We start from the raw sequence: 115,343 nt of genomic DNA, 5'->3' as shown, positions 1-115,343 counted from the left end.
TTGATCCTCTATTTGATAAGGAACTTGAAAGGCTTTTTGTAACCTCGTTGCAATTTCAACAAGGGTTTGTTTTCCACGGATATTTTTAATTAAAATCAGAAATTCGTCGCCACCAATGCGGCAAAGGACATCTCCTTCACACACATTCTTTTTCAACCGATCGGCAAATTTTATTAATAATTGGTCCCCTACTTCATGGCCGAGAGTATCATTCACCTTTTTGAAATCATCCATATCGATAAACATAACACCGAACATGCCATTATTTCTTCTTGCTTCTTCTACGACTTTTTTCATTTCTTTTGTAAAATAACGCCGGTTCGTCAGTCCTGTTAACGGATCGTGGTACGCAAAATATTTTAACTGTTCCTCATAGTGTTTCTTCTCGGTTACGTCTCTCACTACAAGCTGATTCACATATTGCCCTTCAAAAAACACACGCATCATTGTAATTTCCGCCCACAAAACTTCCCCATCGACCCGCTTCATTTTCTCGAGTACTGTTGTTTGAATTCCTTCTATTAATAACTTTCTAATCGAAAACTGTTGCTCCGTATGAATCAATTGCCATACAGACATACCTAATACGTCTTTTTTGGAACGAGCGCCAATCAGGTCCATGCCAGTTTGATTGATGTAGATGACAGCATCATCTTTTATCATAAAAACCGCATATGGAAAAAACTCCAATAAATTGCGGTAACTTTCTTGATTCGATTCGAGTTTCCGTCGAATTTCCATTTGCTCTGTAAAATCTTTATACGTACCAACCGCAAGGACATTGCCTTCATTTACTGCACCATAGGAAGCTAAAATATCTAATACTTTTCCATCTTTTCGTTTTCTTTTCGTCATATAATAGGGAACATTTTTTCCGCTTTTTAAAGTATTCAATAGTTGTTGAAATTCTTCTTGGTCTTGCTCCTGAAAAACAAGTAAATGATTAGGAACTTGCCAATCTTCCTCCGCACACCCAAGAATCTTTGCGAAAGCAGGGTTTGCCATTAACACTTTCCCATCATAATCAACAGTAAATAAGGCATCATTGGAGTTATTCCATACGAGTTCCAATACATCAGGATCTACAGATTGTTTAAAATCCATTCCATTCTCTCCTTTGAAGGATAAAAAAAGGGTCTCAACATGAGACGCTCACTTCTGTTATTGTCAGAAAACCAAGATGAAACTATACATTTTCATATTGTATTACTTCGGCCTTTCGATTAAAAATATATTGCCTATCGTAGCATATTTCGGACCTGCTAATCGGCTGATAGGATTGAGTTCTCTTGTTTTAATATATGAATGGTCATAGATTTTTTCATCTAAATGCACGAGCACAATTTCACCTATAAATAAATCGCAGCTCGGCCCTTCACCATTGATGCCCCCTAAAGGAATCCCTTTTACCAGTTTACATTCCAATCGCACTTTCGCTTCTTCTACTCCCGGAACACTTACCATTTCACTTTCTACTGGAGTTAATTTTGCATATTCCAGTTCACTTTTATCACTTGGTAAGTTTGCCGATGCCAAATTAAATTTTTCTATATTTTCATGATCCGCAACATGCACAACAAATTCCTGCGTATTGTAAATATTTCGAGCAGTGTCTTTCATTTTTCCATCTTTTCGTTGTACAGAAATCGAAAGCATCGGTGGGTTGGCTGAAACGATATTAAAATAGCTAAAAGGTGCTCCATTGACAACGCCTTCAGTGGACATCGTCGTAACAAAGGCAATCGGTCGAGGAATAATCATACCAGTAAGTAAAGTATAATTCTCTCTTTCACTTATTTCTTTTGGATTAATGGAAAGCATGCATAAGTCACCTTTTCTAAAAGATTGTCCGGCCCACTACAGCCTTCTTGATTTATTTTATTACATGATAATTAAATATTTTCCTCAATATAACTTTCGAATGGGGAAAATATTATTTTTTCAGAAATGTCGCGGGACTGACGATGGAAAGAGTTTGTTGAGGATTGGTTTAAGATCCATCCCCTTAATTAATAAGAGTCTTGGGGACTTAAATTGGGCACTTGTGCAAACAATGAATACGAGGGCTTCTTCAATAAAGGTTACATTCAAAATAAAGAATTGAGGTTAAATGAGGATTTATGGGAATGGACTTATGCAAAAGTCGTTTAAAGGAGAGAAAGGCACTTTGTCATGGAAATTGTGAGGAAAATGGCAACGTTTGTAATCACTAAGCAGACAACAATTTTCAACGTTCCATTTCCCCCACTACTAACACTTTAGAAATACACGACCGTCCAGACGACGGATGTTATAAAGTAGGTAATCGCAAAGGGAGTTAGTTTCGGGACAAACTTTACAAACACCACAAACAGCACTGCACCAATACACAATAATAAAACCCACGGATGAACATTCAGCACATTGACCGTAAACATGTGCACAAATGTCGCAACAAATGCAGCACTAAATGCTTTTAATAATAAGATGAGTTCTTCTTTTTGATGCGTTGACAAAACAATCCCTCCCCTCTTACCCCCAATGTATTATTTTCCACAGGAAATAGAACTCTGTTTACAGAAATTCCAATCATTCGTAATTTTTTCGTGCGTATCTTCTAGAAGCTGTGTGGAGTATTGAGAAGATAATTGAATACGGATGAAGTAAACGGTCGGTATAACGCTTTTTCCAAAAAGAAATGATTTGATCTTTTAACCGCCCTTGAATGCTACACTCTTTTTGCAACAGGAGAAATGGAATGTAAAGTTGGTGGGATGATACACTTTGATGATGGGAAAGAACGACCTATATCGCTAGCGTTAGAATAGCCAAAACAATTTTCTTCACGTGAAATAGTGGATTTAATTCATTAGATGATGTGGAACAAGGAGGCATCATGACATTACCCATAAACAGCTATCGATGCTAAATATACTAGTCCAAATGGGGAATCGCGAACCTGTTCAATGGCAAAATAGCGCAAAAGAATTACAGGATATGTACGGAACATTGTTTCAAAAGTAAATAAAAATAAGGCAATCAACAAAACGTTGGTTGCCTAAATACCCATAGCGAACAAATTACGAAAGTAGTTCCCGCAACTCTATTGTCATGGCTTCGACAAGTTCAGGTCTTCCATGGAACTGAGCAGGTGTATTTTGAAACAATTCAATAAACCAGTGATCGTCTTTTCTCACCGCTACAACTGTATGATGAGCATTGACGGAAGGTTCAATATCCGATTCTCCAGGCGGGACCATCCCAGCAATCGCACGTAAGAAGGCAATATCGCTTCCTAAAAAACGAATATCCTTCACCTTCGTTACATAAGGAGCCGTTGGATGACTTTCAAAAATAGGCGCTAAATGCGAGAGGATTGCTTCCTGGCCAATCGCCATACTTCCATCAAATCCAATCTGTACCCCTTCTTCCCCAAACAAAGCAGCCATGCCTTCTGCGTCCCGTCGATTCCATGCTTCAATCCATTGTTCATATAGTTTTTGGATTTCTAGTTTACTAGACATTTCTTTCCCTCCCCTAAAGTAGCAAACACTACTCAGTGTACGCATTTCCCATGCTTTGATATAACAGCACTTCTACCACGTACAAAATACTGCTATGGTTTGATAATACTCGAAAATCAATAATTTTTCGACAAAAATCGAGGATTTTGTTAATAGCACTTTAAAGAAATACAATGAATAAATTTTAACTTAACATATAGTGATGATAGTAATGTATATCTGTCAGTATCGTTGAGCAATTTAAAAAAACAATTTTATTATATGAATCAATTTCATAAATCATAGTATTTCTGAAGTATAGAGTACCCCTATACTAAAAACTTTGTTTTTTTTTAAAATTATGCAACTTGGTTTTGTTGCTGTAATAAAGCATTGATTCTTCAACAGCTAGTTTGCAGGTATTATAAATTAACGTCACCAGATTGAAATGCATTTTTGCTTTCTTTCCTGTACGATGACGGACATTGTTTAATTGAAAGTATTCCTTTAAATAAGCGTTAACGCGTTCGACTGCTGTACGTTCTTGATAAAGCAGTTTCCATCGTTCTGTCCCACGTGCTGGATAGGTAAATTTACGGATATCTATATCACATTTGATTTTGAAAACTTTTTGGCAAAGGGTGTCTTCTCGTAATGGGCAAGTTGCACATTCCTTTGGACGTGTGAATTTTAATGTATTGTACTTAGCGTCAAAGCTGTCATATTGGTAACTATGTTCACGCACACAGGTTGGGCGAAAATGTTCATCGAATCCTATATATTCTCCTTCTCGGCGAACGTTGTAAGGAATCACGACTCGCATGGACTGGGATACGGCTTGACGGTAAGTAGGTTCAACATCATAACCAGCATCAAATATAGCGATTGTAAATTGACCGTTTCCGAAGTGATGAAGTTTTTTCAATAATGGAATCGCAGCTTTACAATCACTTAAATTACCTGAGGACATCAAACGCGTGATGATATATTGACTTTTCGTCGAAACAGATAAATGGGCTTTATAACCAAACCAGAATGTATTTTTTCCTTTACTATTCTTTTTCACACCCCATTTTGGCTCAATCGGTACATCCTTCCAAAGGGTTTCTAATGGGATATCCAGCTGTTCTTTCAGTTCTTTTTCATAGGTTGATTGATTTCCTTTTTTCTCTACTTGTTCGGCTAACCAAACAGCTCGTTCAGCTTTAGTTTTACGACCACGTTTTTTAGGAGTTTTAGGTGCTTTCTTTTCTGATGGTGTGAAAGCATCACGAGCTTCAAAGTGACTCGCATCGATGGCGACATGTTCATCATTTAGAAAGCCTTCCAACATCGCTGTTTTGATGAGTGTATCGTTCATTTTATCTAGCACATCTGATTCACTAATGACTTGAATCATGCGTGAATAAGAGCTTTCAGATGGTACGACATCAGACACAAGGAATCCACAGTCGAAACGAAATAAAGGATCATGAACCAAACGTTTGACTAAATCCTTGATAGTTGGAATACGTTCGACAATACGTATAATCAGCGATTGAATCATTGCACCATAATTCAATTCACGTGGTGCACCTTTCAATGTCTTTTTAGAAAACAATTGAAAAATAGGTTGAATGTCAATCACACTAAAAATGGCATCATAACGATGGGAACTTTCCATTTCTAATAATTGATGGATGTCAAAAAGAGAAATTTGTTTTACAATAGTCATAGGGTACTCACCTCTTTCGTATGGTTTGTTTGGTTACTTACCATTATAACGAAATTTGGGGAGGTACCCATTTTTTATTGTCTTGAATCCCTTGAAAATCAAGGGGTGAGAATTATGAAGTTAACTCATTTATTTGAAAATCAAAATACAGCGAAAGGTTTAGAACAATCATTAACCTTCGAGAAAATTAAGAGTTTTGATTTATACAAGGGAAGAAATAATCAGGAAAAAGTGGTCGTAGCAGAAGTGTTATTAAGAGATCCACAAACAGATATGGAATTCTTATCTAATTACACATTGGTTATTGTTCACTCACAACAAGGGTATTTAGTTAGAAGTTTTAACGATAAACAATATATAGATAAAATAATCAAAAACGAAGCCGATGATACAATTGAAAACAAATCGAGTAGGAGGGAGCGATTAACTCCCGTCCTCTCACACCACCGTACGTACGGTTCCGTATACGGCGGTTCAATTAAGATAATTGACGCAAGTTTTCATAACGAGCTTCAAGACTTTTCAGCCCTTGGTTTCTCCAATAGGAGTTACCAAGGGTTCTGTGTAATATTGGACTTTTTGAAATACGCCAATAACTCTTCCGAGTATTTCCCCATTCATACGCTTGCCATTGTGGTACGCCAAGTTGAATAAGGTTGCGTATCTTTGTTTTCGGTTTCTTCCAGTTCTTCCATAGACACATTCGAAGTCTTCTACGAATCCATTTATCTAATTCAGGGAATATAGATTTGGTGTCTGCTAACGCAAAATATCCACACCATCCCATTAGATATTGATTCAGTTTCTGAATGCGGTATTCCATCGGGTAGGGCATCTTGCGTGATGTGATTTCACGAACTTTATTCTTCATTCGTTTAAGGCTTTCTTTTGCGATACGAACCTTTGGCTCTTTATGATAGGTAAAGCTAAATCCTAGAAACTTACGTTTCCATGGACGGTCGACCGCTGATTTCTTTTCATTTACTTTCAGTCGTAGTTTTCCTTCAATAAATCGCTGGATACTTGCCATTGTGCGAAGTCCTGCTCGTTTACTTTTCACGTAAATGTTACAGTCATCCGCATATCGAACGAATTTGTGTCCTCTTCTTTCCAATTCTTTATCTAGTTCATCTAGTACAATGTTAGATAGTAGCGGACTTAATGGTCCTCCTTGTGGAGTTCCTTCTAATGTGCTTGACACCACACCATTAATCATGACGCCCGATTGTAAATACTTACGAATCAATTTCAGTAATGGTTTATCTTGGATTCTCTTCGCGAGTGTACCCATTAATCTGTCATGGTTGACCTTATCAAAGAATTTCTCCAAGTCCATATCTACAACCCATCGATATCCATCTCTTATATATTCTTTCGCTTTCCTCGCCGCATCATGAGCACTTCGGTTTGGTCGAAATCCGTAGCTGTTTTCAGAGAATGTAGGGTCGTACACTTTTGAAAGTACTTGGGCGATTGCTTGTTGAATCAAACGGTCTGTTACGGTAGGGATTCCTAGTAAACGAACACCGCCATCAGGTTTCGGGATTTCGACTCTGCGGACTGGCATCGGTTCATAAGTTCCCTTGAGAATTGCTTCTTTAATCGATAGCCAATTTTCAACTATGTGCTGTCGTAGATTTTGTACGGGCATCATATCTACTCCGTGGCTTCCTTTATTCTGTTCTACACGTTTTAGTGCTTGAAGCATGTTCTCCCGTGACAGGATTTGATTCAAAAGCATCGTTATTCTCCTTCCGTGAATAGCTGTTCTCTTTATGCCAGTGGTCACTCCACCCTCCAAGAGGTCCCCCACGGGATTCACCGCTTCCTTCCTCAAGTGAGGTACTACGTTTTCTGTGTTCATCATGACTCACTGAATGCCAAGGGCTATTCTCTCTTAATTGTTCGGTCCTTCTCAGTTGTTCTAGACCAACTAATACTATGACCTCTGCTGACTTCTGATGGTTCAGCTACTTATCACTAAGTAGGTTATGAAGTGTACTTCACGTATCCATCAGACCTCCCTGGGTAAGAATGTAATCTTTCCTTCCATCTATCTGCTTCATTTACTCTGTATCACCTTCGGCAGAAAGGACTTTGTTTTGTTGTGCAAACTCATCCAATGATACCTAGCCTTGTATGAAGTTCGTGTTCCTCAGACCGGAAGTTTGCCGCTCGCTTCCTTCAGATTCCGCGTCACCACAGACACCCTTGCGTTAAGCTAACCGTTACTTCTGCCTTCACGGCTCGGGACTTGCACCCTATAGATTACATCCATGCCAGGCGCACACAAAAAAACGAGAATGATTAATGTTCTCGTTTTTTTATTAATAACTCAATAGCTTCATCTAATAATTTGCTGATTGGCACTTTTGTTTCTTTATTAATAAGTTGTAGCTTTTGATAGAGATTGTTGTCTAACGTACTTGAGAAAGGGGTTCTGTTTTTTAATCCCCTATTCTTGTTCTTTTCTTTTTCCATTACTATTACACTCCTGTTCTGTAATCTTCAATAAGTATTATAAAACAACATGTAATTTCTTGCAACTTCATTAAGGTCGTTGTATATTAAAGGCAATAAAGGAAAAGGAAATTAAAAAATACAAAAATTAGGGGGAATTTTATATGAATAAGAAAAAAATCTTAGCTGTAACTTTAGCAACTGCAATTGCGTTTCCAACGCTAACTGCTGTAACACCATATAATACGGTTTCCAATCATGTGTACGCACAAACAACTCAAACTACTCAAGTGAAAGTTCCATTCAAAGACCTTTCATCAAGCTATGTTTACTTAGACATTATCAAAGAAATGAAAGAAAAAGGCATTATTCATGGTTATGAAGATGGAACTTTCAGACCGAATGTTACTTTAAGCCGTCAACACGCTGCTGTTTTAATTGTTCGTGCTATGAAAGTCAATGGAATTGAACTTGAAAAAGTAAGAGAGTTTGTTCAGCCAAAAGACTTAACGACAAAAAATCCATACTATCAAGAAATTAAATTGTTAATGGAAGCTGGATTGTTTGATACGGATAAAAACGGAAACATCAATCCATCAAAACCTTTAACTCGTGGCGATATGGCAAAAATCTTAACAAAAGTATTCGACTTGAAAGTAAAAGCTGACTATATCTTTGATGATGTTGTAGGTACAGGTTATGAGGAATATATCAAGGCTCTTTATTCTAACGGAGTGACAACAGGTTTCGAAAATTACACTTACCGAGTAAATGAATCCTTAACAAGAGCGCACTATGCTGTATTCATGTATCGAGCAATGAATCTTGATCCAAACTTTAATCCACAGCCAATTCCACCGTCTAAAGAACAACAACCAAACAAACCAAAAGAAGATACACCTAAGAACCCATCTACTCCAACAGTGAAATATAGCGACTTAAAATCAACTCAGAAAGATAAAGTTCCAAAACCTGCTGGGTATGTGGCTGGGGAGCATGAAAGAAAAAACAATGAAGAAATGCAAAAAGTTATAGCTGAAAAAGGATATGGTTATGTTTCTTCATTCACTATTGATAAAACTTCTGCTATTTATGATTCTTCATTTACATTTGAAGATAAACTTCGTTTAAGTGCAGAACATGCGGGAACAACCTATGAGGAATTTGTAAATGCAATCAATTGGGCAATTGATACAGGTAAAGTTTATAAAGGAAATACTTTCGTATTATATTTTGATTATCAAAATTTTTTAGTAGTAGTTTCGGCTGTTCGAAATCATACAATATGAATCGAGTAGGAGGGAGCGATTAACTCCCGTCCTCTCACACCACCGTACGTACGGTTCCGTATACGGCGGTTCAATTAAGATGATTGACGCAAGTCTTTATAACTTCCGTGAATAGCTGTTCTCTTTATGCCAGTGGTCACTCCACCCTCCAAGAGGTCTCCCACGGGATTCACCGCTTCCTTCCTCAAGTGAGGTACTACGTTTTCTGTGTTCATCATGACTCACTGAATGCCAAGGGCTATTCTCTCTTAATTGTTCGGTCCTTCTTAGTAGTTCTAAACCAACTAATACTATGACCTCTGCTGACTTCTGACGGTTCAGCTACTTATCACTAAGTAGGTTATGAAGCGTACTTCACATATCCGCCAGACCTCCCCGGGTAAGAATGTAATCTTTCCTTCCATCTATCTGCTTCATTTACTCTGTACCACCTTTGGCAGAAAGGACTTTGTTTTGTTTAGCAAACTCATCCAATGATACCTAGCCTTATATGAAGTTCGTGTTCCTCAGACCGGAAGTTTGCCGCTCGCTTCCTTCAGATTCCGCGTCACCACGGACACCCTTGCGTTAAGCTAACTGTTACTTCTGCCTTCACAGTTCGGGACTTACACCCTATAGATTACACCCATGCCAGGCGCACTAACAGGAAAAAGACTTTTCGTTATGAAAGGTCTTTTTCTTTTTGCTTTCAAATCAGACAAACAAAACAGCCATTTGAAAGGGGTGATTACAATGTAGCGTTAAAAAGGTTATTCAAAAAAGAATAAAGGAGTGGTGTTATTTGAAGAAGTTTTGGCAGAAAGTAGTGTCAACAGCCTTTGCTGGCACACTTCTGCTTAGCTCATTTTTGACAGATGTGAATGTCGCTCATGCAGCCAGCCCAATAGTTGATACCATTACATTATCAGTAAGATTTCCAGATTCAGTCGGTGAAGATGAAAATGGAAGATACGGTGTTGAACCAACAGATCCATATGTCATTTTTGACATGGTAAGATCAGAAGGAAAAAATTATCCTACTCGTTCAGGGTGGAGTGCAGGGGTATATCAATGTATGTTTACAGAAATAAAAGATAGTAAAGGAGAATGGATAACTGTATCCGATTGGGAATTAAGAGGAACACATTACACAGTAGATAGCCATGTATCACACCCAGCTACAAAATTAAGAGATTCAATTATCAAAAGATACGGACAAGAACTTTATAATCTAGCAGTAGCCAATAATGCGATGTTTACCTATGATCCAACAACAGAAGTACCAGCAAAATATCTAAATCCGAACACACCTATTGGTAGACATAACCTAAATTATGGTTATACAAGAGGGCGTTATAGCGTTTATGCTGTAGATACAAGATATTGGAATAGTGGTTATAAAAAATGTAGTTATCCCGGCGAATTAGCTTATTGGTATAACAACAACGAATTCTTTGTTAAATCAACGATTAACTTAACTTGGTATGATAACGGGCCGAAAGGTAGCACATACGGAGAAACTTATTGGGAATTAGAACGTACTAATCCGAACGGTGAAAGTGAAGTAGCAGTCCACAGTCAATATAGAGTTCCATACGAGCAACACGTTGGTGTACGAAATATTAGACATACTGTTAGCTTAGGTAGCAAAACGGTAACAAAAAATACTGATGGTTCGATTGACTTTAACATGAATGCACAGAGCGTAAGAAACAAAAATCTATCATATTCATTCTCTTACGAATATACGAATAAGGAAATTGGCTGGGTATGTAGAGCGTATGACGAATTCGGCTGTAAATCGTATGTGTGGGATAGCAGTCCAGATTGGCGAGCAGTTCAAACATTCAGAATTTCAAGTTCTATGCCTGTGGATCATCGACAAGGGGAAGTTGTAAAAGGAAATAAATTAGACGATGTACTAAGATCAAAATTTATTGTTGGAAGAAAAGACTCATGGAGTGGCACAAGCAAAACATCTAAAACGTACTATGAAGAATGGCGACGGGCTTCTGACAATAACATTCCAACAAGATTTGACTTGAAAACACAATCTCATTTACCGATTTTACAAGGTGCTTTAGATTATCAAGTTGAAGTACCATCAGGTAAACATCGTCAATCTTCATACAGTCCATTGCGTAAAGAATGGAGTTATGGACATTACTTCCCTGCTGATGTTGACGACAGCTTAAAGAGCGATTATCGCAATACAACAGAATATAAATCTTATGATTATATGTTCCCGTTACAACAATCCGTTATGCAAAATAATGGACTTGTAAGTGACAAACGTTCTTACAGAGTGGATTTCACAACAGACTTGTTCTTAATGTCCGAGCATACAGGATTAATTGTTGGAGTTCCATACGCACAAGGAGTTAAACAAAACATTATCAACAATAGACCAATTCCAAGTCCGACTTCATACATTAGTCAAGGCGAATCAAAACTTAAAACTATTTATGAACAAACAACAGGACAAACTTATCGTGATAATGCAGTAGATACAGATTCATCTAAACTTGATAGATTACAACGCTACTACTTACCAATTGATTCAACTTCTAAACTTCATCCAGGCAACACTTATAAAAACCACATCGTCTACAAAAACATGGGGCTTAGCGACATTTCATTTGAGTTCGACCAAACATTCACGTTCAAGCATTATTTATTCGGTACACCAAAAGATGATGCTTGGATTGTAGAACAAGTTGCTGAAAGATCCGATATGATGAACGTATCTCCATCACAAATTCACGTAATTCACATGACAAACGAACAAGTAGAAAAACTAGCAAAATTAGAAATCAATCGTACAAAAGTGCGTGTGCATGAATTCCGTCGCTCTGATAGAACTTGCGTGGATCAGGTGAAAAGCATTATTGGTGATTTAGGTTTATAAGAAAGTGCTTTACGTTTTAAGCACTTTCTTTTATTTTGGACTTTTTTTAGACTTCAACAGATAAATACCGTGTTACTGTTAAGATATATGTCTTTTTTTATAAGGAAAGGAGTGGCATGAAGATATGGATTTAACACTCGAAGGATTTAAAGTATGGTTTTTTGATCAAGTGGAAATTGCTCTTGCTATTATTTTGATTATTCTACTTTTTGTAACAGCATATAAACGAGCTTGGATGGCAATGATTGGAGTTGTACTTGGATTAGCAATTTTAGGTATATTCATTGTAAACGATCAAGCAATTACTTCACTGGCTTCATGGTTAGCAGAAAAACTCGGCATGGGTGGAGGTAATTAAATATTGAGCATTAAAGAGAGAGGTTAACATTTGTTAATCTCTTTCTTTTTTAAACTAATTGGTGGTGATGAAAAATGAATCGTGTTCCTTTATTTGTACTCAATAACTTCCTCAAATTCGAAAGAAAGATTTATCAAATTTTCGGGTTAAAACTCGGTAGACCATTAAGTGCCAAAATGGCCTTATATGCAATTTTCTTTGGGGTTCTTGAATTCATTATTTATAAACTGCCAATCATCGGCAATTTGATAAATTGGTTGCCTTTCGCAATCTTAGTTATCATTCCAATGCTTCTCGGTTGGCTACTTGCTGACGTTGGTACAGAAGGTCGCTCACCAATCTTTTTCTTTAGGTCTTTCTTTGCTTATCAAAAGCGAAAATGGATTGATAAATCTACTTTATATCGTGGAAGAAAAAATCCAAAAAATACAAACTATCAATTTCGCAATTATTTTACGTTTAGAGAGCCTTTAATGGAGAGTGAATCTTTACTCCTAGATAATGCTTTTGAAGGCGTTATACAAGAAAATAAGGAAGAAAAAGAACGGGTTTCCAGCCATGAGGACAAGCTAACTGAAAATGAAAAGTCAAACGTGTTCATTCCCTCAACTGAATCAACAGAATTCACGAATCAAGAAGAACCAAACAATACGGTAAAAACTATATCCGATATATCCGAAGTGCAAGAAATTAAAGAACCACTTACGAAAGATATAGATGATATAGAAGTTACAACGAATACGCAAGTTGTAGAGAATATAGAAGATATAAACGATATGTCTGAACGCACAAATGCTATATCAGGTGTAAACCCTATATCAGAACCAATACACACTGTTATAACTGATACAAGCAATACAGCAGATGAAATGGAAGAAGTTCATTCTGTAAAGGAAAAAGCAGTAAGTAATCCAAAACCACAGAAAACGAAGCAATCTCACTTACATATCTCGCAACAAAAAAAAATTCCAAAGACAGAAAAATCGAAGGATCAGCCTTCAAGGATTCAATATTTAAGAATGGCTATACGATACCGTTCACGCATGAAAAAAACACGGAAGAAAGGATGATAAAAAATGAAAATTGGTTTTCCTGTAAAGCATATTGATGGAAATTTGGTTTTCGGGCATGACGGAAAGGTATGGGCTTACTATAAAATTGAAGGATTTAACTACGACTTCTTAGATGGCGATGAAAAAATGTTCCCTTTTCGCCAACAATTAGCTTTTCTTTCTAACATTGGATTAGATTTGCATTACTTGTCTGTTCCTCATCCGACTGACGTTGGTCGAATCATTGAACGTACAATTAAAGAAATGAAATTGAAAAATTATCCGTTGAAAGAAAACGGAATAATTTACATGAATAAAGTTCGACAAGTATTAGAAAAAGAAAAGAGTTTGAGCGAATCCAGCGAATATCATGATTATATAGGTATTCAATTAGATAAAAAGAAAAATAAATACGTTTCGGGCAATCTCGGCATTAGCATGATTACTTCTTTCAAAGAATTTATCAATGGATTTAATTCACCTGTTTATCAAGCGATGGGGTTGTATCCGAATGACATTTTAGAAAGCGAAATAGAGGCTTATCGAAATCAAGCTATGACGATTGAAGCTACTCTTTCACAAGCGTTTTCCTCAAAGGTGGAAAAAGCTAAAACTCATGAACTTGTGTATATCAGTGAAAAACTCTTTAGCACACGCAATAACAATTCAGATATTAAGTTAAGGCCGAATATTCAATTTGGAAACGTTGTCGAAGGAGTAGACAATAAGGGAAGAAAATACAAAGCGGTGCGTGTAAACGAAAAACAATTTATTGATTTACAAAATGCAAATATTGATGAAATCTCACCTAAAGAATTAATGATTAGTCGTATCAACGATAATAACGAAATTGAACAATTATATGTGCAACACTTAGTTATATCAGATATGGGTGATATACACTACCATCCAGGATTCGAATGGCTTTATCATATTAAAACCCAAATGCCTTTCCCAATCACTGTTTCTATTCGGGTTGACCATGAGCCGAATGAATTAGTGAAAAAACGATTGACGAACACAAAACTTGAAATTCAAGACCAAAAGAATGAGGTTTTTAAAGGCGGACAAATGGTTGATTCAGGCGTGTCGCTGTCTGAACAAGGAACAATTAGAATGGAAAACTACTTCACGCAAACAGGTTATCCAGGGTTTGCTTGTTCTTTTGTTTTACGGGTAACAGGTGAAACGAGGGAACAATTAAAGACAAGAGTAGAACTACTAATTACTATTTTGAGCGTTTTTTCCTAATAAACTTTCAAATAATTTTTTCGTACTAGAACCTGATACTTGTTTTGTTGCTCTTTCTCGATTCAACTTATCTAGTTCTGGATTTTCTTTTAAGAAAGATGTAACTTTATCAATAAAATATTTACTATGTTCTGTTTTACGAATAGTTTCCCTATTTGCCATAAAGAAACCTTCATCTAAAAAAGACCTAGATAAATTTGTACAATCAATAGTCACTAATAATGTATCTTTTATCAACTTAAATCCTAAATCTTTTGATATGTATGTAGTATTTAATGAATATTGAACTTGACCGTTCATGAGAAACACAACTGGCGTTTTTCCTCTAACGTCTTCTATATCTTTTTTATTTTCAAATAAATAAATATCTATTAGAGCTTTTCCAAATATCGTATCTCTTAATTCATTATTAATTGATTCATATATAGGTGTTATTTTTCTCTTTTCTTTTGAGTTTTCCCCATCTTCCTCCACTTTCTTTTTAAGAATTGTTCCAGCACCGTAAGCGGTATTCATGACGTATCCTTTTTTTCTATTCTTTACCACTTCATAATCTTTTCTTGTTTCATATACATTAATCGGGAATGCCGGAAAATATAAGAGTCTGTTGATTTCTTCTTTAAGACCTTGGAAAGATTGAGACTTTGAAGGCAAATCATAGTTATACATTTTAATAATTGTACCGTGTTTAAAGCTAGATTCTCTAATTCCTTTTATCACTTCAATTGTTTCATTTTCTTCTAAGGTAAAGCGAGCTATTTTTCCGTCGACTACAAAATATTCGTACCAAGTATTTTTAAATTTATTTAATTCTTCTTCATTTCGTTCATGTTTTCGAACAAGGGTAAATCCAACTTCTTTGCTATTTGGGTCAATGCCTGTATGTCTTCTTGAAACAATTAATTGATATTTATGTTTACCGCAAAATACTACCGCCCCAGTGGAACCCATGTTAAACTTCCCTTGCACAAAGTGAATACTATTTTTATTTCCTCTTTGAAGAGATAAAAGAGTTTTTTCAAAGTTATCTGGGTACTGGCCTTCACCATCATCTACGGTAATGACGTTAACATTATTTTTTGAACCATCAGTATATACATGTACTCTAGTGTTTTTTAATTCATCTGGAGTAAATAATGTTTTTACCGCTTCTTCCATCGATTTTGGAGCTTTATCACTAGAAGGATCAATTCCCTTTTCTAAGCACTTTCTTGTTAGAATTGCATCTATGGAATTAGTAAACTTTTCTACCAGTGCTCCCATAGATGTGGATTGCTGATTTTCAAAAGATGAGTAATTTCCAGTGGTTCCCCCATAAGGTAGCCAATTACTCGGATTTGAAAGAATAGGAGAATTTTCAATAAAGTCTTTTACTTCTTCCTCTGATTGGGCGTGTAATAACTGCAATAGTAATTCTTTCAACTCTTAACACCTTCCCTATACTAGAGTAATTAAATAAACATAAGGATTTTCCAATAAATATTTATACTTCTCATCATTGACCTACATTATTGTAAATAATTGTAACATTAAAACATACAATAGTCTTATATATATTTTTAGAATAATATTATTTGCTTCTAACTTGATGTAATTTCCCCAATTAAAATAGTACAATTTAGCAATTACCAATAATCTTTTATATTTATGGCAAAATAAAAACGGTCTACATGTTCCCAGAGTTTCGAACACTAAAGACCGTTAACAATTTGAATTATATCTATTTCTAATTTAAGTAATTACTTTTCATTTTTGTTATTTTTTTATTTGATTAACCTATAACCAAAATTTCTGTTACTCTACCCCTACTTTTAGATTCTGCAGCAATTTGTCTCGATGTATTTATTCGATAAATAATGAAATCCCTATATAGTTCATCAAAAAAATTATCTAATGGATTGGTATTATGTGGATCAGAGTTACTTAGTGCAAAATGAATTCCTTGAATATAAAGTTGTATACAAAATTGAGCTAAAGCAATTTGGTCATTATCATTAAAACCATTATTGTCATAAGCAGTAAATGAAGATGTATTTGTAATCGGCCTGTAGGGGGGATCAAAATATACAAATGTATTCTTTAGTAAATAATCAAGTGATACTCTATAATCTCCATGAACTATATTTGTTTTTTGTAGTATTTCATATACTTTTAAAATATTTTTGTCATTATAAATTTTTATAACTTCTTTTTTACCAAACGGAACATTGTAATCACCTGTTTTATTTACTCGATATAGTCCATTAAAACCTGACTTATTTAAAAAAATAAACTGAGCGGCCCGTGTAAAGTCTATATATTCATATAGTTTTTCTTTATCATATTTGTTGTATTTATCTCGTATTTCGTAATAAAATAACTCCTTATCTTCCAAATTAAAGAAATTATTATATTTATTTTGGATTTTATCCATTTCTTTTACTAATGTTATTGGATTCTGTTTTATTGCTCTATAAGTATTAATCAGATCTAAATTAATATCTATTATAGTATACGACTTAAACCTATAATGGTTAGCTAAATAAAAAAACATGGCACCTCCGCCAACAAAAGGCTCAATATAATGTTCAATTTCATTCAAATTAATATGTTTTGATACAATTTTTAGAATCGTTCCTACTACTCTTGATTTTCCTCCCACCCATTTAACAAATGGGGCCCCTTCTACTTTCTTAGACTCAATAACATTGTCTAAATAAACTGCACTTTGTTCTCCAATGAATAGGTTTTTGATTTTTGTAGGCAAACTTATTATATTTACCAATACATTCACCCCTTATTCATTTTTTCTCATTATAACACAAATAGGAACATACGTTCTATTAAAAGACAAAAAAAGAACTAGTTAATTTTAACTAGCTCAAATAAATAATATCGGAAACTTATTCGTTTGGTAATTTCATAATCCACTTAACCCAACCTCGGATTGTTGAGGCACGTCTTCGAAAAGTTGTTTCTGAATTAATATTATATAATTTATGATGTTTCATACGGCTAACAATAAAGTCTGTACTTAGCCTACCATCTGCTACTGTTTTATCGTAAATTTCTTTAAATATCTCATGTTGAAGAATCAATTCCGCTAGTGCTAAACGTTTTTGTCTATAGGGAAGTTGTACAATTTCTCGTCCTTTGTCATTTAATGTAGCAAATGTTCCTTCTTCATTCGTATACTTATTAGCTAATCCCAAATATAGACAACTATTGTAATAGTAATCAGATTGCCTTTTATCGAAATCTAGTTGTTCTGCGATATCATCTTTTGTCATATCCCGCTCATATAGATAAGTCAGTAAATCTATAACTTTTGTAAAGTCATCTGCTTGAGGGAATGGTACTTCCGGCTCTGGTACAAACTTTGTTGCTCTTTTAACTACATAATCCACATCTTGTTGTGTAATTTTCTCATAATTTACTATATAGCTTTTCTGTCTAGTAAAAGAAATGGAGTTAAAAGTATTTTCATCTTCAAATTTAAATTCAAAAAAGTAAAAGATATCGTTGGAAATTGTAAAGAAGATCGGTCTAATCACTTTTTTTACTCTTTCTTTCCATACTCGATATGGATAATACAATTGACGGATGTTAAAATTTTCAACTTTCTGTTTTTTTGCTTCTATTATGACAAAGCTTGAGTGACTTTCATAACCTCCATCAATTTCGATCTGAGCACCACTCACATTAATTTGTCTAACAGCTCCTACACTACTTAAAACGTTGTAATGAAAATCACCAGATCCCATTCTACCACTGACAGTATAGATAGATTTCTCGCCAATAAAATCGTCTATCATTCCTGTAATGTACGCGCAGTGCAAAGCAGAAGCTTCGCTATATAAATCAGTCGGTTTAACACTTTCAATGTAGGCAGGGATACTCATTTGCTTTGGTATTTGTTTGTCATCATATTTAATCTCTTCAAATAATTTAAAATCTCCAATTATATAGGATCTTGTTGATAAGGGAAGGATATTTAAATTATTTTTCTCAAATATATCAGGTAAATTATTTTTATGATCAAATTTACACATTAATCGTGGTTCCCTATATTCACGGATTTGATCAGCAAGTATTTCATAAAATCCATTTTTCTCAATTTCATCGAGTATATTGTATTTTTGAAATAGTTTCTCCCACGCCTTGTCGTTCTTTGTTTTTTTTTGTCCCATCTCCTATGATCAGGACCTCCTTCACTTTCCCTCTTTTGTCTGCTTTCGAATTTATACTTCTACTTGCATCAACTTCTAAAATAGTTACCCCCTCGCTTTTCAGATCAGAGTAAATTTCGCGGATAAATTCAGTGTCAGAGTTACTTAATAATACATAACACCCTTTGTTATAAAGTCTTTCAAAAGTATCTCTAAGTCTTTCTTGGTCTTCTTTACCAAAACCGTTATCAGTATAAGAAGTAAAAGAAGAAGTTTTTGAAACAGGATGATAAGGTGGGTCAAAATATACAAAGTCTCCGTATGTTGCGTCTTCCACTACCTCTTCAAAATCCAGATTAAAAATTTTTATATTATTTTGGTTTAAAAATTCGTGTACTGCTCTTAAAACTGCTTCGTTAACATAATCTGGGTTTTTATATTTTCCAAAGGGAACATTGAATTGTCCCTTACTATTCACTCGATATAATCCATTAAAACAAGTTTTATTTAAATAAATGAAACGACTTGCTTTTTTATAATCTTCTAGACTTTTATAAGTATCTTCCCTATCTAAATTTCTTATTTCATAATAATAATCTGAATCATTCTTATATTTTTTTAAATCATTAATCAATTCTTCTAATTTTATACTATCTTTAATCACTTTATAAACATTAATCAATTCTTTATTCGTATCGTTAATAACCGCGTTTGCCGGCTTTAAATCAAATAGTACCGCACCAGCACCAACAAAAGGTTCATAATAAGTATTATATTTTTTTGGGTAGTATTTTCTAATTTCAGGTAATAATTGCCTTTTACCACCAGCCCATTTTAAAAATGGTTGTAGATTATCCATTAATTTCATCTCCTTGAAGTTAGTATCAAATGTCTAAATACTAACCCAATATCATTAAATTATACTATTGGATTATAGTACGAGTAAAGTTATTGAGAATCAGATATTTTATGTTTTATAATTACTTTTTTCACTTTTTTAAGAAAAATAAATTTTGTTTTTAATAAACATTTCAAACTTCCATGCCGAGCACACTAAAAAAGAACGCCTTTTCTTGACGTTCTTTAAGGTTGTCGAGTCCTTAGATGATTTAATAGTTTTTAATTAAATAGCAAAAGCTTATCATACTTTTTTCTGTAAAGATTTTACAAGTAACTGAACAAACCTCCTATGACTCCCCACCATGTTTTCCGGCAAGTTGTTGCGTTTAAAGAAGCGGACTTCGAGGGTTTCGGAGGGTTGGCATTGCAGGGTTCCTTCGAATTCGTTCGTATAAAATACCGCTGTGACGCTATAAAACTCATCGCCGTTTGGGGTTTTGGTGTAAAATTCCTTCCCCGAGAAAACGTGAAGGAGTTTTAAGTTTCGGATTTCCAAACCGATTTCTTCTCGCACTTCCCGCTCCGCCACTTCTTCAAAGCTTTCCCCCAGCTCCATTAATCCTCCTGGAAGCCCCCATCTACCTTCTGGCCGTTTTTGCAACAGCACTTCTCCTTTTTCGTTGCAGATGATCACTACCGATCCCGGTAAAATTAACGGTTTTGTCCCAACATACTGTCTTAAAAATTTATAGTATTCCATCACATGTCTCCTGTTTGATTATTTCCATTCCTATTTTTTTCTTGCATTTACGCTTATACCAACATGCCTTTTCTCTTATTGTGACCCTATTATCCCATTTTGTGAAGCGATTGAGTTGCAATAAAAAAAGAGACGCCTTCGCATCTCTTTTATTGATTTACAAGTAATCGAATTTGGTTTTCTACTGTCGTGCATAATTGAGGACCAAATGGCGTTCTTACCACAAACCCTAATATTTCGTGTTTTAAAAAGTCATGTAATAAAAACGCACCGACAGAAGCCAGTTCAACCTGTACGTCGACTCTTCGCTCCAACGTTTTTAAAAACTTCCCTACTTCTACTAGCAATTCCCTATCTATTACATCCATATAAATGCATACGTCAATATCGCTTCTTTCTGTCGTCACCGAAATACCCGTTGCGAGCTCAAATCCGACGCTTCCAGTCGGCCCCCATAGTAAGTTGAATTGTTCAAAATCCTCTTTTATTTTTTTCAAAGTGGGAAGATGTATTTCATTGGTATATCCTTCAATTCGATCCACTAACTCAATAGGCGTCATCACTTCTACAATACGGCTTTTATGAATAAACGTTCCGAAGCGTTGTTCTCTTGTATTGCCGCGTAAACCGATTGGAACCATATCCTCCATAATGGGCATTCTTCTGACTACTCCAAAGCTTTTCGCTGCAGGTGCGTTAAACACCCAATCTGGAATTGGAGTTGTTTTTTCGAGAACATCAATGCTTTCAAATTTCACAATATCATGTACCTTTATTTCCATTGTGCCTCTATCATCTCTCTTACTTTAATAGAAGCTGCTCTGCCGCCTTTTTTAGCTATTTCAGATGTTAATCGGCAAGATAAATCTCGATCATTGTGCTTTTGAATGTCGTGATATGCTTCGATAATAGCATCCATTAACACCTTTTTGTCATCATCATTTGGATTTTGCGCATTTACCCCATCCAGCAATTGATAGAGTGCTCCAAGCTTTTGGAATGATTGGATATCATAAGCCATCGCCGGAACTTCCTTTGCTGCTTCATCCAGTTCTTCGATGGAACGCATCGTGATGATTGCCGCTGATTTTTTCGACATTACATGGACGTTGACGCTATCATCATTTAAAGCAATTAAGCGATTCCCTTGCATGCCGTGGGATAGGAAAGCTCCAGAAATCGCATTTCCAACAATCGCCGTCACAATTGGATGCCCAGCAAGTCTCGCTGTCGCATAGGCATCGATTGCTGCAGAACAAGCCAAATAAAGGCCGAGTAATTCTTCATGATAACCAAAGGCTTGGCTTGGTACATCGACAATTGGAATAATTAGTCGTTTTTCGGCCGCATCGCAGTCCTCATCAATCGCCTGCTGTACATACTTCGCAATGGTCCATCCTTCTAATAAACCAACTTCCCCTTTACGAGCACGGTAATAAATGTTTTCTGGATTTGGCACAACCGCAATGACTCGCGCTTTAATGCCATTTATCGTTGTATCTGCTACTAATACCGATGGAACTTCACTAATGGATGGTCTGCCTTTCGTCAATAAGTTGAACCACTTTCTTCCTGTGCTTTCTACAACTTCTGTTGGAACTGGCAATTCTGTATCTTGGATTTCTGTGTCTGTCGCTAACAATTCCCTTGCGACTTCTGGCAATATTCTTTCTTCTAATGTACAAGATTTATATAAGGATAAATAATGATCAATTTGTTTTGTTCTATTTTTGAATTCAATTTCTCCGTTCCAAACGCTCAAAATCGCTTCTTTAAAGTTTTGTACATCATCTTCTACTAAAATATCAATCAATCCAGCTTCTTTACGAGCTGCTCCACCAATCATTTTCCATATCAATGGATTGTTTCTGGAATCCAGTTCTCGAATTCCCGCTTCTTGCTGGATGACTTCCGGTCCATTCATTCCTAAACGGCCTTCACGCGTCATAATCAATGCACTGCATAATCCTGCTGTTAACGACATTCCACCAAAAGATCCGATTTTTCCTGGAATGATGCCGACAACAGGCACATACTCGCGCAATTCCACGATGGCCGCACTAATTTCTGCAATAGAGAGCAAGCCGTAATTTGCTTCTTGCAAACGCACTCCACCTGTATCGTAAATGATAATAGGATATATTCTATTGCCCTTCTTGCATTCTTTTAAGATTTTTTCCAATGTACCTGCGAATTTAGCTCCCGACACTTCTCCAATTCCGCCGCCTTGGAATTTTCCTTCAATGGAAATCACGACGGCATCATTGCCATTCAGTTTTCCTTTGACAATAATCATGCCATCATCAAATTGTGGTACGATGTTTTGTTTTTCCAAGTGCGGAGACCCAAATCGATCAAAAGGGCCTAATATTTCATAAGCGCTTCCTTGGTCCAGTAGCTGGAATGCTCTTTCCCGCGCTAAACTTTCTACTAAACTATTCGTCATAACCTTTACCATTTCCACTCACCTCCACTGCTTGTGCCAAACGAAGGGAAACGATTCCCGGCGTTGCCCCGAAATCGTTAATCGTAATGCGGGCTGAAACATCATTTAGGCTGACAAAACGCTCGATGACTTTTTTCCACGTATCTTGGAAGCCCGTAATCCCAGTACGAATTTCAAATACTGCTTGATTATCATCAGTCGGTTCCACAAGCACTTCCAAATCGCCTGATCCGACAACGCCAACATGGGCTCGATTTGTAATTTTCTTTGTCGCTGGAAATGAATATGTGAACTTCTCCACTCTACCTCTCCCCTTTTTTAAGTGGTTGTGACAACTTCCATTTGATGTGCATATTGCGTTTGACAAATTTTATAGATATAAATGGTAGCGGCTAGTAAGTCAGCGCTCCCTCCTGGCGATAAGTGCCGCTTCACAAATTGCTCATTCATATCTTCCAGTTCTTCTAAATTCCCATTATTCAGAACTTTCTTGGCGTACCGTTTGGCAAATATTAAACCTTCCATTCCGCCACGGTGCAATAGGCACGTATCATCTAAATTTGCCATTAGCGCTAGTAACGCTCTGAACTTTGCAATTTCATAATTATAACGTTGTAACGATGACTTAAATTCCGGCAAACTGTAATGGCGAATGTGGGGAAAAGCCAGTTGTGCCTCTGCCTTCGCACCCAAAACTCCATATTTTTGAATCGCCTTCATGCCATTAGTTCGTTGAAAGGGAATAAATCGATCTTCGTATCGCGCAATTTCTCCCGCAGTAAAACAAAGGGTTTCTTCATCGCACGCTCCGCAATGGATGGCTGCTGCGGCTGTTATTAATCCAAGCGACCAAATGGCTCCTTTATGGGTGTTGACGCCCTTTGTCACTTGAAACATCCTCATTTCGCCTTGTCTACCAATCTCACCGATTCTTTCCCGCAAATATTGAGAAGGCTTTTCACCATATGACTCAAAGGCCATTTGATAAAAGGTTTCTCGTAAACTTTGCGCTGACTCAATCATCATGTGATACGTTAAATCATCATGTGAACCTTGGTCATTTCGGTCCACAAGCCCAGGTTTAGGAGTTAGCGAGACTTCCTCAATGAGTGAGGCAACTGCTAATTCTGCTAATGTGGATGATAATTGGTATGCATCGATCACTTGTCTCCCCCTCTCCTTACCAACTGCGGAATCTAGCTGGTGGGTTGTACAATCCTCCTGACCATTGCACGAGTTCATCAATATTTTTAGCGGCAAGCAATGAACGTTTGGCATCAGAACGGCGAATTCCTAAGTCTTCAGGCATTGCAATAAGCCCTTTCTCTCGCAATTTTTCAGTTGATTTCGGATTATGCTCCATACCAATCGGTGTTACCCCTGCAATCGCCGCAATCATTTCTCGTCTTTCAGCCATACTATCTGATTTGTAAAGGTAAGCAATTCCTTCCTCCGTCACAATATGTGTTACGTCTTCTCCATAAATCATCACTGGCGCCACTCGTAGCTTTGCCTGATCTTTCACATGAATAGCATCAAGAGATTCAACAAATACTGGCTTGTTTGCTTCTTGGAATGTTTCAGCCACTTGCACGACTAACTTTTTGCCTCTTGCCAGCGGATCATCAGAAGTTTTGAGATTATACCAAGCATCTGTTGCGTGTCTTCGTCCACCAGGGTTATGCCCCATATTCGGTGCTCCACCATAGCCGGCCACTCGCCCTCTCGTTACAGTGGATGAATTTCCTAAAGCATCCATTTGCAAAGTGGAGCCAATAAATAAATCCACTGCATATTGGCCAGCTAGTTGGGCTAAAGTTCGGTTTGAGCGAAGACTGCCATCTTTTCCAGTGAAGAAAATATCTCTTCTTGCTTCAATATATTTTTCCATTCCTAACTCGCCGCCGAAACAATAGACGCTCTCTACCCATCCAGACTCAATCGCTGGAATTAATGTCGGGTGCGGATTTAGAACCCAGTTCGTACAAATCTTTCCTTTTAACCCTAATGATTCACCGTACGTTGGCAACAGCAATTCTACAGCGGCTGTATTAAAACCGATGCCATGGTTTAACGATTTAACCCCATGTTTTTCGTAAATGCCGCGAATAATCATCATCGCTTGTAAAATTTGAATATCTGTGATGTGTCTTGGATCTCTCGTAAATAACGGTTCCAACTCATAAGGCTCATCTGCCACTACAACAAAATCCACCCATGAACTTGGAATATCAACTCGAGGCAACTCATCGACTATTTCGTTTACTTGCACAATGACAATGCCGTCATGGAACGCAGTAGCTTCTACTAATGTGGGCGTTTCTTCTGTATTTGGGCCAGTATAAAGATTCCCGTATGGATCTGCCTTATCTGCCGCAACGAGAGCCACTTGCGGAATTAAGTCTACAAACAATCGCCCATAAAGCTCGATATACGTATGCAAGTCGCCTAATTCAATTTTTCCATCTTCTATCATTTGAGCGATGCGAAGGCTTTGTGGACCCGCATAGGAAAAATCTATTTTTCTAGCAATTCCGTATTCAAATAAATCTAAATGTTCTGGTCTTGAAATGCTGGAAATAATCATGTGCAAATCGTGAACTTTTTTCGGATCTACTTGCACTAAAGATTTCGATAAAAACGAAGCTTGTTTTTGGTTATTTCCTTCCAGTACAACTCGATCGCCAGGTTTTATTAACCGCTCCAATACTTCCACAATACGCTTGGTCGGAATAATCACTCCGTCAACAAGACCTTGGACGCTTTCGATGGTTTTCTTTTTCGCTTCGACTCTTGTAGTCCAAGATTTCCTTTCCATTTCCATCTTTGAAATCACCATTATGAACACCCCTTTATTGATTTGACATGACGTATAAACAATCGTCTATTCCATTCATTGTGACAGACATCGTTTGAACGAGAGGAAATGCTTGTTGGGCTAACTTCGATAAAACATTTCCTGGTGGCATTTCAATCATACATTTTGCTCCCATCTCATATAGCAAGTTGACAGCATCATGCCATCGAACCGGATAACAAATACTTTTTGCTAAGTCTTCTTTTACCGCATCAGCCGTCGTTAATAATCTTGAATTGATATTGCTAGAAATCGGAATTTTCGGATTTTTTAGCTCACAATTATCCAGTTCCTTTTTTAGCTCTTCACTTACCTGTTGAAACAACGGACAGTGTGAAGGAGTCGATACATTTAGCAGATGTGCTGATGTGGCACCATTGGCTTTCACATATTCGATGACTCGTTCTAAACCCTTGATAGAACCAGACAGGGTGATTTGGGTTGGCGCATTTCGGTTAGAGACATATACCGGTTCTTTTTCATCGAATAGCTCGTTAACGATTTCGGATAGTTTATATTCATCTAATCCTAATACAACAGCCATTCCGTATCCCAAATCATAGGCTTTTTCCATGAGTTCGCCTCGTTTTGTGACTAACTTTAATGCTGTTTCAAATGAAATAACACCTGAAGCTACAGCAGCTCCAAATGCGCCAACAGAATGGCCCGCAACAAAATCAGGGATTAGCCCATTTTTTTCAAACACTTTCAATGCACTGACAGAAGCAATTAATAAACATTGTTGCACCGCCTTAGTTGATGAGAGAGCTTCTTTTGTATGCAATGAATCAATTGAAATATTTAATATTTCTTCGCTTTCTTTTAAGATTTCTTTTACGGTTGGATCATCAGGTAAATCATAGAGCATTCCTTCGTATTGAGAACCTTGCCCTGGAAAGAGAAAAGCACTTTTCAATATAAGCCTCCTCTCTAGAATAAAATTTTACTAACATTGGTAATTACATCTTCCGTATGTTTGCGAAGCAGTGAAATAAATTCTTCTACTCTATTTTCTTTCAAAAATTCATACATTTTTCGATGCTCATTTTTCGAGTTTTCTACTGCTTCCGTTAATGAAAAGTGAATGCTTTGAATTCGAATAAGAGGAAGGCTGATTTTACTATACACTTCTTCTAATACGGAACTTTCGCTAAATTTGATGAGCGTATAGTGATATGCGTAGTTAAGATATACGTATTGCAGTCGGTTGCAACAGTCATCCATTTCATCCAAAATAAGCTTCAATTCTTTTAATAAATCTTGTTTTTTATGTGGATCTCGAATTTTTTTCGCTGATAATAGCTCGATATTATTTCGAATATCTAATAAATCTTGTATTTCAGATAGTGTATACCCTTTGACAAAAGCACCTTTTCTTGGAATTCTTTCAATTAATCCTTCTGTTGTGAGCAAATAAATCGCTTCTCTAACTGGAGAGCGGCTGATGTTAAACAATTCGGCATAAGTGCTTTCAACAATTTTATCCCCCGGTTTTAGTTCCCCTTTTAATATTTGCTCGATGATTTTTTCTGCAACCATTCTTGATAATGCGTTATCTGATGGATAATTAATAAAAAATTCCATGTTCATCACTTCTCTATTCTATATTCTATATTCTGTATTTTTTCTCTTTTTAGAATATACAGTCGACTGTGTACATAAATCATAATATAGGAAATGCATATTTTCAATCGAAAATTCAATTTTTTTCTATTTATTTCAATTTTGTTCTTGATTTATTTCATTCTGTGAAATATGATATCTTACAAATATACAGTCGACTGAATATTCTTTCAATTTGTGAAAAGGGGTGTTAAATGTTGGTCATCTACGGGGTTGCAATTTTAGCTGGGTGTTTTTTGGTTGGTTCAATTGTCGGTGAATTCATTGGGGCTTTGATGGGAGTAGATTCAAATGTTGGTGGCGTAGGAATTGCCATGCTGCTTTTAATCATTATTGTTGATAAGTTGATAAAAGCAGGGAAAATTTCTAAACCTTCTTTAGATGGTTTAAGTTTTTGGAATCAGATGTATATTCCTGTTGTCATTGCTATGGCAGCCAGTCAAAACGTATTGGGAGCGTTAACAGGCGGTCCATTAGCCATTCTTGCTGGAATCGGCGTTGTTGTAATTAGTTGGGCATGTGTTCCCCTGCTCAGCGGAAAAAAACATTCTGAATCAACATTTCATGAAGCCATCGTGAGGGGGGAAACGGATGCTTGATTTAATCAAAAATGTTTTCGTAAATAATGGATTGATTACTGCATTTGTTGTAGTCGGATTAACGATGTGGTTAGCTTATTTCATATCTGATAAATTCACAAAAGGTAGGATTCATGGCTCTGCTATTGCCATTGTGATTGGTTTAGTATTAGCTTACTTTGGTGGAGTAGCAACTGGTGGCACGAAAGGAATAGCAGATGTGAGTTTTTTAGCAGGAATGGGCTTTTTAGGCGGCAGTATGTTAAGAGACTTCGCCATCGTCGCTACTTCTTTTGGTGCAAACTTTGATGAAATTAAAAAAGCCGGTTTTAAAGGTGTCATCTCCCTATTTATCGGCGTCGTGTTGTCCTTTATTGTAGGGGTAATCTTCGCATTTGTATTCGGCTACCGAGATGCGGTGAGCATTACAACCATTGGTGCTGGAACCGTTACGTATATTGTTGGTCCGGTGACAGGTGCCGCATTAAATGCAAGTTCAGAAGTGATTGCCATCAGTATTGCAGCAGGTTTAGTAAAAGCCGTATTAGTGATGGTTGGTACTCCATTTATTGCTAGATTCATAGGCTTAAATAATCCAACGTCTGCCATGGTTTATGGCGGATTAATGGGGACAACTTCCGGCGTAACGGGTGGTTTAGCAGCGACTGATCCAAAATTAGTACCATATGGCGCTGTAACAGCAACGTTCTACACTGGTTTAGGATGTTTGTTATGCCCAACTCTATTATTCTTAATTACAGAGTTCATATTTTAATTAAAAGTTTTACGAATGGAAGCCGATTTGAACCTGAATGTGTTCAAATCGGCTTTTTTAGTGGCTCCCTTTAGTTAGACTTCACACTTCCGCCAAGGATATCCTCAGATTTGCCGGGTTTTGTGACAATATCGATGAGCTTGGGCGTTTTCACTGGATTTTGTGACGATTTCGATGGGCTTTGTGAACTTATCGCTGGATTTTGTGACGATTTCGATGGGCTTTGTGAACTTATCGCTGGATTTTGTGACGCTGAACATATGCCTCTCCAAATATTTTTGCCCTGTTTTGTGACAATATTGCTCCCTTTTGTGAAGTTATTGCCCTACTTTGTGGCAATATCGCCCCTTTTATGAACTTATCGCCCTCTTCCAATAATTTCGCCCGAATATCACTATTCTTATTCAATATTTAACTTTTCCATAATTGTAAACGCCGCATTTACAATCTAACCCTTCCAAAACTCTGAATATTAATTCTGTGTAAATATTCCCTTCCCAAACCCTTCTTTCCCATCAAAATCCACTATTTTTCTTTACATTTTTCTAACAATCCTTAAAACAAACCCGTTAATCATCTTTACAATTCTCTCCTAAACTTAAAAGCGAACTGAAAGAAAGGTGTGGATTTGTTGAAAATCGATTTACATATGCATACGACCTGCTCTGATGGTGAAATGACACCTGAAGAACTATTGCAGCTTGCACTCACGCAAAAGCTTGATTTTATGTCTATTACGGACCATGATGCGCTCGGTGCCTATACCGCGCTCGAAAATCACCCTTCCTTGCAATCGACCAATTTAATTGTAGGGATGGAATTTAATACAGATGGTCCAAATGGTGAATTGCACATTTTAGGCTATGGAATTGATCCAAACCATCCTTCCTTAAAGGCCTACTGTGAATTTCGAAAAAATGAACGCATTCGTTGGAGCCAAAAAATCGTAGAAAAGCTCAGGCAGCTCGGCTACAACATCGAATGGGAACATTGTATGAACCGGGCAAAAGGTGGCATTATTGTTCGCACTCATATCGCGGATGAATTGGTATCTATAGGTGCCTTTGAAACAGCTGATGCGGCCTACAATGCCCTCCTGAAAAAAGGTGCTCCTGCCTTTGTTGAACGGGCCGGCAAAACTTCAAAAGAAGCAATTGACATTATTCACGAAGCTGGTGGCCTTGCCTTTTTAGCACACCCTGGTATTTACAAATTTGAATTTCAGTTCGACGAAGTGCTAAAGGAAGGAATTGACGGAATCGAAGTCTTTTATGCCCTCCATAGTAAAGAAACGACGGAACACTGGTACACCATTGCAAAAGCCCATCATTTATATACAAGCGTGGGAAGTGACTTTCATGGTTTCACTTCAAAAAATCCGCAAATGATTGGCAGTGTTCCTTTTATAGAAGAAGAATTAATGAAATGGATTCCACAAGTAGTGAAAAAGAAGGTGCTTCAATGAAAATCTATGCCTCCTCTACATTGTTTTGGGGACATTCTTTTGAACATATTTGTCAACAAGTGAAGTCCGCTAATTTAGCAGGAATTGAAATATGGGTGGAACAGCTTCAATTCCAACAATGGACAATTGAAGAGATTCAATATTTTTTAAATTCCTATCAACTAGAAGCAACGATCCACGCCAATAGTTGGGACTTAAATTTATGCTCACTCAACGCTGGGATTCGAAAACAATCATTACGAGAGATTGAAGCATCCATTCACATCGCAAAACAGTTAGAAGTTCCATCCATCACTGTTCATCCTGGAAAAAGAACGGTGAACAATCGGTTTGGAGAGATTCATGAACGATTGATGATTTCCACTTTACAACAATTACAGGAACTCTCTTTGGAATACGGTGTGAACATTTCATTGGAATTAATGGAACCGGTAAGAAAAGAAATGTACTGCACAAGTCAAAAAATGAATGAATTGTTAGCCCACTGCAACGATTCAATCACAACAACTTTTGATGTAGCCCATATTCCACAACATTTATCTATTGTGGATGAACTGAAAACGTTAAAACGAATAGACAAAATTCATATAAGTGACTCCACGAAGTCCACTTATCATGTACCACTAGGGAAAGGCGAGTTATTGCTCGATGCAAACCTTTGGGAAACCATCGATGCGCTGGGCGTACCGGTCGTATTAGAAGGCCTTGACTCATCGGATAGTCACGACTTCTTCTATGATCACCTAGATTATTTACAAACTCCCCTACTCCATCTTTTAAGGAGCTGTATTCATGAATTTTTTAGTAACCAATGATGATGGCATTTTTGCCCCAGGAATTAAGGCTTTAGTCGACGTATTATCTAATTTCGGCAAAGTGTATGTCGTAAGCCCAAACACAGAAAAAAGTGCAGTGAGTCACTCGATTACGATGAGACAGCCTATTTCTGTCGACTGTTACAACCCTTTCCATGACCAAGTGAAGTCTTGGAGCGTTTCCGGTACTCCTGCAGATTGTGTGAAACTCGCGCTAGAAGTACTCATTGATGAACCGATTGATGTTGTTTTTTCGGGGATTAATTTAGGTTCGAACATCGGACGAGACGTGTTTTACTCAGGAACAATTCATGCGGCAATGGAAGCCCAACTTTTTGGTTTACCAGCAGTCGCTTTATCCATTGATTCGTACAATCCGCAAGAAACGAACTTTACTCATTGTAAGAAATGGCTGTTTGAATTTTTATCAAAACTTCTCAAACAACCTTTAGATCCGAAAGTGTTATTGAATGTGAACTTCCCTTCTGTTACAAAGGAAGAATTTAAAGGCTTTACAATGGCAGATTTAGATTTTTCGGTAGATCGTTATAAACACGTAACCTTTGACGATGCTTTTGGTCAACTCGTTTACTGGTTGAAAGATCGACGTTCTAGCATTACAAGTGAACAACTCGATCACGACTTTATGATGATTAAAGAAGGTTACGCAACGATTACACCGATTCAATTAAGTTTTACAAATAAAGCTTTAAAAGAAAAATATCAAAATCTATTAATCTAAAAGGAGAGTTTATTGATGAAAATGAAAAAATTATGGATGGCACCAGCAACACTTACTCTAGCATTAGGATTAGCAGCTTGTGGATCAACGGAAACAGGTAAAGAAGAAACAGAAACAAATACGAATGATGCACCAAAAACAGAAACTTCTAAGCTTAGCGGAACTTTATCATTCTATACTTCTCAACCGGAAACAGACGCTACTGCTTTAGTGGCAGAATTTAATAAACTTCACCCTGAAGTAGATGTGGAAATTTTCCGTTCTGGAACGGAAGAAGTCATCGGTAAAATTATGGCGGAAAAGCAAGCAGGTGACGTGCAAGCAGACGTGTTACTTGTAGCCGATGAAGTAACATTCGAAAACTTAAAAAATCAAGATTTACTAGCAGCTTATGAATCACCTGAATTTGCAAACATTCCTGAACAATATATCGATCAAGACTACATGTACGCAGGTACAAAAATAATGTCTACAGTAATTGCTTACAATACAGATTTAGTTTCTGAAGCTCCTACTTCATGGTTAGATTTAACGGATGCCTCAACAAAAGGCGAAACAATTATGCCTAGCCCATTATATTCTGGTGCTGCAGCTTATAACTTAGGCATCTTCACTCGCACAGACTACATTGGTTGGGACTACTATGAAAACTTAAAAGCAAATGGTGTGACAGTTGGTCAAGGTAACGGCTCTGCATTAAAAGGGATTCAAGCTGGTGATCAATCTTATGCCATTATCGTGGACTATTTAGTAAATAATGCGATTAAAGATGGTTCTCCTCTTGCGATTGTTTACCCTGAAGAAGGTGTTCCAGTAATTACTGAGCCAATCGCGTTAATGAAAGAATCTGACAATGAAGAAGCAGCAAAAGCATTTATCGACTTCGTATTATCAAAAGAAGGTCAAGAATTAGCAGCAAGCCTTGGCTATGCACCAATTCGTTCTGATGTAGATGCTCCAGAAGGGTTAAAAGGTGTAGATGAATTAACAGTGCTTGGCGCAGACGTTTCTGAATTATATCAAAACCGCGAAACAGATAAAGACCAATTCAAAACAATGTTTGGAGAGTAAGCAATGACGAGTAATGCTTTTATGAGTACGAAAGCAAATAAAGGAAAAAAAAGCAGTGAATTGTTTTCACTGCTTTTAAAAAAAGGAGGACTTACCCTTAGTCTTCTCCTTGTTCTTCTTTTCTTTGTTGTTCCTGTTGTTAGACTTTTATGGATGAGTTTTCAAGTAGACGGCACCTTTTCCTTTGATAATTATACAAATATATTAAGTGAACAATATACGTGGACAGTCATAAAAAATACCTTTTACATTGTCCTTGGTTCGACGGCTATTTCCCTTGTCCTTGGCGTCGCTTTAGCTTGGTTTGTCGCTTATACAAATATCCGATTGAAAAAATGGATGCAAGTGTTCATTTTACTTCCGTTTATCATTCCATCTTATATCGTGACGATTGCCTGGACCCAATTTGCTGGGGATATCGCTTGGGTAGATATTAATCTTTATTCCATGGGTGGGATTATTTTTATCCTTGGTGTATCCCACTACCCGCTTGTGTATTTATTTACAGTAAGCGTGTTGAAGCGGATTCCCCGTGAATTAGAGTGGGCCGTTCGCACGTCTGGTGGTGGGCGTTTCCTTACCTTTTGGAAAGTGACGATTCCATTGGCGTTACCTGGGATTGTTGGCGGTGGGATGATTGCCTTTTTATCAAACTTAGATAATTTCGGTATTCCTGCCTTTTTAGGAATCCCTTCAAATATTACGGTGTTAAGTACGGCTATTTATCAAGAAGTAATTGGGTTTGGCAACAATGCTTTTTCACGAGCGGCTACCTTTTCTGTGTTGCTCGCATTGTTCGCACTACTCGCAACAGGTGTTCAATGGTTTTTATTAAGAAAATCAAAAGTGACAGAAACGGCTGCAACGGATCATTCTCCGCGCATTCAGTTGCAGAAGTCTCGTCCTTTTGTGGAAATGTGCATTTGGGTATTTATTTTAGGCGTGAGCGTTGTGCCGATGTTTTCGATGATTAAAACGTCGTTAATTAAAACATACGGTTTACCGTTTATACCAGAAAATATTACCCTTCATAACTATAATTATCTTTTATATGATTACGGAAAAGTGCAAGATGCGTTGTTGAATAGTTTACAACTGGCTGGCGGCACGATGCTCATCTGTTTAGTCGTTGGAACAATGATTGCTTACGTGCGAGTGCGGAAACCTTCCTTCTTATCAAAGTTTTTAGAAGTGGCTGTGACGATTCCGTATACGTTGCCTGGTATGGTGTTGGCATTAGCGATGATTTTTGCGTGGATGCAGCCGATTCCGGGATGGAACCCATGTATTTACGGTTCCATTTGGATATTGTTGATTGCTTATGTGACAAGATTTATGGTACTCCAAATGCGTGGTAGTTCCTCAGCCATTACCCAAGTGTCTGTCGATTTAGAAGAGGCGGCCCATATTTTCGGGGCGAATGTTTGGACGAAGTGGCGCTCCATTTTATTCCCTTTAATTTTACCTGGGGTTTTAAGCGGAAGTATTTTAGTCATGTTAACGGCGTTAACGGAACTGACGATTTCTTCTTTGCTCTGGTCATCTGGTGCGGAAACGATCGGTGTCATTATTTTTAACTTTGAACAAGCAGGCTACACAACTTATTCGACTGCCTTTTCTGTCATTACACTAATGTTTATGGGAATTCTCGCTGCAATGGTTTATGGCTTTATTTATGTTTGGCAAAGGAGAGTAAAATTAAATGAAAACTGAACTAGTGAACATTAAAAAACGTTTCGGTTCTTTCGAAGCTTTAAAGGGAATCAATTTAACGATCGAAGACGGAGAGTTTGTTGCCATTGTCGGTCCTTCTGGATGCGGAAAAACGACATTGTTACGCTTGCTTTCCGGATTCGAGACTCCTTCTGAAGGCGAGTTATTGATGAACGGAGAAACAGTGGCATCGGAATCTAGCTTTATGCCTCCTGAGAAGCGCAATATCGGCCTTGTATTTCAATCCTTTGCGTTATGGCCACATATGAAAGTGAAAGAGCAAGTGAAATTTCCGTTGAAACATCATCGATTTGTTAGTTCCGAGCTGAAGAAAAATGCGGATGCTCGTGTGGAAGAGATGTTGAAAATTGTAGGCTTGAGCCATTTAGCAGACCGGATGCCAAGCGAATTATCCGGGGGACAAAAACAGCGAGTGGCGATTGCACGTGCGTTGAGCCCCTCCCCTGCACTTTTATTAATGGATGAGCCGTTAAGTAGTTTAGATGCGAAGTTACGAATTGAATTACGCAATGAAATTCAGCTCATTCATCGCCAAATTAAAACATCTATCGTGTATGTGACCCACGACCAAAGTGAAGCCCTCGCGATGGCGGATAAGATCGTTGTAATGAAAGATGGTTTAATTGAGCAAGTCGGAACTCCGAAAGAAATTTACTTCCATCCAAAGACGGAATTTGTCGCGACCTTTATTAGTAAGGCAAATATGATGAAAGGTGTTTGGCATGGAGATGAATTTACACCTATGGATGCACCTGACGTGACGTGGATAATGCCAGATGTGGATAAATCCTTTAAGTTAGCGGGGCTGTGCCCTGTGCGACCGGAGCAATTCCATCTGTCGGATGCAGGTTGTGGATTGCGTGGCATTGTGAAAAACCTGTTGTTCCAAGGGCGAGAAGTACATGCCATTGTAGAGGTTGGCGGTGAGGAAATTCATTTGATTACAGATATGCATTGCCCTGTAAGAATTGGCGATACGGTTTGGGTGAATGTAGTTGGTGCGGCTGAAAAAATGGCCGTCGTTTGATAGATTCAAAGCTGAATTGTGGATATATTTTGGGACAGTGTTTATATCTGTCCCGGATATCCACTTTTTTTGACTATATCTACGGATTTTATGAACATATCAACAGATTTTGTGGCAATTCTTCCGATTTTTGTGACAATGTTCACACCTACCCCTTAGTTATTCACGAGTTTTGTGAGCATATCAACAGATTTTGTGGCAGAATCTTCAGTTTTTGTGACAGTATCCACATCCACCCCAGATTTTCTCGGTTTTTATGAACATATCCACAACCTTAGTAACATTATTCACTTCACATTTAAATTATTATAATAGGTAGAAGAAGGCTAAAAATAATTGCACGTATATCATTCACTACTCTCCTCCTTCTTCACCGGTAAAAGCAGTGCTACGAGAAGTAATGCTCCGATAATAAGACCTGGGTGAAGTTTTAAAAGGAGCATTCCAACTATGGATAAAATGAGGATCAAGCCGCCAATTTTCCAACCAAGAGACTTCTTTGATTTTTTAAGAAAATCCCATGTGAGCACTCCAAGCATCACCGCTACAACTGGAACGACACCATTCGTCATCCCTTTTACAAAATCAAAATCTTTAAATTGTTTTAACGTTGCTAAAAACACAATCATCAAAATAACCGTTGGAAGGATTGTTGCGATTAATGCGTTAATGAGCCCAAGCCAGCCGCCTACCCGATAGCCGATATAGCCGGCCATTTTTGTGGCAATCGGGCCGGGCAATGTATTCCCAATAGCTAACACGTCAGCAAATTCTTCATTTGTCATCATTTGAAAAGTATCGACCACTTCTTTTTGCACGAGCGGAATTGTGGAAGGTCCTCCTCCAAATCCCAAAATCCCTGAACGGAAAAAGACAATAAAAATCTCTTTCTGTTTTGCCATGTGTTCATCCCCCCTGTGATTTTGTCTTTATACGATTCTCTTTCTCTATCCCGTAGCAATATTTTACAGCAAAAAGGGATGAGTTAGTGAAATTTTGTCTGCATGATTAGCGCGTGCCACTTGAAGGCGATTGTCTTAGTAATGAAGCCATGAACGAAATCTATCATTTTTCATATGATAAGTAAAAAGGGATGATGGGTTTTGAAAAGTTTTCCTTATGTGGACGATGTTTTTTTAGATATTGACCGTTGGGAAGATGAAGGTGGGCGAATTGTTGGGACAAGTGGTGCTGATGATAAAACCTTTTAATAAAGAATCGAGTAGGAGGGAGCGATTAACTCCCGTCCTCTCACACCACCGTACGTACGGTTCCGTATACGGCGGTTCAATTAAGATCATTGACGCAAGTCTTTATATAACTTCCGTGAATAGCTGTTCTCTTTATGCCAGTGGTCACTCCACCCTCCAAGAGGTCTCCCACGGGATTCACCGCTTCCTTCCTCAAGTGAGGTACTACGTTTTCTGTGTTCATCATGACTCACTGAATGCCAAGGGCTATTCTCTCTTAATTGTTCGGTCCTTCTTAGTAGTTCTAAACCAACTAATACTATGACCTCTGCTGACTTCTGACGGTTCAGCTACTTATCACTAAGTAGGTTATGAAGCGTACTTCACCTATCCGCCAGACCTCCCCGGGTAAGTACATGCACTTTCACACCATCTATCCGCCTCATTTACTCGATATGACCTTCGACAGAAAGAGCTTTGTTTTGTTTTGCAAACTCACTCAATCATACCTAGCCTTATATGAGGTTCGTGTTCCTCGGACCGGTGTTTTGCCTCCAGCTTCCTTCAGATTCCGCGTTACCACGGACACCCTTTTGTTGAGCTAACCTCTACTTCTGTCTTCGGGGTTCGGGACTTACACCCTATCGTTCATGTACATGCCGGGCGCACTAAAAAAACCGGCTGCCAAATTCCGGCATGCCGATTTGATTTATTTGGATAATGCGATTTTAATCTGGGCCAAATGATGTTCTTCGTGCCAACGCATTTTTGCAAGTTCCGACGCTACAGCAGTTGGGCCGTTGATTTGATGGTTGTATGTGCGCTTCAGTTGTTCTTCCGTTAGCGTCTTTCCCAATGAAACGATGCGTTCATTCGTTCCCTCCAGGATTTTAATGGAGCTTTCAACAGGAAGAGTTGTATCCGGAAGAACTGCCCACAGATTTTCATCGAATACCGGCACAGTTGCATGGTCGTCTGTGAGCGCCAATTTCAATCGAATATACATGTTTACTTGGGCATCCGCTATATGATGGACCAGTTGGCGAACTGTCCATGCCCCCTCACGGTATGTTTTATCCAACTCCTCGCCGCTCAATCCGTCCACCGCTTCCCGCAATCGACGTCCGAACGTTTCAATTTCCTTTAGCCACTCTTGCACTTGTCCCAACGTAATGTTTTCAGGAACTTGCAATTCCCCAATAGGATATCGAACATCCATTCTTCATACACCCCTTTTTTTCAACAGTTCATTGCCCTATTAAACTTTGCCTGGATAGAGGCCTCTAGCCTTGATATTCCGGATTCCCGTGGCGCTTGCATCCAAACAAGTAGCATGCACTCGTAAACGGAGCAGAAAATTGCAATTGCGGAACATATCCGGAAGTGATCCGCTCTTTCAATTGTTTATAATAGTTGTATTCCCTCGTATAATTTTCGATTGCGTCTCTCTTTTGCGCCTCGGTCCAGTTTTCATTCACTTCTTCCTGCATAATGGCTTTGTTTGTTTCTTCAATCTCCTCTTTAATGACTTCATCTAAACGGGAGAAATTATTCGTCTTATACAAAGCATACACAAATCGGCTAATCCAATAGGAGCTGCCGGAGTATGCATTATACCCTTTTTCAAACCATTCGATTGCTTCGTTGTAGCAGTCCAGCTCAACGTATAAATCGGCAATTTCGATTTCGCCAATCAAATGATAGGATCCCTTGTTAATGAAATCCAATTTTTCTTTTGCTTCCTTTGTTCTTCCCAAATCAATCAAGCATTTTATATAGCTATACATGGAAATGTCCGAATCTTTCTCTGCCAGCAAGTAATACTTTGCTGCAAGCTCCAGTTCCCCAAGATGATAATAGACTCCCGCCAAATTGATGAAGGCTTCGTTTGATGGCTGAATCGAAATGGACTTCTGTAATGCCTCTTCCGCTTCCTTCCAACGTTCCTGTTTAATTCAAATTTCTTCCAAAATATTATAAGGAAAATAGGAAGCAGGATTCATCCCAACCGCTTCTTTAATCTATCCAAGGGCCCGGTTGACATCCTCTTTCTCATAAAGGTACATCCAGGCCAGATTGTACGTTTTTCGATTCATCCACTGCTTTCAAAAACAGTTCCATTGCCTTCTCATATTCGTTTTGTTCATACAGTTCAATTGCTCTCTGATTCGTATCCAACTAACAATACACCCCATAAATTAGATTTGATGAAATAATCAGGATTGTGAATTCATAACAATAACTGTATTCTCCATATTTAAAAGGGTTACGTGTGGAAAAACGTAACCCTTTTCTATACTATATTATTTTACTTCTGCTTCTTCAAAAAGCATAGTACCTTTTTCTTTTAAATTTGTATGGAAGGAGAAGGCTTTTTCAAGGATGTGTGGTGTTTGTCCACCCACTTTTTCTTTTGCTTCTTCAAAGTATGCACGTAATTGTGGTCTGTACATTGGATGTGCAATTTCGATAATTTTTTCTGCTCTTTTTACTGGTGGAAGTCCGCGAAGATCTGCATATCCTTGTTCAGTAATGATTACGTCTACATCGTGCTCTGTATGGTCAACATGCGATACGAATGGTACGATTGCTGAAATTGCTCCACCTTTTGCTAATGAAGGCGTTACGAAGATAGTAATACGAGCATTACGTGCAAAGTCACCAGATCCACCAATACCGTTCATGATATTAGTACCGCTTACGTGTGTTGAGTTTACGTTACCGTAAATGTCAACTTCTAAAGCTGTGTTAAATGAAATAACTCCTAATCGGCGTATAACTTCTGGGTTATTTGAAATTTCTTGAGGTCTGAATATGATTTTGCCTTTGTATTTTTCCAAGTCTTCCGCTAATGAATCAACGCGTTTCTTAGAAAGCGAGAACGCAGTACCAGATGCGAATTTAACAACCCCTGCATCAATTAAGTCAAAGATTCCATCTTGTAATACTTCAGAGTGAACTTCTACATCTCTGAATTGAGCATCTTTCATATTTTTAAGAACTGCGTTAGCAACAGAACCTACTCCAGATTGTAGCGGAGCTAAAGAAATTGGTAATCTTCCCTCTTCTACTTCTTTATTTAAGAAGTCGATTAAGTGGTCTGCAATTGCTTGTGTTTCTTCATTTGGCTCAAATAAAGGAGAAGGAATATCAGGTTGTTCAGATAAAATAACACCTTTTACTTTTGCAGGATCAACTTTGATTCCAATTTCACCAATGCGGTCTGAAACGTTGTAAATTGGGATTTCTCGACGTTCACCTTGTTCTTTTTGTACATAAATATCGTGAAGACCTTCATATGCTCTAGGTGCAGTTAAGTTTACTTCGATGATAACGTTTTCAGCTTTCTCAACAAAAATTGGGGAGTTACCTACAGAACCAGTTGGGATAATTAAGCCATCTTCAGTGATTGCTGCCGCTTCAATAATCGCATAATCAATTTTTCCTAAAGTACCTTTTCTTACTTCTTCAGCCGTATGAGACAAATGTTGATCGATATAATACATTTCGCCACTATTGATTTTTTTACGCATTACCGCGTTTCCTTGATATGGAACACGTAAATTAATGATTCCTGCTTCAGCCATAGCTTGGTCAGCAGCTGGTCCAAGTGAAGCACCAGTATAAACATTGACTTTAAAGTTTTCTTTTTTGCCACGTTCTGAAAGCGCTCTTGGGAACTCTTTTGGCTCACCGAAAAGTGTGAAACCACTCATACCAAGGTTCATTCCATCTTCAATCCAAGAAGCCGCTTCCTCAGCAGATACTATTTTGTCTAAGAAAGCTTTGTGTCGAATAACTTGGCTTAAATCCTTTTCCATTACATGTCACCTCGAATTAATTATAATTTAGTATTAAATATTATGAAGAATTTTTAAATAAAACACAATTTTTCGAATACGAAGCCTAAAAAAAGTGTATATTTTTTCACTTACCTTTAAATTTTATTGTAAATATGAACCATATATTCGTCTAATAAAAGATTTCTATGATTATAATAGAAAAAAACTATCATTATATAGAAATAATTGCCTTTTCAAACTTTTCTCAAAGGATTGATAACTTTATAAAAATAGGTATAATATTGATTAATCGGGGCATTAGCACAGTTGGGAGTGCGCTACGCTGGCAGCGTAGAGGTCACCGGTTCGAGCCCGGTATGCTCCATTTTAAAAGAACCGCTAATCATTCCGCGGTTCTTTTTTTTATATTAAAAAACAATTTTTTAACTGTTCGATGCAATTTTTTCTGCTTATCGAAAATTAACATATTCCTTTTTATAGTTATAGATGATATAATTTTATATCTCCATCTTCAATTGTTCTTTATGACCATATTCTCATTCCATATTCCCTCAAACATGCAAAAAAGCAGGTATTGCCGGCTTCCATGCTAGTTTAAAATAGAAAAATTCTTCGTATGCATAAATATTCATATTATTAACCATTAAGATATGGAAGAATCACCCCTAAATGGTTCATTTTCCTTGTAATAAACGCAACTTTTCATTTAATTTTTTATACACTACTTGTAATTCCCTTTCCGTGCTTGCTTCCACCGCTTCATCTAATAAAAACCATTTGATATCGCTGTTTTCATCTGGTTTAATATGCAATAATTCGTGTTCATTTGCTTCCAGTAAGAAAGTAGCATTGAGATGCAAATGAGTCGCCACATGTTTACCTTTTTTTTCATGGGCTGCTACCCCTAAAATTTCGATTGAAAATATATCTTTCAATACAGGGGTTACTTGTTTTAAACCCGTTTCTTCCTTCGCCTCTTTAATAGCTACTCCTAATAAGTCGGCATCTCCATCGGCATGCCCCCCTACCCATGACCATGATTGATAAATATTATGGTAGACCATTAACACTTTTGTACGGTCTTTATTCACAAGCCAAGCAGATGCAGTAAAATGGGCAAATTCATTGTCACGTGTCAATAAGTTATCAAAAGTATCCATATAACGTAAGATAAGTTCTTGATCCTTTGCCTCTTGTGCGTTATATGGCGTATAGTTTTTTATTTGTTGTCGTAAATCCATGATTGCTACCTCGATTCTTCTTTATTTTCATTAATGGTTTGATTAGTGCAACATGTTAACAAAATAGGCGTCTTTTTCATATCAAGACGCCATGATTTATCCAGATTTTAATACTCTGTTTTGAAAATAGAATATTGGCCTTTTCCCTTTTCTTTTGCTGTATATAAAGCCACATCCGCTTTTTTATAAAGCAAATACTTATTATCCCCATCGTCAGGATAAAAAGAAATGCCAATACTTGCAGAAACCCCAAGATTATCAATGTCTGTATTTTGTTTAACAAGTTGATTAATTTCCGTAATGATTTTCTGTGCCAATTCTTTCGCTTCTTCGGTCGTTGTTGAATTCAGAACAACAATAAATTCATCTCCACCATAACGATAAGCCTCCCCATTTTTCGGGATGAGGGTGCGAATAATTTGAGCCACCTTTTTTAACAGCACATCTCCTGATTGATGTCCTAACACATCATTAACTTCCTTAAAATGATCTAAATCAATCATGAAAAAGGCTGTTTTCTTCCCTTTTTTTGTTTTGATTGCCGTTATAAATTCATCAAATGCAGAGCGGTTCGCAAGTCCCGTTAAGCGGTCATGGTAAGCTAAATACATTGGTCTTGCAATCACAAAAGATAGCACTAGTACGAAGCTAAAAATAATGATTAATTGAATGACAAACATTTTTTTTATTTGATGCAGATTGGCATTCCATAGTTTTTCATCATAGATGATTTCAATTACTTTGTTTTGAGCAAAGTCTCGATCAAATTCTGATTCATAAAACATGTAACGGAAAGTAGCAGGTGTACCATTCCAATAATAATCTATTTCTGTCGGTTGTTTCGATGATAACGTTCTGTCAAAGGCTTCCTTTTCTTTTTCCGTTAAGCGCCTTTCATTTGCAGATTTGCCAAGCGTTAATCCTCCAATGTTTAAAATATGAATGTCATAAATAAATGGATATAATCCTTTTAATTCTTGGATGTGATTAAAAAAGTTAAACGCCTTGAAAATATTATTTTCATTTAAAGAGTAGCTCAATTCAATCATATACTTTTTATCTGGTGTCGCCATGTAACTATACTTCTTTAATTCCCCTGTTTGTTGCTCTATATCTAACGCATCATGATAAAACTCTCCAGTCGCTCTTCTTTCATTTAATAGGGTGGTTAGTTTTTTACAACATTTTGTAAAATCTAGACCAATATCTTGTTCAAAACTACTATGAGTAATCACATTTTCTGTGTTGATTATGTATATATGCATCCCTAATGCTTGATTCAAGCCTTGGAAATCCCATTCATCAAAGTTTGGATTTTCATTATACTTCTCTATTAACATCTTCGTATATTCTTTCATTTTTTCAGCGCTGTTATCATCTAGTAGTAGAATCGCCTTTTCATAGGATTTTAAAGAATCTTTGATTGTGTCTTCTATCCTTTTAAATACGAATTCATTTTCAGTCTCCGTTTGTTTCTTCAACTGAAAAAAAGAAACGATTGCTAGAAAAGTGCAACTCATAATCGCTAATATTACGATACTTACAATTAATTTGACCCTTAAATTATATTTCATCTAACCACCTATATTTCATAGTTGAAAAGTATTTTCATGACACAAAGATAGAAGGCAAAATGGTGACACCCTAAAGAATGCCTCATATTGCCTATCATAACAACTTGTATTAAAGAAATATCCCACCAATTATAAGTCCCATCATCACAACAAAAGCAGGATGAATTTTTAATTTTTCAAGAGCAATGTATGCACCTACGATGAGTATAATCGTATAAATTATTCCAATTGTATCATAAGACGTTCTCAAAAAATCAAAGGTCAATTCTGCAAGCAATACAACAACTGCCGGTAAAACGAAACTAGACAATCTTTTGACTTTCGGGGATTGCCGATAGCGATATAAAATGTTAAGTAAAATCAACATGGCAACTAATGAAGGCCCTACTGTTGCAAACAATGCTACAATCGCCCCCAAAACGCCCCCGACCTCATAGCCAATGTATCCTGCCATTTTAATCGCAATCGGTCCAGGCAATGAATTTCCTAACGCCAATACTTCGCTGAACTCTGATGTATTCATCCATCCATACTTATCAACAACTTCATATTCAATTAACGGAATGGAAGCAGGCCCCCCTCCATATCCTAAAATCCCTGGGTAGAAGAAGGCCAGAAATAATTGTATATAAATCATTCTTTTCTCTCCTCTTTTTTGATTGGGAGAAGTAGTGCAATCAGAAGCAATCCTGCGATGATGATGCCTGGATGAAGCTTCAGAATCAGCATTCCAACGATTGAAACGCACAAAATAATGCCTCCGACTTTCCACCCAAGAGACTTATGAGATTTTTTAAGAAAATCCCAAGTGAGTACTCCAAGCATTACGGCTACAATTGGAATAACTCCATTCGACATTCCTTTTACAAAATCAAAATCTTTAAATTGTTTGAGTGTGGCAAGGAAAAGAATCATTAATATAACCGATGGGAGAATAGCAGCGATTAAAGCATTGATTAAACCTAGCCATCCACCTACTCGATAACCAATATATCCAGCCATTTTTGTAATAATGGGGCCAGGTAAAGTATTGCCTATTGCTAACACATCCGCAAATTCTTCATCGGTCATCATTTGAAAGGTATCCACTACTTCTTTTTGAACAAGAGGGATAGTTGATGGCCCTCCACCAAATCCCAACATGCCAGAACGGAAAAAGGCAATAAATATATCTCTCTGCCTTGCCATACTTTATCCCCCTTTATCGTAATGTAGGTAAAATTCTTATAGAATAGTATTTATATTATTTTTATATACTTTATATCTTTCTCTATATATTTTTACAAAATTTTCACATTTTGTGAATCAATTGTTATATTACGAACGAGAGGAATTGGAAAATTTTTTAATACCCAATGGCTATACCATCACCACGAGGATCTGCTCCTCCATACTTCACTCCCTTTTCATCGATATATATCGCTCCTGCGTGTCCCATTAAATCCGAAAATTCTTCTACCACTTCCACCTCATGCCCAAATCGTTTCAACTCCTTTTGCACATTTTTCGGAATACGACTTTCCACTTTTAATGTATTAGTGGTTGCTCCCCAAGTCCTGCCGTATAAAAATCGCGGAGCTTCGATAGCTTCCTGTACATTCATACCGTAATCGATAATGCGTGTTGCAAGGAGCGTTTGCGTTTGTGGCTGACCTTCTCCCCCCATAGTTCCGTAAATTAAGACTGGGCGATTATCCTTCATCAGCATGGCAGAATTGAGCGTATGGAAGGAGCGTTTTCTCGGTTGTAAGGAATTTACGTGTTTGTCATCTAAAGAGAAGAAGCTGCCTCGATTTTGCAATAATACCCCTGTTCCTTTTGGAATAAAGGCGGAACCAAATTCATGATAAATGCTTTGAATGCAGGAAACAGCATTTCCTTTTTCATCCACCACCGCAAACCAAACCGTATCCCCCTTTGGATCCATGGCAGGCAATGCCGTCGCATGGCAACTTTCTTTTATCTTTTCAGCAAAGCCAACTCCCCGCTCTTTACTGAGCAATTCGTTCAGCGGAATATGGTTGTATGTTGGATCAGTTAAATACTTGTCACGGTCTCGGAAGGCATGTTTGATGGCTTCTGCTAATAGGTGATAATACTGTGCAGAGCCTTCTTCAATCTCTGCTAAATTCAATTGATTTAAAATATTCAATATGGATAAAGACGCCAATCCTTGTGTATTTGGCGGAAGATTATAAGCCACAAAGTTACGATAAGGCACTGAAACGGGCTCCACTAAATCGCTCGTATGTTTTTGGAAATCCTCTTTTGTCAAAATGCCTCCGTGTTTCTGCAAGTCTTCCACCATACGTTCCGTTAATTCACTATCATAAAAATAGTCCGCGCCGTTTTGTGCAATGAGTTCTAATGTTTGTGCCAAATCTTCTTGAATGAAGATATCTCCCACTTTGTAAGGCTTGCCATCCTTTAGAAAGATGCGAGAAAACTCTTCAAAACGATTTAATGCACGAAACGTTTGATCTTTTTCATCCAAATTTACTTTCGTCCATGTGTGTTGGCTTGGAGTCACAGGAAAGCCTTCCTTTGCATAGGCAATCGCTTGTTCAAGAAGCTTATGCCATGGCATGGTACTTCCCATTTCATCTTGTCCGTATTGATATGCTACATTCCATCCCCGAACTGCACCGGGTACCGTAATAGCCGCAAGTGGACCGCGCGCAGGAATTGTTTCGTATCCTTTGGAGCGATAAAATTCAATGCTTGCCCTTTTGCCCGAACGACCACTTCCATTAATCGCTTTGATTACCCCGTTGTTTGCGTTATAAATGAGCCAAAAGTTATCTCCACCAATGCCATTCATGTGAGGATAAACAACGGCAATGGTTGAAGCCATTGCAATAGCAGCTTCAATTGCATTCCCTCCCTCTTTTAACACAGAAAGGCCTGCCTGTGATGCTAAGTAGTGTGGCGACGTCACCATCCCTTTCATTGCCATTGTCGTTGCTCTATATTGAACCATTCTCCTTCCCCCCTGTATAATCCATCAATCAATCTACATAATCTTCATTTTATTCTGTAAATTAAAAATGTAAAGAGTTTACAGTTTTTATTTTTGATTTCTTCAAAAGGAAGGAGATTTGCCAAAACAGTTTAAACCTTTAGTTAATTTATCGACAAACTGCAAGGATTTTTTGAAATTCATGAGTAATATATTAATAATGTCGAATCGCAATTCTAGTAAAGTTATTTAGTTACTAAGCGGGAGGTGTTAAATTTTGAAAAAAGTCCGTATGTTAATGATTTTGCTTATTTTTATTCTTCCCTTGCCAGCATGTATACAAGAAATTCTTTTATTTACAGGGGAAAGCGATTATTGGAGTATACGTTATGAAGTGAATAAAAGTGAAGTTTGCGGAAAATCAAGTGGAGCTATTAAATATATAGGCAATGAGCCAGTTCCCGAAAGTATAAAGTTCTCCATTGATAATTTAGAAGGAGATGTTTCACTAGAACCTGAAGGAGTATTCAGTTTACCTTTTGGATGTTCTAATGTGAGTAAAGAATCGGAAATTGAAGCTATCATAGAATGGGATGGCAAAACAGAAACCATTGCACTAGAGTTAAATTGATGAATAGATACGGGTTTAATTTCAACTTATCAACAACGAGGGGACTTCTCCTCGTTTTTCTCATTATTAAAGGGTCATTTAATGTCTTATTTACAATCGCAACAGTAAGCGGCTTTTTCTTCACGAAGGCGAAATGAAGTCGAGATTTTCGAATAATAAACTTTCGTCCAACAACTACTTCCCCTCGTCAGATAATAAAGGAATAGCCTCCTTAACGGGGATAACGATATGTCGCTACGAAAAAGTTCCTTCCCTCCAAAAAAGTTTTTATTCCAATAGAAAATCCTATTTAGTTGTCTTTCAGATAGAATTCAACACCTTCTGTTTCATGTACCAAATCTTCGACATTCAAGGAAATTCCCCTCCCAAAATAAGACATTTCTCGGGAAATAATGCAACATTTCATCTTTTCTAACGATTAATTATCTTCCGTTTTCTACATTTATATCTACAAAAAAGATAGACCAGTCGAACCTAAAATTCGACTGGTCCATGCAATCTATTCCTTCATTCATAACCACACGCAATTAAATATTTTAATAGATTCGCTTCAACTTTCAAAGTAATTATCACAAATTCATAAAAATTTATTCGAATTAACACGTTCTATTTAAAACAAGGGGGACGGACGAAAGTAGTTTCGCCGGTTTCTTCATAGGGATGTGCTTCAACTTTCACATTCGAAAGACATTCAATTGAGTTTCTTACATCATGCACTTTATGCAATAATCGCCAAAACGCAACATATGCAACCTTCAATTTTTAGGGATTCATTTGATAGAACCATCAAGTATCCACTTTGAATTCGTACAATGTCGTTCATTTTAAAGGTATGTGTGTACGTAACTTTATTTCAACTCTTTAATTGCTTTAGAAACGACTTTCACAACTGTTTCAATATCTTCATCTGAAATATTTAATGGTGGTGCGATTGTTAATACGTTATTATAGCCTGCCACTGTTACGCCGTTCTTATTAATAATGACGCCGTTCTCTTTACTTTTCGCAATGACTCCATTCACTAGTTTCACATCAAGCGGCTCTTTTGTAGCTTGATCTTTCACAAGTTCAATTCCAATCAGCAATCCTTTTCCTCGCACATTGCCAACATACGGTGCATTTTTCAACTCATCTTGGAATGCTTTCAACATTTCAGCACCTTTTACCGCTGAACGTTCGAATAGATTTTCTTCTAGCATAATATCAATATTTTTAATCGCTACTGCACATGCTGCTGGATTTCCGCCGAACGTATTCACATGGCGGAAGAAATCATATTCTCCACTATCTTTAAAAGCTTCATAAATTTCCCGTTTCACCGCAGTTGCTGATAAAGGTAGATATGCACTCGTAATACCTTTTGCCATCGTAATGATATCTGGTTTAACGCCGTAGTTCATAAAGCCAAATGGTTTTCCAGTGCGGCCGAACCCGCAAATCACTTCATCAACAATCATTAATGCTCCGTGATTTTTACATACCGCTTCGATTCCTTTTAAATAGTTTTCTGGAGGAATGAGGATGCCGCCCCCTGTAATAATTGGCTCTAAAATCATTGCCGCAATTGTTTCGCTGAACTCCCAAGTCATGACTTTGTCGACTTCTTTTACACTTGGAATTTCAAGTGGGTCTGTATAATGATCTTCATTGTTGCGATAAGAATCAGGCGGTGTTACATGAATGAATCCTGGTGCTAAAGGCTCGTAACGGTATTTTCGTTCTGCTTGGCCAGTTGCTGCCAGTGAGCCCATAGAGTTTCCATGATAGGCACGGTAGCGGGAGATGATTTTCCAGCGGGATGACTCGCCTTTTTGATGGTGATATTGTCTTGCGATTTTAAAGGCTGTTTCATTTGCCTCAGAACCACTATTGGAGAAGAAAATGACATAGTCATCGCCTAACAGCTCATTAATTTTTTCTGCTAACTCAATAGCTGGTGCATGGGAAAAGGATAGTGGCGTGTATGCATTTTTTATCATTTGATCATATGCTGCTTTCGCTAACTCTTCCCGACCATATCCAACATTCACACACCAAAGCCCTGCCATTGCATCGATATACTCTTTTCCGTCCACATCTACAACTCTTGCGCCCGTTGATTTTTCAATGACAAAGGTTGCATTAGGGTTGTATGGTTTCATGGAGTGCCACACATATTTCCCATCTTTCGCCAACAACTCTTTCCCAGCATTTGTACTTAACATTTCATCACGCTCCTATTCATTACTTTCATCATTCCGCTTACAAAAGAAACCCTTTTCAAAAATCAATAGAATGCTAGCTAGAAAGGCACTTGTTGTATGTATATTATGAATGGGAAGTAGGTGTTTTTCATTGAACAAAACGTTAAATAAAATTCAAAATATTGTACAAAACGTAAAAATAACTCCCCTCCGCTCTTGTCGTAAAAGGCTTTTCAAAAAATGTAAAAAGCCGACCAAAAAATGTAAAACTTTTTGGTCAGGCTCAAATCTTATCAATAAATATCTTTTTTAATCTCTCCCACCAATGGTCACACTCGTCGCAATATATCTGCGACGAAAGCAGAGCGAGCCATAAAAGAGACCCATCAAAATGACTTTTCATGCGCTCCCTTTCTTCATCGGCACTAAAAACTTTCTTGCAAGCAGCATAAATTCTAATGCAAGTCTTTTTTCACCATTCATAAAATCTTCCCCTAGTAAACTTTCTATCTTTCGAATGCGGTGATACAACGTTTGCCGTACTATATATAACCTTCTTGCGGTTTCCTGTTTCGAACCATTCGTTTGCAAATACACTTCTAACGTTTCAAGCAATTGGCCATTGTTCTTTTCATCAAACTCAATTAACGGTTGCAAATAATCTTCTACCATTTGCTCTAAATCTACATGTTTTTGCAAATTATAAATCAATCGGAATAAATGCAAATCATCATAAAATTGAGCAGGTGTCCCTACTTTTCTTTTAATATATAACGTATCCAACGCCGTCTGAAAGCTATCATGCATGCAATGTAGATTATTGGTGATTTTTCCTACAGCAAATTGGAAAGAAGATGGATGAATTTTCGCTAACACTTCAGAATTTCCCAGTTTGCTCAGGGCTTCTTTCATTCGATCTTTCATTGAACCTTCTCTTTTATTTAACAAGATAAAAATAATATACTTTTTCTTTTCTATAATTAATGTTAAAAATCCGTACTGTTCGAAAATAGACCGCCCTAACAATTTGTAGTAAGTAATATCAAGTTTCTGCTGTGAGAAAGATTCATTAAATTGGGTGATAAATACCGCTCCGCCTTGTAAAGAAAGGCTTGGCCATTGCGAAAATAGGTAGTGATGAATTTCATCCTTTGAATGCTTCCCTTCAATCCATCCCTCTATCCAGTGAGCGTCTTCCATTCCCTTTTTCTCTTCCACATATAATTTTCGAATAAAAAGTTGGCCAAGGGCAGTCGCTGTTCTGTCCAAAATGAGTGTTTCAAATTCAGTTATAGAAGCTTTCTCTTCTACTAACATCACTTCTGCATATTTATGTTCAAATAGATGGATAGGTTGCACGAGTAGTTTTTGAACATATGATTCTTCTTCTAGCTTTTGTAACAAACAAGCTTTTTGTTTTTTTGAAGTGTTTGGATATAAAATGGGTTCTTGTCCATCGATTTTCAAGACAAGTGGTTTTTCTAAATATTTATAAGTAATTTTTAAGATTTCTTCCGGTTGCTGTGCGTACAATGTTTCTTTATTCAACTTTTCGGAATAGCTCTCTAGCTTTGAAACCATCGCATATTGCCTATTAATAATGAGGGAATGCAGTTCTTGCGTAATTTCTATAAAGGCCACTTCTTCTTTAAAAACAATGATGGGAAAGGCATGCTCATCTGCAAGTTGAACCACTTCATAAGGCACTTGTTGAATATATTGCCCATATTCAATACAAAGAGCCGCGCAATTGGATTCAATTAGCCCTTTTACAAAATGTAAAAATTTATCTACATCATTTTGGATGCCCAGTCCAGTCGTTAATACAAGCTCATTGCCTTTTACAAAGTTTTCAACATTGACAATTTCTAAAATATGTACCCACTTAATGACATTGTGTAAACCCAATCTTCCTGCAATCACTTCCGCTTTTTGAAAATGTTTGTTGTGCAAAATATCTTGAACTTGCATGGAATAATGATTCAATGGCTATCCCTCCTTATTTATTTATATTGTTAAAACGTTGTTTAATAGAACAAAACTAACAAATTTTCAGCATAATAGAGAAATAATATAAATTTTTGTAGTTACGATATGTATAATGATACTTGAAAGTATTTAACAAAGTGTCTATATTTTTCTGAATTTTATAAATGTTAAATTTATTATACCTATACACTAATCCCTTTCTAGGTGTATAGGTATTTTTTGTATAAGGGGTGAATGTATGTTTGCAGATTATGTATTTTATGATGGAGAAGTGATCACAGTAGATCGGTTTGATTCAGTCGTTGATTGTGTTTGTGTAAAAGGAAGAAAAATTCTTGCAACAGGTGAATACAATTCTCTCCAACACTTGATAGGTCCAAATACAAAACGGATTCGTTTAAATGGAAGATCTCTTCTTCCAGGGTTTAATGATGCCCATTTACATCTTGTTTTATATGGAGTAAATCAACTAGCCATCAATTGCAAAGAGCCAGGAATGGACTCCTTAAAAGCCATTCTTCATGCCTTATCAGAAAAGGCGAAAAGCACTCCCCCCGGAAGATGGATTCGAGCTTGGGGATTTAATGAAAGAAAAGTAACAGAACAGCGCTACCCTACCCTAGAGGAATTAGATGCCATCTCAACAGAACACCCTATTATCATTACTAGAACTTGTAGCCACATTTCTGTTGTCAATAGCAAAGCATTGAAACTTGCAAATATTGATCAACACACCCCCAATCCTCAAGGAGGTATCATTGAAAAAGATCAAAACGGCCATTTCACTGGTCGACTTATTGAGGCAGCAAATATGGAAATGAATCAAGTTGCCAGCTATACGGAAGAAGAGTTGTTAAAAGCGATTGAAATTGCCAATCGGGATTTTCTAGCAGCTGGCATAACAAGTGTTGGTGAAGCGGGAACGTTTAATGCGGACAGTTTTCGAGCACTCCAAATTGCAAGTCAACAAGGCTTGTTGCAATTACGAATATATGCATTATTAGGTTCATTAGTTGATTCAAAAGACTTTCTAGAGAAAATCATCGCCTCTGGAACGCTCACTGGGACAGGCAATGAATGGTTCAAATTAGGACCCGTTAAATTATTTTTGGATGGCAGTAGTACTGGCCCGACCATTGCAACGCGTGAAGGATATACAAGTGATCCAGCAAATCATGGCATTCTCTATTACTCTGGAGAAGAGATTTATAACATTTTAGGACATGCTCATAAACTGGGGTATCAAATTACCGTACATGCCCAAGGAGATAAGGCGATTGAAATGTATTTGAATGTTGTTGAGCGAGCATTGAAAGAACACCCGCGAAAAGATCATCGCCATCGAATTGAACATGCTGGCATTTCGACTCCAGATTTGCAAAAGCGAATAAAGGAACTAGGCTTGATTCCTGTTCCAAATCCGCCATTCCATTATGAGTTTGGTGAATCGTATATCCACAATTACGGGGAGCGGGTTCGTTACATGTACCCCGCTCGAGATTTCATTGATCAAGGCATTCTGGCAGCAGCTGGTTCAGACTCCCCTGTTACAGACTACAATCCTTTAGTTGGAATTCATACAGCAGTGAATCGTAAAACGAGCGAAGGGACGCCGATTGGAGAAAATCAATCCATCAACGTTTTAGAAGCAATCAGAATGTATACTTACAACGGTGCTTATGCCTCCTTTGAAGAGCACATAAAAGGTAGCATCGAACCAGGAAAACTTGCTGATCTCGTTGTGTTAAATGATAGCATTTTGAATATTCATCCTCATCACATTAAAGATTTACAAGTGGATTTAACAATGATTGATGGAAACATTCTTTATCAGAGAAAGGATTCAAAGGAGGTAGGATTCTATGAAGTACATTAAATTGTTGCTGATTATTCCTTTTATTGGGATGATTGTCTGTCTCCCAATGGTGAATCGCATTGAACCTTATGTATTTGGCTTGCCTTTTTTATTATTTTGGATTGTGTTTTGGATGATTCTTTCATCAGTCATCATGGCCATTATTTATCGATTTGATCCAGATAATAAGGAAGGTGAAGCTGAATGAATACTTCATTAATCATTATTTTTGCCTTTGCCCTATTCGCTTTGTATTTAGGGATTCGTTCATCTCGCGGGAAAGATATTAATTTAGATGAATTTGCTGTCGGTAATAAAGGTTTCGGAACGCTATTTGTGTTCTTGTTAATTGCTGGGGAAGTTTATACAACATTTACGTTCTTAGGAGGTAGTGGTTGGGCATATTCTAATGGTGCAGCAGCCTTTTATGTCCCTGCTTATATTTGCTTGGCGTACGTGTTATCCTATTGGCTCATTCCAAAAGTTTGGCGATATTCAAAAGATCATCACATTATTTCTCAGCCAAGCTATTTTGCATCCTTTTATAAAAGTACAGCTTTAGGGATTATCGTTGCGATTCTCGGAACAGCCGCTCTCGTTCCTTATATTATGATTCAATTAAAAGGTTTAGGGATTATTGTATCAGAGGCATCTTATGGCGCAATCTCCCCTGCTATCGCAAGTACAATTGGAGCGGTTATTGTAACAACGTACGTCATTATTTCAGGTATGCACGGTTCTGCTTGGACAGCCGTTGTGAAAGATATAATGATTCTAGCCGTGATTATTTTCTTAGGGCTATATATCCCTTATCATTACTTCGGTGGAATCCGACCATTGTTTGAAGCTGTACAAGCTACACAGCCAGAAAAATTAACACTTGCAGATTCCGGTTTTAGTATTTCTTGGTTTATTTCAACTGTATTATTAAACGCACTCGGCTTTTATTTGCTTCCAAACTCGTTCTCTGTCGCGTTAACGGCTAACAGTGAAAAAGCATTACGGAAGAATGCGATTACATTGCCACTCTATACATTGTTATTATTGTTCGCCTTTTTCATCGGCTTTGCGGCAATTGTGCAAATACCTGGATTGCAAGGTTCTGAAGGAGATTTGTCGTTATTGCGTTTATCCATTCAAACTTTTGACCCTTGGGTAATTGGAGTCGTTGGTGCAGCTGGATTATTAACAGCGTTAGTCCCTGCTTCCGTTATGTTAAATTCCGCTTCCATTGGTCTTACAACAGGAATTTACCGCGTCATTAATCCAAATGCTAGCGAACGAAAGCAATTGCTCCTATCCAAAATACTTATCGTTGTTATCGTCATCATCGCCCTTTACTTCGCTGTAAATGGTAGTGATGCTCTAGCGATGTTAAACATTTTATCGTATGCGATTATTACGCAATTAGCACCTGGACTGTTGTTTAGCTTCTCAAAGAAACCATTGTTGAATAAGTACGGGGTTATTGCAGGGATCTTAGCTGCGGTTGCAGTGATTTTCTACATGAGTTTAACAGGAGCTAAGATTGCAACCTTCTTCCCTAACGTTCCAACATTTATTAACGACATTAGTACAGGCATGCTTGCTCTAATCCTGAACTTCATTGTTGCCATTTGCGTGAGTTTGCTAACGAAAAGTTTGGTGAAGGAAAAAGAGGAAGAAGCGGTATTGCAACAAAGCTCTGCACATTTAGAGGAAACATCTATCACAAAATAATATGATTGGAGGAATGGAATATGAAAGTTTGTAATGCAAATCGACTTCGTGAAACGATTGAAGCTTTTGCAGAGATTGGGAAAACGAAAAATAATGGTGTAACGCGCCTATCCCTCTCTAAAGAAGATATTGAAGCACGAAAATATTTTATTAAATGCTGTGAAGAGTTAGGAATGTCCATAAAAATTGATGACATGGCCAACATTTATGCCACACTGCCAGGTAAAAAGGATCTTCCTCCTATCCTTATGGGTTCGCATCTAGATTCTGTTGAAAAAGGCGGTCGTTTCGATGGAGTTTTAGGAGTGGTGACACCGTTAGAAGTCGTTCGCACTTTGAAAGATTTAAACATAGAACTAGAATTTCCAATTACACTTGTGAACTTCACGAATGAAGAGGGCGCCCGCTTTGACCCAGCGATGATGAGTTCTGGCGTACTGACAGGGAAATTTGATAAAGAAAAAATGCTAAAATCCACAGATAAAAACGGCATCACTTTTGGAGAAGCTCTCGAAAATAGCGGATTTAAAGGTGATGAGCAAAACCGTTTGAAAGAAGGAACAGCCTTTATCGAACTTCATATTGAACAAGGTCCTGTCCTTGAGTCCGAACAGAAAGAAATTGGAGTGGTTGAAGGCGTCGTTGGAATGGTGTGCTACGAAATTACAGTGAAAGGTGAATCCAACCATGCCGGTACTTTCCCAATGAAACATCGAAAGGATGCCCTCTTCTTAGCGGCTGATTTAATTACGCATTTAAAACAAGAACTCGGAAAACTTGATGAAGAACTCGTGTATACAATGGGGCGAGTCAATGTGCATCCAAACATTCATACAGTGGTGCCAAATCTAGTGAAATTTACGCTGGAATCTCGCCATAAAGATCCGAACGTCATTAAACAAGTGGAAACAATCATTCACTCACTCCCTACCGAGTCGAATGGATGTACCGTTAGCTTTGAGAAGCTTTGGGGCCGTGATACAGTTCCATTTGATGAAACGATTGTAAATACAATTGAATCCGTAAGCAAATCATTAGGATATTCTACTAGAAGAATGTACAGCGGGGCTGGCCACGATGCGCAGTTTATTGCAAGCATTGTTCCAACAGCGATGATTTTTGTACCGAGTGTAGGTGGACGCAGCCACTGTGAAGAAGAGTTAACTTACTACGAAGATTGTTATAAAGGTGCCAACGTATTGTTGCAAACTTTACTTTCCCTTCACGATCACTATTTATCAAAATATTCATCAGCTTCGAAAAATCAATAAAGATGCCATTAGCATTCTCCACTGGGGAATGCTATTTTTCTATCATTCTTCCAGTAATTTCATTTCATAATTGGAGATGAGTTATGAGAAAAGCTGCGGTTTTAACATTATTCTTTATATTTTTGGGTCTTCGGAATATATGGTGGAATTACTTTTTTAACAGTTTGAAAACAATGGATGCCTAAATCGGATTATTTGGTGGAATGTTGAGTGATGTGTTGTGAGAAAGTTTAAATATTCTAATGAACAAGAGTGTTGCAAATAAATTTTCCAATGCCTTGTAAAAGTGTTAAGACATACTGGAAAAAAGAAATTTATTGTTATGACTGTATTAGGTATTCAAAGCATCTCTGTCTAAAAAAAGAGATGCTTTTTTATTTCACACCAACAAAAGAAATTACAATAGTAAAACAACAATAATATATTAATTAATAACAATAATTTATTGCAAGACAATAAACTTTGTATTAGGATAATAATAACGGTAAATAAGTGAGGTGCTTTTATGGAACGAGGAACAACACTCTTTTTAAAGATAGCTGTTTTTCTTATTGGGATTACGGTACTTGCTTTGTGTATATTTTTGTTACCTTGGTTAGCAAATTATACCGCAGAAATGTATCCAGAATATGCTTATTTGCAATATCCTGTATTAATTGGTTTGTATGTAACTGCAATACCATTTTTCTTTGCTTTATATCAGACTTTAAGACTTTTAAACAACATTGATAAAAACAATGCTTTCTCGGAGTTTTCAGTAAATGCGTTAAAAAATATAAAATACTGTGCAAATGCCATTAGCATTTTATATGTAATAGGTAGTATTTTTCTTATATCACAAAATGCCTTACACCCTGGAATAGCACTTGCAGGATTTATAATTATCTTTGCTTCATTTGTGATTGCAGTTTTTTCTGCGGTTCTTCAAAAGTTGTTAAAAAATGCCATAGAAATAAAATCAGAAAATGATTTAACGGTCTGAGGTGAAAAATATGGCAATTATAATTAATATTGATGTGATGTTAGCAAAAAGAAAAATGAGTGTAACAGAACTATCTGAAAAAGTTGGAATCACTATGGCTAACATTTCTATTTTGAAAAATGGAAAAGCAAAAGCGATTCGATTATCAACTTTAGATGCTATTTGTAAGGCTTTGGATTGTCAGCCTGGGGATATTCTTGAATATCAAAGTGATAAGGATACCCAAGAATAAATAATCAAATAATTAATTTAATAAGGGGTTGAGAATTTATGAAGAAATCGTTACTTTTATCAATTTCATTTTTGATAGTTATGTTTTTATCGGCTTGTACGGATAATTCTATGGAACCAAATGAGAATAACATGATTTTAAGTATAACAAATAATGCTAATTTTGATTTTTAATCAATAGAAATCAGCATTGATAAAATTACAGGCGGTATGAGTAATGCTGATGGTTCCAAAATACAAAAAGGAGACACATTTAGAAAAGAATATATTAATCAAGAAGACTTTGACTTAGAAGGAGAAGCAACATTTGAATTTGTATTAATAGGTAAAGAGGAAAATAGAATACCATTGAAAGAAATTACACTTGAACTAATGACGAACAAAGAATACCTCTTCGAAATTACTGGTGATTCGATAAAGGAAGCCGATTTAAAAAGAGTAAAATGAGTTTATCTATCAGAGTAATTTAATAATGATGATTTGTTTTCAAATCTATACTTGATACCTTAACACCACAGCGTAATAAAGGATGAACAATATGTCAGACCTATTATTCCTACCAGACCTTAAAACAACAGAACCACTACAAGAAAATGAAACCGATATGATGTTTAAAGTGGAGGCGATCAAACCTCCCGAACATTGTCCCGAATGCGGATTTGATAAATTGTACAAACACAGTTTACGAAAACAACTAATCATGGATTTGCCTATTCGTTTAAAGCGAGTAGGCTTACAATTAAACCGTAGACGTTACAAATGTCGTGAGTGTGGTTCCACATTTTGGGAACGCCTTATATCCATTGACGAAAAGCGTAATATGACTAAAAGGTTGGTAGAGTCCATTGAAGAACAATCCATGTCTAAGACCTTTGTGGAAGTAGCCGAAAGCGTTGGTGTAGATGAAAAGACCGTTAGAAACGTTTTTAAGGATCACGTGGCATTCAAAGAACGAGAATACCAATTTGAGACCCCTAAATGGCTTGGAATAGATGAAATACATATTATCCGTAAACCCCGTCTTGTACTGACTAATGTCGAACGAAAGACAATCTTTGATATTAAGCCTAACCGTCAGAAAGAAACTGTTATACAGAGACTTTCAAATATTAGTGATAGACATTACATTGAATACGTCACAATGGATATGTGGAAACCTTATAAAGATGCAGTAAATACTGTCTTGCCACAGGCTAAAGTAGTTGTAGATAAGTTTCATGTAGTCCGTATGGCTAATCAAGCCTTGGACAACGTCAGAAAGTCACTTAAAGCGAATATGACTGCAAAAGAAAGGCGTACTCTAATGCGTGAGAGATATATCCTTCTGAAACGTAAACATGACTTGAATGAACGGGATTCATTCCTCTTGGAAACTTGGTTAGGTAATATCCCTGAACTGAAAGAAGCTTATGAACTCAAAGAAGAGTTCTACTGGATCTGGGACACAAATGACTCCGATGAAGCCAGAGATCGTTATAGGTATTGGAAACAACGTTGTTTATCCAGTAAATCTAAAGACGCTTATAAAGACCTTGTGAGAGCCGTAGACAATTGGCAGAATGAAATCTTCAACTACTTCGACAAAAGACTCACTAACGCTTATACAGAGTCCATAAACAGCATTATTAGGCAAGTTGAACGTATGGGGTAGAGGCTACTCATTTGAAGCGTTACGAGCCAAGATACTGTTTAATGAAAACCTTCATAAGAAACGTAAGCCACGATTTAATCCAAGTGCTTTCAACAAAGCTATGTTATACGATACTTTCGGTTGGGATGAAGTAACAAACCATGTCATAACAGGAAACTATGGTGTCGATTTTTCCACACTTATTAAGAAATTGGAAAAGGGAGACTTTTAAGCCCTTTTCCACCATAAAATCCGAATACCCATATTTTTTATCGCTTCTTCTGTTCATGCTTTAAATTGGGCATACCCTTTTGTTGTTTGGGATGGAAAAATTTACGAAGTAATGCTTGAGGAAAAAGTGGAGGAAAGGGATATTGGAAAAGTTATAGGAAAAGTAAAAGTTGAAGCGGATGATATGACAGGTGAATATTATAGAGATGCTTCAAACCTTTTTAAAAAGGGAACGAAATATTTTGAAATAAAAGGCATTCCCACTTCAACAGCCATTGCAGTAGAACATGACGGACATTGGGTAAAGGCCGTTTATATGGGGAAAGCCCCTTTTCATCCCATGAACATTTTGACGAATAAGCTGTTTATCGCATTGATTGTCATTGGGATGATTGGGGCTGGTGTCTATTATATGAAAAAAAGAAAATGAAGAGAGCAAAGGGTTTCTGATTTGCTCTTTTTCTTTTTAAAGCATCGTCTAAGTAGCTGGGAATTGCCAAATCCAGCAACTTTACCGCCAATGAAAAATTCCATAAAGAAAACAATCAATCAAGAATTGGCCATCTAGAAAAACCCCAACTTTCTAGACGTCTCTCTTTCTACTGTCTTTTGTAAGCTGCAAATTTATTAAACCGGCGGAATTTTAGTAGCATGTAATACCGAATATTTTCGTTCTTATTTCTTCGCGATTTTTAGCAACGGCGGCACCACCACTGCTGTAGCTACTGCTGCCAGCGTGGCTTCGGCAATGCCATTGGTGAAAAACACCGTTAGCACGGCAGCTATAACGCCCAGCACGCTATCCACTTTCATTGCTTGCGCATAAGCGTCATGGAACACTAAAGCAATAGACCCCATAATCAAAAACGTATGTAAAACCGTAGTCAATAGTCCCGTTAAAAATAAAGACACTTTCAGATTGGATTTCATCTTTGCCAAAACTTTTTGAAGGAACTTATAAAGAAAATATGGAAGAATACCGACTATCACCCTTGGCACAATGGCAATAAATAGCGCCCATAAACTGCCTTGGCTTGTCCCTAACACAGGGATTGCTGGTGAAAAAGCGAAAGATAATAAGGTTGGTGCAATTGTATTCGTAATAACACTTGAAATCCCAAAGGCAAGTCCGAGAAAAGCCCCAATTCTTGGTCCTAAAATAATAGAAGCAATAATGATTGGAATATGAATAATTGTAGCTTTAATCACACCTAAATGAATAAATCCAATGGGTGTAAGCGCAAATAATAAAATGATTGCTAAAAATACGGTTGTTAGCGTAAAATCTCTTATTTTCATAACTAATCCCCTTTTTATAACAATCTAGTATGAAACGGTTACTCTAAGATTTTCCCATGAATGCTCGAAATTGTCATTCATAAAATATTTCACTATTGTATTCATCTTTTATGAATCTGCATTGAACAATGGATTTTCTACCTATCTTCTCTATATTAAGATAATTTATCGATATTAATGGACGCGGCATTCTTTAAAACTAGGCCGCATTGTTCTCTGCAATGAAAACCTACATCATCTCATAAAAAAAGCCGCCTAGAAAGGAAATACCCTCTCTAGACAGCCTCATAAGGGGGATTTTTATATTTTTACTTAGGAAAGCAAAGAACCTATTACCCCAAATGAAAAATTATTTTGTATTGTCATTGCTAGGGAATGCAAATGTAACTTTTGATTCTGTATCCACATCAAGCCATTTTTCAGAAATTGTTTTTCTCTTCGTGTAGAAGTTCGCTTGATCTGGACCGAACATTACACCTGTACCGAAATTTGAACGTTTCCAACCAGCGAAGTTGTGATATCCTACTGGAATTGGGATTGGCACGTTGACACCAACCATTCCTACTTCGATTTCGTCTTGGAACTTGCGAGCAGCTGCACCATTGTTCGTAAAGATTGTTACACCATTACCAAGTTCATGGGAATTAATGATATCAATTGCTTCTTGTAAAGAATCTGCTCTCACCACAATTCGTACAGGGCCGAATACCTCATATTTAAAGATTTCCATATCTGGCGTCACTTCATCTAGTAAAGTTGGACCTAAATAGAAACCATTTAAAGTTTTCAAGATTTCAGGATTTCTGCCATCTGTTACAAGTTTTGCTCCTTCTTTTAGGCTTCGCTCAAGATAGCCAAGAATCGTTTCTTTTGATTCTTTCGAAATAACCGGACCGAAGTCTACATTATCGTCTGTATATGGACCTACTTTTAATTTCTCGATTTTTTCTTTTAAGATGGCAACGAGTTTATCTGCCGTTTCTTTCCCCACTGGAATTACTCCTGATAGTGCCATACAACGCTGGGAAGCTGCACCATAAGCCGCTCCAATAAATGCATTTGCCGCCTTTTCTAAATCCGCATCTGGCATGACAATCATAAAGTTTTTACCGCCGCCAAGCGCCGCTACCCGCTTATTATATTTCGTTCCAGTGTGATAAATATACTCCGCAATTGGTGTTGAACCTACAAAGTGAATCGCTTGTACTGTATCGTTTTCTAGCAATTCATTTACCGCCTCTTTATCTCCATTAATAACCGTCCATACACCATCTGGTAATCCTGCTTCTTTCCAAAGGTTTGAAATATATAGCGCAGAAATCGGCACTTTTTCTGATGGTTTTAAAATAACGGCATTTCCTACGGCAACCGCCATACTTGTTTGAGCAAGCGGCACCATAACTGGGAAGTTAAACGGTGAAATAGCTGCCACAACTCCAAGAGGATCTTTGCGGGAGAATGCATTAATATCGCCACCTACATTTACGGAATACTCCCCTTTTACCATGTGTGGAGCATTAATCGCTAAATCTACTGATTCTAAACCGCGCTGAATTTCTCCACGAGCGTCTTCTTTCGTCTTACCGCTTTCCTCACAAATAATTTCGATTAATTCTTCTTGGTTTTCTGCAATCAGTTGGCGGAATCTTTGCACAATCTCAGATCTTTTCCCGCCAGACATCGCCTTCCATTTTGGAAAAGCATTTTTCGCCACTTCAATCGCATGTTGAACTTCTTCTCGAGTCGCAAGTGGTACGCGTGCAATAACTTCTCCTGTGCACGGATTGTACACATTCGAAAAACGACCACTTGTTCCAGGCACTAACGAACCATTTATAAAATGTTGTAACTCACGAATTTTTTGTTCAACTGCCATATTATACACCCCTTGTATTGTTTAATTTAAATATTCTCTTCCTCCAAATATGTCCAGCTGTTGTCCTGTTACCCATAACTGTAATGGAAACGGAATGAAAATGTAATGGACAGATAGTAAACAACAAAATGAATTTATTTAACAGAATGTATAAGTTCATTGATTGATATAGTCATGACTCCACTCTTGCGTAAGACCATAGATGTAGAGAAAAATACACCTGCCGCTCATTAAAAGCTTATTATGTTCCTACTATAATCATTCTTGTGTTAATAATCATCCATCCATTAAGCAACTCGGAGGTTTAATAATATGAAAAAAATCGGCCCAAAAGGCATGAAGTGGTTAAAGATCATCCATGTGTTTCTAGTAGTAGTCTTTTTCGGAGGCATTTTAAGTTCGATTGTATTAAATTTACATATTGATTTCACAAAATATGATGAATCCTATCTCGGCTATAAAAATATGATTATCCTTAGCGATTATATCGTTCGATTGGGTGCTGTAGGGACTTTATTAATCGGATTTGTTTACGGTTTTTTCACCAATTGGGGATTTTTTAAGCATCGATGGGTTGGCGTTAAATTTGTTCTATATATCATCCAAACAATCGTCGGTATTTTTATTGTTGACGAATTAATGGTGAGAAATATGGAATTGTTGGAAGCGCAAAAAGAAATGGCAATCAGCAATCCAACTTTCGTTCAAAACCATAAAGTCATGCAATCTGCAGTGTTCTTCCAAATCACCGTAACCATTTTCATCTTCGTTATTTCGTACTTAAAACCTTGGCGGAAGAAAAAAGTTCAAGCGAAACAAAGTTAAAACTACAAAAAAGCGTGGCCGTTGAAACCACGCTTTTTTATTTTATACTGTGGAAACATCCATATCATTACAATGGATGTAGCTTTAAAATAAAAGGCAACCCCCTCACTTGTTCTTTCGTAACGACTGCACCAAAGTACATCAAACCTCTCAAAGAAAGCTTGAAATTCACATTCCCATTTCGACTTATATCCAATTACGGTTTCATCCTGTAAACCTTGATAAACACAACTACCAAAGGACATCTGGATTTATTTATATCTGCCGCCGACCGCTGTCATAGCACCAATCATTAAACGATAAAGTAGTGTAAGAGAATTCCTGATTCCTACGAGGTGATGAGTTTGAGCAACTATAAAAAAGCAGCTCTTCAAAAATTGATGGATTTGAAAATTGATGTTGCCTTCCAAAAGGTGATTGGCTGGGAACAGCATCATAACGTGACGCTCACTTTTTTAAATGAGATCCTGAACCGAGAGCCGAGACAAAAGATTCAACGCATCACCGTTCCATCCAATTACTTTTATGAAGAAAATATACTAGCACCCGTCCATTTTATCGGTATAACAAAAGACAGCAAAAAAATGCATATATTAATTAACTTTTTTAATCGTTTCGATATTGTAAAACGCTCTCTTTATTACGCAACGAAAGCCTATGCAGAACAAAGCGAAAACGACTTGCAACCTGTTATTTTCATCAATCTTTTAAGCTATGAATTATTCAATCAAACCGAAAACTTTCATACGGTTTATCTTTTGCAAGAGAAACATACTGGCACTCCCCTCCCCGATGTATTCGAATTGCATTTCATCGAATATCCAAAAATAATACGGGATTTTGAAGCGAAAAAAATCGATCCTTGGAACGACGCAAAGGCAAGATGGCTTTTACTGCTCGCAATCGTTGACCATCGCAATGGAAATGTATATAACGACATTTATAAAGAGTTAGATCTAATCTCTTTAAGGGATGACCACATTCGAGCAGCGTTGAATCGTTGGAAAGAGTTAAGCCAGTCAAAAGATGAAATGGAAGTCTATGAGGAACGCTTGAAGCAAACACTTGAAGAGGAGGTGGAAGTGCGGGAAGCAAAACGTCGTGAAGATGAAGCCTTTGAAAAAGGAGCAAAAAAGCTGCAAATGGAAATTGCAAAAAAAATGCTTGCTGAACAAATGGATATCCAATCCATTTCAAAAATCACTGGGCTATCTCTAAAGGAGATTCAAGAATTAAGGTAGTTATATTCTTCAAAGCATGCGTGTTGTTCTGTTGAAATAAACTATTGTCGATGATGGGGTTATTTATTTGGACTGATGTGTTCTAAAGGCGTTCGTTTTTGCAACGCTTTTTATTTTGCTTTCGTTCGCTAATCTGCCCTCTACAATTTACCAAATATCTATAGAAACGTAGAAACCATACTATTTTATCCCCCTCTGTTCATATTTCTCAATGTCTACTAGTTGACTAATACGAATATGTAATGATAGTCTATCTCTTGATTTTAATTTATCGAATATTAATAATCTTCTAAATTTATATCCTATTATTGCTTAATGATGGATCAATCTATGGGGAGGGATTTTAAATGAACAAATGGCTTTTTAGCATGTTAGTCATCTTAACAACCTTTTTAATGGGTTCATCTTTTGCTATCGGTAAGATTGGCCTTTCATATACAACACCGCTTTTATTAGTCGGCATACGTTTTTCTTTAGCAGGAGTGATTATGGCCATCGCTGTTCGATTATTAAGAATCCATCATCCTAAAGCCTTTTTCCAATGGATCAAAATCGCTGTCATCGGTTCCTTTCAAACAGCTGGCGTTATGTCATGTATCTTTCTCAGCTTAAGGACAATTTCAGCGGGGCAATCTTCCATATTAACATTTATGAACCCACTTTTAGTCGTTATCTTTGGAACGATTTTTATGAAATTATCGTATAGCCTACGCCAATGGACAGGTGTGATATTAGGTTTTATTGGAGTATTCATAACCCTTGGGGCGAAGTTAAGTTTTGAAATCGGGTCGATTCTCGCCTATCTATCCGCAGTTTCATGGGCAATTGGCACATTGCTCATAAAAAAATGGGGAAATGAATTTAATACATGGATATTGACGGCCTATCAAATGTTATTTGGCGGCATCATATTGTTAATGGGAAGTCTGATTTTAGAAAATCCCTACTTCCGAATAAATGGCGCATCCATTTCTATCGTATTGTGGCTCGCCATTATGGCATCCATCGTCCAATTTGCAGGCTGGTTTTATTTGCTTCAAAAAGGCGATCCCGGCAAAACTAGCGCCTTTTTATTCTTGGCACCATTTTTCGGGGTTCTTTCTGGATGGTTAATATTAGATGAAACGATTAATTGGTATGTGACCGTCGGAGGTCTTTGCATATTTACTGGAATTTTCTTAGTGAACTGGACTAGCAGCAAGAAGATGGAGGCTGGCTCGTTGGAAACTTCATTAAACAAATAACAATATTTCTTTTTCATGCCAAATAAAATCAATGGGCATTGCAGTTTCATTTACTTTCTGCTATGCCCCTCTATCATTCTTTTAATCAGCCAATCTTATAAATATCTCCGAACTGTTTTACAGTATTCTTCATATTTTTCCCATATATTTTTCTCAAAGATGCCTCTTCTAACTTCACTTGCCGATTAAAAAGCCATCCTCCAGCTAAGTCGTACAATAATTTTATCCAGTTTGGCATGATGAAAAATATCCCTGCTAATACCATTCCAAAAGATGTATAAATGGGATTGCGGCTAATCGCAAAAGCCCCTTTTGTGATGAATTCACCAGGCTTTTCTTCATCAATCCCGACTCTGAAACTTTTCCCGAATGAAATTAAACTCCACAAGAATAACATTATTCCCAATGTACATAAAACGACACCAACCCAACTGACAATCCCGTTATAAAACAGCCTTGCGCCTAATTTCGGAAAACCGAACACTTCGGCGAAAATGAGATAGAAATACAATAATGCAAAAGGCGGAATCAAGAAATCCTTCTTATCCAGCTCTCCGAATCGAAACACTATGATTCCCTTTTTCCCAATCATTTTCGCACGAATAATGACCAATATAATCAATGAAAGCAATGTTAAAATTGCAAAATATCCTTGCACCGCAGCCCCACCTTTTTTATCCCATGGCTACAAAAACCTGATACTCACCTATTTCATTTCTTCCACTTTAAACCTTAACACTGTTTTTAATTTTTCCGGCGCCGTTTTTCTCGGATCTGAAATATAGATTTCTTTATGTTTTTTTTCTTCCCGCTTTAAGTTATTTTCTGCACAATACGGTTCCATCCGTCCGAAAGTTCCCATTCATCATCGACTGCCGATATGCATCCCTTGTACACATAACCCTTCCGAAATCGTTTCAAATTGAACTTGGTTGACATCCAAATCCGGCTTTTTCTTCTTCACCGTATCCCGCGCATATTGAAACAATTCTTCCGTTACAAAATCCGGTTGCCGAATCATTAATTTATACACGAGATGATTTTTATCCAAATAATATAATCTTTCGTTCTCCCCTCTTCATCCAAATCCCAATGCCCTTCCAATGGAAACACGGTATATTCATAATACCCTTCCGGCGTAATCCCCTTTTTCGGCATCATTCGAATCGCATAGGATAAAGCATAAAGAATTTCGATATGTTCTTGAAATGGTTTCCGTTCGGATTTCCCTTGCCATCAATCGTAAAAAATTTCATTGGTGGCACATGAATAGTGGTTGGTTGTGTGCCAGGCAAGTAAAGTTCTTTTAAATGTTTTCTCCATTCAAATTTACTCATTTATTGTCACTCTCTTCTTACAAAACATTTTATCTTCTGTTAATATCAATATTATTAGCGGAAACGGATTAAAATCATTCACTGAAGAAACACTTTCACTCAAATTATTGACACAATCAGGAAATTCTTTGCATTTTAGCTACAATGGATATAAGAATCTTAGACAATACCTAGTTATGAGTACAATACTAAAATCGATAATCGCTAAAGAAAGGGATCAAGGATGACAAATATTCTCCTCATCTTAGTTTTACAGTTGATTTATGTTCCGTTGCTTACATTGCGCACAATCTTTTTAGTCAAAAACTTAACGTTCCTAGCAGCAATGATTGGAACGTTAGAAATGCTCATTTACGTCTTTGGGCTTTCTCTCGTATTCAGCGGGGATCAAAGTTTTCTTGCAATGATTGTATATGCGGTCGGCTTTGGATTAGGGATCTTTTTAGGAACGAAAATTGAAAATAAATTAGCGATTGGTTACGTGTATGTAACCATCAATACTCAAACGAAAAACCATGAATTAATCAATACACTCCGCTCCAACGGTTTTGCTGTTACAACCTACGTTGGTGAAGGACGAGACAGCGAACGTTACAAATATGAAATTTTAGCAAAACGAAACCGTGAGAAGGAGCTTTTTGAACTCGTTAACTCCATCGAGCCAAAAGCATTCATTATTTCCTATGAACCGAAATCCTTTAAAGGCGGTTTCCTTGTTGATCGAATGAAAAAACATCAAAATCATTCATAACAAATTCATTTTGAGACAGCGAAGATTGCGGAATCTTGTCTCGACAACCGCAGAAGCAAAGAGTAAAAGACTATAATTATGGGCAAGTGGGGGTGTCTAGAAAGTTATACGACTTTCTAGACATTCCTATAATATGCTTTTATCCTACATATCGGCGTAATATGCGATCCACCGATGGACCATATGATTCCCCAAACATATTTAAATGCACTAATAAATAATAGAGTTGATACAATTCTTTGCGCTCTTCATATTCTGGTGAAAGCGGAAATACCGATTGATATGCCTCGTAAAATCGTCGAGAAAAACCACCGAATAATTCCGTAAAAGCAAGTTCCATTTCATGATCTCCGAATAGGATTGCAGGGTCAATTAAATACGGAACCCCTTCCGGACCCGTCATCCAATTACCTCCCCATAAATCCCCATGCAATAAGCAAGACTTTGGTGTTCTCGGAATCCACTCATCTAATCTCTCCATCAGTTTTACAAGCATTTTTTCGCGTGTCTGTCCCATCGTACCTGAAGCTTTTCCCCGCTTCCATTGGCCAACTAAACGCACGTCCCGATAATATTCCACCCAATCATCCATCAATCGATTTTGTTGCGGCAACTTCCCAATATAACTTTCCCCTTCTAAACCATATCCTTTTGCATCGGCAAGGTGAAGTGCTGCTAGACGTTCTCCTAATAGCACATCCGTTTCATAAGTCTTTTTCCCTTCAATCCACTCTAGCCAAAGCATGGGAATGCCTTCTATTTCTAAGCAACCTAATACATTTGGTACATTGATTGTACCGGTCCCCTGAATCATCTTCAGCCCGCGCTCTTCAAATTGGAAAAAGCCGATATTCATTTGTTGATTCAGCTTTACAAAATATTCATGTTGATTTGTTAGCACATAATAAGCTTTATTAATATCGCCGCCGGATACTGGATGAATTTCTTGAATTTTTTCGTGGGGTGAAATCGTTTGTAATCCTTTTTTTATCATCGTAATCAATTTGACCACCCTTATCATTGTTCTATTGATTAATACTATCCTCATATAAAAATAATAAATCAAAATTACTACGGTTTCTTTTCTAATGTTCTTTTTTAAGATACAAACAATATAGTCAAGTCTTTCACCCATATAAAATTATCTTTTCTGAAATAATAATCATAGTTCTTTTTCACTACTTTTTTGGGATTGTTTATATTTCCCTTCCTTATTATTCCAATATAGATAAACTCTATAATCTCGTTGATTTTCAACTGATTATCAATAACGTTAATGAGGTTAAATAGAACGATTATGAGTTTTCTACTGAATATCTATTTATATTTGTTATCATTATGATAGTATATTTATCCCATAAAAATTGAAAAATTATGAAATTATAAAATTCCGAAAATAGATATTTTGATAGATACTCTAGGAAATTTACTTTTTCCTTTAGAGAGGAAGATTCATATTATCCAATATAGTTTAGGACTGATTGGGACTCTATACACGATTATTGCCCTTCATTACACGTTAAACATTAGTTTTTCATTAAAAAATGTATTTTATATCATGCTTTTTATTGTGCTTCCCTCCCTCATCTCATATTATTTTTTTCCTGTTTGGGTTTGGATTTTTATATCATTCATTACGATTTGTGTTGTATTTTTCTATATTACGAGAACAACTAAAGCTCTCTATCATGTGTTATTACTAATTATTGGACAAATGATTTCATACTCTCTAACGAAAATTTTCATGTTGCCTATTGTGTTAAACGCTTTCGCTTGGCTAGAGCATGTTTTTATGATTCTATTAAATGTAATCTTTGTATATATTTTCTTCAAGCGATTAAATAAAGGAATTGAATTTACTAATTTCACTATGAATATGCAATTATTTATTTTTTTTATTTTATGTTCCTCATTCATAGTGTTTCTGATAAACATTTTTTTTAGCACATTAATGGTAGATAGTTTTTGGATATATGTTTATTTTTTTACACAATCTTTATATCTCGTTATTCTATTGACAGTGCTGTATTTGTTGCAACGTCAATTCCACAAAAATCAGCATTTAAAGATGGAAATGGTGAAACAGAATCAGTTGTCAAATTATATTGTTGCTCTTGAAACAATTAATGAAGATATGAAGCATTTTCGCCATGATTATGCTAATATCCTCTTTACACTGCAAACATTTATCGAAACAGAAGACATACAAGGATTAAAACATTATTTCCAATCTCGAATCTTAAAAGTAGAACAGCAAACACTCCTAACCAACAAAGCATTTTGCCAAATTAAAAACTTAAAACTCATGGAGTTAAAGGGGTTAATCGCTTCAAAACTGCTCGTTGCTGAACAATTAGGGATAAATGTTCATCTAGAAATTCCGGAAGAGGTCCATACAGCTCCCGCTGATATGATTGACTTATCACGAATCATTGGAATCTTAATTGATAACGCAATTGAAGCAAGTGAAAAAGCATCTACTAAACAAATTCAAATCGGATTCATTCAAACTCCTTCATCAATGTTAATTGTCATAAAAAATACTTTTGATGAAATGCCGGATATGAATCTATTATTTAAAGGATATTATTCTACAAAAGGGGAAGGACGCGGAATCGGACTTGTCAATGTAAGAAAACTATTGCATAAATACCCGAATGCAACTATGAATACTCGCATCGAAAATGGATGGTTTATCCAAGAATTAGAATTTCGTTAGACGGAGGTGCCGAGTGTGAATATTGTAATTTGTGAAGATAACTATGAACATCTACAATTTATTCAATCTCAAATTTTAAAATATTCAACTTTTCATGAACCTAGTATAGAAATTGTATTATCTACAGGGCAGGCCGAGGATGTATTAAGTTTTATTGAAGAGCAACGAGGGGATTGTTATTTTCTCGACATTGAGCTAAATAATGAAAAGATGAATGGTTTAGAGTTAGCTGCTGCAATACGCAAAAAAGATCCATTGACCAACATTATTTTTATTACACAACACGCAGATCAACTTCAACTTACTTTTTCGTATAAAATCGCTGCATTGGACTTTATCGTAAAAGATAGCACCACTCTACTATCAAAACAAATTATCGATGCTTTAAAAGTGGCCTTCGAGCGTTATAAACAACTGGGTGAATCGAAGGAAGAACCCATTTTCCAAATTAAAATAGGAGAAAAAATTAAAAATATTTTATTGGACGATATTTACTATTTTGAAACATCCCATATCATTCATAAAATCATGCTCTATGAAAAAAATGGCTGTTATGAGTATTATGGGAAACTAAAAGAAATTGAGAAAATTGATGACCGCTTTTTCCGATGCCACAAAAGTTACGTCATCAATTTACAGCATGTAAAAGAAATAAATAAAAAAGATCGCATTGTCATTATGACAAATGGCGGTATATGCCAAGTTTCTCATCGCAATTTGCGTCTTTTGCAAAGACGGTTAGATGAATTTTTATGCAATTGTTTAGAAAAATAGAAAATCGAAGCTTAACCCACTTAACCTTAAGTCGTCATGGTGATTAAAAAATCAGCGCCTCCGAATTGTTTTGCTTGCATTAACCAAATCGGAGGCGCATTTTTTTCGTATTTTAATCATTGCATCTATTCTTCTTTATGCTCTTCTTCGTTCTCACCAAAAATTGTCACAATCTCGTCAGATTTTTTACGTTCTTTTCCTTTTGGCAGTTCATCAAAATAACCAAATTGCACCATGCCTACAATTCGTTCTCCAGGCTTTACTCCTAGTTCTTTACGAAAATTTGGTTTATCTAAAAATTCCGGCGTTTTCCAACAAGATCCAATGCCGTAATCCCATGCTAGAAGCATCATATTTTGAATGAGTGCACATGCTGCTGCAAAGTCTTCTAATCGTTCCTTTTGGCGAGGGTCTTCTGGAACAATCACAAACACATAACCACCTGGTGTTGTGAATTTTTGCATGCGTTTTTCTACTTCTTCCTCCGACAGCGTTCTCCAATCCGGAATCGTTGTATTGCGCAGTAAATTATGAAGTTGGAACAGTTCTTTACCACATGCCACGACAAGTCGCCAAGGTTCACGGTTTTGATGATTTGGCGCCCAAACGGCATCATCTATAATTTGCAATAAATCCGCTCGATCTACAGGCTGTCCGTTGAATTTTTTAATCGATCGTCTTCCGATAATGGCTTCTCTTACCGTTAACGCTTGTTCATTCATTCGTTCATTACTCTCCTTAAAAATATAGGTTGAACTTTATTACGTTTATCTCCAAACAACCTTATCACAAAACTTGTTGAATTTAAATATCCATTATCAGTGCCTCTATTCTTTATTATATAACACACTTCCTATTCGGTCGAAAACGTTAATAGAATATATCATCTATTTTAAAGAAATAATATTGTATATTTGGCGTAAAGGCATATGAATTGGAATAATCATAGTGTCGGTCCGAACTAGGTCCTGTATGGGCATGAACGTAAGGAACACCATCAATCACGCTTGTCACAATGGTGCTATGATCGATGACTCCATTCCCTTGAAAGTCATAAAAAATTACATCTCCAGGTTCTAATTCGGAAGGTGTATAAACACGCTTAGCCGTTAATCCTGCTTTAGCACTCTCCAAATACCATCTTAAACTATGAGCAACCGCCCAACTATAACTCCATGTTTCATTTGGATAATAGTATTCTCTCGCCCCAACTTTCCAGCCATCCGTAATCCACCAACCCTTGTTTCGATTCGGATAACCTGACATCGGAGCTCCTCCTGCTCGCAGCGCTTGGGATACAAAATTTGTACAATCCACTGTAAAAATAGGATAATTCGGATTAAACGAATCCCACCAAGTTCTTGCATAATCGACAGCTGCTTTCCGATTGTAATAAATTGCTATTTGCTTACCTCCTTTTTTCCATCATCTTATGAATAAATCGCTGTTTTCTGAACTTCCTGCATATTGTTCTAATCAAGAAAAAATTGTAAAATTCTGATACAATATTATTTATGAATATCTATGTATCCAAATTATTTTCATGGTAAATTTTTGAAATTTCATCATATATTTATTAGGGAATTCTTTTGAATTATGGATTGAGAGGATGTTGACATTGGTGCAGCATGCTGAAAGAGAAATTTTTGAGTGGACTCGTTTATGCGATAAAAAGGGAAATTTAAATCCTGCTGCTATTGGTTATGCTAGAAAACCAATTATCGAATGTAATTTATCTGGACATTTTATGCGAAAGAAGAAATGGAATTATTGGTGTTGTTACGGAGAAGATGTATTATTTTCTGTTACGATTTGTCATTTTGATTACGCTGTTTCTTGCTTTATTTACTTTCTAGAATATGAAACTCAACGTTTCTTTGAAAAAACCGTTACTATTCCATTAGGCGTTGTAAAAAAATTGAAAATGCCAACTCGTGTACTTGAACCAATTCGATTTACAAACGGCGAAATCAATGTCAATATCTCTAATTTTCAAAATCAAACATTGCTAGCGGTTAGTTGCGATAACTTTGACAACGAACCTCTAAATGTCAATTTAAAGATCTTGCATCCTGTTGACGATGAATCGTTGAATGTCGTCGTACCTTGGAACCGCCATACTTTCCAATTTACCGCAAAGCATCACATACTGCCGACGAAAGGATTTATCAAACTTGGAAATAAGCGATATGAGTTTCATGAGGAAGAATGTTTTAGCGTATTGGATTTTGGAAGAGGTGTCTGGCCACGGGAAGTGATATGGAATTGGGCAAATGCTTCCCAGCGACTTCGCAATAAGCGAGTAGGGTTAAATTTTGGAGGTAAGTGGACGGACGGTACAGGTATGACAGAAAACGCTGTATTCGTAGATGGAAAAATGACAAAAATCCACGAAGACGTCATTTTTGAATATGATCGCTCTAACTTCAAAAAACCTTGGTACATTACGACAAAGTTTACCGACTCCATTATGCTCACATTCCATCCATTTTTTGAAAGAGTAGCAAAAACGGATTTAAAGCTTGTGCAATCGGAAGTACATCAGCTAGTTGGCTATTATAACGGCAAAGTTAAATTGGAAGATGGAAGCACTCTCATTATTCAACAAATGTTAGGCTGTATTGAGGAACATGTTGCTAAATGGTAACTCCTGTTAATCGAGTAGGAGGGAGTGATTAGCTCCCGTCCTCTCACACCACCGTACGTACGGTTCCGTATACGGCGGTTCAATTAAGATCATTGACGCAAGTTTTCATAACTTCCGTGAATAGCTTGTCTTCTTATGCCAGTGGTCACTCCACCCTCCAAGAGGTCTCCCACGGGATTCACCGCTTCCTTCCTCAAGTGAGGTACTACGTTTTCTGTGTTCATCATGACTCACTGAATGCCAAGGGCTATTCTCTCTTAATTGTTCGGTCCTTCTTAGTAGTTCTAAACCAACTAATACTATGACCTCTGCTGACTTCTGACGGTTCAGCTACTTATCACTAAGTAGGTTATGAAGCGAACTTCACCTATCCGCCAGACCTCCCCGGGTAAGTACATGCACTTTCACACCATCTATCCGCCTCATTTACTCGATATGACCTTCGACAGAAAGAGCTTTGTTTTGTTACGCAAACTCACTCAATCATACCTAGCCTTATATGAGGTTCGTGTTCCTCGGACCGGTGTTTTGCCTCCAGCTTCCTTCAGATTCCGCGTCACCACGGACACCCTTGCTCTTGGCTAACCTCTACTTCTGTCTTCGGGGTTCGGGACTTACACCCTATAGTTCATGTACATGCCGGGCGCACGTAGAAAAAGCTCTGTAATTACAGAGCTTTTTTGCGTAGTTACAGGACATTTATCATAAATGATGAATAGTTTCTTTTGAATAATTAATTCATAATTCTTCACTACCGTCGCATAAATGATGTCTGAATTTTCAGTTTTATTTTTTCTGGACTTTAGAGAAAAAACGAAAACACCTAAGCGAGGGTAGTAAACATCCATTTTTTTACTATAACCTATGACTTGTGCAACAACGACTGGCAAACCTTTATGGGACGCCGTTTCCTTCGATTTTTCGTAACCAAATGTGAGCGGATTTCCACAAAGAAGCCTTCAAATAGCGACTAATTTGTAAGTAACTGCGTTCGCTATTCGTGTTCAACTGAGCTAAAACATTCAAACAGTACACTATCATGGCTACGTACACTTGATGATGCACAGCTTGTTCACTGTGACCAAAAAACTTTTTAATGTTCAGATGTTGTTTCATCCATTTGAAAAAAAGTTCGATTGCCCAACGTGATTGGTAGATTTCTGCAATTTCATCTGCGTCAATGTCAAACCGATTTGTCAGTAAATGAAGCTCATTTCCTTTTGTATCATGCAATTTGAGTAAGCGAAACACGTTTTCAGAACGATTTTGTGGTGTTCCAATGACAACCATTTCATCAGAGAATACGGGTGAATCTTCTGGTAACGAAAAGGATTCTAACACTCGGACAACAGCGTTTTTACGCAAACGGGTCACAAAGAAATAGCCATCTTCCGTCATTTGATCAAAGCGCCCATAATCCAAGTAACCACGATCAAACACGTACATGCATTCTTTGTCATCCACGAATACTTCTAGTTGACCACGATCATGTTCGTTGGCATTCGTGAGTACGGCTTTATCTGGATAGGAGAGTCCTTTTTCCATAAAAACAAGTCGTAAGTGAAGCTTTACTCCTGATTTTGTTTTTCGAAACTCTGCCCACTTATGATTGGTCAAATTAAGCGGTAATGTACTCGAATCAATGATTTTCAAAGGCGTTGTCACTTTTCTTCTTGTTTGGAAATTGGTTTTCCGATGAATTTGTGCCACTAAATCGAGAAAAATCGATTGAAAGAAAACCGTTGGAATGGCGTTGATTCGTCTCCCTAACTGTGAAAAACTAATCGATTCCAATCCCGTTGCTCGTTGTAATTCTTCTAAAAAGACAGCGTCACTCAACGCCCGTAAACTCTCGGTTTCATGGAGTTGGGCATACAAAAGCAGTTTCATAAATGAAGCCATATAAAGCTTCTTGGTATAGTGATTTAATTGATGTGTTTTCACTAGGTCGTCAAATAATGGACGATTAATCGGTGAAAACCATTGTTCAAATGATGTTTTTCGTGTAAACTTATCCATGGTTTTATCCTTTGTATTGGATTTGGATGGTTTACTACCACCCAACCATTATAAAGGATTTTTTTGTGTTTGGATTATATTTCAGAAAATTCGGTTTATTTGAAGGTGTTAAATTATTTTAATGCGACGCTAGTGATAATTCTTATAAACATGAATGGTATTTACTTCGAGATTGTTAAGCTCTTCTTCCGTTAAAGGAATAGGAAAACTTTTCGTTTACCCCCATTCCCTCTTTAATGCTCTCTTACAATTTCACCAATTTTCCCCTACTAGTAACTTTTTTCGGTTGAAACAATTCCCCCAACGCAGCTCCACCTAAAATTAACGCTGCGCCAATCATTTGGTGGAAGCTTAACTGCTCAGCTAAAAACAAAGCTGAAAAAACTAATGCTGAAAGTGGATCTAAATAACCGAGAATTGACACGGATTGAACGGGCAAATGACCGATGGAAGAAAAGTAGAAATAACAACCAATTCCCGTGTTAACAATACCTAATATAAGGATTGGCAGCCAATTTCCTTCAACTACATTTACAACTAATCCTTGTTTAAACATCATAAAAATAGCAACCGTTATAAAGCTAACGACTAATTGGCAAGTAGCGTTTTCCAAACCTTTTATCGTTACAGCCTTTTTATTAAAAATCACTATCATTGCATACATGATGGCTGAAAGCAGCCCGAAAATCAGCCCCCTAGAGATTTCACCTTGCAAAAAAGCTTCCTTGTTTACAAAAAGCATCCCTAAAATCACAGCTATAAATCCAAGCATTTTCGCCATCGTCATTTTTTCTTTAAAAAGTAGTGGCGATAGAATCATGACCATAATTGGACCGCAATAGTAAGCAAGGGTCGCAATGCTTACACCTATTTGTTTATATGCTTCAAATAAAAACAACCAACTTGCCCCCATCGCCACACCGGAAATCACTAAATACAAAAAGTGCAATTTATTTTTCCAAAACTGTACTTTCTGTTTCGTCAGCACAAAAATCAATATAAGCAATAAACTTCCGATGAGCGTTCGCAAATAAACGATTTCAACACTGCTCAATAAAATGTAACTTGCGACAATTCCATTCGACCCAAAGAGCAGAAAAGCAAAAATATATTTAATGTATGAGGCCGATTTCATGTTTTTCCCCCTATTTTAATCAACGTATTGTCAAAACTTTATATAGAATTAGGTTATAGAATCCTATATTAGAGGGCTTTATAAGCAAAAAACTTGCCACCCCCTAAATTCTAGGGTATTAGTGAGGTAACCACACCAACACAAAATCCCTAGAAAGGAGAAGTGGCAAGTTGTTACCTCAAATTATAACCTATTTACTTACTTTTATAAACTTTCAAGAACAAATTATTCGAACTCTACTTACCCTACTAATTGGAAGAAGCATGTTCGATAAACCCAAAGAAGCTCCTGTTAATCAGCCTTATCGAAAGCTTCAAATTGATGATTTACCTATCATTGAAAAGGTAGAAAAGCTCGATTATCAGCTTTTATTAACGGAATATCTTCAATCCAAAGGAAAACAGTTAAAACCAGTACGCCGTCGAGCCAATTCTACGCCCGTACCGTCTACCTTATGTTGTCCTAAGTGTGGTGCTCCTTCTGCGTATTTGTACGCAAATAACGGAGGAAAAGGACAATATCAGTGTAAGGTGTGTGCGTGTGTTTTCAATAAAAAAAGTCGTTATCAGAAAGAGGCCATTCTTAAGTGTCCTCACTGCCTTAAAACGCTTGAAAAAATTAAAGAACGAAAAGATTTTCACGTGTTTAAGTGCAAAAATGATATGTGTACCTATTATCAAAAAAACTTGAGCGCCATGACTAAAAAAGAGAAAAAACAGTTTAAAGAAGATCCACAATCGCTGAAAGTTCGCTACATTTACCGGAAGTTCCACATCGACTATCAACCGTTATCCAAACAATCACCAAAGCAGCCAAAAGTCGATTTATCAAGATTGTATGTTTCACCGCATACACTTGGGCTCATCTTGACGTACCATGTCAATTACGGATTATCGGCCCGTAAAACGGCAGCGATCATGAAGGATATTCACGGCGTGTCTGTCTCCCATCAAAGTATCCTAAACTACGAAAACAGCGTCGCATTATGGCTCAAGCCTTATATTGACTACTTTCCGTATGAGCTGTCGGATCAATTCTGTGGGGATGAAACGTACATCCGGGTCAACGGTCGTTGGCATTATCTGTTTTTCTTTTTTGATGCGGTCAAGAAAGTCATTCTTTCGTATCCAGTGTCACCAAATCGCGACACCGCAACAGCAATACGAGCGATTGATGAAGTACTAGTGAAGCTGAAAGAAATACCCGAAAACCTACAATTTGTAGTAGATGGTAACCCTATTTACTTGTTGGCACAGCATTTCTTCGCAGAAAACCACATATCGTTTGACGTAAAACAGGTCATCGGGCTAACAAATGAAGATGATGTCTCCAGAGAGTATCGACCTCTCAAGCAAATCATCGAGAGACTAAATCGCACGTTTAAAGGAAATTATCGATCGACACACGGCTTTGGTTCTGAACAAGGTTCTGTTTCTTTTGTGACATTGTTTGTGGCTTACTTTAACTTCTTGCGCCCACATTCTTCACTTGAAGGTAAAGTGCCAGTAACAATTCCAGAATTAGAAAAGCTACCAACCATGCCAGCGAGATGGACAGCCCTTATTGGGTTAGCTCAAGACTGGATTCAACAACAGTCAGCCTAACTTTTGTTTAGCTGAGCCCTATTCAGCTATCGGCGAAGCGAACTCTTGACAAACCGAACTTACCAATGGTTTAAAATGGAAAAAGTCAAGGGTTTATTTAGCATGCCTTCTTTTGTTCCCTTCGCCCTTGATTGACCTCTGAATAAACCATTGGTGTGTTTGTCAAGAGCGATAGCGTGGCATTTCCACCTAATAAATGGTAGGTAGTATGAACCGTGCTAGTTTTTCATAGAACTTTTGACACTACCTTAATCAACAAAAAGAGTTTTATATGTAATTATAAATAAAAGTCATATAACTAGAAACAGTTACTTTTTTAATCTTGAAAATAGAAAAAACCTCTTTGAATCTCGTTCGTTCAAAGAGGTTTGCTTTATTATTTATTTAGCACTTCGTACAGTTCTTCAGGACAATCCGTAATGATTCCTGCCACTCCTAAATGCAGTAACATTTTCGCTTGTTCTTTATCATTGATTGTATATACCCTAATAGGTATCCCAACTTTCAAAGCCTCCAATACAGGACGTCGCCTCACTGCCCTGTATGCTACATGTAGCGCATTTGCTGGAAATAAAGTTCGGTACCACTTCATGTTTAAAATGCTATAAGAAAACAACGGAGCAGTTTCGACATCTGGTGCTAGCTCTCCCATTCGCTTAACAGCTTCGTGATCGAAGGAAGAAATAATGACCCGATCTCTTAATTGAAATTGGTCTACTTCTTGTAAGACAAGTTCTTCCAGCCCTGGATAGACAAATTTATCTGATTTCAATTCAATATTTATCTTATGATGAGTATCTTTGAGTAAATCAAGCACTTCCGCTAATGTAGGGATTTTTTCGCCCTGAAATTTTGGATGAAACCAAGATCCAAAATCAAACTTACGTAATTCTTTCAACGTCATATCTTTGACATAACCTTTTCCATTGGACGTTCGATTAATTTTTTCATCGTGAATGACAACAATCTTCCTGTCCTTTGTAAGATGAACATCCAACTCGACACCGGTAATCTTTAGCTTTGCCGCCGCTTTAAAAGCTGCGAGTGTATTCTCAGGATACTTTGATGAATAGCCTCTATGGGCAAAAATGTGCATGAAGTAACTCCCTTCACATAGATGTGATTCACTCTGTTCATGTAGGCTGTCTTGCACTCTTCGTTCAACTATTCCACAAAAATTCGATTCAACTCTTTCTCCAATAAATAGCGTATGCGGCCTCTTTCAATTGGAACCAGCCCCATTAAAATATGTAAAGCAATTCCGTCAATTAACGCATGCAACAAAACAATCTCTTCTTCCAAAAGGATATCCTCTTTTAATAAACCCGCTTTTTGCAAGCGGTGTAAAATCTCCACAATAACTTCATGCACTGATTCTTTTTGTAACTCCTTTTTGCGAATTTTATAGGAGATATACTCTAGCCATACTTGCATTTCTATTTTCTTTTCTTCAGGAGGAATCAACTCCATTAATATATTGAGCACTTGGTCTTTAGGAGGAAGATGGCTTTGGATGTGCTCCATTATTCGTTCTGTTACTTGTTCTTGAACGAGCTGCATCGCAAACTCCAACAGTTCTTCTTGCGTTTGAAAATAATGACGAACAGCTCCTAATGAAAGATTCGCCTCCTTTGCAATCGAACGAACTGAAGCACCTCCTAACCCCTCCCGTGCAATTACATTCCAAGTTGCTTTCGCGATGATTTTTCTTCTTTCTTCATGGTCAACAATTTTTGGCATGATTTTATTATAACATTTTTTAATACAGTTGTATTAAATAATAAAACGTAGTATTATTTTAATACAGATGTATTAAAATAATTGTGAGGTGAGCTATTGAATGCTTTTTTGGATCATTGCCGCTGAAATTGCTTTCTGGATTGTAATTATTGCAGGGCTTTTCACACGATATATATGGAAACGAAATAGACTCAGCATCTTCTTTTTCTTACTTACACCCGTTATAGATTTTGCATTGCTAGTACTTACTGCAATCGATTTGAAAAACGGAGCCACAGCAAGCTTTGCCCATGGTCTTGCTGCTATTTACATTGGAGTTTCGATTGCTTACGGAAAATCTATGATTGCCTGGGCAGACAGCAAATTCCAAAGTTGGATATTAAAGAAGCCTTTCAAGAAAAAAATATTATATGGCAAGGCTAAAGCTGTTTATGAAATGAAGATGTGGGGCCGCCATCTTTTAGCGTATATCATTGGATGTAGCCTCCTTGGCCTTATGATATGGTATGTTGGGGAAGAAATTGATCCACTTATGCGTGTTTTAAGTCTGTGGACAATTGTATTGATGATAGATTTTCTAATATGTTTTTCATACGTGATTTTTCCAAAAAGAGAGGAGAAAAAAGGATAATGATGTACGCACTTTGTTATACAAGGTGCGTTTTTTCATGGTTTGTTACTAGAAAATACTAGCGATTTTAAAATACTGGTAACTCAACTTTCGCAGAGTAATATCTTATTGCAACTCTTGATATGACTGTTTTATATCGTCTTTCATTATTTCTCTTGTTTTTTATTGATTTTATTTTTTTAAAAGAAAAAGACACCTATCTTTTGGTAAAATTATGGTGAACAAACCAAATACCAAAGAAGGTGTCACCATTATGATAACGAAAAAAGATACTTTTGCACAACTACCAAAAGAACTTGAACGAAGATTTTCTGAATTAAATATAGGCAAACATTTGAGAAAAGCGAGAATTACTAAGGGATTTGGTTATTCATGCTTATCTATTTTCCGATAAAAATTGGTTTCAAGCACTTCAAAGTAAGAAAGCCGTGGACTTACCTAAAAAAGATACGATCTACCGTTTTCTAAATTCATCTACTTATGCTTGGCGAACTTTTTTACTTTCCTTATGTCAAGATCTTACTGGACGTATAAAAAAGCTTACATCAAACAACAGAGTGAAGGTGTTTATTGTTGATGATTCACTCTTTTCACGCAACCGAAGCAAGTCTGTTGAACTTCTTTCACGAGTATTTGATCATACAGAGAAACGATTCTATAAGGGGTTTCAGTTGCTTACTCTTGGTTGGTCTGATGGATATTCTTTTCTACCTGTAGACTTTGCTTTATTGAGTTCAGCGAAAAAGGAAAATCAACTTAACGGGGTCGATGAATCCATTGATAAACGCACTTCCGGCTACAAGCGTCGTCTTGAAGCACAACAAGATAAGCCAAGCGTTGTCTCTGCTTTATTGGATCATGCCTTAAATGCAGGAATTACAGCTGATTATGTGTTAATGGATACTTGGTTTACGCATGAGCCTTTGATTGAAAAAATCACGGATAAAGGTTTATTTGTCATTGGTATGGTCAAGCAGCTAAAACAACGTTATTTCATAGATGGTGAAGCCCATACTCTGGATGAACTCTTTAAAAAAGCAAAGCGTACCATGGAAAAGAAAGACCTACTCGGTTCGATCCATGTTCATCTTGCAAAAGGACGACAAGTCAAGATTGTATTCGTGCGTAACCGCAATAAAAAGAGTGAATGGTTAGCCATTTTGAGTACAGATACCACACTTTCAGATGAAGAAATTGTGCGTATTTACGGGATGCGCTGGGACATCGAAACATTTTTCAAGTGTACCAAATCATTGCTTAACCTAGCAAAAGAATTTCAAGGTCGTTCGTATGATCTGTTGATTAGTCATACAACGATTGTGTTTACTCGCTTTATACTCTTAGAGTGGGAGCGTAGACAAAACAACGATCCTAAAACGATTGGAAATCTCTTTTTTCTATTATGTGAAGATGTAAAAGATATGAATCTAGAGAGTGCATTGAATCAATTATTAGCGATCTTCCAAACATTAGCAGAAGCTAATGTTTGTTTGAACATGGAATTATTTAAAAGTAAAGTACAAGAATGGATTGCGTCTTTACCCAATTACATCAAGGGATGTCTGACAATATCTGTGTGCGAAAGTTGAGCTGGTAAGTAATAAGAAAATATAGTTGTCATCTAGGTATTCGCACTAACTTTCATGTGCGATGTTTTTCCCTTTTGGAACTACATATCTTGACTTACCCGGGTTTTCCCCATTACTTGCAACTTTTTCGAAAACCGCTTTCCCAAATTCTTACCTATCCCCAATAAAAAAATTCCATCAGCAAAAATCAAATTATTGCTGATGGAATGACTTCATTCTCTAACTCTCAATAACCTCATACTATTTAATGTAACTAATAACGTTGCGCCCATATCTGAGAAAATGGCAATCCAGAGAGTTAACCATCCTGGAACGACAAGTAGCAACGCAAGAAGTTTCACCGCTAAAGCAAAGGCGATGTTTGTTTTAATAATAGCCAATGCTTTGCGACTTAATTTGATCGTAAAGGGTAGTTTGCTTAAATCATCGGACATAAACGCAACATCAGCAGTTTCAAGGGCTGTATCTGTTCCCGCACCACCCATAGCAATGCCAACTGTGGCGGCCGCTAAAGCGGGGGCATCGTTTACACCATCCCCTACCATCGCTACTTTACCATATTGTTTTCGCAACGTTTTCACAAACTCTAACTTGTCTTCAGGCATTAAATCCGCTTTTACTTCTAAAATTCCTGCTTCAATCCCTATGGCTTTTGCGGTTGCTTCATTATCCCCTGTCAATAACACCGTTTTTTCAATGCCGAACTCATGCAATTTTTCCAGCATTTCTTTGCTAGTTTCGCGAAGTTCGTCTCTAACGGCAAAGACCGCGAGAATTTTTTCTTTTGTTCCTAAAAACATCACCGTTTTGCCCTCATTTTGAAGTGTCGTCGCTTCTTTCTGAATAACTTCCATCAAACCACTTTGGAAAATCTCTAAAAATAAATTTGGACTTCCAATATAATACGTTTCTCCTCCAATGGTCGCTTGAATTCCCTTACCTGTGATGGATTTGAGTTGCTCCACTACCAATTCAGAATGATTCACTCCTGCCTCTTCCGCCTTTCTCACAATGGCCGATGCCAGCGGATGATTGGAGCTTTTTTCTAATGTATAAGCGATCTCCAGTACTTCTTTTTCGTTTGACCCTTCATCCATTACCTTCACATCTGTCACCACAGGTAATCCCTTCGTCAACGTACCGGTTTTATCAAAGGCGACAGCTTTCAATGAACCCATTTCTTCAAGATAAATACCGCCTTTGATGAGCACGCCCTTTTTCGCAGCAGAACCAATAGCCGAAACGATCGAAATTGGCGTTGAAATTACAAGGGCGCATGGACAACCAACAACTAATACTGCTAACCCCTGATAAATCCACTCTAGCCAAACTCCACCGAAAAATAATGGTGGAACAATCGCTACATGCAAAGCAATGATCATAATAATAGGCGTATAGTATTTTGCAAATCGGTCGATGAAGGCTTGTGCAGGAGCCCTTTCTTCTTGCGCTTCTTCAACTAATTCAATGATTTTCGATAAGGTTGTATCTTCTACATATTTTGTAATTCGAATTTCCAATAATCCTTCTTCATTGAGCGTCCCAGCGTAGACTTCATCTTTCTCTTTTTTCTCAACAGGAATCGATTCACCGGTAATTGCTGCTTCGTTTACAGTTGATGTCCCCTTCACCACAACGCCATCCATTGCAATCTTCTGGCCAGGTTTTACAATCATAATATCCCCAATCTTTATCTCTTCAACTGGAAGGATTAATTCTTCACCGCCTCGTCGAATCAAAGCTTCATTCGGAGCAAGTTCCATTAACGAACGAATGGATTTTCTCGCTTGATCCATTGAATATCGCTCTAAAGCTTCACTAATGGCAAACAAAATGACGACAATGGCACCTTCCGCCCATTCACCGATAATAGCCGCACCAATAATTGCAACTGTCATGAGCGTTCGCATATCAAAGTCGAGATGGATTAAATTATTTAACCCTACTTTAAACAGCGAATATCCTCCTATGATGATAGAAGAAATAAAGAGCAACACAGTAATGAGATTATCTTCCCCATTTACAAAGGTTGAAACATACCCGAGAACAATCAGTAACCCAGAGAATAATAACGTTTGATATTTTTCATAAAAGGGTACTGTCGATTCTTGCTGATCCTCTTTTTTAGTCGAGGATTTACGAATCACTTTATCCGGATATACTTTTAAATTTTCAAAGGCTCCTGCTCGTTCCAATTCTTCTACTGTCGCATGCCCAAATACGGTGATCTTAGATGCGCCAAAATTGACTTTTGCATCCTCCACTCCCGGCAATGCCTTCACATTCCGTTCAAATTTCCCCGCACAATTTGCGCATGAAAAGCCTTCTACACGATAAATTTGTTTCTCAACTTCTTTCAACTTTCGTCACCTCTTGTTGGTGCTTGAAAGCAATCTCTATGAGCTGCTTCACGCAATCATCATCGAGAGAATAATAAACAAGCTTTCCCTCTTTCCTATATTTTGCTAGCCCCAAATTGCGTAACAACCTTAAATGATGGGAAGCAGTTGCAGTGGAAGCATTGATAATATTAGCTACATCACACACGCATAACTCTTCTTCCACGGCTAATGCATATGCAATTTTTATGCGTGTTTCATCAGCAAGGGCTTTAAAAATCTTGGCCACTTCCAGCGTTTTTTGTTGAGCAAGTTGCTCCTGAACTCTCTTTACTTTTACCTCATCGATACAGGTAACTTCACAAACATCGTGTTCTTTTGGCATATCGTTCCCCACTATCATTCAAATACTTATTTGAATATTAGTATATGATGTAAAAGGTGAATATTCAAATATTTATTTGAATGTAATAAATAAAAAAATCCGTACATCTAGTAGAAGATGCACGGTTTGAATCGTATTTTCTGACAACACTTGCTTAATTCCATACAGCGACCATAGGTGAAATCATGATTAGTAATGCAAAACCTGCAATAAAAATAGGCTTTGTAGATGCTCGTTGATCCTTTATAAATGAAGCAATCGAATAAACGAGAGAAAATACAAAAACAAACGGCCAAACAAACCAAGTCCAATAAAATAATATAGCTATGCCATTTAAGACTTCTATCAACATTTCTCCATCCCCTATTCAAACTACATAAAATAATCAGTTAAATTTTACCACAAAATAAAGCTGTTCCTAAATAGTAGAACAGCTTTATTTTCTCGGAGGTACTCGAACATACCCTTTTTTCTTCATCTTTTTCATGGCAACTTCCGTAAAAACTTTTAATAATTTTCGTTCTCTTTTTGGCGTGTTTGATTTAGGTAAACCTGGAATTCTCATTGAAAACAACTCCTTTTGTATATCTTATTAAAAAAGATAGAAAGTATGCCTTTTCAACGAGAACCCTAATATTTATTTGAACCCTTCAAAATTAAATGATCCTCACACGACTACTCAACTTCACCTTCCCAAGCACTCATGCCACCAATCATTTGTAGCATTAAACCCATTTTTCTCTAAAATCGTTGTTGCTTGGGCACTGCGACCACCTGCTAAACAAACGACAATATACGGTTTATCTTTTGACAATTCATTCATGCGAATAGGAAGTAACCCTAATGGAATATTAACTGCTCCCGGAATATGCCCTCCGTGGTATTCCTCTATTTCACGAACATCCAGTATATTTAGTCGCTCTCCACCTTCTAAACGTTGTTGCACTTCTTTCGCACTAATTTCTTTCATGCATAAATCCTCCTTTTAATTTTTCCAAGCATTCATGCCTCCACGAACATTTGTGACACGTTCATAACCTAGCTTTTTTAATTGTTTGCAAGCTTGGCTACTTCTCATCCCGCTTTGACAAATGACAATGATTTCTTTATCCTTTGGAAGCTTTGTAAAATCTGAACCTAATGGCAAGTTTTGAAATTGCCGAATATGATTGGCTTTATATTCTGCAGGAGTTCGTACATCAATCAATACTTTGTCCTTGTCATTTAACATATTCTTCAATTCGTTTGTTGAAATAGTATTCACATTTACCGGCTTTAAGCGCCATGCAATGAACACAATGATGACTGCTAACACTATCCATTCCATATTTCTACCCCCTATACCCTTATAGGTATAATTTTTAAGCTAAATAAATAGCTGATTATACAGCTATCTTTTATCGGCTCTTTACGATTAAATTAATGGCTTCTTGTACTAATTCATCTACATCTTCTGATTTACTATTATTCATACATTCAATTAAATTTTCGCTTACAATAACGCCAATTGTTCGATCGACTGCAGAACGCACAGCGCTAAGTTGAGTTACAACATCTTTACAATCTTTTCCTTCTTCCATCATGCGCAGTATTCCGCGTATTTGCCCCTCAATACGTTTAATGCGATTTTTTGTTTTCGCATCATATTTTTTCAATTATGTATCCCTTCTTTCTTGACGCTTATTCTAATTTTAGTTTATACCCTCGTAGGTATAAAGTCAACTATAATAAAAGCGATTAAAGGAACGAATCGCTTTATTTCATCTATGAATCATGATTAATAATCCAGACATTATAATGGAAAACTGAACGGATTGCAGCGGTTCACGGTCATAAATAAAAAAATAAGCAATAGCAAATAAAAGTATTAAGTATACGAAAGCTTGTCTTAATTTCATAAGCAACCCCTTCATCTGTCTTACTACTATCCTATTAAGGAAGGGGTAAGCTTATGATACGGATTTTAATTTAACCGCCTGGAATTGCTAAAGGAAAGCTTACATACTCATGATATTTCGGCGTTCGATCTAAATGTGTTTCGTAAAGAACAATTTCCGTTACATTGAAAGAAAAGGTTTTTCCATCTTTCTCCTGAATTTGTAATAACGTTCCTTCTTCAAAAGCATCCTCACTCTTCCATTTTCTCGCTAACGTTATATGCGGACGGAAAGGTTTTTTATCCAATTGAAAACCCGTTTTTTCACATTCCCTATATACCGATTTTTGGATGGAATCGAGCTGTTCTGATGATTCCACATCTGCCCAAAAAATTCTAGGAGCCTTTTTCGGACCGAAAATCCCTAAAGAATTCAACGTCAAGGTGAAAGAAGATTCTTTTTCTAAGATTGGTTTTACCTTTTCCACGACTTCATTTAGCATCAATTTTTCAGCAAACCCTAAAAAAGCTAAGGTGATGTGGTAATCTCCCGGATGAACCCACCGAGTAAAAGGGAAATCTCCTTTTCTTTCTTGAATCCATTCATATAAGAAATCTTTTGCTTCTTTCGGTAATTTTACTGCAAAAAAATAATGATGCTTTGCCAATAAAATCCCCCGTTCCTAATTAACAATTCATTATAGTATTTACCCCTCTAATAATTTTAAACCAATAACAGCTAATAGAATGGTAAAAATACACACGATTCTTTTCCAATTACGTGATTCTTTGTAAAAGAGCATACCAACTAGGGTACCACCGACAACACCTATTCCTGTCCAAACTGCATAAGCTGTTCCCATTGGAATTGTTTGCATCGCAAATTGCAATAGAAACAAACTTCCAACAAAACTTGTACTAAATATCACAATCGGTTTCCAACTGCTACGAGCTGCATATTGATTCATCGCCGCAACAACTAACGTTTCCAATAATCCAGCTATAATTAACGCTCCCCATGCCATTCCTTATTCACATCCTTTTTCTCTTCATCTGTCACAAGTTTCAATCCGATCACACCTGCTAAAATGAGCAATATGAATAAAATTTTTAAAAGATGAAAAGGCTCGCTAAAAAATACAATTTCACTGATGACAGCCCCTATACTCCCTAATCCAACAAATACTGAATATACTGTTCCTGCAGGCAAATATTGAGATGCATTGATTAATAAATAATTGCTTAAGATGATGGCGATGATTGTTCCTAACCATTCAAGGAAAGTACCTGCATGAGCAAGACCAATAACCCAAAGCACTTCAAATAAAGCTGCGACATAGACTTTCATCCACTGTTTGTTCATATTCACTCCCCCAACAAAAAAAGCCTAAAGAGATAGATTTATCTCCCAGGCTTTTATCCTTCCGTGTACGCAAATGCGTCGTTTTCTCTCGGACCAGACCTACAAATAGCGGAACCCTAGAAAACTGTTTTTTTGTTTAATTTGATAATTATTGTGCCATATTGACAAGAAAGTTGCAAATCCGAACTGTTTATTTGAAATTGTAATCTGTTACGATTTTTTCTCTGCTAGTTGTCACATCTGTAAAGTATTCATATAAACAAATCCCTAAAAATGAACCGGAAACGTTATAAACATTTGTAAAGCCTAAGTGTTGTAAGATTTTTACTGCATTGTAGCTCCGTTGTCCTGAACGGCAATGGATATAAACTGGTTTATCGCGAGGAATTTCATCTACCCGCTCGCGCAATTCGCTCAATGGAATGTTAATAGCATTTACTAAATGGCCACTTTCAAATTCATGGTTTTCCCGAACATCAATAAATGTTGCTCCTTGTTCAACTAAGTTTCGCACTTTGGAAACGTGAACTTGCTTATAATCTGCATGTAAAATATTTAATCCGACAAGAGCAGCGATATTCACAACATCCCTAGCGGTGCTATACATTGGAGAATAGGTTAATTCGAGCTCTTTTAAATCTTCAAGGGTACCCCCCATCGTAATTAAAGCGGCAATCACATCAATTCGTTTGTCTGCATTTCCTTTTCCAATGGCTTGAGCACCAAGGATTCTACCTGTAGGTACTTCAAAAATGAGTTTAAAATGAAGCGGATTGCTGTTTGGCATGAGTCCCACTTTATCCTGTGCAATCACATAAACACTATCATATCTGATGTTAGCCTCTTTTGCTGCTCTTTCATTTAATCCCGTCACGGCACAATTTAAGTCAAAAATTTTGACGCTTGATGAACCAATAACTCCTTTATTATTCGTTTTTTGACCATATATATGGTCTGCTGCCGCTCTTGCCTGTCGCACAGCTGGTCCTGCTAAAGCAAGTCTTGTTGGTTTGTGGGTTAAGCGGTGGTACACTTCGATGGCATCTCCTACCGCATAAATGGATGGATCAGACGTTTGATAGTTGGCATTGACTTTAATGCCGCCCAACTCGCCAATTTCAAGTCCAGCTTCTTTCGCAAGAGTGATTTCAGGCTTTACCCCAATTGCCAGCACAACCGCTTGGGCTTCCACTTGTTTTCCTGAATTAAGTTCAATTGCATTTTCCGTTATTTTCTTCAGTCCATCTCCCACAATTAATTGAATACCATGGTCGAGCATTTCTTTATGCAGAATCTGCACCATATCTTCATCAAACGGTGCCATAATTTGCGGGGAGTACTCAACCAATGTGACTTCTTTTCCAGCTTCTCTCAAGTTTTCTGCCACTTCTACTCCTATGAATCCACCGCCAATGACAGCAATTCTTTCTACATTCGACTGATTCACATATTGATGTAATCGTTCAATATCGGCTACATTTCTTACAGTAAATACATGAGGCAGGTTCACCCCTTCAAAAGGAGGCACAACAGGATTTGCCCCCGGTGAAAGAATGAGAACATCATAACTTTCCTTATACACTTCATTTGTTTCTAAATTTTTTATTTCCACTGTCTTTTCTTCCCGATGAATTCGAATGACTTCTTGATTCACGCGAGCTTCAATATTGTATTTCGATTTAAAGCTTTCCGGTGTCATCAACACTAATTTTCCCTTAGTTTCAACAATACCGCCTAAATAATACGGCAATGAACAATTGGAAAAAGACACGTGTGGGCCTTTCTCAAACATAATAATTTCCGCTTTCTCATCCAAACGACGAATCCTTGCAGCGGCTGTTGCCCCACCAGCTACGCCTCCTACAATCAATACTTTCTTCATATCAAGCACTCCTTTATACCATAAATGGTATTTTGTTTCATCACCTAAACCTCATTGCATCAACAATAATTTTTCAAGTAGAACTAATGTAATTACAATATATACCCCTATAGGTATTTTGTCAACAAAGCTTTTCTTGGATAATGAATGTAAGATGCAGTATTGTTAACATTAACGGAACTTCCTTGAAAGAGGGGTTAAATGTCAAAAGAGGAAAAAGATGAGTTCGATCCTATTAGTGAAGAAGAATTTCTTGAACTCGTATTTAGAAGCACAAGAGGAAGCGTTAGAAAAAGAGCGGGAAGCCAAGCTAAAAGGAATCACAGAACCGAAAAAAAACGCCTCGTAAAGTGAAGTTCGTTGCTTGGATTATGGCGATTATGCTCACCTTTAGCGCCTTTGCCGTAATGTTTGAAATTTACTCCATCTTCGCACTCGAATTTCTAAAAACATCTGCAAAGCTATCCTCTCAAGAGGACATTCAATCTTACAAAAAAGCGGTTGTTCCAATCACGACGGAAGATGGAAAAGGCACAGGTTTTTGCATTTCTAAAATAGCTTGATTGTTACAAACGAGCATGTAGCGACGCTCTACTTACCAATATTCATCTAATCGAGTAACTTTTTGGCTACTCCTTAATAAAAAATCATACATATCGAAATTGATAATTACGAACAGTATAGACAACTGTCGAAAATAACGCTTATTACCCTGCACACAATTGATCAATCGGAATGGATGGACAGCAAATTTTTGATATTCGTTCCTATGATAAACATTTATCCCAAATTCATATGCAAGATATTCAAGGTGTTATGCGAATTCTAAAGCTAAAAGAAAAATATCAACTTAGCCACTCACTAATTCCAAATGTCAACATAGAAGAATTAAACAAAGAAATTCATACTATTCTTGACAAGAATAATTAATATTTTCATCTAATTTGTAAATAATAAAGTTAAAACAAAGCTACTATCATTTAGAACATGTTTCCTCTTAGGAAATCTGGAAAAGACGGAGGTTTTCACTGTGGAGATTATGGACTATAATGCAATTCCAGCATATCTTGAATCAACCGAACTAACTTTTGAATTAGAAAGTGTTGGAATATATGAAAACATTATGTTCCCAGTATCAGCGAAAGAAATTTCTCCTCAAGTAGAAGTTCAATATAATTTAGAAATAGAAAAGAATACTCAAAAAAGTGTTGATGAGGGGCATTCGCCGTGGAGACTTGATGCTATTGCAACCACACAAGTGTTTGTAAGTCTTCAAATCTCACCAAGCGGTATTGAAGGGGAATACCCTATTGAACTGGAGAATTTAAAATTGCTTCATAGCGATAACGAACTAGCAATCGTTGAAGTGAATGATTCAGATACAAACATTCAAACAGTATACTTAAAAAGGCTTATTCGACAAGATGAAACAGGCATTTGGACGGTTATAGGATACGATGTAAAAGAATCGAGTAGGAGGGAGTGATTAGCTCCCGTCCTCTCACACCACCGTACGTACGGTTCCGTATACGGCGGTTCAATTAAGATGATTGACGCAAGTTTTCATAACTTCCGTGAATAGCTGTTCTCTTTATGCCAGTGGTCACTCCACCCTCCAAGAGGACTCCCACGGGATTCACCGCTTCCTTCCTCAAGTGAGGTACTATGTTTTCTGTGTTCATCATGACTCACTGAATGCCAAGGGCTATTCTCTCTTAATTGTTCGGTCCTTCTTAGTAGTTCTAAACCAACTAATACTATGACCTCTGCTGACTTCTGACGGTTCAGCTACTTATCACTAAGTAGGTTATGAAGCGAACTTCACCTATCCGCCAGACCTCCCCGGGTAAGTACATGCACTTTCACACCATCTATCCGCCTCATTTACTCGATATGACCTTCGACAGAAAGAGCTTTGTTTTGTTTCGCAAACTCACTCAATCATACCTAGCCTTATATGAGGTTCGTGTTCCTCGGACCGGTGTTTTGCCTCCAGCTTCCTTCAGATTCCGCGTCACCACGGACACCCTTGCTCTTGGCTAACCTCTACTTCTGTCTTCGGGGTTCGGGACTTACACCCTATAGTTCATGTACATGCCGGGCGCACAAAATAAAGGTGATGCGTTAATCGCATCACCTTACTTCATTATTCGATTCCTTCTGTCCATTTAGCTACTTTTTCGGCATTTTCTTCAATCCATTTGCTCGCAGCATCTGCTGGACTCATACCATTACTGATATCAAGCATTACTGATTCCATATCTGCCGTTGTCCAGTGGAAATTATCTAACACTTTAAATGCATCTGGCATTTCATCTTCTAACCCTTTTCTTACAAATGTGTTAATTTTTTCTTCCCCACCAAATACTCCTTTTGGATCTTCTAAATACTTCAATTCGTATTTCGCAAATTTCCAGTGAGGAGTCCATCCAGTGACAACAATTTCTTCTTTATTTTTAATTGCTTCTCCTAAAGCAACCGCCATCGCCCCTGAAGAAGATGGTACTAATTCCCAATCGGCTAAATTTTCATATTCTTTTAGGGCTCTTTCCGTTGCTTGCATTACACCGGCACCTGATTCAATGCCTGTTATTTGCATATTAGCGTGTTTATTCAAATCCTCAATGGAGTCTACATTTTCCATGTATTCAGGTACAACTAATCCAATTTTTGCACCTGATAAGTTTTCACCTAAGTCAACAATATCATCCTTATATGCTTCATATTGTTCACCATGAGTAACTGGTAACCACGCCGCTACTGATGCGTCTGCTTCTCCATTTGCAACAGCTTCCCACATAATGGCATTATCTAGTGGTGTTAATGTTACATCATAACCTAAATCTTCTAACACCTTTCCAATGACATGAGTTGATGCTATTTCAGAATCCCATTCAACATACGCTAAATTGATTTCTTTATCCTCTTCCTTATTTGAATTGTCAACATCATTAGAAGAGCCATTTCCACACGCAGCTAAAGCTGCACTCATACCTAAAGCTAATCCAATCATCTTAAATTTTTTAAAATTCATCATATACTTCCTTCCTATTAATATTTCTTTTTATTTAAACTTTGTGTTAAGCGATCAATGATAATGGCAAAGATAACTAAACTGATACCTGCAACGAATCCATTTCCTACTTGAGCTCTTTGTAGTGCCGACAATACATCCCGACCTAATCCAGGTGCACCAATCATCGATGCAATGACGACCATTGATAATGATAAAAGCACTGTTTGGTTAATGCCTGCCATAATTGTTGATTTGGCTAATGGAAGCTCTAATTTATACAGTTTTTGCCAACCTGTACTTCCATAGGAATCCGCAGCTTCCACCAACTCTTTCGGCACTTGTCTTATACCTAAATTCGTAAATCTTACCGTAGGCGGCAATGCGAAAATGACCGATGCAAAAACACCCGGTACGACACCAATACCAAAAAAGGCTACGGCAGGTATTAAATATACAAATCCCGGCATTGTTTGCATGAAGTCCAAAATCGGCTTAATGATATTCTCCGCAACATTACTTTTTGACATTAAAATTCCGATTGGTATACCAATAATGATTGCAATGATACTTGAAAACACCACTAACGTGACGGTATTCATGAGTTCTTTCCAAAGATCTTGATTGTAAATAAACGTTAATCCAACAATCGTAAATACCGCTAATCCGAATTTCCTTTTTGTGGCAAAGAAGGCGATGATAGCGACAATGAGGATGAATAAAATAGGTGGAATAAGCAGCAATAAATCCGTAAAGGATTCCATCGAATTTTTTCCCCATTTTTGAATAAAGGAAAACATTGAGGCAAAATTGTCTGTTAATAAATCCATGAACATTTCAACCCAATCAGCAACTGGAAGTGTAGGAATAAAGTCGAGCATTTTATTCATCATCAACACCTCCATTACCGTTAGATGAAGAGAGTGTCTCAATCACTACTCCTCTTATTAACACGCCAAGTAATTTTCCGTTTTCCACGACGGCAATCGGTGTAGGTGAATCGGACATCGGCCCTAACACGTCTTGAATTAACGTATCTGGTGGTACCGTCTGCATATCATTTCTTAATATTCCATGGAGATGCCTTTCACCACGCTTAGATGCTTCAAGGGCATCGTTAGCAGTAATATATCCTTTAAAGTTTCTTTGTTTATCAACCGCTAAGATGACGCTCACTTTTTCTTCTCTCATCAACTGTAAAGCAACTTTTGGTCCATCTGCTTCAACGTTAATGGACACTGGACGTATCATTGCGTTTTCGACAGTTAATACTTTCGAACGGTCAACATCTTCAGTAAAGGTACGAACATAATCGTTCGCTGGATTTGTTAATATTTCTTCTCCTGTTCCGATTTGAATAATTTCACCATCTTTCATTAACGCAATGCGATCCCCTATGCGAAGGGCTTCATTTAAATCATGAGTAATAAATACAATTGTCTTCTTCATTCTTTGTTGTAAATCTAATAATTCATCTTGCATTTCTTTCCGAATGAGTGGATCGAGCGCAGAAAAAGCTTCATCCATTAGTAAAATATCCGGATCATTAGCAAGTGCTCTTGCAAGACCAACCCGTTGTTGCATTCCGCCTGATAATTGGCTTGGATACTGGTCTTTATAAGGCAACAGTCCAGCATTGTCTAAAGCCTTTTCTGCTTTCAATCGCCTTTCCTCTTTTGGAACTCCCTTAATTTCGAGACCATATTCTGTATTTTGCAAAATTGTTCGATGAGGAAATAATCCAAAGTTTTGGAAAACCATGCTCATTTTATCTCTTCGAATTTTTCTTAATTCCTTTTTATTTAATTTGGAGATATTTTGTCCGTCGATGTATATGTTTCCGTTAGTGGGATCTATTAATCGATTTAATAGACGGATTAATGTCGATTTTCCGCTGCCCGAAAGACCCATGATTACAAAAATTTCTCCTTCGTTTACTGTGAAATTCGCATCGTAAACCCCTATTGTTGCACCGGTTTCTTTGAGAATTTCTGTTTTGCTTTTTTTCTGTTCCACGAGTTTCATCGCAGCATTTATATGTTTACCGAAAATTTTCGTCACATGTTCAACTTTAATTTTTTCCATCTCATACTCCTTTCCACCATTTTTATCTATTTAAAAATGAATAGAATGTTACAAAAGTGACAACTCAATATTAACAACAAGTTGTTACTTTTGTCAAATTGCTAATCTCGGAAACTACAAAAATATAAATAAGAAAGGCTTACAAAAGCTCAATTTTGCTTCTGTAAGCCTTTTTTAATTAGGAAATAGAAATTTTTGTACTCTTTCTAGACATTCATCGTTTCCAATAAAATAGATGACATCGTTCAGTTCAATTGTGGTATATGGTCCAGGTGATATGATTAGTTCTTCCCCACGACGTATACCTACAATCGTTGCCATTGTATGATGCCAAAAATTTATTTCGCCAATCGTTTTAGATAAGTATGGGGAATTCTTTATTACTTCTAAATGAAATGGAACAAAAGGATTAATTGAACGAAAGCGCTCTGTTCGGCTGACTAATCTTTCTGCAGTCTCTTTTAGTTGATCCAGTTCCTTTTTTTGTCGGTCAATGCTCTCTAACATTTCCAATTGTATTTGATGAATGGATTGAACATCTAAAAACTGCTTTATATAATTTGCCGCTTTTTCATAAGACTTAATAACAACACCGCTCCCTTTCGTAGCTTCCACAATTTCTAAGTCTTGTAGAACGGCAATAGCTCTCCTTGCAGTTTCAGCTGAGACCCCATACTGACTTGCCAATGAAGATCTTGCATATATTTTTTCACCTATTAAATATTTTCCCTCAACAATTTTTGACGCTATGTCGGCAGCAATTTTTTGATATTTTGGTTGCTTTACAATCTTTAATTCTTTATCTCCCATCTATTGCATCAACCTTTCATTCCGTTACTACAAAGTTAAATATAATCGATGTCTATATCAGTAGCCAGTTTTTTCTCTAAAAAATATTTTCATTTGTATATTGACCTTCACGTTACGTTAACCTTTATGATGAAGTTGGCAGGAGGGATTTCAATGGAGTACACAATTAGTCAATTAGCAAAATTAGCAGGCATCAGTACAAGAACATTGCGGTATTACGATGAAATTAATTTATTAAAACCAAAACGAATCAACAGCTCTGGCTATCGGATTTATGGTCAAGAAGAAGTGAATCGATTGCAACAAATTCTATTTTTCCGGGAATTAGACGTCAACATTGAAACAATTATTTCTATCATGAATGATCCAAATTACGATTCGATAAAAGCATTGGAAGATCATTTAATACAGCTTAGAAATAAGAGATCCCGCCTAGACCGATTAATTGAATCCGTAAAAAAAACGATTGCCCATGAGAAAGGAGAAATGATGATGAGCAATGAAGAAAAATTTGAAGCTTTTAAGGAAAAGCTGATAGAAGAAAATGAACAAAAATATGGTGAGGAAATTCGCCAAAAATATGGTGAGAATGTCGTCAGCAAGTCCAACGAAAAATTCCGCAACATGTCGAAAGAAGACTACGAAAGATTTGTGCAACTTGGAGACGAAATACTTGAACTACTAGCAAAAGCTTATGAAACTGGAGATCCTACATCACCCCTTGCACAAGAGCTTGCTGCGAAACATAAACAGTGGCTCACTTTCACTTGGCCATCTTATTCAAAAGAAGCTCACCGGGGACTTGCAGAAATGTATGTCTCTGATGAACGCTTTAAAGCTTATTATGACCAAAAAGTTACGGGGCGTACAGAATTTTTGAAAGATGCCATTATTCATTACCTTGAAAACAATTCATAACAGATATTGTGAAAAGTCGCTCTGAAACTTATCGGGCGACTTTTTCCACTTTTTATAAGTATTGAATGATTCCTAAAAAACGGGAAATAATAGCTGAAGAAACAATCGGTCACTAACTGCTCATAAAGGATATTTGCCCTAATGATGCAAAAAAATGAGAAAAAGCTAACAAAAGTTAAATACAACCACGATAACCGAGAATACATAATTTTAAATAAATGTCCGCACTGCAATTTAGATATACATCCTACGGTTGAAAATATCTATCGATTTGAAAATAAAAGTTTTGAAATTCATATTTTGTCATTAACTTGCCCTTCCTGCCGCAAAGACTATTTTGTTGTTAATAATTGTGGAGAACTAAACAATAAACAAGAGCGATACTTGTTAACGATACCGGGTCATACATTTCAAGATGTATCTCTCATTCAAAATACATCGAAGAAATTTCAAAATTTATATACCCAATCCACCCATGCAGAATTGCAAGGAAATGATGATATCGCCTTTTTTGGATATATTAAATCTCTTGAAGTACTTGTGAAAGATATCGCAATGATCGAACACCCTGATTCTGAAGATATGGTGCTATTCAGCAGCCTTATTCAATGTTTAGAAAAATTCCACTCAACTAATATTCATTTATTCTCAAAAAAATTGTTGGAAGTATTAAAAAATGACTATTTGCATTATCAAAAGGGGCCGGAGTTTTCCTCATATACAGAACTCGTTAAAGACTGCATCGATTACTTCTTATTGTATTTAGAGTTATTGCAAAAAACTTTTTCATTAAATGATAAACGCACAGAAAAAGAAGCTTGAAAATAGGAAATTGTTCTTATCCACTATTTGCATACTCGTTCATCCACTTGGAAATACTAGAAATAAAATTAATAAAGGAAGATATAAATGCCAAAAATTGTATCTGTCAGTACTTATAAACCTCCCTACACATTACATCAACATGAAATAGAACAATTTACAAAGGCATTATTTCAAAATAAAATTCCGCAATTAGAGCGGCTATTAAAAGTGTTTGAAAATGGGGAAATAAAAACGCGGCATTTTTGCGTACCGTTAGAATGGCATAAAGAAGATCATACTTTTGAAGAACGCAATCAATTATATATTCAATTGTCAGTGGATTATAGTGTAAAAGCTATTCAAAGTTGTCTACAAAACGAACTATATTTAAAAAGACCAATTTCGACAGAAGAAATTGATGCCATCTTCTTTGTATCTAGCACAGGCATATCAACTCCCAGCATTGATGCTCGAATCATGAATAAATTGAAATTTTCAGATCGGATCAAACGTTTACCTATTTGGGGGCTTGGTTGCGTTGGAGGAGCATCTGGAATTAGTAGAGCCTACGATTATTGTCTTGCCCATCCAAAGGAAAAAGTGCTTGTTATCTGTGTGGAATTATGCAGCCTCACTTTCCAACGAAATGACTTTTCAAAAAGTAATTTAATTGGCGCATCACTTTTTGCTGATGGTGTTGCTTGCGCCTTAATTTGTGGTGATGAAGCGAAAGTAGAAAATCGAAAAACAGTACCATATATCATTCAAACAGCTTCAAAATGGATGCCTAACTCGGAAAATGTGATGGGTTGGGACGTTAGAAACGATGGGTTTCATGTCATCTTTTCAAAAAGTATACCGACAATTATTTCTAATTGGCTAGGGCCATTCATCCATTCATTTTTCAAAGAGGCAGGCATTTCATTAAATGATCTTGAACATTTCATCGCCCATCCTGGTGGGAAAAAAGTGTTATTAGCTTACGAAGAAGCACTGAATTTAAGCGACAAACATACAGCTATTTCTCGAAAAATTCTTCAACAAAACGGCAATATGTCATCGCCGACGGTACTATACGTTTTAGATGAATATATGAAAACCATCGAGAAAGATGAATCATATGGATTAATAGTAGCTCTTGGACCTGGATTTAGTGGAGAAGCAGTATTGCTGCAATGGAGGGATTAATATGCTAATTTTTATGATTGTAACAACAATCGTCATTTTACAAAGAATTTTTGAATTGTTTATTGCAAAACGAAACGAGAGACAAATGTTGCAACTTGGGGCTTATGAAGTAGGGGCCTCACATTATCCCTTCATGATATTGTTACATGTAAGTTTCTTCATCAGTTTAATTGTAGAAGTCATTGTATTTGAACGTACAATATCCCCACTTTTTCTACCTTTATTTATTATTTTTCTACTCGTACAATCTTTAAGAATATGGTGCTTATCTTCATTAGGTATGTATTGGAATACGAAAATTATTGTGTTGCCAGGAGCTCAAATTGTTAAAAAGGGACCATATGCTTTTCTTAAACATCCAAATTATTTCGTTGTTTGTTGTGAAATTATTATATTGCCAATTATGTTTCAAGCTTATTTTACTGCCATTGTATTTACCTTGTTAAACTTCATTATGTTATCGATTCGAATACCAATTGAAGAAAAAGCATTAATGGAAGCGACAAATTATGAATATGTATTTAATAAAAAAATTCAGCACCATAGCTGAATTTTTTCCATTTTCATCAACATAATTTTTATTTTCGTAAACATAATAATAAAAAACTCAACTTTCGCAGAGTAATATCTTATTGCAACTCTTGATATGACTGTTTTATATCGTCTTTCATTATTTCTCTTGTTTTTTATTGATTTTATTTTTTTAAAAGAAAAAGACACCTATCTTTTGGTAAAATTATGGTGAACAAACCAAATACCAAAGAAGGTGTCACCATTATGATAACGAAAAAAGATACTTTTGCACAACTACCAAAAGAACTTGAACGAAGATTTTCTGAATTAAATATAGGCAAACATTTGAGAAAAGCGAGAATTACTAAGGGATTTGGTTATTCATGCTTATCTATTTTCCGATAAAAATTGGTTTCAAGCACTTCAAAGTAAGAAAGCCGTGGACTTACCTAAAAAAGATACGATCTACCGTTTTCTAAATTCATCTACTTATGCTTGGCGAACTTTTTTACTTTCCTTATGTCAAGATCTTACTGGACGTATAAAAAAGCTTACATCAAACAACAGAGTGAAGGTGTTTATTGTTGATGATTCACTCTTTTCACGCAACCGAAGCAAGTCTGTTGAACTTCTTTCACGAGTATTTGATCATACAGAGAAACGATTCTATAAGGGGTTTCAGTTGCTTACTCTTGGTTGGTCTGATGGATATTCTTTTCTACCTGTAGACTTTGCTTTATTGAGTTCAGCGAAAAAGGAAAATCAACTTAACGGGGTCGATGAATCCATTGATAAACGCACTTCCGGCTACAAGCGTCGTCTTGAAGCACAACAAGATAAGCCAAGCGTTGTCTCTGCTTTATTGGATCATGCCTTAAATGCAGGAATTACAGCTGATTATGTGTTAATGGATACTTGGTTTACGCATGAGCCTTTGATTGAAAAAATCACGGATAAAGGTTTATTTGTCATTGGTATGGTCAAGCAGCTAAAACAACGTTATTTCATAGATGGTGAAGCCCATACTCTGGATGAACTCTTTAAAAAAGCAAAGCGTACCATGGAAAAGAAAGACCTACTCGGTTCGATCCATGTTCATCTTGCAAAAGGACGACAAGTCAAGATTGTATTCGTGCGTAACCGCAATAAAAAGAGTGAATGGTTAGCCATTTTGAGTACAGATACCACACTTTCAGATGAAGAAATTGTGCGTATTTACGGGATGCGCTGGGACATCGAAACATTTTTCAAGTGTACCAAATCATTGCTTAACCTAGCAAAAGAATTTCAAGGTCGTTCGTATGATCTGTTGATTAGTCATACAACGATTGTGTTTACTCGCTTTATACTCTTAGAGTGGGAGCGTAGACAAAACAACGATCCTAAAACGATTGGAAATCTCTTTTTTCTATTATGTGAAGATGTAAAAGATATGAATCTAGAGAGTGCATTGAATCAATTATTAGCGATCTTCCAAACATTAGCAGAAGCTAATGTTTGTTTGAACATGGAATTATTTAAAAGTAAAGTACAAGAATGGATTGCGTCTTTACCCAATTACATCAAGAGATGTCTGACAATATCTGTGTGCGAAAGTTGAGTAAAAAATCTTTGTTTTAACTTTTCGTTATCAATTTCTAATAACAAATAGCAAAATAATATTAGAAATTATAATAGATAAAGCGTATAATTCAAATTGACGGCAAATTCAAAAAAAGTCAACACTTTTGTAAAATATTTGTCACAATTTAAGAAATATTCAAAAAATGATTGGGTTTTCTTTTTTTGTTATTAATAGTTATAAAAAAGGAAAACGCTTTCAATCTTTATTTTTATTCATACCATCCAATAAAACACTCACTATTAAAAACAGTACTTGATTTACGAAATATTTGTATTATATTTAAACTGTAGTTAACATTGTTAAACATTTCACATAGTTATAATTGAAGAGTTTTTTCTTTAATAGTATGTGAAGTATCTATGCTGTTTTTAATAATGGGCATAATGATAAGTAAAGGAGAATGGGTAATGGCAGAAGAATTAGTGAATCAAGTTCAAGAGTCGGCTTTGAAAGAAAAACAAGATTTACTGGATCAATTATTAAAACCTGAAGTGCAAGAGTCCTTAACATATTTAGTAGAACAGCTTCCAAAGCTTGCCGAAGTAGTAGGACTTCTTACAAAGGCTTATGATTTTGCACAACAAGTAGCAACAGATGATGTATTAAAGAGCGATACAGTTAACGCAATTAAAGAAGTTTCTGAACCAGTTGTGAGTACTGTAAAAAGCTTAGCACAAACAGCTATTGAAGCAAAAGAACGTGCAGACGAATCTAAAGAAGCAATCGGTTTATTCGGAGTATTAAAATTGTTGAAGGACCCAGAAGTTCAAAAACTATTACGCTTTGCTAATGCATTTTTAGAAGTTTCAGCTGAACGCAAAAATCAATAAGGGTTTATTTAATAAAGTAAGGACGGAGGAATAATATGTCAAAGGAAATCGTCATCTTAGGTGCAGGCTACGGTGGTTTATTAACTGCCCTAACATTACGTAAATATGCAAATAAAGATGAAGCTAAAATCACAGTTGTGAATAAATATCCTAATCACCAATTAATTACTGAATTACACCGTCTTGCAGGTGGAACAATTTCTGAACAAGCAATTTCATTCCCATTAAAGAAATTATTTAAAGGTAAAGACATTGAAACGGTTATACAAGAAGTAAAATCATTCAATGTGAAAAATAAAGAAGTATATTTAGCAAACGGCTCTGTCTTATCTTATGATTATTTAGTTGTAGCACTTGGTAGCCAAACTGGTTTCTTCGGTATTCCTGGTTTAGAAGAAAACTCAATGGTATTAAAATCTGTAGATGATGCAAAAAGAATTTACAACCATATTGAAAGCAAAATTGCTTCCTATGCAAAAACAAAAAATATTGCGGATGCAACAATCGTCATTGGTGGCGGCGGTTTAACAGGTGTGGAACTTGTTGGTGAAATTGTAGACAACGCTCCAAATATTTGTGCAAAATACGCAGTTGACCCTAGCGAGTTGAATATTAAACTAATAGAAGCTGGTCCAAAAATTTTACCGGTATTACCTGATGAATTAATTGAACGCGCAACAAAAAGCTTAGAAGCTCGTGGAGTTGAATTCTTAACTGGCCTTCCTGTAACAGGTGTAGAAGGTAATGTAATTTCACTAAAAGACGGTTCCACAATTACAGCAAACACATTTGTTTGGACAGGTGGAGTTGCAGCTCTACCAATCGTTCAAGAATCTGGTCTTGAATGCGACCGTGGTAAAGCAATCATCGATGAGTATTTACGTTCTAAATCACATCAAGATGTATTTGTTGTTGGAGATGCTTCCGTTGCTCTTCCTGAAGATGGAGGTCGTCCATTATATGCACCAACTGCTCAAAATGCATGGCAAATGGGAGAAGCTGCAGCTTACAACATTTACGCAACAATTAAAGGCCAAAAACTAAAAGAGTTCAGCCCAGTTAATTCTGGTACTCTTGCAAGCCTTGGACGTAAAGACGGTGTAGCAACTGTTGGTAAAAACAATATTCACCTAAAAGGTTTACCAGCTTCACTTATGAAAGAAGCAAGCCATGTACGCTACTTATCACACATTAAAGCATTATACGGTTTAGTATATTAATGACCAAAAAAGTGCGGCAATCATGCCGCATTTTTTATTGGCTGGATTCCATATTCTTTGGTTTTCCCGCCTCTACTAATACTTTGTTTCCTACTAAAACAAAACTAAGAACGAACATCGCTACTCCTGTTCCTAATAATAACCACTCAATTTTAATGAAATCGCTAATCGGACCAAAAATTAGCATTCCTAAAGGCATCATGGAAGTAGAAATCATTGTCAGTACACCAAAAATTCTCCCTAAATAGTCTCCTTCAACTTTTTCTTGTAAAAGTACAGTTGAAGGTGTATTAAATAACGGCATCGCTACTCCAGCCAACGCCATAATGGAGCAATAAAACCAGAAGTTTGGCACAATCCCTAATAAAAATGTGCAAACTCCGAATATTATACTTGATAATGCCATCGTATATGTTCGGTTTTTAAATCCTCCCCATACAGCAATGACTGCTCCCCCAGCCATCATACCGATAGAAAATGCAATTTCGATCGCTGAAAGCCGCCATACATCTTCTCCGAATGTACGAGTTACTTGTAACGGTGTTAAGAATGAAACAGGGGCCGCCATAACAAAAAATATCGCAAAATATATAAATAAAATTTTCAAGAATTCATTGTTTTTAATATAAACAAGTCCCTGTTTAAAGTCAGCAAAATAGCTGATTTGTTGTTGTAATGCTTTTTCATGCGGGGGAATTTGTAAAAAGAATAGCAAAGTTGCCACCGCAATCGCAGCTGTTACGACATCAATAAAAAATAGTGTTTCCAACGTTGTAATAGTAAGCAAAGCCGCACTAACCATTGGTGAAAGCAGCATTACTAGGGCTTGAATACTGCCATTAATTCCGTTCACTTTTGTTAAATGCTCTTCAGGAACGATTTGTGGTAATATTGCCCCTACTGTCGGCGTTTGAATACCAGTTCCAAATGAGCGAATGACGTACATTATAAAGAGCATCCAAAGAGATTCATAGCCGCTTAAAAATAAAATAGCTAGAATAAGTGTAGCCAAAGCAATGGCGGAATCTGATAAGATAATTAACATTTTCCGGTTATAACGATCTGCCCATACTCCTGCAAAAGGCGATAATAAAAAAGTAGGAACAAACCCACAGAGAATGGCAATCGTCATCATGATTCCCGACTGAGTCGTTAACGTGATATACCACATGATGGCGTATTGAACGATTGAAGAACCGAAAAGCGATATCGTTTGACTCGTTAGAAAAACGCTAATATTACGTTTCCAATGCATATAATGATTTGTTTTCATAGGCAATTACTTCCTTTATTGTATAATTCATTTTAAAATTGTTTATTGTAAATGGTTAAAACAATTTATTATCATTTAGGGTTTACCCTTTGAAGAAATAACTTATTCAAATAAAGTAATCTAGCCATTAGTAATAGACTGAATGTTGATGAAATGTGGAATTATAAGCATATAAAGTAATGATTAATATTTAAAGGTGTGACGTTCCATTGGTAGAAAATAACATACGGACTCCCATTTACCCTATCATGATTGCCATTGCAATAGGACATTTAATTAATGATACTGTTCAAAATATTGCACCAGCAATGTTCCCTTATCTTGCAAGAGATTTAGGATTTACTTTTACTCAACTAGGGCTTATTAGTTTTGTATTAAATATGGTTTCTTCAACACTTCAACCGGTCATCGGCTTTATTAGTGATAAAAAACCGATTGCATATGCATTACCTATAGGAATGATGAGCGTCTTCATCGGTTTAAGTATGTTTGCATTCACTAATCAATATTACATCCTTTTAATTGCTGCCATCTTTTTAGGATTTGGTTCAGCCATTTTTCATCCGGAAGGCTCTCGCGTTTCATTTATGTCTGCAGGCAATAAGCGGGGCCTATCACAATCGATTTACCAAGTCGGTGGAAATTCTGGGCAAGCTATTGCTCCTTTAATTGGAGCCTTTATTTTAGATGCATTAGGACAAAGAGGGGCTGCTGTATTGCTTCTTCTCGTTGCTATTGGAATTGTGTTGTTATTTAACATTTCAAAATGGTATGCTCGACAATTAAATGCCGAGAAATTAAACCAAAAGCAAAAAAAAGTGTTAATTTCTTCCTTGCCACCATTAACAAAAAAACAAGTGGGAATCGCTCTCATATTGCTGTTTACGATTATTTTTGCACGCTCTTTTTACACAACGAATATTCAAAATTACTATGTGTTTTATTTAATAGATCATTATGATTTGACTACCCGTATCGGCCAAATTTTAATCTTTATATTTATGGCTTTTGGTGTTGTTGGAACATTTTTTGGAGGATCCCTTTCCGATCGCATCGGTCGCAAAAATGTCATTTTACTTTCAGTAGTTGTACCGATTCCTTTATGTTTATTACTGCCGTACATGCCTCTTTGGCTTGTACCTGTATTTTTAATTATTATCGGAACACTAATAATGATTAGCTTCTCTGTAACTGTCGTTTATGCTCAAGAATTAGTACCTAGCAAAATCGGAACAATGGCAGGGCTGACAACGGGGTTTGCCTTTGGAATGGGTGCAGTTGGATCTGTCGCTATCGGTTGGCTACTGGATACAATAGGAATAGAAATGACAATGAAAATCATCTCCGTATTACCAATCATCTTAGTAGTCGCATTTCTATTGCCTAAGGATCAAGTCAAAAAAGAACTGAGTTAACAAGCTAATCGAAACTAGCCAAGTACACCAAGGAATTTTGTTTCTTTTCGTGACGCTAATTTAAAAATAAGAGGGCATCTGAAAAGTCATTTCAAGACGCCCCCTTTACGGCTGTCGCACATGCTTAGCCGCAGATAAATTGCGACGAGGAGGTGCGTTTGATGTGACCACCGCAGGAGCAAAGTTTTTAAGAGAAGATTACTATAAGAAGTAAGGCTGTTCAGAAAGTGTTCGACTTTCTGGACAGCCCCTATTTTCTTTTAAATAACTTTTTCTTGCGAATGAATCGTACAACAAACCAAATGAAAACAACGGCTATTACTGCATAGGCAATATTTGAATAGACGTCCATCACTTCTACAATTTTCTCCCAATTCCCTCCAACTGTTGCACCAACATGCACCAATACAGTATTCCATATTAACGTACCTAGTGTCGTTAATAAAATGAATAGCCAGAATTTCATATTACTCATCCCAGCTGGAATAGAGATTAAACTACGAATGAGAGGTATAAATCGACAGAAGAACACAGTCCAAAAACCATATCTGTCAAACCAAGCATCAGCTTTATAAATATCGTTTCTTGTTAATCTTAAAATGTGACCATATTTATCAACTATTTTTACTAGCCGTTCCACATCCAACAACAAACCAATACCGTATAAAATGATTGCGCCCGCAACGGAACCAAGAGTTGAAGCAATGATTACTCCTGTGACCGTCAAATCAGTAAAAGTAGTCATAAATCCACCAAAGGTTAAAATAACTTCTGAAGGAATTGGAGGAAATAGGTTTTCTAACATAATTAACAGGAATACACCTATATACCCAAAATCCTCCATAATTCTTTGAATCCAAGTTTCCATCTATTCTTCCCCTTATGTATTTCTTATATTTATTTCTATTTTTACACTAACTATATCATTATGAATTTATTCCTTCTCATAGTCAAACTAATCAAATTATTAGACTGTATATCGTTTCCATAAGTTTCATGATTATGGATTATTTTATATTGTAAAATTAAGTTAAGAAGAAAAATCTCAGAACATCTTATGTAAAGGAGGTTTGTTTATGTATGTTGCTGAGCAAAAAACAATGCAACTGCTAGATCATTTTACAATAGAACAGCTAGGGCTACCTGGTGCTGTATTGATGGAAAACGCAGGGAGCGCTGTCGTGCAAGCGATTTTAAAGGACTATCCCAAAAATACTCGTGTACTCGTGTTGTCTGGGTACGGAAATAATGGCGGTGATGGCTTTGTTATCGCAAGACGATTAATTGATTTTGGATACGATGTATTACTTTGTTTTATTGGAAATGAAGCTAAACTAAAAGGCGATGCTCGAATACATTATCAAGTATACAAAAATCGTCAGTTGCCTTTCTATCACTTTAATGCTGGAGAAAATGATATATTTACATATATTCAACAGGCGGATGTCATTATTGATGCGATGCTAGGAACTGGAGTTTCCGGTGAAGTTCGATTTCCGTTCAATCGAATCATTGAAGCTGTTAATGAATCAAATAAAGATGTAATAAGTGTGGATATTCCTTCTGGGCTTAACTCCGACACGGGTAAAGCTGCAAGTACAACGATTAAAGCAAAGAAAACAATTACTTTTGCCATGCCGAAAATAGGATTTTTTGTTGGTGATGGTCCTACAGTGATTGGTGAATGGGAAGTTGCAGATATTTCCGTTCCTGATTCAATTGTTGAAACCCTTCAATTAAAACTGCCTAAACTTCTAGATGAAGCTACTGCAATATCCTCTCTGCCACAAAGAATGAAACATGGACATAAAGGAGCTTTCGGACACTGCCTTGTAATTGGTGGTTGTAAACATTATGTAGGGGCGCCAGTCTATACAGCAAAGGCTGCTTTTCACTCAGGAATTGGTCTTGTAACCCTTGCTATTCCCGAAACCATTTATCCACTTGTTGCTGGAACATGTCATGAAAGCCTCTTTATGCCACTATCCGATTCAAATGGATTTATTAACTGGAAAGCTATTGAAACAATCGACTTTTCTAAATATACAACAATCGCCTTTGGGCCTGGATTGGGAAGAGAGTTAGACGGCGATGCAATAATTCGAACATTGCTAAATCAGTTAACAACACAAACACTCATTATAGACGCAGATGGATTGTATTTTCTTAAAAACCATTTAGAACAGTTGCAACATTATAAAGGGGATATTATTTTAACTCCACATCCAGGAGAAATGGCTACCTTGACGGGAAAATCAGTTGCTGAAATTGAAGCGAATCGCTTAGAAACAGCAAAAAATTTTGCTGCAACATACGGAGCTTATTTATTGTTAAAAGGACATCGACCAATCATTGCAACACCTACTAGCGAACTTTGGATAAATCCTTATGGAAATGATGCTTTAGGTAAAGGTGGCAGTGGAGACGTATTAACTGGTTTAATTGCTTCCCTAGTTTCCCAGCATCAGAATCCCCTAAAAGCCATGTTATGTGCAAGTTTTTATCATGCTATTGCCGCGGAAGAATTAGGGAGAAATTCGTCCAATTATGGAGTAACTCCAATGGATATCATCCATTATATCCCTATACTATTCGGCCGTAAATAAACAATACGATTGAAAGTCCTTGTGGGTGAAATCTGCTACAAGGACTTTATTTGACATTCTCTTTAAAAAAACAAAAGGTCCTATTCATGGGGACCAAAACTATTTTTTTAAGTATAATGCTTCTCTCACTTTATTAAATTGTTTTAAATCATAATGAATATATTCAAACAAATATGATGAAATAGTATATTTGGATGAATGAATATGGTAACTTTTCGACCATTTTTCATCTTCTAAATTATTTACAGCAATAATAAGGCTTCTTCTAACGGAAGTAAATTTTTCTATAATCTCTTCCTTTTTTCTTTTTCTACTCTCAATTAATGATTGTTGTTTGATTGCTTGTTTGTCTAGTTCTTTTGGAAAAACTCCATCTTTTTTAAAGTAGGGAATTCGTTTTTGAAGGACAAATTCATCTAACGCAATGAAATGAGTGACAACGTCTGCAATTGTCCATTCGTCATTTGTTAATGATAAGTACCATTCATTTTCCGTCAGTTTTGTTAAATTTTTTACAAAATCCACTGAATTCTCGAAATGAATTAATATTTTTTCTTTATTTTTATCCAAGAATGTCAGCTCCTATAGGTTTACTTATTGTAGTAATCCTTCGATACAAAAAAGAAAACTCCTTCTCTTTTATTAAAAATTTTTTATTTTCGAAAAAAATGCCCCAAAAGCAGAAAACTTTTGAGGCTTCTTAATTACTAATGAATGCTTTCTTTTAATCGCTTAACATTTTTTAATATCACTTTACTTTTAGGAATACTTGGAATCGTATCCATCGTGATATACATGTCCTGTTCTGGAATCTCATAATCCATTTTATTTAACAAATACTCTAAACTTAATTTCATCGCTTCAATGGTTAATTGTTCACCTGGACAACGATGGGTTGTTTCATATCTTCCGCCGCCTTGCGGAATGAAACTAAATTGGTCATCCTGCCATTGGGCAAAACGTTCAGGTTGAAATTCATCGGGATTTTCCCAAATATTCGGATCATGATTAGTACCATAAATATCCAATAAAACGAGCGTTCCTTCATGAAATGTATATCCGTTCCAAGTAAAACTACTTTTAGCCTTTGCTGCAGCAACAGGGACAAGAGGATAAAAACGTCTTATTTCTTGAATAAATAAGTGGATATAATCAGGCGTACTTTTTAATTTTACTCTTTCATGAGGAAATTGGGATAATGCCATTACAATGAAATTAATATAGATTGAAATCGCAACAATAGGTCTTAAAATATTAATAACCTCAACTGCCACTGTTTCGACATCTAACAAACTGCCGTCTAAATCTTTATAAAATACAAATTGATGTAATATCGATTCACTTTGTACTTGTACTTCGTTGGAGCGTATTTTTTCTATCAATTTCTCCATCTTTTTTTCCAATTGATTTCTTTTATTTCTGCCTATCCAATGTTGCAGGCCAAATGCGATAGGCGTTTCAAACATCGCTCCGATTTCGTTCATCAATATTTCCGTATCTTTTTCATGGGGAGGATACCCAATCCATTTAAATGCCGCTTTACATAACAGCGTTTTCATTTCTTCATAAAAAATAATTTCTGTTTCTTTACTCCATTGATCTAATGCTTTTTCCCATTCAAGTTTTGCAATATCTAAAAACTCATTTATTTTTTCTTTTGTCATGACATTCATAAACATTTTTTTGCGATGTCGATGAGCTACTCCATCAAGGGTTTGAACGCTATTTTTCCCGAATAAGGTTTCAATGATGCGGTTTGGAACAGCATCTTGACGTTGAAATTTTGTTTGATCATAAAACAATTGTGCCGCTTCTTTCCCACCCATGCATATCGCCTTTTTCCCCAATATTCTTGTTTCAAAAATATTGGTTTGCAAGCTTTTTCTGCGATTTAAAATGTATTCATACCCTTCTTTTAAAAGTGCTAGGCTATGATCAATACCTTCATCTCTTGGAATTTCATTGATATTTTCCATTGTTGCACCTCACAAACAATATTTGGCTATATTTATTTTGTTACAGGTTTTATATTTCATACAGAGATACAACAATTGCTAAACTAGACTGACAAGTAAAGTTTCCCTTATCCAACATTATATCGATATAAATCATTCATTCGATTTTCGTTCATTATCAAATGAAATAAAGGTCCTTCATATTCCAACTGCAAATTCGTTAAACACTGTAAATCATAAGGGGAAATCAGAGAAATCGGTTTATGAAATTCGTAATTCGCCCCTTCTTTTAAAACGTGAGCAACAAATTGAGAGCAAAAATAAGCATTTTTTCGATGTGATGGTTTATTAAAAGTGTATGTAATAAGCCCTGTTAAATTGTATTTATAATTTTGTTGTTCTGCTTCAATATATTTTATGATTTCTTTCATACGAGCAATTTGTTCTTTTGTAGCCCAAATGCTATATACAGCTCCTCTACTTTTTAAAAAAAGCGCACTACGTAAATCTTCCTTTACAAAACCGCCGATAAATGGATTATTTGGATATTTCCTTCCAAAACTGTACATTTCCTGAAAATTCGAGTCAAATGCAATGGAAGCATGATTATAAGTTTTTTTCGTATAAAGCTTAATCATTCTCGTAAAAAGCGTTCCAGTATCGGTAAATAATAAATATACTTTTTCCATCTCGACTTTCTCCTTTGTAAATATACCTCCATTCTAACGACATTACATACACCATTAAACCGCCCGAAGAAATATATTTTTTTCAGTCTTAGGTCGTATTTAATCAATATGTAATGAATTGCAATGGAAATAATATTGTTTATTTGAGATGGATAAATCATAAACAGCGCAATAGTTGGAGAATAGACCTACAAATAGGGGATTGTTATGGAAGGGAATAAGCTTATTGTGTTCATCTCTTATTTGTCTTTTTCCTATTTGATAAAAAAATTGACCCGGAAACTAAGTTCCGGGCCTCGATTTCACAAATCACGACATGAATTCAGAAACTCTTCGGTGTTACTCCATATTCAATTTACTTTTGAACAATGGACTTTCCTTCACCTTGACGAGTTTTCGGCGGAGTGTCAGAATCAAATTGGTCTTTGATCTTTTCCATCGGGAAATCCCTCCTGTTTATCATGTCGGATTGTCTTGTGAAATCATTATTTATTATGACTGCTTTACAAATATTTATACACAAATCGATATTTTTTTGAAAAAATTTTAGAAAAAAACCCGGAAACTAAGTTCCGGGCACCTTTCACTAAGACGCCATGATGCTCTTTAATACTGCCTTGCCTTCGCATCCGTTCTCAAAATTTGGTTATGGAGTGATATTTCCGTTTGACCATTAATTTGAGATTTTTGATATTTCGGCTTTAAGCTTTGGTTTCGGAGAGCTTTCGGAAAAACTTCCTTCTTACTCATCGGCAATCACCTCTTTCATCATGGTCGATTTCCTTAGTGAAATCATTGTTAGTATGAAAACTTCAGCAAATAACTATTCTTTCCTAATATTTTCAATTTATTTTGCAGCACACTTAGAATCGACAGAAAATTTCTTCGACATCAATTGAACATTTTTTTCATCGCTCCATATTTTATTAAAGAAAGGAGCGATGTGGTTGATCTCAATTGAACCCATTGAATTACAAGGACATATGTACACTGCCGTCACTGTTCACTTGCCGAAAACAACTTTATTAACAATCTCGAATGAAATTGGGTACATTATGTGTGGTGCGCTAGATGTTGAATTATTGAACACTCGGCTAGCTGACAGAAAAATTATTGCAGGTCGTGCAGTTGGGGTAAAAACCATCGATGAATTATTACAAGCTCCGCTCGAATCTGTTACAACTGAAGCCGAAAAAATGGGAATTGTTAAAGGAATGACTGGAGAAGAAGCATTATTAAAAATGATCTAATATTTTACAAATTAAAAGGAGGTTCTACTTGTTGATCCTCCTTTTATCCGATAAATCGATTGAATTGGTGTTTTTGTTCAACTAACGAAATAACATCTTCGCAAATAACTTCTGCTGATCTTGGGCAATATATTTCTTTCATATTATTAATTAATCGGTTTCGATGGTTTTCATTACAAATTAACTGAAGTACAGACATAACTAAGTCATCAGGATGATTTACAATAATTGCCGCATCCTTAGACTGAAAGTAATTTGCATTTTCCAACTCTTGGCCAGGTACTACTTGGTAAAGCAATAGCGGTACTTGAACTGCTAATGCTTCGCTTAACGTAATTCCTCCTGGCTTTGTAATCATAACGGTAGCCATTTTCATCATTTCATCCATTTTGTTCGTATACCCAAATATTCTAACATTTTGATTGTTAGAATATTTTTCTAATAAATTATTTTTCAACTCCTCATTCTTCCCGCATATGACGAGTATTTGGTTATTGTCATGCTGCAATAATTTCTCCATAACTCCTTCAATATCTTTTATTACTCCATAAGCTCCCGTTGCAATTAAAATTACAGGCTTTTTTGAATCTAAACCATAAGATTCAAGAAGAGCGTTTCGGTCCACTGAGCGTTCAAACTGTTCTTCAATTGGAATTCCTGTGACCTTAATTTTATAATCAGGTGTTCCGGCGTTTATCAAATTTTGTTTTAAATCTTCAGTTGCCACATAATAACGATCTATATAATCGTGAACCCAATTTTTATGAGCTTGAAAATCTGTAATCACATTCACAATAGGTAATTGAATTCCTGTTTTTCTTTTTAATTCTGGCACGACTCGCATTGGAAATGTATTAACTATAATATCTGGCTTTAATGTCTCAACCATTCGCATGAGTTTTTTCATTCCATAAGTATTCATAAATTCAATATCAAAATACCTTTTATTTCTTCTACCGCCGTAATATAGTAATCCATAAATTTTCTTACCATAATTAAAACTTTTTATATATAAATATTTTGATGCCTTTGTTAATAATGGGTGAGAATCGTAGTAAAGATCAGATTCTATTACATCTGTAATTCCGTAGTTAAAAAATGTATTTTTTAACGTATTTGATACTTTTAAATGACCATTACCATAGCTCCCCGTTAATAGCAGAATCTTTAAATCTCTCTCCACAATATCACCCTCACAAATAAAATCCATCGTTTTCATTTTATTTAAACAATATTGAATAGGTAATCATTCCAAAAAATAATACTTATTTTTATAACTTATGCCTAACAATACGTAGTTAATGTGCAAAATTTTCTATTACACATAATTGATTTTCAAGCAAAAGAAAACTTTATTAAAATTTTATTCTGTTTAACTAGAGTCACCTTATTTTTCATTCTTTTGGAATGAAATTCAAACTTATGAATATACATGAATATAAGATTTTTTATGAACTTGGAAAACTAATATTAGAATCCATATATTTAAAAATTTCTACTTCAAATTTGCTGAAAGATTTGAAGTCAACATAACGGTTTAGAAAGGAAGGGACGATATGAATAAAGTCTGCGTTATCATTCCCGCCTTGAATCCAACTCATGATTTAATCGATTATATATACGATTTAAAAAGTCATAATGTTTCACAGATTGTCGTAATTAACGATGGAAGTATGACTAGTTGCAATGCAATATTTCATCAAATTGGATTAATACAAAATTGCACCGTGCTGACTCATGAAAAAAATAAGGGCAAAGGTCGTGCATTAAAAACCGCATTTCAATACGTTTTGAAGCACTGTCATGTGGACGGGGTGATAACGGCTGACGCAGATGGTCAACATTCCATTGAAGATGTCATCAACATTGCTGAATTACTCAGTGATGTTCAAGATGCCATTCTTCTTGGCGTCCGAAATTTTGACCAAAAAAATGTCCCGATTAGAAGTTATATTGGAAATAAAATTACTAGTTATTTATTTACAGCATTATTTAAAATTCATCTTCAAGATACGCAAACAGGCCTTCGGGGCATTCCAATAAAAATACTTCCTTCACTCCTTGCTTTAGAAGGAGAACGTTATGAATATGAAATGAACATGTTAATTGCTGCCGCCAAAAAGAAGATTCCTATCATGCAAATTCCTATCCAAACTATATACATCAACAAAAATAAAAGCTCCTATTATCACCCTATAAAAGATTCATTAAAAATTTTTACAATGATTATTTCGGGAATTGTTGCAAATAAGAAGCTGGATGAAGGTGAAAAACATGGTATCTAATTTTTACGGTAAGTTCTTCCTAATCTCTCAATGGCTTATTCGTAAAATATACCCTACCTATAATGTAGAAATCCATGAAAAAGCGCAAGATCCTGTTGTTTATATTTCACACCATCAAAATCTTTTTAATCCATTTATTATATATTTATGGTTTCCGAAAAGTTTGCGAACTTGGATTTTACACGTCTTTTTAGATCGTAGAACATGCTATCAACAATATGTGGACTACACATTTACTAAAAGAATGGGAATGAATAAAACAATTGCAAAAATATGTGCATATCCCCTTTCATTTATTATTTCTAAACTGTTGAAATCCGGCAAAGGCATTCCTGTGTATAGAGGATCTAGAAAAATAATAAATACGTTTCGACTTTCTGTGGAAGCGTTGAAAAGAGGCGAAAGCATCGTCATTTATCCAACGATTGACTATACAAATACTTCCAATGAAACAAAGGCAATGTATGAAGGATACCTATATATTGAAAAATACTTTTTTAAAGAGACTGGCCAACATGTTCGTTTTGTACCTTTACACGTAAGCAAAAAAAATCGACTGATTATTGCTGATGAGCCAATTTCTTTTCAAGACAATGAAGATTTTTCAGAGGGGCAAAAAAGAATTGAACAATACATTCAAAACAAGTTATATAAATTAGCCGAAAAGTGTGGGGATTTAGAATCAAATACATAAAATAAATATTCTTTTTAAATAGCTCTTGTGGG

General features: G+C 36.6%; 114 protein-coding genes, 1 tRNA gene, 5 pseudogenes and 1 riboswitch (1 of these 121 only partly in view). Of the genes and pseudogenes, 50 read left to right on the top strand and 70 right to left on the bottom strand.

What is annotated here, in order from left to right:
- The 7 genes from NST98_RS14755 to NST98_RS14725 form a co-directional block, all read right to left on the bottom strand.
- Positions 1 to 1,104, bottom strand: the 5' portion of a protein-coding gene (locus tag NST98_RS14755; protein ID WP_340715424.1) for a sensor domain-containing diguanylate cyclase. Its footprint begins 141 nt before the window's first position; the window shows 1,104 of its 1,245 coding nt (coding positions 1-1,104); its start codon is at positions 1,102 to 1,104; the stop codon falls past the left edge of the window.
- A 102-nt stretch (positions 1,105 to 1,206) separates the two neighbouring features.
- Positions 1,207 to 1,821 carry a flavin reductase family protein gene (locus NST98_RS14750; protein ID WP_016837412.1) on the bottom strand — a complete coding sequence of 205 codons (615 nt, stop codon included), beginning with the start codon at positions 1,819 to 1,821 and terminating at the stop codon, positions 1,207 to 1,209.
- A gap of 437 nt (positions 1,822 to 2,258) precedes the next feature.
- Entirely contained in the window at positions 2,259 to 2,495 is a 237-nt protein-coding gene (locus tag NST98_RS14745) for a hypothetical protein (RefSeq protein WP_016837414.1), read from the bottom strand.
- A 564-nt stretch (positions 2,496 to 3,059) separates the two neighbouring features.
- A complete protein-coding gene (locus tag NST98_RS14740) occupies positions 3,060 to 3,503 on the bottom strand; it encodes an SgcJ/EcaC family oxidoreductase (RefSeq protein ID WP_016837417.1) in 444 nt (147 codons plus the stop codon).
- Between the two features lie 313 nt (positions 3,504 to 3,816).
- Positions 3,817 to 5,196: a transposase gene (locus NST98_RS14735; protein WP_340715423.1), complete on the bottom strand. Its 1,380-nt coding sequence runs from the start codon at positions 5,194 to 5,196 to the stop codon at positions 3,817 to 3,819.
- Between the two features lie 478 nt (positions 5,197 to 5,674).
- Positions 5,675 to 6,937, bottom strand: coding sequence for a group II intron reverse transcriptase/maturase (gene ltrA / locus NST98_RS14730; protein ID WP_340715687.1), 1,263 nt, complete (start codon positions 6,935 to 6,937; stop codon positions 5,675 to 5,677).
- Positions 6,938 to 7,503: 566 nt separating this feature from the next.
- Entirely contained in the window at positions 7,504 to 7,677 is a 174-nt protein-coding gene (locus NST98_RS14725; protein WP_340715422.1) for a ribbon-helix-helix domain-containing protein, read from the bottom strand.
- A 143-nt stretch (positions 7,678 to 7,820) separates the two neighbouring features.
- Between NST98_RS14725 and NST98_RS14720 the strand changes: the two genes are divergently transcribed.
- The gene (locus NST98_RS14720; RefSeq protein WP_340715421.1) at positions 7,821 to 8,945 is read left to right on the top strand and encodes an S-layer homology domain-containing protein; all 1,125 of its coding nucleotides are present in this window, start codon (positions 7,821 to 7,823) and stop codon (positions 8,943 to 8,945) included.
- A gap of 74 nt (positions 8,946 to 9,019) precedes the next feature.
- Here NST98_RS14720 and NST98_RS14715 read toward each other — a convergent pair whose 3' ends face one another.
- The gene (locus NST98_RS14715) at positions 9,020 to 9,163 is read right to left on the bottom strand and encodes a hypothetical protein (protein WP_172597779.1); all 144 of its coding nucleotides are present in this window, start codon (positions 9,161 to 9,163) and stop codon (positions 9,020 to 9,022) included.
- A 563-nt stretch (positions 9,164 to 9,726) separates the two neighbouring features.
- On the opposite strand from NST98_RS14715, the gene NST98_RS14710 reads away from it, so the two are divergent.
- The 4 genes from NST98_RS14710 to NST98_RS14695 all read left to right on the top strand — a co-directional run bounded on the left by NST98_RS14710 (position 9,727) and on the right by NST98_RS14695 (position 14,493).
- Positions 9,727 to 11,832 (top strand): hypothetical protein, encoded by a 2,106-nt coding sequence (locus tag NST98_RS14710; RefSeq protein WP_340715420.1) that lies wholly within the window; start codon positions 9,727 to 9,729, stop codon positions 11,830 to 11,832.
- A 124-nt stretch (positions 11,833 to 11,956) separates the two neighbouring features.
- Positions 11,957 to 12,190, top strand: coding sequence for a hypothetical protein (locus NST98_RS14705; RefSeq protein WP_340715419.1), 234 nt, complete (start codon positions 11,957 to 11,959; stop codon positions 12,188 to 12,190).
- A gap of 74 nt (positions 12,191 to 12,264) precedes the next feature.
- The gene (locus NST98_RS14700) at positions 12,265 to 13,260 is read left to right on the top strand and encodes a TcpE family conjugal transfer membrane protein (protein ID WP_340715418.1); all 996 of its coding nucleotides are present in this window, start codon (positions 12,265 to 12,267) and stop codon (positions 13,258 to 13,260) included.
- 6 nt (positions 13,261 to 13,266) lie between these two features.
- Positions 13,267 to 14,493 (top strand): hypothetical protein, encoded by a 1,227-nt coding sequence (locus NST98_RS14695; protein ID WP_340715417.1) that lies wholly within the window; start codon positions 13,267 to 13,269, stop codon positions 14,491 to 14,493.
- Here NST98_RS14695 and NST98_RS14690 read toward each other — a convergent pair.
- The 12 genes from NST98_RS14690 to NST98_RS14635 form a co-directional block, all read right to left on the bottom strand.
- On the bottom strand, positions 14,464 to 15,915 hold the full coding sequence (locus NST98_RS14690) for a hypothetical protein (protein WP_340715416.1): 1,452 nt from the start codon (positions 15,913 to 15,915) through the stop codon (positions 14,464 to 14,466). The genes NST98_RS14695 and NST98_RS14690 overlap by 30 nt on opposite strands.
- A gap of 349 nt (positions 15,916 to 16,264) precedes the next feature.
- Positions 16,265 to 17,266 carry a DNA adenine methylase gene (locus NST98_RS14685; protein ID WP_340715415.1) on the bottom strand — a complete coding sequence of 334 codons (1,002 nt, stop codon included), beginning with the start codon at positions 17,264 to 17,266 and terminating at the stop codon, positions 16,265 to 16,267.
- Between the two features lie 109 nt (positions 17,267 to 17,375).
- The gene (locus tag NST98_RS14680; protein WP_340715414.1) at positions 17,376 to 18,662 is read right to left on the bottom strand and encodes a type II restriction enzyme; all 1,287 of its coding nucleotides are present in this window, start codon (positions 18,660 to 18,662) and stop codon (positions 17,376 to 17,378) included.
- Positions 18,592 to 19,500 (bottom strand): DNA adenine methylase, encoded by a 909-nt coding sequence (locus NST98_RS14675; RefSeq protein WP_340715413.1) that lies wholly within the window; start codon positions 19,498 to 19,500, stop codon positions 18,592 to 18,594. Before NST98_RS14675 ends, NST98_RS14680 begins: the two co-directional genes overlap by 71 nt.
- 282 nt (positions 19,501 to 19,782) lie before the next feature.
- Positions 19,783 to 20,241, bottom strand: a complete 459-nt coding sequence (locus NST98_RS14670) for an NUDIX hydrolase (protein WP_340715412.1) — start codon at positions 20,239 to 20,241, stop codon at positions 19,783 to 19,785.
- A 149-nt stretch (positions 20,242 to 20,390) separates the two neighbouring features.
- Positions 20,391 to 20,999: a malonate decarboxylase holo-ACP synthase gene (locus tag NST98_RS14665; RefSeq protein WP_340715411.1), complete on the bottom strand. Its 609-nt coding sequence runs from the start codon at positions 20,997 to 20,999 to the stop codon at positions 20,391 to 20,393.
- A gap of 14 nt (positions 21,000 to 21,013) precedes the next feature.
- Positions 21,014 to 22,699, bottom strand: a complete 1,686-nt coding sequence (mdcD, locus tag NST98_RS14660; RefSeq protein WP_340715410.1) for a biotin-independent malonate decarboxylase subunit beta — start codon at positions 22,697 to 22,699, stop codon at positions 21,014 to 21,016.
- Positions 22,677 to 22,988: a malonate decarboxylase subunit delta gene (locus NST98_RS14655; protein WP_016838819.1), complete on the bottom strand. Its 312-nt coding sequence runs from the start codon at positions 22,986 to 22,988 to the stop codon at positions 22,677 to 22,679. The genes mdcD and NST98_RS14655 overlap by 23 nt, the downstream gene beginning before the upstream one ends.
- A gap of 17 nt (positions 22,989 to 23,005) precedes the next feature.
- Complete coding sequence (locus NST98_RS14650) at positions 23,006 to 23,851, bottom strand: triphosphoribosyl-dephospho-CoA synthase (protein ID WP_016838818.1); 846 nt, start codon at positions 23,849 to 23,851, stop codon at positions 23,006 to 23,008.
- Between the two features lie 16 nt (positions 23,852 to 23,867).
- On the bottom strand, positions 23,868 to 25,526 hold the full coding sequence (gene mdcA / locus NST98_RS14645; RefSeq protein WP_340715409.1) for a malonate decarboxylase subunit alpha: 1,659 nt from the start codon (positions 25,524 to 25,526) through the stop codon (positions 23,868 to 23,870).
- A gap of 13 nt (positions 25,527 to 25,539) precedes the next feature.
- The gene (gene mdcH, locus NST98_RS14640) at positions 25,540 to 26,460 is read right to left on the bottom strand and encodes a malonate decarboxylase subunit epsilon (RefSeq protein WP_340715408.1); all 921 of its coding nucleotides are present in this window, start codon (positions 26,458 to 26,460) and stop codon (positions 25,540 to 25,542) included.
- 14 nt (positions 26,461 to 26,474) lie between these two features.
- Complete coding sequence (locus tag NST98_RS14635; RefSeq protein ID WP_340715750.1) at positions 26,475 to 27,134, bottom strand: GntR family transcriptional regulator; 660 nt, start codon at positions 27,132 to 27,134, stop codon at positions 26,475 to 26,477.
- Between the two features lie 230 nt (positions 27,135 to 27,364).
- Here NST98_RS14635 and madL point away from each other — a divergent pair, with 230 nt between their 5' ends.
- The 8 genes from madL (at position 27,365) to NST98_RS14595 (ending at position 35,374) form a co-directional block, all read left to right on the top strand.
- Entirely contained in the window at positions 27,365 to 27,766 is a 402-nt protein-coding gene (gene madL / locus NST98_RS14630; RefSeq protein WP_096552413.1) for a malonate transporter subunit MadL, read from the top strand.
- Entirely contained in the window at positions 27,759 to 28,520 is a 762-nt protein-coding gene (gene madM, locus NST98_RS14625; RefSeq protein WP_096550206.1) for a malonate transporter subunit MadM, read from the top strand. The genes madL and madM overlap by 8 nt, the downstream gene beginning before the upstream one ends.
- Before the next feature lie 631 nt (positions 28,521 to 29,151).
- Entirely contained in the window at positions 29,152 to 29,985 is an 834-nt protein-coding gene (locus NST98_RS14620; RefSeq protein ID WP_096550204.1) for a PHP domain-containing protein, read from the top strand.
- Entirely contained in the window at positions 29,946 to 30,800 is an 855-nt protein-coding gene (locus tag NST98_RS14615) for a sugar phosphate isomerase/epimerase family protein (protein WP_096550203.1), read from the top strand. Before NST98_RS14620 ends, NST98_RS14615 begins: the two co-directional genes overlap by 40 nt.
- Positions 30,778 to 31,542, top strand: a complete 765-nt coding sequence (surE, locus tag NST98_RS14610; RefSeq protein ID WP_096550202.1) for a 5'/3'-nucleotidase SurE — start codon at positions 30,778 to 30,780, stop codon at positions 31,540 to 31,542. The genes NST98_RS14615 and surE overlap by 23 nt, the downstream gene beginning before the upstream one ends.
- A gap of 15 nt (positions 31,543 to 31,557) precedes the next feature.
- Positions 31,558 to 32,613 carry an ABC transporter substrate-binding protein gene (locus NST98_RS14605; protein ID WP_331855059.1) on the top strand — a complete coding sequence of 352 codons (1,056 nt, stop codon included), beginning with the start codon at positions 31,558 to 31,560 and terminating at the stop codon, positions 32,611 to 32,613.
- Between the two features lie 3 nt (positions 32,614 to 32,616).
- Complete coding sequence (locus NST98_RS14600; RefSeq protein ID WP_232019904.1) at positions 32,617 to 34,326, top strand: ABC transporter permease; 1,710 nt, start codon at positions 32,617 to 32,619, stop codon at positions 34,324 to 34,326.
- A complete protein-coding gene (locus tag NST98_RS14595; RefSeq protein WP_096550201.1) occupies positions 34,316 to 35,374 on the top strand; it encodes an ABC transporter ATP-binding protein in 1,059 nt (352 codons plus the stop codon). The genes NST98_RS14600 and NST98_RS14595 overlap by 11 nt, the downstream gene beginning before the upstream one ends.
- 347 nt (positions 35,375 to 35,721) lie before the next feature.
- Here the strand turns inward: NST98_RS14595 and NST98_RS14590 are convergent, their stop codons facing one another.
- The 5 genes and pseudogenes from NST98_RS14590 to NST98_RS14570 all read right to left on the bottom strand — a co-directional run bounded on the left by NST98_RS14590 (position 35,722) and on the right by NST98_RS14570 (position 40,385).
- The gene (locus NST98_RS14590; RefSeq protein ID WP_096550200.1) at positions 35,722 to 36,276 is read right to left on the bottom strand and encodes a chromate transporter; all 555 of its coding nucleotides are present in this window, start codon (positions 36,274 to 36,276) and stop codon (positions 35,722 to 35,724) included.
- Positions 36,277 to 36,661: 385 nt separating this feature from the next.
- Positions 36,662 to 36,811 carry a hypothetical protein gene (locus tag NST98_RS14585; RefSeq protein WP_340714207.1) on the bottom strand — a complete coding sequence of 50 codons (150 nt, stop codon included), beginning with the start codon at positions 36,809 to 36,811 and terminating at the stop codon, positions 36,662 to 36,664.
- Between the two features lie 462 nt (positions 36,812 to 37,273).
- Positions 37,274 to 37,783, bottom strand: coding sequence for a YfiT family bacillithiol transferase (locus NST98_RS14580; protein WP_096550198.1), 510 nt, complete (start codon positions 37,781 to 37,783; stop codon positions 37,274 to 37,276).
- Positions 37,784 to 37,847: 64 nt separating this feature from the next.
- Positions 37,848 to 38,742 (bottom strand): annotated as a pseudogene (locus tag NST98_RS14575) (tetratricopeptide repeat protein).
- 125 nt (positions 38,743 to 38,867) lie between these two features.
- A complete protein-coding gene (locus NST98_RS14570; protein WP_340704578.1) occupies positions 38,868 to 40,385 on the bottom strand; it encodes a succinate CoA transferase in 1,518 nt (505 codons plus the stop codon).
- Between the two features lie 273 nt (positions 40,386 to 40,658).
- Here NST98_RS14570 and NST98_RS14565 point away from each other — a divergent pair.
- A tRNA-Ala gene (locus tag NST98_RS14565) sits at positions 40,659 to 40,731 on the top strand.
- 310 nt (positions 40,732 to 41,041) lie between these two features.
- Here the strand turns inward: NST98_RS14565 and NST98_RS14560 are convergent.
- The 5 genes from NST98_RS14560 to ggt all read right to left on the bottom strand — a co-directional run bounded on the left by NST98_RS14560 (position 41,042) and on the right by ggt (position 46,162).
- Positions 41,042 to 41,608, bottom strand: a complete 567-nt coding sequence (locus tag NST98_RS14560; protein ID WP_340715407.1) for an NUDIX hydrolase — start codon at positions 41,606 to 41,608, stop codon at positions 41,042 to 41,044.
- Positions 41,609 to 41,715: 107 nt separating this feature from the next.
- On the bottom strand, positions 41,716 to 43,182 hold the full coding sequence (locus tag NST98_RS14555) for a GGDEF domain-containing protein (protein ID WP_340715406.1): 1,467 nt from the start codon (positions 43,180 to 43,182) through the stop codon (positions 41,716 to 41,718).
- Between the two features lie 109 nt (positions 43,183 to 43,291).
- A complete protein-coding gene (locus NST98_RS14550) occupies positions 43,292 to 43,819 on the bottom strand; it encodes a chromate transporter (protein ID WP_016838808.1) in 528 nt (175 codons plus the stop codon).
- On the bottom strand, positions 43,816 to 44,370 hold the full coding sequence (locus tag NST98_RS14545) for a chromate transporter (protein WP_168411877.1): 555 nt from the start codon (positions 44,368 to 44,370) through the stop codon (positions 43,816 to 43,818). Before NST98_RS14545 ends, NST98_RS14550 begins: the two co-directional genes overlap by 4 nt.
- A 157-nt stretch (positions 44,371 to 44,527) precedes the next feature.
- Positions 44,528 to 46,162: a gamma-glutamyltransferase gene (gene ggt, locus NST98_RS14540; protein ID WP_340715405.1), complete on the bottom strand. Its 1,635-nt coding sequence runs from the start codon at positions 46,160 to 46,162 to the stop codon at positions 44,528 to 44,530.
- A gap of 256 nt (positions 46,163 to 46,418) precedes the next feature.
- Between ggt and NST98_RS14535 the strand changes: the two genes are divergently transcribed.
- Entirely contained in the window at positions 46,419 to 46,772 is a 354-nt protein-coding gene (locus NST98_RS14535) for a hypothetical protein (RefSeq protein ID WP_340715404.1), read from the top strand.
- 848 nt (positions 46,773 to 47,620) lie between these two features.
- Here NST98_RS14535 and NST98_RS14530 read toward each other — a convergent pair.
- Both NST98_RS14530 and NST98_RS14525 read right to left on the bottom strand, forming a co-directional pair.
- Positions 47,621 to 48,976: an aspartate aminotransferase family protein gene (locus NST98_RS14530; RefSeq protein ID WP_340715403.1), complete on the bottom strand. Its 1,356-nt coding sequence runs from the start codon at positions 48,974 to 48,976 to the stop codon at positions 47,621 to 47,623.
- 378 nt (positions 48,977 to 49,354) lie between these two features.
- Positions 49,355 to 50,941, bottom strand: coding sequence for a PucR family transcriptional regulator (locus NST98_RS14525; RefSeq protein WP_340715402.1), 1,587 nt, complete (start codon positions 50,939 to 50,941; stop codon positions 49,355 to 49,357).
- A gap of 241 nt (positions 50,942 to 51,182) precedes the next feature.
- Between NST98_RS14525 and NST98_RS14520 the strand changes: the two genes are divergently transcribed.
- The 9 genes and pseudogenes from NST98_RS14520 (at position 51,183) to NST98_RS14480 (ending at position 59,293) form a co-directional block, all read left to right on the top strand.
- Positions 51,183 to 52,820, top strand: coding sequence for an amidohydrolase (locus tag NST98_RS14520; RefSeq protein WP_340715401.1), 1,638 nt, complete (start codon positions 51,183 to 51,185; stop codon positions 52,818 to 52,820).
- Complete coding sequence (locus tag NST98_RS14515; protein WP_016838801.1) at positions 52,807 to 53,007, top strand: DUF3311 domain-containing protein; 201 nt, start codon at positions 52,807 to 52,809, stop codon at positions 53,005 to 53,007. The genes NST98_RS14520 and NST98_RS14515 overlap by 14 nt, the downstream gene beginning before the upstream one ends.
- On the top strand, positions 53,004 to 54,518 hold the full coding sequence (locus NST98_RS14510; RefSeq protein ID WP_340715400.1) for a sodium:solute symporter family protein: 1,515 nt from the start codon (positions 53,004 to 53,006) through the stop codon (positions 54,516 to 54,518). The genes NST98_RS14515 and NST98_RS14510 overlap by 4 nt, the downstream gene beginning before the upstream one ends.
- A gap of 20 nt (positions 54,519 to 54,538) precedes the next feature.
- Positions 54,539 to 55,789, top strand: a complete 1,251-nt coding sequence (locus tag NST98_RS14505) for a Zn-dependent hydrolase (protein WP_016838799.1) — start codon at positions 54,539 to 54,541, stop codon at positions 55,787 to 55,789.
- Between the two features lie 505 nt (positions 55,790 to 56,294).
- On the top strand, positions 56,295 to 56,771 hold the full coding sequence (locus tag NST98_RS14500) for a DUF2975 domain-containing protein (protein ID WP_094245811.1): 477 nt from the start codon (positions 56,295 to 56,297) through the stop codon (positions 56,769 to 56,771).
- A 10-nt stretch (positions 56,772 to 56,781) separates the two neighbouring features.
- The gene (locus NST98_RS14495; protein WP_094245812.1) at positions 56,782 to 57,003 is read left to right on the top strand and encodes a helix-turn-helix domain-containing protein; all 222 of its coding nucleotides are present in this window, start codon (positions 56,782 to 56,784) and stop codon (positions 57,001 to 57,003) included.
- A 209-nt stretch (positions 57,004 to 57,212) separates the two neighbouring features.
- Positions 57,213 to 57,449: a hypothetical protein gene (locus NST98_RS14490; RefSeq protein WP_340715399.1), complete on the top strand. Its 237-nt coding sequence runs from the start codon at positions 57,213 to 57,215 to the stop codon at positions 57,447 to 57,449.
- A gap of 91 nt (positions 57,450 to 57,540) precedes the next feature.
- Positions 57,541 to 58,864 (top strand): annotated as a pseudogene (locus NST98_RS14485) (ISL3 family transposase).
- A 111-nt stretch (positions 58,865 to 58,975) separates the two neighbouring features.
- Positions 58,976 to 59,293, top strand: a complete 318-nt coding sequence (locus NST98_RS14480; protein ID WP_340715398.1) for a hypothetical protein — start codon at positions 58,976 to 58,978, stop codon at positions 59,291 to 59,293.
- Between the two features lie 245 nt (positions 59,294 to 59,538).
- On the opposite strand, the gene NST98_RS14475 is transcribed toward NST98_RS14480, so the two are convergent.
- Together NST98_RS14475 and NST98_RS14470 are read right to left on the bottom strand one after the other, a co-directional pair.
- On the bottom strand, positions 59,539 to 60,162 hold the full coding sequence (locus NST98_RS14475; RefSeq protein WP_016838797.1) for an ECF transporter S component: 624 nt from the start codon (positions 60,160 to 60,162) through the stop codon (positions 59,539 to 59,541).
- Positions 60,163 to 60,511: 349 nt separating this feature from the next.
- Positions 60,512 to 62,038 (bottom strand): CoA-acylating methylmalonate-semialdehyde dehydrogenase, encoded by a 1,527-nt coding sequence (locus tag NST98_RS14470; protein WP_340715397.1) that lies wholly within the window; start codon positions 62,036 to 62,038, stop codon positions 60,512 to 60,514.
- A 312-nt stretch (positions 62,039 to 62,350) separates the two neighbouring features.
- Here NST98_RS14470 and NST98_RS14465 point away from each other — a divergent pair, with 312 nt between their 5' ends.
- The 3 genes from NST98_RS14465 to NST98_RS14455 all read left to right on the top strand — a co-directional run bounded on the left by NST98_RS14465 (position 62,351) and on the right by NST98_RS14455 (position 65,348).
- Complete coding sequence (locus tag NST98_RS14465) at positions 62,351 to 62,863, top strand: DUF2269 family protein (RefSeq protein WP_168411882.1); 513 nt, start codon at positions 62,351 to 62,353, stop codon at positions 62,861 to 62,863.
- A 344-nt stretch (positions 62,864 to 63,207) separates the two neighbouring features.
- Positions 63,208 to 64,104, top strand: coding sequence for an Rpn family recombination-promoting nuclease/putative transposase (locus NST98_RS14460; protein WP_340715396.1), 897 nt, complete (start codon positions 63,208 to 63,210; stop codon positions 64,102 to 64,104).
- Between the two features lie 347 nt (positions 64,105 to 64,451).
- Positions 64,452 to 65,348, top strand: a complete 897-nt coding sequence (locus NST98_RS14455) for a DMT family transporter (RefSeq protein ID WP_340715395.1) — start codon at positions 64,452 to 64,454, stop codon at positions 65,346 to 65,348.
- 85 nt (positions 65,349 to 65,433) lie between these two features.
- On the opposite strand, the gene NST98_RS14450 is transcribed toward NST98_RS14455, so the two are convergent.
- From NST98_RS14450 to NST98_RS14435, 4 genes are all read right to left on the bottom strand, one after another.
- The gene (locus NST98_RS14450) at positions 65,434 to 66,006 is read right to left on the bottom strand and encodes a methyltransferase family protein (protein ID WP_340715394.1); all 573 of its coding nucleotides are present in this window, start codon (positions 66,004 to 66,006) and stop codon (positions 65,434 to 65,436) included.
- Positions 66,007 to 66,054: 48 nt separating this feature from the next.
- A complete protein-coding gene (locus NST98_RS14445; RefSeq protein ID WP_340715393.1) occupies positions 66,055 to 66,210 on the bottom strand; it encodes a hypothetical protein in 156 nt (51 codons plus the stop codon).
- A 3-nt stretch (positions 66,211 to 66,213) separates the two neighbouring features.
- Positions 66,214 to 66,399, bottom strand: coding sequence for a hypothetical protein (locus NST98_RS14440; protein ID WP_232019902.1), 186 nt, complete (start codon positions 66,397 to 66,399; stop codon positions 66,214 to 66,216).
- Between the two features lie 106 nt (positions 66,400 to 66,505).
- Positions 66,506 to 66,685, bottom strand: a complete 180-nt coding sequence (locus NST98_RS14435) for a hypothetical protein (RefSeq protein WP_340715392.1) — start codon at positions 66,683 to 66,685, stop codon at positions 66,506 to 66,508.
- 223 nt (positions 66,686 to 66,908) lie between these two features.
- On the opposite strand from NST98_RS14435, the gene NST98_RS14430 reads away from it, so the two are divergent.
- Positions 66,909 to 67,436 carry a DUF2179 domain-containing protein gene (locus NST98_RS14430; protein ID WP_096550185.1) on the top strand — a complete coding sequence of 176 codons (528 nt, stop codon included), beginning with the start codon at positions 66,909 to 66,911 and terminating at the stop codon, positions 67,434 to 67,436.
- Positions 67,437 to 67,575: 139 nt separating this feature from the next.
- Here NST98_RS14430 and NST98_RS14425 read toward each other — a convergent pair whose 3' ends face one another.
- Positions 67,576 to 68,430, bottom strand: a complete 855-nt coding sequence (locus NST98_RS14425) for a fructosamine kinase family protein (RefSeq protein ID WP_340715749.1) — start codon at positions 68,428 to 68,430, stop codon at positions 67,576 to 67,578.
- A gap of 1,098 nt (positions 68,431 to 69,528) precedes the next feature.
- Here NST98_RS14425 and NST98_RS14420 point away from each other — a divergent pair.
- Both NST98_RS14420 and NST98_RS14415 read left to right on the top strand, forming a co-directional pair.
- The gene (locus tag NST98_RS14420; protein WP_340715391.1) at positions 69,529 to 70,155 is read left to right on the top strand and encodes a sensor histidine kinase; all 627 of its coding nucleotides are present in this window, start codon (positions 69,529 to 69,531) and stop codon (positions 70,153 to 70,155) included.
- 15 nt (positions 70,156 to 70,170) lie between these two features.
- Entirely contained in the window at positions 70,171 to 70,929 is a 759-nt protein-coding gene (locus NST98_RS14415; protein WP_340715390.1) for a LytR/AlgR family response regulator transcription factor, read from the top strand.
- 125 nt (positions 70,930 to 71,054) lie between these two features.
- Here the strand turns inward: NST98_RS14415 and NST98_RS14410 are convergent, their stop codons facing one another.
- Entirely contained in the window at positions 71,055 to 71,651 is a 597-nt protein-coding gene (locus NST98_RS14410; protein ID WP_340715389.1) for a nitroreductase family protein, read from the bottom strand.
- A 148-nt stretch (positions 71,652 to 71,799) separates the two neighbouring features.
- Complete coding sequence (locus NST98_RS14405; protein ID WP_340715748.1) at positions 71,800 to 72,327, bottom strand: amidase domain-containing protein; 528 nt, start codon at positions 72,325 to 72,327, stop codon at positions 71,800 to 71,802.
- Between the two features lie 220 nt (positions 72,328 to 72,547).
- Here NST98_RS14405 and NST98_RS14400 point away from each other — a divergent pair, with 220 nt between their 5' ends.
- Positions 72,548 to 73,576, top strand: coding sequence for a DUF2804 domain-containing protein (locus NST98_RS14400; RefSeq protein WP_016838784.1), 1,029 nt, complete (start codon positions 72,548 to 72,550; stop codon positions 73,574 to 73,576).
- Positions 73,577 to 73,665: 89 nt separating this feature from the next.
- On the opposite strand, the gene NST98_RS14395 is transcribed toward NST98_RS14400, so the two are convergent.
- The 4 genes from NST98_RS14395 to NST98_RS14380 form a co-directional block, all read right to left on the bottom strand.
- Positions 73,666 to 73,803, bottom strand: coding sequence for a hypothetical protein (locus NST98_RS14395; RefSeq protein ID WP_340709696.1), 138 nt, complete (start codon positions 73,801 to 73,803; stop codon positions 73,666 to 73,668).
- Between the two features lie 387 nt (positions 73,804 to 74,190).
- Positions 74,191 to 74,466, bottom strand: a complete 276-nt coding sequence (locus tag NST98_RS14390; RefSeq protein ID WP_340715388.1) for a hypothetical protein — start codon at positions 74,464 to 74,466, stop codon at positions 74,191 to 74,193.
- Positions 74,467 to 74,470: 4 nt separating this feature from the next.
- Positions 74,471 to 75,595, bottom strand: a complete 1,125-nt coding sequence (locus NST98_RS14385; RefSeq protein ID WP_340714460.1) for an IS4 family transposase — start codon at positions 75,593 to 75,595, stop codon at positions 74,471 to 74,473.
- Between the two features lie 244 nt (positions 75,596 to 75,839).
- Positions 75,840 to 76,730: a DMT family transporter gene (locus NST98_RS14380; RefSeq protein WP_340715387.1), complete on the bottom strand. Its 891-nt coding sequence runs from the start codon at positions 76,728 to 76,730 to the stop codon at positions 75,840 to 75,842.
- Between the two features lie 170 nt (positions 76,731 to 76,900).
- Here NST98_RS14380 and NST98_RS14375 point away from each other — a divergent pair, with 170 nt between their 5' ends.
- Entirely contained in the window at positions 76,901 to 78,334 is a 1,434-nt protein-coding gene (locus tag NST98_RS14375; RefSeq protein WP_340715349.1) for a DDE-type integrase/transposase/recombinase, read from the top strand.
- 376 nt (positions 78,335 to 78,710) lie between these two features.
- On the opposite strand, the gene NST98_RS14370 is transcribed toward NST98_RS14375, so the two are convergent.
- A complete protein-coding gene (locus NST98_RS14370) occupies positions 78,711 to 79,430 on the bottom strand; it encodes a glycerophosphodiester phosphodiesterase (protein WP_340715386.1) in 720 nt (239 codons plus the stop codon).
- A gap of 68 nt (positions 79,431 to 79,498) precedes the next feature.
- Positions 79,499 to 80,074 (bottom strand): TetR/AcrR family transcriptional regulator, encoded by a 576-nt coding sequence (locus tag NST98_RS14365; RefSeq protein WP_168411888.1) that lies wholly within the window; start codon positions 80,072 to 80,074, stop codon positions 79,499 to 79,501.
- A 100-nt stretch (positions 80,075 to 80,174) separates the two neighbouring features.
- Here NST98_RS14365 and NST98_RS14360 point away from each other — a divergent pair, with 100 nt between their 5' ends.
- Complete coding sequence (locus NST98_RS14360) at positions 80,175 to 80,705, top strand: hypothetical protein (protein ID WP_340715385.1); 531 nt, start codon at positions 80,175 to 80,177, stop codon at positions 80,703 to 80,705.
- Positions 80,706 to 80,958: 253 nt separating this feature from the next.
- Positions 80,959 to 82,294, top strand: a pseudogene (locus NST98_RS14355) (IS4 family transposase).
- 212 nt (positions 82,295 to 82,506) lie between these two features.
- Here the strand turns inward: NST98_RS14355 and NST98_RS14350 are convergent.
- From NST98_RS14350 to NST98_RS14300, 11 genes and pseudogenes are all read right to left on the bottom strand, one after another.
- A complete protein-coding gene (locus NST98_RS14350) occupies positions 82,507 to 84,654 on the bottom strand; it encodes a heavy metal translocating P-type ATPase (RefSeq protein WP_340715384.1) in 2,148 nt (715 codons plus the stop codon).
- Positions 84,641 to 85,018 carry an ArsR/SmtB family transcription factor gene (locus NST98_RS14345; protein WP_096550173.1) on the bottom strand — a complete coding sequence of 126 codons (378 nt, stop codon included), beginning with the start codon at positions 85,016 to 85,018 and terminating at the stop codon, positions 84,641 to 84,643. Before NST98_RS14345 ends, NST98_RS14350 begins: the two co-directional genes overlap by 14 nt.
- 154 nt (positions 85,019 to 85,172) lie before the next feature.
- Positions 85,173 to 85,370 (bottom strand): hypothetical protein, encoded by a 198-nt coding sequence (locus NST98_RS14340; protein ID WP_340715383.1) that lies wholly within the window; start codon positions 85,368 to 85,370, stop codon positions 85,173 to 85,175.
- Positions 85,371 to 85,454: 84 nt separating this feature from the next.
- On the bottom strand, positions 85,455 to 85,583 hold the full coding sequence (locus NST98_RS14335; RefSeq protein WP_269471057.1) for a hypothetical protein: 129 nt from the start codon (positions 85,581 to 85,583) through the stop codon (positions 85,455 to 85,457).
- 110 nt (positions 85,584 to 85,693) lie between these two features.
- A pseudogene (locus tag NST98_RS14330) lies at positions 85,694 to 85,988 on the bottom strand (rhodanese-like domain-containing protein).
- A gap of 15 nt (positions 85,989 to 86,003) precedes the next feature.
- Positions 86,004 to 86,345, bottom strand: a complete 342-nt coding sequence (locus NST98_RS14325) for a rhodanese-like domain-containing protein (protein ID WP_168411896.1) — start codon at positions 86,343 to 86,345, stop codon at positions 86,004 to 86,006.
- Between the two features lie 70 nt (positions 86,346 to 86,415).
- The gene (locus NST98_RS14320) at positions 86,416 to 86,673 is read right to left on the bottom strand and encodes a metal-sensitive transcriptional regulator (RefSeq protein WP_016837692.1); all 258 of its coding nucleotides are present in this window, start codon (positions 86,671 to 86,673) and stop codon (positions 86,416 to 86,418) included.
- Between the two features lie 313 nt (positions 86,674 to 86,986).
- Positions 86,987 to 87,562 carry an RNA 2',3'-cyclic phosphodiesterase gene (gene thpR / locus NST98_RS14315; RefSeq protein WP_340715382.1) on the bottom strand — a complete coding sequence of 192 codons (576 nt, stop codon included), beginning with the start codon at positions 87,560 to 87,562 and terminating at the stop codon, positions 86,987 to 86,989.
- A 39-nt stretch (positions 87,563 to 87,601) separates the two neighbouring features.
- Positions 87,602 to 87,919: a DMT family transporter gene (locus NST98_RS14310; RefSeq protein WP_340715381.1), complete on the bottom strand. Its 318-nt coding sequence runs from the start codon at positions 87,917 to 87,919 to the stop codon at positions 87,602 to 87,604.
- On the bottom strand, positions 87,901 to 88,257 hold the full coding sequence (locus tag NST98_RS14305; RefSeq protein WP_340433418.1) for a DMT family transporter: 357 nt from the start codon (positions 88,255 to 88,257) through the stop codon (positions 87,901 to 87,903). Before NST98_RS14305 ends, NST98_RS14310 begins: the two co-directional genes overlap by 19 nt.
- A 40-nt stretch (positions 88,258 to 88,297) precedes the next feature.
- Positions 88,298 to 88,388: riboswitch (guanidine-I (ykkC/yxkD leader) on the bottom strand.
- A gap of 59 nt (positions 88,389 to 88,447) precedes the next feature.
- Entirely contained in the window at positions 88,448 to 90,139 is a 1,692-nt protein-coding gene (locus NST98_RS14300) for an FAD-dependent oxidoreductase (RefSeq protein WP_340715380.1), read from the bottom strand.
- Between the two features lie 220 nt (positions 90,140 to 90,359).
- Between NST98_RS14300 and NST98_RS14295 the strand changes: the two genes are divergently transcribed.
- The 4 genes from NST98_RS14295 (at position 90,360) to NST98_RS14280 (ending at position 91,625) form a co-directional block, all read left to right on the top strand.
- On the top strand, positions 90,360 to 90,488 hold the full coding sequence (locus tag NST98_RS14295) for a hypothetical protein (protein WP_340715379.1): 129 nt from the start codon (positions 90,360 to 90,362) through the stop codon (positions 90,486 to 90,488).
- 1 nt (position 90,489) lies between these two features.
- Positions 90,490 to 90,702: a hypothetical protein gene (locus NST98_RS14290; RefSeq protein ID WP_340715378.1), complete on the top strand. Its 213-nt coding sequence runs from the start codon at positions 90,490 to 90,492 to the stop codon at positions 90,700 to 90,702.
- 172 nt (positions 90,703 to 90,874) lie between these two features.
- Positions 90,875 to 91,069 carry a hypothetical protein gene (locus tag NST98_RS14285; protein WP_340715377.1) on the top strand — a complete coding sequence of 65 codons (195 nt, stop codon included), beginning with the start codon at positions 90,875 to 90,877 and terminating at the stop codon, positions 91,067 to 91,069.
- Between the two features lie 109 nt (positions 91,070 to 91,178).
- Entirely contained in the window at positions 91,179 to 91,625 is a 447-nt protein-coding gene (locus NST98_RS14280) for a hypothetical protein (RefSeq protein ID WP_340715376.1), read from the top strand.
- Between the two features lie 55 nt (positions 91,626 to 91,680).
- Here the strand turns inward: NST98_RS14280 and NST98_RS14275 are convergent, their stop codons facing one another.
- The 5 genes from NST98_RS14275 to NST98_RS14255 all read right to left on the bottom strand — a co-directional run bounded on the left by NST98_RS14275 (position 91,681) and on the right by NST98_RS14255 (position 96,047).
- Complete coding sequence (locus NST98_RS14275; protein WP_340714449.1) at positions 91,681 to 91,824, bottom strand: hypothetical protein; 144 nt, start codon at positions 91,822 to 91,824, stop codon at positions 91,681 to 91,683.
- Positions 91,825 to 92,285: 461 nt separating this feature from the next.
- On the bottom strand, positions 92,286 to 93,173 hold the full coding sequence (locus tag NST98_RS14270; protein ID WP_340705486.1) for a glycine betaine ABC transporter substrate-binding protein: 888 nt from the start codon (positions 93,171 to 93,173) through the stop codon (positions 92,286 to 92,288).
- Positions 93,174 to 93,190: 17 nt separating this feature from the next.
- Positions 93,191 to 94,042, bottom strand: a complete 852-nt coding sequence (locus NST98_RS14265; RefSeq protein WP_340704600.1) for an ABC transporter permease — start codon at positions 94,040 to 94,042, stop codon at positions 93,191 to 93,193.
- A complete protein-coding gene (locus NST98_RS14260) occupies positions 94,035 to 95,237 on the bottom strand; it encodes a quaternary amine ABC transporter ATP-binding protein (protein WP_340715375.1) in 1,203 nt (400 codons plus the stop codon). The genes NST98_RS14265 and NST98_RS14260 overlap by 8 nt, the downstream gene beginning before the upstream one ends.
- A gap of 174 nt (positions 95,238 to 95,411) precedes the next feature.
- Positions 95,412 to 96,047, bottom strand: a complete 636-nt coding sequence (locus tag NST98_RS14255; protein WP_016838373.1) for a TrkA C-terminal domain-containing protein — start codon at positions 96,045 to 96,047, stop codon at positions 95,412 to 95,414.
- A gap of 153 nt (positions 96,048 to 96,200) precedes the next feature.
- On the opposite strand from NST98_RS14255, the gene NST98_RS14250 reads away from it, so the two are divergent.
- The 7 genes and pseudogenes from NST98_RS14250 (at position 96,201) to NST98_RS14220 (ending at position 103,144) form a co-directional block, all read left to right on the top strand.
- Positions 96,201 to 96,965 carry a MerR family transcriptional regulator gene (locus NST98_RS14250; RefSeq protein WP_340715374.1) on the top strand — a complete coding sequence of 255 codons (765 nt, stop codon included), beginning with the start codon at positions 96,201 to 96,203 and terminating at the stop codon, positions 96,963 to 96,965.
- A gap of 141 nt (positions 96,966 to 97,106) precedes the next feature.
- The gene (locus NST98_RS14245; RefSeq protein WP_340715373.1) at positions 97,107 to 97,787 is read left to right on the top strand and encodes a hypothetical protein; all 681 of its coding nucleotides are present in this window, start codon (positions 97,107 to 97,109) and stop codon (positions 97,785 to 97,787) included.
- An 87-nt stretch (positions 97,788 to 97,874) separates the two neighbouring features.
- Positions 97,875 to 98,957 carry a type III polyketide synthase gene (locus NST98_RS14240; protein ID WP_340432562.1) on the top strand — a complete coding sequence of 361 codons (1,083 nt, stop codon included), beginning with the start codon at positions 97,875 to 97,877 and terminating at the stop codon, positions 98,955 to 98,957.
- Between the two features lies 1 nt (position 98,958).
- Positions 98,959 to 99,507 carry an isoprenylcysteine carboxyl methyltransferase family protein gene (locus NST98_RS14235; RefSeq protein WP_016838377.1) on the top strand — a complete coding sequence of 183 codons (549 nt, stop codon included), beginning with the start codon at positions 98,959 to 98,961 and terminating at the stop codon, positions 99,505 to 99,507.
- Between the two features lie 227 nt (positions 99,508 to 99,734).
- A pseudogene (locus tag NST98_RS14230) lies at positions 99,735 to 101,070 on the top strand (IS4 family transposase).
- 431 nt (positions 101,071 to 101,501) lie between these two features.
- Positions 101,502 to 101,924 (top strand): DUF1641 domain-containing protein, encoded by a 423-nt coding sequence (locus NST98_RS14225; RefSeq protein ID WP_016838378.1) that lies wholly within the window; start codon positions 101,502 to 101,504, stop codon positions 101,922 to 101,924.
- A gap of 35 nt (positions 101,925 to 101,959) precedes the next feature.
- A complete protein-coding gene (locus tag NST98_RS14220; RefSeq protein WP_340715372.1) occupies positions 101,960 to 103,144 on the top strand; it encodes an NAD(P)/FAD-dependent oxidoreductase in 1,185 nt (394 codons plus the stop codon).
- A 34-nt stretch (positions 103,145 to 103,178) separates the two neighbouring features.
- On the opposite strand, the gene NST98_RS14215 is transcribed toward NST98_RS14220, so the two are convergent.
- Positions 103,179 to 104,417 carry an MFS transporter gene (locus tag NST98_RS14215; protein WP_340715371.1) on the bottom strand — a complete coding sequence of 413 codons (1,239 nt, stop codon included), beginning with the start codon at positions 104,415 to 104,417 and terminating at the stop codon, positions 103,179 to 103,181.
- A gap of 248 nt (positions 104,418 to 104,665) precedes the next feature.
- Between NST98_RS14215 and NST98_RS14210 the strand changes: the two genes are divergently transcribed.
- The gene (locus NST98_RS14210) at positions 104,666 to 105,832 is read left to right on the top strand and encodes an MFS transporter (RefSeq protein ID WP_340715370.1); all 1,167 of its coding nucleotides are present in this window, start codon (positions 104,666 to 104,668) and stop codon (positions 105,830 to 105,832) included.
- 250 nt (positions 105,833 to 106,082) lie between these two features.
- Here NST98_RS14210 and NST98_RS14205 read toward each other — a convergent pair whose 3' ends face one another.
- A complete protein-coding gene (locus tag NST98_RS14205; RefSeq protein ID WP_340715369.1) occupies positions 106,083 to 106,700 on the bottom strand; it encodes a DedA family protein in 618 nt (205 codons plus the stop codon).
- Between the two features lie 208 nt (positions 106,701 to 106,908).
- Here NST98_RS14205 and NST98_RS14200 point away from each other — a divergent pair, with 208 nt between their 5' ends.
- Positions 106,909 to 108,438 carry an NAD(P)H-hydrate dehydratase gene (locus tag NST98_RS14200; protein WP_340715368.1) on the top strand — a complete coding sequence of 510 codons (1,530 nt, stop codon included), beginning with the start codon at positions 106,909 to 106,911 and terminating at the stop codon, positions 108,436 to 108,438.
- Between the two features lie 99 nt (positions 108,439 to 108,537).
- Here the strand turns inward: NST98_RS14200 and NST98_RS14195 are convergent, their stop codons facing one another.
- From NST98_RS14195 to NST98_RS14180, 4 genes are all read right to left on the bottom strand, one after another.
- Positions 108,538 to 109,008, bottom strand: a complete 471-nt coding sequence (locus NST98_RS14195; RefSeq protein ID WP_340715367.1) for a DinB family protein — start codon at positions 109,006 to 109,008, stop codon at positions 108,538 to 108,540.
- 137 nt (positions 109,009 to 109,145) lie between these two features.
- The gene (locus NST98_RS14190; RefSeq protein ID WP_340715366.1) at positions 109,146 to 110,414 is read right to left on the bottom strand and encodes a cytochrome P450; all 1,269 of its coding nucleotides are present in this window, start codon (positions 110,412 to 110,414) and stop codon (positions 109,146 to 109,148) included.
- Between the two features lie 107 nt (positions 110,415 to 110,521).
- Positions 110,522 to 111,082 (bottom strand): hypothetical protein, encoded by a 561-nt coding sequence (locus NST98_RS14185; RefSeq protein WP_340715365.1) that lies wholly within the window; start codon positions 111,080 to 111,082, stop codon positions 110,522 to 110,524.
- 606 nt (positions 111,083 to 111,688) lie between these two features.
- The gene (locus tag NST98_RS14180; RefSeq protein WP_340715364.1) at positions 111,689 to 111,832 is read right to left on the bottom strand and encodes a YpzG family protein; all 144 of its coding nucleotides are present in this window, start codon (positions 111,830 to 111,832) and stop codon (positions 111,689 to 111,691) included.
- A gap of 197 nt (positions 111,833 to 112,029) precedes the next feature.
- Here NST98_RS14180 and NST98_RS14175 point away from each other — a divergent pair, with 197 nt between their 5' ends.
- The gene (locus NST98_RS14175; protein ID WP_340432540.1) at positions 112,030 to 112,332 is read left to right on the top strand and encodes a YunC family protein; all 303 of its coding nucleotides are present in this window, start codon (positions 112,030 to 112,032) and stop codon (positions 112,330 to 112,332) included.
- Between the two features lie 43 nt (positions 112,333 to 112,375).
- On the opposite strand, the gene NST98_RS14170 is transcribed toward NST98_RS14175, so the two are convergent.
- Entirely contained in the window at positions 112,376 to 113,551 is a 1,176-nt protein-coding gene (locus tag NST98_RS14170) for an MGDG synthase family glycosyltransferase (RefSeq protein ID WP_340715363.1), read from the bottom strand.
- A 337-nt stretch (positions 113,552 to 113,888) separates the two neighbouring features.
- Between NST98_RS14170 and NST98_RS14165 the strand changes: the two genes are divergently transcribed.
- Both NST98_RS14165 and NST98_RS14160 read left to right on the top strand, forming a co-directional pair.
- Positions 113,889 to 114,617 (top strand): glycosyltransferase family 2 protein, encoded by a 729-nt coding sequence (locus NST98_RS14165; protein WP_340715362.1) that lies wholly within the window; start codon positions 113,889 to 113,891, stop codon positions 114,615 to 114,617.
- Positions 114,607 to 115,311, top strand: coding sequence for a lysophospholipid acyltransferase family protein (locus NST98_RS14160; protein WP_340715361.1), 705 nt, complete (start codon positions 114,607 to 114,609; stop codon positions 115,309 to 115,311). Before NST98_RS14165 ends, NST98_RS14160 begins: the two co-directional genes overlap by 11 nt.
- Positions 115,312 to 115,343: the final 32 nt, after the last annotated feature.

Origin of the sequence: Ureibacillus sp. FSL W8-0352 (assembly GCF_038004345.1) — a bacterium.
Taxonomy (GTDB): Bacteria; Bacillota; Bacilli; order Bacillales_A; family Planococcaceae; genus Ureibacillus; species Ureibacillus thermosphaericus.
Note: the sequence above shows the minus strand (reverse complement) of the source record. Positions and strands in the feature narration are given on the sequence as shown.

What these genes read in the sequence shown, in the direction of transcription:
- NST98_RS14750 (WP_016837412.1), bottom strand. Translation starts at nt 1,821, where the DNA reads ATGCTTTCCATTAATCCAAAAGAAATAAGTGAAAGAGAGAATTATACT.
- NST98_RS14740 (WP_016837417.1), bottom strand. Translation starts at nt 3,503, where the DNA reads ATGTCTAGTAAACTAGAAATCCAAAAACTATATGAACAATGGATTGAA.
- NST98_RS14735 (WP_340715423.1), bottom strand. Translation starts at nt 5,196, where the DNA reads ATGACTATTGTAAAACAAATTTCTCTTTTTGACATCCATCAATTATTA.
- ltrA (WP_340715687.1), bottom strand. Translation starts at nt 6,937, where the DNA reads ATGCTTTTGAATCAAATCCTGTCACGGGAGAACATGCTTCAAGCACTA.
- NST98_RS14725 (WP_340715422.1), bottom strand. Translation starts at nt 7,677, where the DNA reads ATGGAAAAAGAAAAGAACAAGAATAGGGGATTAAAAAACAGAACCCCT.
- NST98_RS14720 (WP_340715421.1), top strand. Translation starts at nt 7,821, where the DNA reads ATGAATAAGAAAAAAATCTTAGCTGTAACTTTAGCAACTGCAATTGCG.
- NST98_RS14715 (WP_172597779.1), bottom strand. Translation starts at nt 9,163, where the DNA reads ATGATGAACACAGAAAACGTAGTACCTCACTTGAGGAAGGAAGCGGTG.
- NST98_RS14705 (WP_340715419.1), top strand. Translation starts at nt 11,957, where the DNA reads ATGGATTTAACACTCGAAGGATTTAAAGTATGGTTTTTTGATCAAGTG.
- NST98_RS14700 (WP_340715418.1), top strand. Translation starts at nt 12,265, where the DNA reads ATGAATCGTGTTCCTTTATTTGTACTCAATAACTTCCTCAAATTCGAA.
- NST98_RS14695 (WP_340715417.1), top strand. Translation starts at nt 13,267, where the DNA reads ATGAAAATTGGTTTTCCTGTAAAGCATATTGATGGAAATTTGGTTTTC.
- NST98_RS14680 (WP_340715414.1), bottom strand. Translation starts at nt 18,662, where the DNA reads ATGGGACAAAAAAAAACAAAGAACGACAAGGCGTGGGAGAAACTATTT.
- NST98_RS14675 (WP_340715413.1), bottom strand. Translation starts at nt 19,500, where the DNA reads ATGGATAATCTACAACCATTTTTAAAATGGGCTGGTGGTAAAAGGCAA.
- NST98_RS14670 (WP_340715412.1), bottom strand. Translation starts at nt 20,241, where the DNA reads ATGGAATACTATAAATTTTTAAGACAGTATGTTGGGACAAAACCGTTA.
- mdcD (WP_340715410.1), bottom strand. Translation starts at nt 22,699, where the DNA reads ATGGTAAAGGTTATGACGAATAGTTTAGTAGAAAGTTTAGCGCGGGAA.
- mdcA (WP_340715409.1), bottom strand. Translation starts at nt 25,526, where the DNA reads ATGGTGATTTCAAAGATGGAAATGGAAAGGAAATCTTGGACTACAAGA.
- NST98_RS14635 (WP_340715750.1), bottom strand. Translation starts at nt 27,134, where the DNA reads ATGAACATGGAATTTTTTATTAATTATCCATCAGATAACGCATTATCA.
- madM (WP_096550206.1), top strand. Translation starts at nt 27,759, where the DNA reads ATGCTTGATTTAATCAAAAATGTTTTCGTAAATAATGGATTGATTACT.
- NST98_RS14615 (WP_096550203.1), top strand. Translation starts at nt 29,946, where the DNA reads ATGGATTCCACAAGTAGTGAAAAAGAAGGTGCTTCAATGAAAATCTAT.
- surE (WP_096550202.1), top strand. Translation starts at nt 30,778, where the DNA reads ATGAATTTTTTAGTAACCAATGATGATGGCATTTTTGCCCCAGGAATT.
- NST98_RS14605 (WP_331855059.1), top strand. Translation starts at nt 31,558, where the DNA reads ATGAAAATGAAAAAATTATGGATGGCACCAGCAACACTTACTCTAGCA.
- NST98_RS14600 (WP_232019904.1), top strand. Translation starts at nt 32,617, where the DNA reads ATGACGAGTAATGCTTTTATGAGTACGAAAGCAAATAAAGGAAAAAAA.
- NST98_RS14595 (WP_096550201.1), top strand. Translation starts at nt 34,316, where the DNA reads ATGAAAACTGAACTAGTGAACATTAAAAAACGTTTCGGTTCTTTCGAA.
- NST98_RS14590 (WP_096550200.1), bottom strand. Translation starts at nt 36,276, where the DNA reads ATGGCAAAACAGAAAGAGATTTTTATTGTCTTTTTCCGTTCAGGGATT.
- NST98_RS14585 (WP_340714207.1), bottom strand. Translation starts at nt 36,811, where the DNA reads ATGATGAACACAGAAAACGTAGTACCTCACTTGAGGAAGGAAGCGGTG.
- NST98_RS14580 (WP_096550198.1), bottom strand. Translation starts at nt 37,783, where the DNA reads ATGGATGTTCGATATCCTATTGGGGAATTGCAAGTTCCTGAAAACATT.
- NST98_RS14570 (WP_340704578.1), bottom strand. Translation starts at nt 40,385, where the DNA reads ATGGAAAAGGATTTAAGCCAAGTTATTCGACACAAAGCTTTCTTAGAC.
- NST98_RS14560 (WP_340715407.1), bottom strand. Translation starts at nt 41,608, where the DNA reads ATGGATTTACGACAACAAATAAAAAACTATACGCCATATAACGCACAA.
- NST98_RS14555 (WP_340715406.1), bottom strand. Translation starts at nt 43,182, where the DNA reads ATGAAATATAATTTAAGGGTCAAATTAATTGTAAGTATCGTAATATTA.
- NST98_RS14550 (WP_016838808.1), bottom strand. Translation starts at nt 43,819, where the DNA reads ATGATTTATATACAATTATTTCTGGCCTTCTTCTACCCAGGGATTTTA.
- NST98_RS14545 (WP_168411877.1), bottom strand. Translation starts at nt 44,370, where the DNA reads ATGGCAAGGCAGAGAGATATATTTATTGCCTTTTTCCGTTCTGGCATG.
- ggt (WP_340715405.1), bottom strand. Translation starts at nt 46,162, where the DNA reads ATGGTTCAATATAGAGCAACGACAATGGCAATGAAAGGGATGGTGACG.
- NST98_RS14530 (WP_340715403.1), bottom strand. Translation starts at nt 48,976, where the DNA reads ATGTTAAGTACAAATGCTGGGAAAGAGTTGTTGGCGAAAGATGGGAAA.
- NST98_RS14520 (WP_340715401.1), top strand. Translation starts at nt 51,183, where the DNA reads ATGTTTGCAGATTATGTATTTTATGATGGAGAAGTGATCACAGTAGAT.
- NST98_RS14515 (WP_016838801.1), top strand. Translation starts at nt 52,807, where the DNA reads ATGAAGTACATTAAATTGTTGCTGATTATTCCTTTTATTGGGATGATT.
- NST98_RS14510 (WP_340715400.1), top strand. Translation starts at nt 53,004, where the DNA reads ATGAATACTTCATTAATCATTATTTTTGCCTTTGCCCTATTCGCTTTG.
- NST98_RS14505 (WP_016838799.1), top strand. Translation starts at nt 54,539, where the DNA reads ATGAAAGTTTGTAATGCAAATCGACTTCGTGAAACGATTGAAGCTTTT.
- NST98_RS14500 (WP_094245811.1), top strand. Translation starts at nt 56,295, where the DNA reads ATGGAACGAGGAACAACACTCTTTTTAAAGATAGCTGTTTTTCTTATT.
- NST98_RS14495 (WP_094245812.1), top strand. Translation starts at nt 56,782, where the DNA reads ATGGCAATTATAATTAATATTGATGTGATGTTAGCAAAAAGAAAAATG.
- NST98_RS14490 (WP_340715399.1), top strand. Translation starts at nt 57,213, where the DNA reads ATGAGTAATGCTGATGGTTCCAAAATACAAAAAGGAGACACATTTAGA.
- NST98_RS14480 (WP_340715398.1), top strand. Translation starts at nt 58,976, where the DNA reads ATGCTTGAGGAAAAAGTGGAGGAAAGGGATATTGGAAAAGTTATAGGA.
- NST98_RS14475 (WP_016838797.1), bottom strand. Translation starts at nt 60,162, where the DNA reads ATGAAAATAAGAGATTTTACGCTAACAACCGTATTTTTAGCAATCATT.
- NST98_RS14470 (WP_340715397.1), bottom strand. Translation starts at nt 62,038, where the DNA reads ATGGCAGTTGAACAAAAAATTCGTGAGTTACAACATTTTATAAATGGT.
- NST98_RS14465 (WP_168411882.1), top strand. Translation starts at nt 62,351, where the DNA reads ATGAAAAAAATCGGCCCAAAAGGCATGAAGTGGTTAAAGATCATCCAT.
- NST98_RS14455 (WP_340715395.1), top strand. Translation starts at nt 64,452, where the DNA reads ATGAACAAATGGCTTTTTAGCATGTTAGTCATCTTAACAACCTTTTTA.
- NST98_RS14445 (WP_340715393.1), bottom strand. Translation starts at nt 66,210, where the DNA reads ATGGGAACTTTCGGACGGATGGAACCGTATTGTGCAGAAAATAACTTA.
- NST98_RS14435 (WP_340715392.1), bottom strand. Translation starts at nt 66,685, where the DNA reads ATGAGTAAATTTGAATGGAGAAAACATTTAAAAGAACTTTACTTGCCT.
- NST98_RS14430 (WP_096550185.1), top strand. Translation starts at nt 66,909, where the DNA reads ATGACAAATATTCTCCTCATCTTAGTTTTACAGTTGATTTATGTTCCG.
- NST98_RS14425 (WP_340715749.1), bottom strand. Translation starts at nt 68,430, where the DNA reads ATGATAAAAAAAGGATTACAAACGATTTCACCCCACGAAAAAATTCAA.
- NST98_RS14410 (WP_340715389.1), bottom strand. Translation starts at nt 71,651, where the DNA reads ATGAATGAACAAGCGTTAACGGTAAGAGAAGCCATTATCGGAAGACGA.
- NST98_RS14395 (WP_340709696.1), bottom strand. Translation starts at nt 73,803, where the DNA reads ATGATGAACACAGAAAACGTAGTACCTCACTTGAGGAAGGAAGCGGTG.
- NST98_RS14385 (WP_340714460.1), bottom strand. Translation starts at nt 75,595, where the DNA reads ATGGATAAGTTTACACGAAAAACATCATTTGAACAATGGTTTTCACCG.
- NST98_RS14380 (WP_340715387.1), bottom strand. Translation starts at nt 76,730, where the DNA reads ATGAAATCGGCCTCATACATTAAATATATTTTTGCTTTTCTGCTCTTT.
- NST98_RS14370 (WP_340715386.1), bottom strand. Translation starts at nt 79,430, where the DNA reads ATGCACATTTTTGCCCATAGAGGCTATTCATCAAAGTATCCTGAGAAT.
- NST98_RS14365 (WP_168411888.1), bottom strand. Translation starts at nt 80,074, where the DNA reads ATGCCAAAAATTGTTGACCATGAAGAAAGAAGAAAAATCATCGCGAAA.
- NST98_RS14360 (WP_340715385.1), top strand. Translation starts at nt 80,175, where the DNA reads ATGCTTTTTTGGATCATTGCCGCTGAAATTGCTTTCTGGATTGTAATT.
- NST98_RS14345 (WP_096550173.1), bottom strand. Translation starts at nt 85,018, where the DNA reads ATGCCAAAAGAACACGATGTTTGTGAAGTTACCTGTATCGATGAGGTA.
- NST98_RS14340 (WP_340715383.1), bottom strand. Translation starts at nt 85,370, where the DNA reads ATGTTGATAGAAGTCTTAAATGGCATAGCTATATTATTTTATTGGACT.
- NST98_RS14335 (WP_269471057.1), bottom strand. Translation starts at nt 85,583, where the DNA reads ATGAGAATTCCAGGTTTACCTAAATCAAACACGCCAAAAAGAGAACGA.
- NST98_RS14325 (WP_168411896.1), bottom strand. Translation starts at nt 86,345, where the DNA reads ATGGAATGGATAGTGTTAGCAGTCATCATTGTGTTCATTGCATGGCGC.
- NST98_RS14310 (WP_340715381.1), bottom strand. Translation starts at nt 87,919, where the DNA reads ATGGCATGGGGAGCGTTAATTATAGCTGGATTATTGGAAACGTTAGTT.
- NST98_RS14305 (WP_340433418.1), bottom strand. Translation starts at nt 88,257, where the DNA reads ATGAACAAACAGTGGATGAAAGTCTATGTCGCAGCTTTATTTGAAGTG.
- NST98_RS14300 (WP_340715380.1), bottom strand. Translation starts at nt 90,139, where the DNA reads ATGAAGAAAGTATTGATTGTAGGAGGCGTAGCTGGTGGGGCAACAGCC.
- NST98_RS14295 (WP_340715379.1), top strand. Translation starts at nt 90,360, where the DNA reads ATGAGTTCGATCCTATTAGTGAAGAAGAATTTCTTGAACTCGTATTTA.
- NST98_RS14285 (WP_340715377.1), top strand. Translation starts at nt 90,875, where the DNA reads ATGGATGGACAGCAAATTTTTGATATTCGTTCCTATGATAAACATTTA.
- NST98_RS14280 (WP_340715376.1), top strand. Translation starts at nt 91,179, where the DNA reads ATGGACTATAATGCAATTCCAGCATATCTTGAATCAACCGAACTAACT.
- NST98_RS14275 (WP_340714449.1), bottom strand. Translation starts at nt 91,824, where the DNA reads ATGATGAACACAGAAAACATAGTACCTCACTTGAGGAAGGAAGCGGTG.
- NST98_RS14270 (WP_340705486.1), bottom strand. Translation starts at nt 93,173, where the DNA reads ATGAATTTTAAAAAATTTAAGATGATTGGATTAGCTTTAGGTATGAGT.
- NST98_RS14265 (WP_340704600.1), bottom strand. Translation starts at nt 94,042, where the DNA reads ATGAATAAAATGCTCGACTTTATTCCTACACTTCCAGTTGCTGATTGG.
- NST98_RS14260 (WP_340715375.1), bottom strand. Translation starts at nt 95,237, where the DNA reads ATGGAAAAAATTAAAGTTGAACATGTGACGAAAATTTTCGGTAAACAT.
- NST98_RS14255 (WP_016838373.1), bottom strand. Translation starts at nt 96,047, where the DNA reads ATGGGAGATAAAGAATTAAAGATTGTAAAGCAACCAAAATATCAAAAA.
- NST98_RS14250 (WP_340715374.1), top strand. Translation starts at nt 96,201, where the DNA reads ATGGAGTACACAATTAGTCAATTAGCAAAATTAGCAGGCATCAGTACA.
- NST98_RS14245 (WP_340715373.1), top strand. Translation starts at nt 97,107, where the DNA reads ATGATGCAAAAAAATGAGAAAAAGCTAACAAAAGTTAAATACAACCAC.
- NST98_RS14240 (WP_340432562.1), top strand. Translation starts at nt 97,875, where the DNA reads ATGCCAAAAATTGTATCTGTCAGTACTTATAAACCTCCCTACACATTA.
- NST98_RS14235 (WP_016838377.1), top strand. Translation starts at nt 98,959, where the DNA reads ATGCTAATTTTTATGATTGTAACAACAATCGTCATTTTACAAAGAATT.
- NST98_RS14225 (WP_016838378.1), top strand. Translation starts at nt 101,502, where the DNA reads ATGGCAGAAGAATTAGTGAATCAAGTTCAAGAGTCGGCTTTGAAAGAA.
- NST98_RS14220 (WP_340715372.1), top strand. Translation starts at nt 101,960, where the DNA reads ATGTCAAAGGAAATCGTCATCTTAGGTGCAGGCTACGGTGGTTTATTA.
- NST98_RS14215 (WP_340715371.1), bottom strand. Translation starts at nt 104,417, where the DNA reads ATGAAAACAAATCATTATATGCATTGGAAACGTAATATTAGCGTTTTT.
- NST98_RS14210 (WP_340715370.1), top strand. Translation starts at nt 104,666, where the DNA reads ATGATTGCCATTGCAATAGGACATTTAATTAATGATACTGTTCAAAAT.
- NST98_RS14205 (WP_340715369.1), bottom strand. Translation starts at nt 106,700, where the DNA reads ATGGAAACTTGGATTCAAAGAATTATGGAGGATTTTGGGTATATAGGT.
- NST98_RS14200 (WP_340715368.1), top strand. Translation starts at nt 106,909, where the DNA reads ATGTATGTTGCTGAGCAAAAAACAATGCAACTGCTAGATCATTTTACA.
- NST98_RS14190 (WP_340715366.1), bottom strand. Translation starts at nt 110,414, where the DNA reads ATGGAAAATATCAATGAAATTCCAAGAGATGAAGGTATTGATCATAGC.
- NST98_RS14185 (WP_340715365.1), bottom strand. Translation starts at nt 111,082, where the DNA reads ATGGAAAAAGTATATTTATTATTTACCGATACTGGAACGCTTTTTACG.
- NST98_RS14180 (WP_340715364.1), bottom strand. Translation starts at nt 111,832, where the DNA reads ATGAGTAAGAAGGAAGTTTTTCCGAAAGCTCTCCGAAACCAAAGCTTA.
- NST98_RS14170 (WP_340715363.1), bottom strand. Translation starts at nt 113,551, where the DNA reads ATGAAAACGATGGATTTTATTTGTGAGGGTGATATTGTGGAGAGAGAT.
- NST98_RS14165 (WP_340715362.1), top strand. Translation starts at nt 113,889, where the DNA reads ATGAATAAAGTCTGCGTTATCATTCCCGCCTTGAATCCAACTCATGAT.
- NST98_RS14160 (WP_340715361.1), top strand. Translation starts at nt 114,607, where the DNA reads ATGGTATCTAATTTTTACGGTAAGTTCTTCCTAATCTCTCAATGGCTT.